The 114342-nt window shown below is 72.1% G+C and carries 99 protein-coding genes, 2 tRNA genes and 3 pseudogenes (1 of these 104 only partly in view); 51 read left to right on the forward strand and 53 right to left on the reverse strand.

Features of this window, described 5'->3' with window-relative positions; all coding sequences use genetic code 11:
- Nucleotides 1–600: 600 nt before the first annotated feature.
- The 3 genes from rpmA to EIW28_RS09975 form a co-directional block, all read right to left on the reverse strand.
- On the reverse strand, nucleotides 601–870 hold the full coding sequence (gene rpmA / locus EIW28_RS09965; protein WP_125247595.1) for a 50S ribosomal protein L27: 270 nt from the start codon (nucleotides 868–870) through the stop codon (nucleotides 601–603).
- 11 nt (nucleotides 871–881) lie between these two features.
- Nucleotides 882–1181 (reverse strand): 50S ribosomal protein L21, encoded by a 300-nt coding sequence (gene rplU, locus EIW28_RS09970; protein WP_091052684.1) that lies wholly within the window; start codon nucleotides 1179–1181, stop codon nucleotides 882–884.
- 293 nt (nucleotides 1182–1474) lie between these two features.
- Nucleotides 1475–4165 carry an Rne/Rng family ribonuclease gene (locus EIW28_RS09975; RefSeq protein WP_232013907.1) on the reverse strand — a complete coding sequence of 897 codons (2691 nt, stop codon included), beginning with the start codon at nucleotides 4163–4165 and terminating at the stop codon, nucleotides 1475–1477.
- 521 nt (nucleotides 4166–4686) lie between these two features.
- On the opposite strand from EIW28_RS09975, the gene EIW28_RS09980 reads away from it, so the two are divergent.
- Entirely contained in the window at nucleotides 4687–5370 is a 684-nt protein-coding gene (locus tag EIW28_RS09980) for a hypothetical protein (protein WP_125247596.1), read from the forward strand.
- Between the two features lie 386 nt (nucleotides 5371–5756).
- On the forward strand, nucleotides 5757–6743 hold the full coding sequence (locus EIW28_RS09985; RefSeq protein WP_125247597.1) for a hypothetical protein: 987 nt from the start codon (nucleotides 5757–5759) through the stop codon (nucleotides 6741–6743).
- 336 nt (nucleotides 6744–7079) lie between these two features.
- On the opposite strand, the gene EIW28_RS09990 is transcribed toward EIW28_RS09985, so the two are convergent.
- Together EIW28_RS09990 and eccE are read right to left on the reverse strand one after the other, a co-directional pair.
- Complete coding sequence (locus EIW28_RS09990; protein ID WP_125247598.1) at nucleotides 7080–8822, reverse strand: hypothetical protein; 1743 nt, start codon at nucleotides 8820–8822, stop codon at nucleotides 7080–7082.
- Nucleotides 8819–10075, reverse strand: coding sequence for a type VII secretion protein EccE (eccE, locus tag EIW28_RS09995; RefSeq protein ID WP_158630355.1), 1257 nt, complete (start codon nucleotides 10073–10075; stop codon nucleotides 8819–8821). The genes EIW28_RS09990 and eccE overlap by 4 nt, the downstream gene beginning before the upstream one ends.
- Nucleotides 10076–10324: 249 nt before the next feature.
- Here eccE and EIW28_RS10000 point away from each other — a divergent pair, with 249 nt between their 5' ends.
- Nucleotides 10325–11563, forward strand: a complete 1239-nt coding sequence (locus EIW28_RS10000) for a S8 family peptidase (RefSeq protein WP_158630356.1) — start codon at nucleotides 10325–10327, stop codon at nucleotides 11561–11563.
- 251 nt (nucleotides 11564–11814) lie between these two features.
- On the opposite strand, the gene EIW28_RS10005 is transcribed toward EIW28_RS10000, so the two are convergent.
- Nucleotides 11815–12102, reverse strand: coding sequence for a WXG100 family type VII secretion target (locus EIW28_RS10005; protein WP_125247601.1), 288 nt, complete (start codon nucleotides 12100–12102; stop codon nucleotides 11815–11817).
- A 33-nt stretch (nucleotides 12103–12135) separates the two neighbouring features.
- On the reverse strand, nucleotides 12136–12426 hold the full coding sequence (locus tag EIW28_RS10010) for a WXG100 family type VII secretion target (protein ID WP_158630357.1): 291 nt from the start codon (nucleotides 12424–12426) through the stop codon (nucleotides 12136–12138).
- 520 nt (nucleotides 12427–12946) lie between these two features.
- On the opposite strand from EIW28_RS10010, the gene EIW28_RS10015 reads away from it, so the two are divergent.
- Together EIW28_RS10015 and EIW28_RS10020 are read left to right on the forward strand one after the other, a co-directional pair.
- Nucleotides 12947–13537, forward strand: coding sequence for a hypothetical protein (locus EIW28_RS10015; RefSeq protein ID WP_125247603.1), 591 nt, complete (start codon nucleotides 12947–12949; stop codon nucleotides 13535–13537).
- 44 nt (nucleotides 13538–13581) lie between these two features.
- Entirely contained in the window at nucleotides 13582–14817 is a 1236-nt protein-coding gene (locus tag EIW28_RS10020) for a WXG100 family type VII secretion target (RefSeq protein WP_125247604.1), read from the forward strand.
- Nucleotides 14818–14931: 114 nt separating this feature from the next.
- Here EIW28_RS10020 and EIW28_RS10025 read toward each other — a convergent pair whose 3' ends face one another.
- The gene (locus EIW28_RS10025; protein ID WP_158630358.1) at nucleotides 14932–16413 is read right to left on the reverse strand and encodes a S8 family peptidase; all 1482 of its coding nucleotides are present in this window, start codon (nucleotides 16411–16413) and stop codon (nucleotides 14932–14934) included.
- A gap of 273 nt (nucleotides 16414–16686) precedes the next feature.
- Between EIW28_RS10025 and EIW28_RS10030 the strand changes: the two genes are divergently transcribed.
- From EIW28_RS10030 to EIW28_RS10040, 3 genes are read left to right on the forward strand one after another with little or no spacing between them, the layout of a single operon-like run.
- Nucleotides 16687–17049, forward strand: coding sequence for a hypothetical protein (locus tag EIW28_RS10030; protein WP_125247606.1), 363 nt, complete (start codon nucleotides 16687–16689; stop codon nucleotides 17047–17049).
- Between the two features lie 9 nt (nucleotides 17050–17058).
- The gene (locus EIW28_RS10035; protein WP_125247607.1) at nucleotides 17059–18777 is read left to right on the forward strand and encodes an alpha/beta hydrolase; all 1719 of its coding nucleotides are present in this window, start codon (nucleotides 17059–17061) and stop codon (nucleotides 18775–18777) included.
- A 41-nt stretch (nucleotides 18778–18818) separates the two neighbouring features.
- The gene (locus EIW28_RS10040) at nucleotides 18819–19358 is read left to right on the forward strand and encodes a hypothetical protein (RefSeq protein ID WP_125247608.1); all 540 of its coding nucleotides are present in this window, start codon (nucleotides 18819–18821) and stop codon (nucleotides 19356–19358) included.
- Between the two features lies 1 nt (nucleotide 19359).
- Here EIW28_RS10040 and EIW28_RS25370 read toward each other — a convergent pair whose 3' ends face one another.
- On the reverse strand, nucleotides 19360–20433 hold the full coding sequence (locus EIW28_RS25370; RefSeq protein ID WP_125247609.1) for a hypothetical protein: 1074 nt from the start codon (nucleotides 20431–20433) through the stop codon (nucleotides 19360–19362).
- 108 nt (nucleotides 20434–20541) lie between these two features.
- Nucleotides 20542–24570, reverse strand: a complete 4029-nt coding sequence (gene eccCa, locus EIW28_RS10050; RefSeq protein WP_125247610.1) for a type VII secretion protein EccCa — start codon at nucleotides 24568–24570, stop codon at nucleotides 20542–20544.
- Nucleotides 24571–24786: 216 nt separating this feature from the next.
- Here eccCa and eccD point away from each other — a divergent pair, with 216 nt between their 5' ends.
- The 3 genes from eccD (at nucleotide 24787) to EIW28_RS24500 (ending at nucleotide 28760) form a co-directional block, all read left to right on the forward strand.
- Nucleotides 24787–26190 carry a type VII secretion integral membrane protein EccD gene (gene eccD, locus EIW28_RS10055; RefSeq protein WP_158630359.1) on the forward strand — a complete coding sequence of 468 codons (1404 nt, stop codon included), beginning with the start codon at nucleotides 24787–24789 and terminating at the stop codon, nucleotides 26188–26190.
- Nucleotides 26191–26225: 35 nt separating this feature from the next.
- The gene (gene eccB, locus EIW28_RS10060; protein ID WP_125247612.1) at nucleotides 26226–27806 is read left to right on the forward strand and encodes a type VII secretion protein EccB; all 1581 of its coding nucleotides are present in this window, start codon (nucleotides 26226–26228) and stop codon (nucleotides 27804–27806) included.
- Between the two features lie 129 nt (nucleotides 27807–27935).
- Nucleotides 27936–28760, forward strand: coding sequence for a nuclear transport factor 2 family protein (locus tag EIW28_RS24500; protein ID WP_187350596.1), 825 nt, complete (start codon nucleotides 27936–27938; stop codon nucleotides 28758–28760).
- A 59-nt stretch (nucleotides 28761–28819) separates the two neighbouring features.
- On the opposite strand, the gene EIW28_RS10070 is transcribed toward EIW28_RS24500, so the two are convergent.
- Nucleotides 28820–29620: an SGNH/GDSL hydrolase family protein gene (locus EIW28_RS10070; RefSeq protein ID WP_125247613.1), complete on the reverse strand. Its 801-nt coding sequence runs from the start codon at nucleotides 29618–29620 to the stop codon at nucleotides 28820–28822.
- A gap of 134 nt (nucleotides 29621–29754) precedes the next feature.
- Complete coding sequence (locus EIW28_RS10075; protein WP_197717191.1) at nucleotides 29755–30558, reverse strand: GntR family transcriptional regulator; 804 nt, start codon at nucleotides 30556–30558, stop codon at nucleotides 29755–29757.
- A 223-nt stretch (nucleotides 30559–30781) separates the two neighbouring features.
- On the opposite strand from EIW28_RS10075, the gene EIW28_RS10080 reads away from it, so the two are divergent.
- The 10 genes from EIW28_RS10080 (at nucleotide 30782) to EIW28_RS10125 (ending at nucleotide 41556) form a co-directional block, all read left to right on the forward strand.
- Nucleotides 30782–31684 (forward strand): transporter substrate-binding domain-containing protein, encoded by a 903-nt coding sequence (locus tag EIW28_RS10080; protein WP_125247614.1) that lies wholly within the window; start codon nucleotides 30782–30784, stop codon nucleotides 31682–31684.
- A gap of 9 nt (nucleotides 31685–31693) precedes the next feature.
- Nucleotides 31694–32416 carry an ectoine/hydroxyectoine ABC transporter permease subunit EhuC gene (gene ehuC / locus EIW28_RS10085; RefSeq protein WP_125247615.1) on the forward strand — a complete coding sequence of 241 codons (723 nt, stop codon included), beginning with the start codon at nucleotides 31694–31696 and terminating at the stop codon, nucleotides 32414–32416.
- Entirely contained in the window at nucleotides 32416–33087 is a 672-nt protein-coding gene (locus EIW28_RS10090; protein ID WP_232013909.1) for an amino acid ABC transporter permease, read from the forward strand. Before ehuC ends, EIW28_RS10090 begins: the two co-directional genes overlap by 1 nt.
- Complete coding sequence (ehuA, locus tag EIW28_RS10095) at nucleotides 33068–33877, forward strand: ectoine/hydroxyectoine ABC transporter ATP-binding protein EhuA (protein ID WP_269462602.1); 810 nt, start codon at nucleotides 33068–33070, stop codon at nucleotides 33875–33877. Before EIW28_RS10090 ends, ehuA begins: the two co-directional genes overlap by 20 nt.
- A 183-nt stretch (nucleotides 33878–34060) precedes the next feature.
- Nucleotides 34061–34741 (forward strand): potassium channel family protein, encoded by a 681-nt coding sequence (locus EIW28_RS10100; protein ID WP_125247616.1) that lies wholly within the window; start codon nucleotides 34061–34063, stop codon nucleotides 34739–34741.
- Entirely contained in the window at nucleotides 34738–36084 is a 1347-nt protein-coding gene (locus EIW28_RS10105) for a TrkH family potassium uptake protein (RefSeq protein ID WP_125247617.1), read from the forward strand. Before EIW28_RS10100 ends, EIW28_RS10105 begins: the two co-directional genes overlap by 4 nt.
- A gap of 94 nt (nucleotides 36085–36178) precedes the next feature.
- Nucleotides 36179–38593, forward strand: a complete 2415-nt coding sequence (locus tag EIW28_RS10110) for a sensor histidine kinase (protein ID WP_125247618.1) — start codon at nucleotides 36179–36181, stop codon at nucleotides 38591–38593.
- Nucleotides 38594–38604: 11 nt separating this feature from the next.
- Complete coding sequence (locus EIW28_RS10115; protein WP_125247619.1) at nucleotides 38605–39006, forward strand: roadblock/LC7 domain-containing protein; 402 nt, start codon at nucleotides 38605–38607, stop codon at nucleotides 39004–39006.
- A 224-nt stretch (nucleotides 39007–39230) separates the two neighbouring features.
- A complete protein-coding gene (ctaD, locus tag EIW28_RS10120) occupies nucleotides 39231–40907 on the forward strand; it encodes an aa3-type cytochrome oxidase subunit I (RefSeq protein WP_125247620.1) in 1677 nt (558 codons plus the stop codon).
- Nucleotides 40908–41001: 94 nt separating this feature from the next.
- Nucleotides 41002–41556 (forward strand): isochorismatase family protein, encoded by a 555-nt coding sequence (locus tag EIW28_RS10125; protein WP_125247621.1) that lies wholly within the window; start codon nucleotides 41002–41004, stop codon nucleotides 41554–41556.
- A 52-nt stretch (nucleotides 41557–41608) separates the two neighbouring features.
- On the opposite strand, the gene EIW28_RS10130 is transcribed toward EIW28_RS10125, so the two are convergent.
- The 9 genes from EIW28_RS10130 to EIW28_RS10170 form a co-directional block, all read right to left on the reverse strand.
- Nucleotides 41609–42835 (reverse strand): hypothetical protein, encoded by a 1227-nt coding sequence (locus EIW28_RS10130; protein ID WP_125247622.1) that lies wholly within the window; start codon nucleotides 42833–42835, stop codon nucleotides 41609–41611.
- Nucleotides 42832–43389: an RNA polymerase sigma factor gene (locus EIW28_RS10135; protein ID WP_125247623.1), complete on the reverse strand. Its 558-nt coding sequence runs from the start codon at nucleotides 43387–43389 to the stop codon at nucleotides 42832–42834. The genes EIW28_RS10130 and EIW28_RS10135 overlap by 4 nt, the downstream gene beginning before the upstream one ends.
- A 178-nt stretch (nucleotides 43390–43567) precedes the next feature.
- Nucleotides 43568–44335 carry an isoprenyl transferase gene (locus tag EIW28_RS10140; protein ID WP_125247624.1) on the reverse strand — a complete coding sequence of 256 codons (768 nt, stop codon included), beginning with the start codon at nucleotides 44333–44335 and terminating at the stop codon, nucleotides 43568–43570.
- Between the two features lie 97 nt (nucleotides 44336–44432).
- Nucleotides 44433–46289: a phosphoenolpyruvate carboxykinase (GTP) gene (locus EIW28_RS10145; RefSeq protein WP_408612210.1), complete on the reverse strand. Its 1857-nt coding sequence runs from the start codon at nucleotides 46287–46289 to the stop codon at nucleotides 44433–44435.
- A gap of 616 nt (nucleotides 46290–46905) precedes the next feature.
- Nucleotides 46906–47460 (reverse strand): hypothetical protein, encoded by a 555-nt coding sequence (locus tag EIW28_RS10150; protein ID WP_125247626.1) that lies wholly within the window; start codon nucleotides 47458–47460, stop codon nucleotides 46906–46908.
- A gap of 91 nt (nucleotides 47461–47551) precedes the next feature.
- Nucleotides 47552–48274, reverse strand: coding sequence for a hypothetical protein (locus tag EIW28_RS10155; protein ID WP_125247627.1), 723 nt, complete (start codon nucleotides 48272–48274; stop codon nucleotides 47552–47554).
- 8 nt (nucleotides 48275–48282) lie between these two features.
- Complete coding sequence (locus EIW28_RS10160) at nucleotides 48283–51090, reverse strand: FtsK/SpoIIIE domain-containing protein (RefSeq protein WP_408612211.1); 2808 nt, start codon at nucleotides 51088–51090, stop codon at nucleotides 48283–48285.
- Nucleotides 51091–51119: 29 nt separating this feature from the next.
- On the reverse strand, nucleotides 51120–51923 hold the full coding sequence (locus tag EIW28_RS10165) for a hypothetical protein (RefSeq protein ID WP_125247628.1): 804 nt from the start codon (nucleotides 51921–51923) through the stop codon (nucleotides 51120–51122).
- Nucleotides 51924–51936: 13 nt separating this feature from the next.
- Entirely contained in the window at nucleotides 51937–52203 is a 267-nt protein-coding gene (locus EIW28_RS10170; protein WP_197717193.1) for a hypothetical protein, read from the reverse strand.
- A 213-nt stretch (nucleotides 52204–52416) separates the two neighbouring features.
- On the opposite strand from EIW28_RS10170, the gene EIW28_RS10175 reads away from it, so the two are divergent.
- The 3 genes from EIW28_RS10175 to EIW28_RS24885 all read left to right on the forward strand — a co-directional run bounded on the left by EIW28_RS10175 (nucleotide 52417) and on the right by EIW28_RS24885 (nucleotide 55228).
- Nucleotides 52417–53721 carry a PhoH family protein gene (locus tag EIW28_RS10175; protein ID WP_408612212.1) on the forward strand — a complete coding sequence of 435 codons (1305 nt, stop codon included), beginning with the start codon at nucleotides 52417–52419 and terminating at the stop codon, nucleotides 53719–53721.
- 69 nt (nucleotides 53722–53790) lie between these two features.
- The gene (locus EIW28_RS10180) at nucleotides 53791–54474 is read left to right on the forward strand and encodes an aggregation-promoting factor C-terminal-like domain-containing protein (protein WP_125247630.1); all 684 of its coding nucleotides are present in this window, start codon (nucleotides 53791–53793) and stop codon (nucleotides 54472–54474) included.
- Between the two features lie 82 nt (nucleotides 54475–54556).
- The gene (locus EIW28_RS24885) at nucleotides 54557–55228 is read left to right on the forward strand and encodes a lytic transglycosylase domain-containing protein (RefSeq protein ID WP_232013919.1); all 672 of its coding nucleotides are present in this window, start codon (nucleotides 54557–54559) and stop codon (nucleotides 55226–55228) included.
- Between the two features lie 78 nt (nucleotides 55229–55306).
- Here EIW28_RS24885 and EIW28_RS25650 read toward each other — a convergent pair.
- Nucleotides 55307–55882, reverse strand: a pseudogene (locus tag EIW28_RS25650) (DUF998 domain-containing protein); the annotation flags it as partial.
- A 144-nt stretch (nucleotides 55883–56026) separates the two neighbouring features.
- Between EIW28_RS25650 and EIW28_RS10190 the strand changes: the two are divergent.
- The 4 genes from EIW28_RS10190 (at nucleotide 56027) to EIW28_RS10205 (ending at nucleotide 62374) form a co-directional block, all read left to right on the forward strand.
- The gene (locus EIW28_RS10190; RefSeq protein ID WP_125247632.1) at nucleotides 56027–57793 is read left to right on the forward strand and encodes a thioredoxin domain-containing protein; all 1767 of its coding nucleotides are present in this window, start codon (nucleotides 56027–56029) and stop codon (nucleotides 57791–57793) included.
- A gap of 88 nt (nucleotides 57794–57881) precedes the next feature.
- Nucleotides 57882–59570 (forward strand): ABC transporter transmembrane domain-containing protein, encoded by a 1689-nt coding sequence (locus tag EIW28_RS10195; protein WP_125247633.1) that lies wholly within the window; start codon nucleotides 57882–57884, stop codon nucleotides 59568–59570.
- Complete coding sequence (locus EIW28_RS10200; RefSeq protein WP_125247634.1) at nucleotides 59567–61348, forward strand: ABC transporter ATP-binding protein; 1782 nt, start codon at nucleotides 59567–59569, stop codon at nucleotides 61346–61348. Before EIW28_RS10195 ends, EIW28_RS10200 begins: the two co-directional genes overlap by 4 nt.
- Nucleotides 61349–61474: 126 nt before the next feature.
- Nucleotides 61475–62374, forward strand: a complete 900-nt coding sequence (locus EIW28_RS10205; RefSeq protein ID WP_125247635.1) for an alpha/beta fold hydrolase — start codon at nucleotides 61475–61477, stop codon at nucleotides 62372–62374.
- Between the two features lie 50 nt (nucleotides 62375–62424).
- Here the strand turns inward: EIW28_RS10205 and EIW28_RS10210 are convergent.
- From EIW28_RS10210 to EIW28_RS10225, 4 genes are all read right to left on the reverse strand, one after another.
- Nucleotides 62425–62497: transfer RNA gene (locus tag EIW28_RS10210), tRNA-Ala, on the reverse strand.
- A 69-nt stretch (nucleotides 62498–62566) separates the two neighbouring features.
- Nucleotides 62567–64117 (reverse strand): dolichyl-phosphate-mannose--protein mannosyltransferase, encoded by a 1551-nt coding sequence (locus EIW28_RS10215; protein WP_125247636.1) that lies wholly within the window; start codon nucleotides 64115–64117, stop codon nucleotides 62567–62569.
- 63 nt (nucleotides 64118–64180) lie between these two features.
- Nucleotides 64181–66325: a transglycosylase domain-containing protein gene (locus tag EIW28_RS10220; RefSeq protein WP_125247637.1), complete on the reverse strand. Its 2145-nt coding sequence runs from the start codon at nucleotides 66323–66325 to the stop codon at nucleotides 64181–64183.
- Between the two features lie 242 nt (nucleotides 66326–66567).
- Nucleotides 66568–67374 carry a hypothetical protein gene (locus EIW28_RS10225; protein ID WP_125247638.1) on the reverse strand — a complete coding sequence of 269 codons (807 nt, stop codon included), beginning with the start codon at nucleotides 67372–67374 and terminating at the stop codon, nucleotides 66568–66570.
- Between the two features lie 156 nt (nucleotides 67375–67530).
- Between EIW28_RS10225 and metG the strand changes: the two genes are divergently transcribed.
- Nucleotides 67531–69321 carry a methionine--tRNA ligase gene (gene metG, locus EIW28_RS10230; RefSeq protein WP_187350597.1) on the forward strand — a complete coding sequence of 597 codons (1791 nt, stop codon included), beginning with the start codon at nucleotides 67531–67533 and terminating at the stop codon, nucleotides 69319–69321.
- 53 nt (nucleotides 69322–69374) lie between these two features.
- Here metG and EIW28_RS10235 read toward each other — a convergent pair whose 3' ends face one another.
- Entirely contained in the window at nucleotides 69375–70490 is a 1116-nt protein-coding gene (locus EIW28_RS10235; protein WP_125247639.1) for a hypothetical protein, read from the reverse strand.
- A 567-nt stretch (nucleotides 70491–71057) separates the two neighbouring features.
- Between EIW28_RS10235 and EIW28_RS24895 the strand changes: the two genes are divergently transcribed.
- Nucleotides 71058–71915, forward strand: a complete 858-nt coding sequence (locus tag EIW28_RS24895) for a TatD family hydrolase (protein WP_232013984.1) — start codon at nucleotides 71058–71060, stop codon at nucleotides 71913–71915.
- A gap of 384 nt (nucleotides 71916–72299) precedes the next feature.
- Here the strand turns inward: EIW28_RS24895 and EIW28_RS24900 are convergent.
- Nucleotides 72300–73613: pseudogene (locus tag EIW28_RS24900) on the reverse strand (copper resistance CopC/CopD family protein); the annotation flags it as partial.
- Between the two features lie 69 nt (nucleotides 73614–73682).
- On the opposite strand from EIW28_RS24900, the gene EIW28_RS10245 reads away from it, so the two are divergent.
- Nucleotides 73683–74426, forward strand: a complete 744-nt coding sequence (locus EIW28_RS10245; protein WP_125247641.1) for a DsbA family protein — start codon at nucleotides 73683–73685, stop codon at nucleotides 74424–74426.
- 53 nt (nucleotides 74427–74479) lie between these two features.
- Here EIW28_RS10245 and EIW28_RS10250 read toward each other — a convergent pair whose 3' ends face one another.
- Genes EIW28_RS10250 through EIW28_RS10265 form a run of 4 tightly spaced genes read right to left on the reverse strand, consistent with a single transcriptional unit; the run spans nucleotide 74480 to nucleotide 77067 of the window.
- Complete coding sequence (locus EIW28_RS10250; protein ID WP_232013922.1) at nucleotides 74480–75232, reverse strand: energy-coupling factor ABC transporter ATP-binding protein; 753 nt, start codon at nucleotides 75230–75232, stop codon at nucleotides 74480–74482.
- On the reverse strand, nucleotides 75229–75990 hold the full coding sequence (gene cbiQ, locus EIW28_RS10255) for a cobalt ECF transporter T component CbiQ (protein WP_125247642.1): 762 nt from the start codon (nucleotides 75988–75990) through the stop codon (nucleotides 75229–75231). Before cbiQ ends, EIW28_RS10250 begins: the two co-directional genes overlap by 4 nt.
- Nucleotides 75991–76018: 28 nt before the next feature.
- Nucleotides 76019–76366, reverse strand: coding sequence for a PDGLE domain-containing protein (locus tag EIW28_RS10260; RefSeq protein ID WP_125247643.1), 348 nt, complete (start codon nucleotides 76364–76366; stop codon nucleotides 76019–76021).
- The gene (locus EIW28_RS10265; RefSeq protein ID WP_125247644.1) at nucleotides 76363–77067 is read right to left on the reverse strand and encodes an energy-coupling factor ABC transporter permease; all 705 of its coding nucleotides are present in this window, start codon (nucleotides 77065–77067) and stop codon (nucleotides 76363–76365) included. Before EIW28_RS10265 ends, EIW28_RS10260 begins: the two co-directional genes overlap by 4 nt.
- Nucleotides 77068–77293: 226 nt before the next feature.
- Here EIW28_RS10265 and bcp point away from each other — a divergent pair, with 226 nt between their 5' ends.
- Complete coding sequence (bcp, locus tag EIW28_RS10270) at nucleotides 77294–77767, forward strand: thioredoxin-dependent thiol peroxidase (protein ID WP_125247645.1); 474 nt, start codon at nucleotides 77294–77296, stop codon at nucleotides 77765–77767.
- A 91-nt stretch (nucleotides 77768–77858) separates the two neighbouring features.
- On the opposite strand, the gene EIW28_RS10275 is transcribed toward bcp, so the two are convergent.
- Together EIW28_RS10275 and EIW28_RS10280 are read right to left on the reverse strand one after the other, a co-directional pair.
- Nucleotides 77859–78071: a hypothetical protein gene (locus EIW28_RS10275; RefSeq protein WP_125247646.1), complete on the reverse strand. Its 213-nt coding sequence runs from the start codon at nucleotides 78069–78071 to the stop codon at nucleotides 77859–77861.
- Nucleotides 78072–78140: 69 nt separating this feature from the next.
- Entirely contained in the window at nucleotides 78141–79547 is a 1407-nt protein-coding gene (locus tag EIW28_RS10280) for an aminotransferase-like domain-containing protein (RefSeq protein ID WP_125247647.1), read from the reverse strand.
- Between EIW28_RS10280 and EIW28_RS10285 the strand changes: the two genes are divergently transcribed.
- Nucleotides 79546–80463, forward strand: coding sequence for a DMT family transporter (locus EIW28_RS10285; RefSeq protein WP_125247648.1), 918 nt, complete (start codon nucleotides 79546–79548; stop codon nucleotides 80461–80463). The genes EIW28_RS10280 and EIW28_RS10285 overlap by 2 nt on opposite strands.
- A 46-nt stretch (nucleotides 80464–80509) precedes the next feature.
- On the opposite strand, the gene EIW28_RS10290 is transcribed toward EIW28_RS10285, so the two are convergent.
- The gene (locus EIW28_RS10290) at nucleotides 80510–81160 is read right to left on the reverse strand and encodes a hypothetical protein (RefSeq protein WP_125247649.1); all 651 of its coding nucleotides are present in this window, start codon (nucleotides 81158–81160) and stop codon (nucleotides 80510–80512) included.
- A 407-nt stretch (nucleotides 81161–81567) separates the two neighbouring features.
- Here EIW28_RS10290 and EIW28_RS10295 point away from each other — a divergent pair, with 407 nt between their 5' ends.
- From EIW28_RS10295 to EIW28_RS10310, 4 genes are all read left to right on the forward strand, one after another.
- Entirely contained in the window at nucleotides 81568–81972 is a 405-nt protein-coding gene (locus tag EIW28_RS10295) for a hypothetical protein (protein WP_125247650.1), read from the forward strand.
- Nucleotides 81969–83690, forward strand: a complete 1722-nt coding sequence (locus tag EIW28_RS10300; protein WP_125247651.1) for an alpha/beta hydrolase — start codon at nucleotides 81969–81971, stop codon at nucleotides 83688–83690. Before EIW28_RS10295 ends, EIW28_RS10300 begins: the two co-directional genes overlap by 4 nt.
- 80 nt (nucleotides 83691–83770) lie before the next feature.
- Nucleotides 83771–84367: a hypothetical protein gene (locus EIW28_RS10305; RefSeq protein WP_125247652.1), complete on the forward strand. Its 597-nt coding sequence runs from the start codon at nucleotides 83771–83773 to the stop codon at nucleotides 84365–84367.
- Nucleotides 84364–84798, forward strand: a complete 435-nt coding sequence (locus tag EIW28_RS10310) for a hypothetical protein (protein WP_125247653.1) — start codon at nucleotides 84364–84366, stop codon at nucleotides 84796–84798. The genes EIW28_RS10305 and EIW28_RS10310 overlap by 4 nt, the downstream gene beginning before the upstream one ends.
- Here EIW28_RS10310 and EIW28_RS10315 read toward each other — a convergent pair.
- A tRNA-Leu gene (locus EIW28_RS10315) sits at nucleotides 84799–84880 on the reverse strand.
- A gap of 155 nt (nucleotides 84881–85035) precedes the next feature.
- Between EIW28_RS10315 and rph the strand changes: the two genes are divergently transcribed.
- Entirely contained in the window at nucleotides 85036–85764 is a 729-nt protein-coding gene (rph, locus tag EIW28_RS10320) for a ribonuclease PH (RefSeq protein ID WP_125247654.1), read from the forward strand.
- Nucleotides 85761–86345, forward strand: a complete 585-nt coding sequence (rdgB, locus tag EIW28_RS10325; RefSeq protein ID WP_125247655.1) for an RdgB/HAM1 family non-canonical purine NTP pyrophosphatase — start codon at nucleotides 85761–85763, stop codon at nucleotides 86343–86345. Before rph ends, rdgB begins: the two co-directional genes overlap by 4 nt.
- Before the next feature lie 271 nt (nucleotides 86346–86616).
- Here the strand turns inward: rdgB and EIW28_RS10330 are convergent, their stop codons facing one another.
- Nucleotides 86617–87066, reverse strand: coding sequence for a peroxiredoxin (locus EIW28_RS10330; RefSeq protein WP_187350598.1), 450 nt, complete (start codon nucleotides 87064–87066; stop codon nucleotides 86617–86619).
- Between the two features lie 191 nt (nucleotides 87067–87257).
- Here EIW28_RS10330 and EIW28_RS10335 point away from each other — a divergent pair, with 191 nt between their 5' ends.
- Both EIW28_RS10335 and EIW28_RS10340 read left to right on the forward strand, forming a co-directional pair.
- Nucleotides 87258–88388 (forward strand): lytic polysaccharide monooxygenase auxiliary activity family 9 protein, encoded by a 1131-nt coding sequence (locus tag EIW28_RS10335; RefSeq protein ID WP_125247657.1) that lies wholly within the window; start codon nucleotides 87258–87260, stop codon nucleotides 88386–88388.
- A gap of 135 nt (nucleotides 88389–88523) precedes the next feature.
- Nucleotides 88524–89408: a CHAD domain-containing protein gene (locus EIW28_RS10340; protein ID WP_125247658.1), complete on the forward strand. Its 885-nt coding sequence runs from the start codon at nucleotides 88524–88526 to the stop codon at nucleotides 89406–89408.
- A gap of 51 nt (nucleotides 89409–89459) precedes the next feature.
- Here EIW28_RS10340 and EIW28_RS10345 read toward each other — a convergent pair whose 3' ends face one another.
- The 4 genes and pseudogenes from EIW28_RS10345 to EIW28_RS10360 form a co-directional block, all read right to left on the reverse strand.
- A complete protein-coding gene (locus tag EIW28_RS10345; protein WP_125247659.1) occupies nucleotides 89460–91103 on the reverse strand; it encodes a DUF885 domain-containing protein in 1644 nt (547 codons plus the stop codon).
- Nucleotides 91103–92749, reverse strand: coding sequence for a DUF885 domain-containing protein (locus EIW28_RS10350; protein WP_125247660.1), 1647 nt, complete (start codon nucleotides 92747–92749; stop codon nucleotides 91103–91105). Before EIW28_RS10350 ends, EIW28_RS10345 begins: the two co-directional genes overlap by 1 nt.
- 50 nt (nucleotides 92750–92799) lie before the next feature.
- Nucleotides 92800–93273, reverse strand: coding sequence for an NADH-quinone oxidoreductase subunit J family protein (locus tag EIW28_RS10355; RefSeq protein WP_408612213.1), 474 nt, complete (start codon nucleotides 93271–93273; stop codon nucleotides 92800–92802).
- A pseudogene (locus EIW28_RS10360) lies at nucleotides 93180–93875 on the reverse strand (4Fe-4S binding protein); the annotation flags it as partial. The pseudogene EIW28_RS10360 and the gene EIW28_RS10355, both read right to left, overlap by 94 nt.
- Nucleotides 93876–93955: 80 nt before the next feature.
- Here EIW28_RS10360 and EIW28_RS10365 point away from each other — a divergent pair.
- Together EIW28_RS10365 and EIW28_RS10370 are read left to right on the forward strand one after the other, a co-directional pair.
- Nucleotides 93956–94432, forward strand: coding sequence for a hypothetical protein (locus EIW28_RS10365; protein WP_125247663.1), 477 nt, complete (start codon nucleotides 93956–93958; stop codon nucleotides 94430–94432).
- Nucleotides 94433–95158, forward strand: coding sequence for a class F sortase (locus tag EIW28_RS10370; RefSeq protein ID WP_125247664.1), 726 nt, complete (start codon nucleotides 94433–94435; stop codon nucleotides 95156–95158).
- Between the two features lie 39 nt (nucleotides 95159–95197).
- On the opposite strand, the gene EIW28_RS10375 is transcribed toward EIW28_RS10370, so the two are convergent.
- From EIW28_RS10375 to EIW28_RS10395, 5 genes are all read right to left on the reverse strand, one after another.
- Nucleotides 95198–96004 (reverse strand): sugar phosphate isomerase/epimerase family protein, encoded by an 807-nt coding sequence (locus EIW28_RS10375; protein WP_125247665.1) that lies wholly within the window; start codon nucleotides 96002–96004, stop codon nucleotides 95198–95200.
- Nucleotides 96001–97092, reverse strand: a complete 1092-nt coding sequence (locus EIW28_RS10380; RefSeq protein ID WP_125247666.1) for a dihydrodipicolinate synthase family protein — start codon at nucleotides 97090–97092, stop codon at nucleotides 96001–96003. Before EIW28_RS10380 ends, EIW28_RS10375 begins: the two co-directional genes overlap by 4 nt.
- On the reverse strand, nucleotides 97089–98246 hold the full coding sequence (locus EIW28_RS10385; protein ID WP_125247667.1) for a Gfo/Idh/MocA family protein: 1158 nt from the start codon (nucleotides 98244–98246) through the stop codon (nucleotides 97089–97091). Before EIW28_RS10385 ends, EIW28_RS10380 begins: the two co-directional genes overlap by 4 nt.
- Nucleotides 98247–98425: 179 nt before the next feature.
- Nucleotides 98426–98791, reverse strand: a complete 366-nt coding sequence (locus EIW28_RS10390) for a hypothetical protein (protein WP_125248319.1) — start codon at nucleotides 98789–98791, stop codon at nucleotides 98426–98428.
- Nucleotides 98788–101172, reverse strand: coding sequence for an SseB family protein (locus tag EIW28_RS10395; RefSeq protein ID WP_125247668.1), 2385 nt, complete (start codon nucleotides 101170–101172; stop codon nucleotides 98788–98790). Before EIW28_RS10395 ends, EIW28_RS10390 begins: the two co-directional genes overlap by 4 nt.
- A gap of 198 nt (nucleotides 101173–101370) precedes the next feature.
- On the opposite strand from EIW28_RS10395, the gene EIW28_RS10400 reads away from it, so the two are divergent.
- The 8 genes from EIW28_RS10400 to EIW28_RS10435 all read left to right on the forward strand — a co-directional run bounded on the left by EIW28_RS10400 (nucleotide 101371) and on the right by EIW28_RS10435 (nucleotide 107532).
- A complete protein-coding gene (locus tag EIW28_RS10400; protein WP_125247669.1) occupies nucleotides 101371–102489 on the forward strand; it encodes a S8 family serine peptidase in 1119 nt (372 codons plus the stop codon).
- Nucleotides 102486–103250 (forward strand): endonuclease III, encoded by a 765-nt coding sequence (gene nth, locus EIW28_RS10405; protein WP_125247670.1) that lies wholly within the window; start codon nucleotides 102486–102488, stop codon nucleotides 103248–103250. Before EIW28_RS10400 ends, nth begins: the two co-directional genes overlap by 4 nt.
- A complete protein-coding gene (locus EIW28_RS10410) occupies nucleotides 103247–103801 on the forward strand; it encodes a TlpA family protein disulfide reductase (protein ID WP_158630360.1) in 555 nt (184 codons plus the stop codon). Before nth ends, EIW28_RS10410 begins: the two co-directional genes overlap by 4 nt.
- A complete protein-coding gene (locus tag EIW28_RS10415) occupies nucleotides 103798–104451 on the forward strand; it encodes an NUDIX hydrolase (RefSeq protein WP_197717195.1) in 654 nt (217 codons plus the stop codon). Before EIW28_RS10410 ends, EIW28_RS10415 begins: the two co-directional genes overlap by 4 nt.
- A 28-nt stretch (nucleotides 104452–104479) precedes the next feature.
- Nucleotides 104480–105676, forward strand: a complete 1197-nt coding sequence (locus tag EIW28_RS10420) for a MarP family serine protease (protein ID WP_125247672.1) — start codon at nucleotides 104480–104482, stop codon at nucleotides 105674–105676.
- A 303-nt stretch (nucleotides 105677–105979) separates the two neighbouring features.
- Complete coding sequence (locus tag EIW28_RS10425) at nucleotides 105980–106657, forward strand: Crp/Fnr family transcriptional regulator (protein WP_030144656.1); 678 nt, start codon at nucleotides 105980–105982, stop codon at nucleotides 106655–106657.
- 153 nt (nucleotides 106658–106810) lie between these two features.
- The gene (locus EIW28_RS10430) at nucleotides 106811–107092 is read left to right on the forward strand and encodes a F0F1 ATP synthase subunit epsilon (RefSeq protein WP_125247673.1); all 282 of its coding nucleotides are present in this window, start codon (nucleotides 106811–106813) and stop codon (nucleotides 107090–107092) included.
- Nucleotides 107093–107094: 2 nt separating this feature from the next.
- On the forward strand, nucleotides 107095–107532 hold the full coding sequence (locus tag EIW28_RS10435) for a DUF2550 domain-containing protein (RefSeq protein WP_125247674.1): 438 nt from the start codon (nucleotides 107095–107097) through the stop codon (nucleotides 107530–107532).
- 36 nt (nucleotides 107533–107568) lie between these two features.
- On the opposite strand, the gene EIW28_RS10440 is transcribed toward EIW28_RS10435, so the two are convergent.
- The 7 genes from EIW28_RS10440 to EIW28_RS10470 all read right to left on the reverse strand — a co-directional run.
- Entirely contained in the window at nucleotides 107569–109068 is a 1500-nt protein-coding gene (locus EIW28_RS10440; RefSeq protein ID WP_125247675.1) for an alkaline phosphatase D family protein, read from the reverse strand.
- 211 nt (nucleotides 109069–109279) lie between these two features.
- Nucleotides 109280–109510, reverse strand: a complete 231-nt coding sequence (locus EIW28_RS10445; RefSeq protein WP_125247676.1) for a helix-turn-helix transcriptional regulator — start codon at nucleotides 109508–109510, stop codon at nucleotides 109280–109282.
- Between the two features lie 7 nt (nucleotides 109511–109517).
- On the reverse strand, nucleotides 109518–110366 hold the full coding sequence (locus EIW28_RS10450; RefSeq protein ID WP_125247677.1) for an ABC transporter permease: 849 nt from the start codon (nucleotides 110364–110366) through the stop codon (nucleotides 109518–109520).
- Entirely contained in the window at nucleotides 110363–111286 is a 924-nt protein-coding gene (locus EIW28_RS10455; RefSeq protein ID WP_125247678.1) for an ABC transporter ATP-binding protein, read from the reverse strand. Before EIW28_RS10455 ends, EIW28_RS10450 begins: the two co-directional genes overlap by 4 nt.
- 132 nt (nucleotides 111287–111418) lie before the next feature.
- Complete coding sequence (locus tag EIW28_RS10460; RefSeq protein ID WP_125247679.1) at nucleotides 111419–112444, reverse strand: ABC transporter permease subunit; 1026 nt, start codon at nucleotides 112442–112444, stop codon at nucleotides 111419–111421.
- Nucleotides 112441–113502, reverse strand: a complete 1062-nt coding sequence (locus EIW28_RS10465; protein ID WP_197717196.1) for an ABC transporter permease — start codon at nucleotides 113500–113502, stop codon at nucleotides 112441–112443. The genes EIW28_RS10460 and EIW28_RS10465 overlap by 4 nt, the downstream gene beginning before the upstream one ends.
- Nucleotides 113499–114342: the 3' portion of a sugar ABC transporter ATP-binding protein gene (locus EIW28_RS10470; protein ID WP_125247680.1), read on the reverse strand. It continues 677 nt past the right edge of the window; 844 of the gene's 1521 nt are visible here — the last part of the coding sequence; its start codon lies off the right edge, out of view — the gene reads right to left on this strand; it ends in the stop codon at nucleotides 113499–113501. Before EIW28_RS10470 ends, EIW28_RS10465 begins: the two co-directional genes overlap by 4 nt.

The raw sequence follows: 114342 nt of genomic DNA on the forward strand, positions 1-114342 counted from the left end.
CCTCCGTGATCTCCGGACCGGCTCAGCCGTTCCGTTCCCCCGCGGGCAAAGACAAATATACACGGGGTTTTGAGCGCACGAAACAGGGGGGTCCCTTTCCGCTCGGGACCGCGCTGACCTGCCGCATTGCCGATGCGGCACAGCGAGACCGGCTCGAAGCCGGCCGCGGTTGCCGTCGACGCCGCGGGCGATTCGCGGCCCCTCGGGGGTTCCCGGGTTCGAACCTACGGGAGGGGTACGACATTCCGGGGTCGGCGCTGTGAACGGATGGTGTCGTTCGGTGCGCAGAGGGGATGGAGACGAGAAGGGGTCCACGGAAGCGGCGCCCAAAGGGAGGGGAGTGCAAGAGCGAGGAGGGAGGGCGGGGAGAGACGACCGCCGTTCAAGGGAGAGGGGAGGGGTGACATGCCCACTGGCGGGGCGAGGAAGACGGAAGGCGGCATGCGCGCCGCCGGTAGGGAGGAAGGCGAGGAGACATGGCCACCCCGCGGGGGCGAAGACGGAAGACGTGCTCGCCGTCGGCAGGTACGCGAAAGGGGCCGGGCCCGTCTTTCGACGGGCCCGGCCCCTTCATGCTTTTCGAGCGTTGTCGCTCTGGTCTTAGGCCGCGACCTCGGTGGAGGTCGGGACGATGTTGACCAGCTTGCGGCCGCGCTTCTGCGAGAACAGCACTTCACCCTCGGCGAGGGCGAAGAGGGTGTCGTCGCCGCCGCGGCCGACGAGGTCGCCCGGGTGGTACTTGGTGCCGCGCTGACGGATGAGGATCTCGCCGGCGCTGACGTGCTGGCCGCCGAAGCGCTTGACGCCAAGTCGCTTGGAGTTGGAGTCACGCCCGTTGCGGGAGCTGGATGCGCCCTTCTTGTGTGCCATCGTTCAACCCCTTACTTGGTGATGCCGGTGATACGCACACGGGTCAGCGGCTGGCGGTGACCCTGGCGCTTGTGGTAGCCGGTCTTGTTCTTGTACTTGTGGATCTTGATCTTCGGGCCCTTGGTGTGCTCGAGAAGTTCACCGCTCACCGTGACGCCAGAGGCGTCGGTGACCACAGTGCCTTCGTCGACGAGCAACACCGCAGGCAGCGTAAGCGTGTCGCCGGACTCGCCCTGAAGCTTCTCGACTTCGAGGACGTCGCCCTCGGCGACCTTGTACTGCTTTCCGCCAGTCTTGACGATTGCGTACATGTCGACGCGGTCTCCTTGGGTCCTCCCCGATGCGGGGACATAGCTGTCAGTTCCCCGCAGGGGAACGGTGTCTGTCAGTTTCGCGGTGTCGTGCACCGTGCCAACGCCGGCTTCGCGAACGTCGCCTGGGCTGGCCCGCCGATCGAGCTCCGCGCTCGTCCCCGCGTGAGCAGGGACGAAAAGCTGAGGGCTCTATAGGCCGCTCACTAGGGTACGTCATGTACCCGCTGGTTCCGGCATCGGGATCAGGCGGACGCCGCGAACGTCACAGTCCGCGGCGCCTGCCCGGTCCGTCAGCCGGTCTCCTCGCCTTCGGCCGGGGCCTGGGCCGCGGCGCGGGGTTCGGAAGTCTCGGTGTCGTCGGTCGCGCCCTCGGCCGGGTCCTGCGCCGCCTCGCGGGCGGGCTCGTCGTCCTCGGGCCCGTCCTCCGCCTCGGCCAGGACCTCGTCGGCGTCCGCGGGGACGGCCTCCTCGGTCGCGGCCGCGGCGTCGGTGGTCTCGGTCTCGACCACGAGCGGCGCGTCGGGTTCGGTGGCCTCGGCGATCGGCTCGGACGAGGTCTCGTCCACGATCTCGACCTCGACGAACTCGTCGTGGCCGTCCTCGTGCCCGTGCTCGGAGGCGGCCGCGATCTTCGCGGTCGCGCCGGCGGCGGACTTGGCCTGCGGCTCGGACTTGTCCTGCTTCTTGGCCTGCTGCTGTTGCTGCTGGCCGGACTTGGACTTGTCCTTCTTCTTCTTGCCGCCGTTCTGGCCCTGACCCTGGTTCTGGTTCTGCTGGGCCTGGTGCTGGTGCTGGCCGCCGTTGCCGCCGCCGCCGTTGCCCTTCTTGCGCCCGTTCCCCAGGATCTCGTCCGTGTGGATCATGACGCCGCGGCCCTTGCAGTGGTCGCAGGGCTCGGAGAAGGCCTCGATGAGGCCCTGGCCGACCCGCTTGCGGGTCATCTGGACCAGGCCGAGCGAGGTGACCTCGGTGACCTGGTGCTTGGTGCGGTCGCGCCCCAGGCACTCGGTCAGGCGGCGGAGCACCAGGTCGCGGTTGGACTCCAGGACCATGTCGATGAAGTCGATCACGATGATGCCGCCGATGTCGCGCAGGCGCAGCTGGCGCACGATCTCCTCGGCCGCCTCCAGGTTGTTCCTGGTGACGGTCTCCTCGAGGTTGCCGCCCTCGCCGGTGAAGCGACCGGTGTTCACGTCGATCACGGTCATCGCCTCGGTGCGGTCGATGACGAGCGAGCCGCCCGAGGGCAGGTAGACCTTGCGGTCGAGCGCCTTGAGGAGCTGCTCGTCGACGCGCATCTCGGCGAAGACGTCCTTCGTGCCGGTGTGGCGCTTGAGCCGCGGCAGCAGCTCGGGCGAGACCGACTCCAGGTACTTGTGGATCTCGTCGTACGCCTCGTCGCCTTCGACGACGAGCTCCTTGAAGTCCTCGTTGAAGACGTCGCGGACGACGCGGATCAGCACGTCGGGCTCGGAGTGCAGCACGCTCGGCGCGTTGCCCTTCTTCGCCTTGGCCTGGATCTCCTCCCACTCGATCTGGAGGCGGGAGATGTCGCGGGCGAGCTCCTCGGGCCCGGCGCCCTCGGCGGCGGTGCGCACGATGACGCCCGCGCTCTCGGGGACGAGCTTCTTCAGGGCCGCGCGCAGGCGGGTGCGCTCGCGGTCGGGGAGCTTGCGGGAGATCCCCGAGGCGTTGCCGCCGGGGACGTAGACCAGGTGGCGGCCCGAGAGGGCGACGTGGCTGGTCAGACGGGCGCCCTTGTGGCCGACCGGGTCCTTGGTGACCTGGACGAGCACGGAGTCGCCGGGCTTGAGGGCCTGCTCGATCGAGCGGGCCTTGCCGGCCAGGCCGGTCGCGTCCCAGTTGACCTCGCCGGCGTAGAGCACCGCGTTGCGGCCGCGGCCGATGTCGACGAAGGCGGCCTCCATGCTCGGGAGCACGTTCTGGACCTTGCCGAGGTAGACGTTCCCGACCAGGCCCTGGGCCCCAGACTTGGAGACGTAGTGCTCGGCGAGGATGCCGTCCTCGAGGACGGCGGCCTGGGCGCGGCCGCCGCGGACGCGGACGACCATCTGGCGCTCGACCGCTTCGCGGCGGGCGAGGAACTCGGCCTCGCTGACGACCTGGACGCGGCCGCGGCCGGACTTGCGGCCGTCGCGGCGGCGCTGACGCTTCGCCTCGAGGCGCGTGGAGCCGGAGACGCCGCGCACTTCCTCGTTCGAGGAGGTGCGGCGCTGCGGGCTGCGGACCTTGACGACCACTTCGGCGTCGTCGTCGGACTCGTCCGGCCGCGAGCGGTCGGAGTCCTCGGAGCCGGCCCTGCGGCGGCGGCGACGCCGGCGGCGGGTGACCTCGGGGCCGTCGGCGCCCGAGTCCTCGTCGTCCTCGTCGGTGTCGGCGTGCGACTCGTCCTCGTCGTCGTCCTCGTCGTCGGCGCCGCCCTCGACACCGTCGACGCCCTTGCCGCGGCCGCGGCCGCGGCGGCCCCGGCGGCCGCGCCTGCGGCGGCCGGCCTCGGAGTCGTCATCGTCGTCGTAGTCGTCGTCGAAGTCCTCGGCGACGGGCTCCTCGGCCTTCGGCTCGCGCTCGGCGGCCTTGTCCTCGGGGCCCTTGTCGGCGGGCTTGTCGGAGCGCTCGCCGCGGTTGCGGGTGCGCTTGCGCGACGGCTGCTGCTCCTGCTGGGGCTGGGCCTTCTTGGCCTGGGTCTTCTTCGCCTGGCGGCGCGGCTCGGCGTCCTGGCCGCGCTCCGGGGCGTCGTCCTGCTGGTCGCGGGAGTCGGACCGGGAGCGCTCGGACCGCTGCTCGGCCGCCTTCGGGGCGGTCTTGGGCGGGGGTGCGAACATCGCGGCGGTCGCTGCGGTGGCGCGGGGCCGGTCGCTGCGGGGCGTCTCGGACGCCGGTTCGTCGCTCTTGGGTTTTTGAGGAGCCATGAAGGTCACCGCGATCGCGGGCACCTGTTCGCGCGGCTCATTCTCGCGCATACGAATAAATCTCCATTCCAGCCGCTGCCCGGGCGCGTGACGCGGTTTGCGTCCGCTGCCGCACGGGCGCGGCATCAGAGTGCGGTCCTCCCGACCGGGCGGGGGCCGGCGTCCGGCTCGCGTCGCCCAGCAGGCTCGCGAGCCTTGTTCCGGCGCTGTCCCCTGCCGTTCGGGCCGCACTGAAAAGTTCAACTCCCACTGGGGAAACACCTCTGCCCCCAGCCGAGTCGTCAAGTCCGTCGCCGTCGTGAGGGGCGCGGACAGGACATCTGCGGGTCGCACCGTCCGTAGATATGTGCGGTACGACAAGGTCGAGTATCGCACACTCTGTGTCATTCGCCGAACAGGTGGACAACCCGGTGCCCTCCCTCTCAGTGGGAGCCGTCACGATCGGGTGAGAACACACGACTCCTCGTGGTTGGCACGATTCGAGCGTGGCCCGTGTCCCATGTACTCGATAAGCTGTCGAGTGGCGCGCCACCAGCAGCCTCCAGACGAAGGACAGAGCCATCGCACTCCAGGTGATCGACTCGGACCGGTCCGAGGAGCCCCGGGCGGACGGGAAACCGGCCACCTACCAGGGGCGGCATCGCGGTGCCGACCTGTTCCGGCAGCTCACGAGCGTCGGATGGGTCCTCGCGGTGGTCGCGGTCCTGCTCCTCGGGGGCGGCACCGTGCTCTTCTGGAGCTCGGGCATCGGCGACGAGAAGCCGCTCGTCGAGGCCGGCGAGATCGGCGACCTCTGCGAGCGCGTCGTCGACCCCGAGCTGCTGACGCCGTGGGCCGACACCGAGCAGGCGCGCAGCCCCGAGGAGTCCTCGGAGGAGCAGGTGCGGACGTTCGACTGCACCTATTCGGCGGAGTACGCCGGGGCCGACGCGTACCGGCTCGTGACCCTGTTCGCGACCGTGCAGGTGTACGAGGACGCGTCGAAGGCGCGGGCGGCGTACGCCGGGGTGCTCGAGTTCGAGGCGTCCGAGGGGCACGAGACCGCCGAGGTGGGCGGGGTCGGCGAGCAGGCGGCGTCCGCGGTGATCGCCGCGGGCGAGGAGACCGAGGTGCGCCTGCACGCGCAGGAGGCGAACACCACGCTGAGCCTGAACGTGTTCGTCACGGGCGCGCCGCCGGAGGGCGGGGACGTCGAGGCGTTGGCGGAGGGCCTGTCGTCGGGTCTCCTGGAATCACTCCCCCGGGCGGGGAATTAGGGGGCTCCCTCTAAGCTGACCGTGACTACCGCGGCGTCAAGTCGACACGCCGCATCCATTCGCGGAGGATCATCGTGAGCGCCACACCACCCTTTGGCCCGGCATACGACGAGCAGCCCGACGACGGGCGGCGGTCGGGCTCCGGCCAGTGGCGTCCCCGCGCGGGTCGGCCGCAGGGTTCGGGCGAGCCGTACGCCGCGCAAGGTGATCAGGGCCGCCACCAGGGCGGGCAGCCGACTCCGGAGCGCCCTCAGCAGCGCGGCGGCTACGGGCAGCAGCGGCCGCAGGCGGGGCGTCCCGCGCCCCAGGCCGGGCGGCCGGCGCCGCAGGCCGGCGCGCCGCGGGCGGGCGGGTCGGCGGCCGGCGGGCCGATCGCGGGCGGGCCCATGGCGGGCCGCGGTCCGCAGGCCGGGCAGTACCAGTCCCCGCAGCAGCAGTTCTCCCCGCAGCACGGCGGCTACGAGCCGCAGCAGGGGGGCTATGAGGCGCAGCCGGGCGGGTACGAGTCGCGCCGTCCGAGCGGGCCGGTGACCGGGTCGCGTCCGGCGGCGCCCGGCCGGGAGTACCGGCCGAGCCCGGGCGGGCAGGCCTCGCAGGAGCGCCAGGACCAGCCGTTCGAGGAGACCGCGTTCGTCGACGACCGCGCGAAGGACGAGTGGGGCGGCGGCGCAGAGACGACCGCGATCGGGAAGCTCGGCTACATGCCGAAGGAGCCGCGGCGGCGCTCGGACTTCCAGAAGGTGCGCAGCCGGGCCCGCAAGTCGAGCCCGTGGCCGAAGATCGTGGCGGCCGTCGTGGCGGTCGCGCTCGTGGGCGGCGGCGTGTGGTGGTTCATGAACCGCGACACGGAGGAGAGCACCGGTGACGCGGCCGGTGCGGGGCTCACGTACGAGGGCACCGACGCGCCGTGCTCGCTGGTCGACGCCGGGCCGCTCGAGTCCGCGGTGAACGGCGCGGACCCGACCGAGGCGGCCGAGGCCGAGCAGAAGAGCCGCGGGTGGGTGCAGCTGTGCACCGTGACGTACGGCGAGCCGGACCAGGCGGCCGCGCTGCTCGAGGTCGACGGGACCGTGTTCGACTCCGACGCGAAGGCCAGCGTCAACTACGAGCTGGGCACGGGCGAGCTCGGCGACCTGGCGGAGCTGTGGACGCCGGTCGACCCGGCGCCGGCGGTCGGCGACCAGTCGGCGGCAGTGGCGCGGATCGTGACCGACGGGACTTCGAACTACCAGCTGCACCTCCAGGACGACAACGTCTACCTGGTGCTGCGGCTGTCGGTGGCGAAGGAGGCCGGGGTCGACGAGGCGGCGCTGACCGAGATGACCACGCAGCTGGCCGAGGCGTACCTGGAGAACTGGCGCGACGCGAGCTAGCGGGCGCGCCGTTCGGGGCCGGGCTCGGATACGGGGCCGGCGATTCGGGAGCGTCTCGGAGCGCCGCGGCGAGTCTCCGCAAATCGGACATAAAAGGGACCCCTGGTTCAAAAATACCGTTCGGGTCCGACAAGAACTCAGGGCCGGTTCCGTCTGCCGAGACGGAACCGGCCCTTTCACTCGTTCGAGTGAAAGGGCCGATCGCTGTTGAGGCTGCCAGGTGAGGACCCGGCCGAGCTTCGGACGGAATCCGATGCCGGTTCGCCTCCGAGGCGAAAGGCCCTCCCGGATCGGGTGTCCCTCGGGAGGGCCGACGGCGTGGCGACCGGTCTGGCGCTAGTACGTGCGCATCGGGGCGCCGAACATCTGCGCCTCGATGGAGGTCGGGGCGCACCAGAGGTAACGCTCCTTCTGGCCCTTCCGGAGCATGGCGATCATGTCGTCGTGCAGCATCTGGAGCCACTGGAGGACCTCCTGGTTGACCCGGATCGCCGAGCGGGCGATCTGGGCCTCTTCGGCGGTGAGCCGCTGGAGGACCGTCATGTGGGCGTCGCCGGTGAGGCTGTCGGCGTAGTTCGTCAGGCGCGGGAGCACCGTCAGCTGCGTGCGCCAGGGGCCGAGGACCGGCTTGGTCTGCGAGCCGCGCTCGCCGACGTCGTAGACGTACAGCGCCGGGGAGTGCTGGCTCGCCTCGACGGTGACCGGCTGGTCGCCGTGCAGCACCGCGAGGCGGTCGTTGCGGCCGGTCGCGGTCTCGCCGAGGCCGTTCCACTCCTGCGGGCGGGTCGTGCAGACCGCGACGCGGGTGCCGATCGCCAGCGCGCGGAACACGAGCAGGCGCGCGAGGTACACGCCGCCGATGAGGTTGATGCGGGTCTCCTCGGGCCGGAAGAACGGCGCCACGACCGGGATCTGCTCGGCGTCGCGGCCGATCACGAGGCCGGCGGGCGGGCTCGCGGACGTCATGAGCTCCAGGGCCCGGGCGGTCGGGAACTGCGGCACCGACTTGACCGGCTCGATCGGCTTGCCCGCGTCCCTTGCGGTCTCGACCGCGCGGTCGGTGACCGGGAGGCCGTAGACGGTGCCCTCGGTCGGACCGGCCGAGACCTGGGAGACGCCGAACAGGCCCGCCGAGGTCGGCAGGGAGCTGATCGGGCCGCCGGTGATCGGGGCCGCGCCCGAGTAGGGCATGCCGGAGTACGGCTGCGCGCTGGCGGGCTGCGCCGAGTACGGCTGGCCCGAGACGGGGCCGCCGGAAACGGGGCCGCCCGAGATCGGGCTGCCGGAGACGGGCTGCCCGGACACCGGCTGGGCCGAGACGGGCGCGGCGGACACCGGCGCGGCCGCGGGCGGCTGGGCCGGGCGCTGCTGCTGCGAGGTCGGCGTCTGCGGCTGCGGCGCCGGCTGCGACTGCGGCTGCGATTGCGGCGGCTGGTACTGCGGCTGCTGCGGGCGCTGCTGCTGCGACGGCTGGCCCTGCGGCGGCGTCGCGGGCGGGGGCGCGACCGGCCGCTGCTGGTACTGCGGCGGCGAGGACGCCTGCGGGGGCTGGCCCTGCGGCCCGGGGGGCTGCGGCGGGCGCATCTCCGGCGGGCGTGGTGTCTGGTACTGGGGCTGCTGTGGCTGCCCCTGCGGGGACTGGGGCGGCTGGGCCGGACGCGGGGGCTGGGCTCCGCCGCGGGCGCTCGGCGGCTGCGGCGCCTGCGGGGCCTGCGGGGACTGCGGCGGCTGCTGGCCCTGGCGGGCGCCGTAGACCGCGCCGGTCTGGCCCGTCTGTCCCGGCTGGCGGCCGGCCGGCTGGCCGTAGACGGCGCCGGTCTGCCCGGTCTGGCCGGGCTGCTGGCCGTACGCCGGGGACTGCGGGCGCGCGGGCGGGCCCGCGGACGGCTGCTGCGGGGACGCCGGGGACTGCTGGCCCGGGCGCGGCATGTTGAGCGTGCCGCCGTTGTCGTCGTCCACCGGGCGCTGGTCGGCGTCCTCGTCGTCCGAGTGGCGCCCGCCGCCGGCGCGGTAGTTCCCGCCCTGGTACGAGCCCCCCTGGTAAGTGCCGCCGCCGTAGACGTTGCCGCGGTCGGTCATCGGGGTCCTCCTCCGGTCGGGGCGGATGCGTACGCGGCGGGCCCGTGCTCGCCGTCGAGGCGCTGCAGGCGGACGCCGAGCTGGTCGGCGACGTTGAGCAGCTGGTTCTGGGCCGACTCCCACGACGCCTGGTCGAGCGCGAGGCGCACGATGGCGTCCACGGCGAGCTGGCGTCCGGTGATGCGGCCGTCGGGGTTGACCTTGCCGTTCGCGCTCGCGGTGACCACGGTCGAGACGGTCACGAACGCGGCGGGGACGCCGGAGAGGGCGTCCACGGTGCGGTGCAGGGCGACGGCGTCGGTGGGCCACTTGGTGACCCGGTAGGCGACGTGGCGGAGGCCGTCGGCGTACCAGTGGTTCCACTCCTCGGCGGTCCGCTCGCCCGGGACGGGGGCGAAGGCCACGCCGAGGGACTGCTGGACCGCTTCGCGCACGCCCTCGGCGTCGAGGATGCGGTTGGGGACGCCGACGTTGCCGAGGAGCTTGCTCACGCGCTGGGCGGTCGAGGCGAGCGCCTTGTAGACGCCGTCGACCTCGCCGCCGCGCTCGGCGGTGGCCTCGCGGGCGTCGCGGGCGCCGAGGCGCACGGCGAGCCACGCCTTGTGGTGGACGACGGCGGGGTAGTCGCCGAGGAGCTCGCGGTACGAGCGCGAGGCGGGGCTGTTGTCGTAGGCGGCGAGGCCGACCGGGGTGGTGTGGCCGACGAGCTGCACGGCGGAGACGGGGACGGAGGTCTCGTCGAAGAGGCGCTCGAGGCGTTCGAGCGGGACGGCCTTGGTGCCCTCGTCGGTGGAGCCGATCTCGATGACGGTGAACCAGCCGCCGTTGTCGTGGCCGATGCCGACGTTCTCGTCGCGGTCCTCGACGCCGGTGATGCCCAGGTCGGGCGCGATCCGGTGGAGAACCTCGGTGAGCTGCTCGGGGTCGAGCGCGCGGATGCGCCGGCGCATGCGCGACTTGAGCGGCCACGTCTGGTACCACCAGTAGTCGCCCTTGCGCCAGAAGACGACGACCAGCACGATGAGCGCGACGCCGCCGCCGGCGGCGAGCGCGATCGTCCCGAGCGCCAGGCTCGCCAGCGCGATCGTGAGCGCGAGCTCGACGGCGATGAGCTGGGCGACGGTGAGCGGCCCGAGCCGTCCCGAGGAGCGGGTCGTGAACACGACCGACTCGCCGGCGATCGGGCCGCCTTGCTGCTGGGCCTGCACGGACGCGGTGCCGCGTGCTTGCTGCTGCCCCTGAAGCATCGTCATTGGCGACGTCTCCATCATGAAGGTGAGTGGTCGTACCTATCGTAAGCGGACGAGTCCACCTCTCGGTGGCCCGCCCTTGCGGTGTTTCGGCCCGGTATACGGCGCACCGGCCCTTTGGCGCTGCGGCGTTAGACTGAGCGGGTGCGATTCCTCCCGCGTATTCCTCTCTATTCCGCAGCGGTCGCGATGGCGACGGCCGGATCGGTGCTGCTGGCGACTTCCCCTGCGCATGCGGAGTTCACCACCCCTGTGGCGCAGGGGGACGACGTCTCCCCGTGCGAGACCGGAGCGGGCAGCTCCGATTCGCTGACCGCGCGGGACTGGGCGGGCGACTTCATCGGGCTCGAGGAGGCGCACCGGTTCAACGACGGCCGGTTCGAGAACGGCGATCCGGTGACGATCGCGGTCATCGACTCGGGTGTCGAGGCCGGGCTGGACAGCCTCTTCGGTTCCCGGGTGAAGTCGGGCTGGGACGCTTGGGATCCGGCGGGCGACGGCACGTGCGACGCCTACGGTCACGGTACCGCGGTCGCGGCGATCGCGGCGGGCACCGCGCAGGGGGAGCAGTTCGTGGGGGTCGCGCCGGGGGCGGACATCCTGCCGCTGCGGGCCTTCGTGGGGAACGAGGGCGCGGACGCGGACCGGTCGCGGCTGGTGGCGAACCTGATCGACGACGCGGTCGCGAACGGCGCCGACGTCATCAACGTGTCGATCGCGCTGCCGGACACGGAGTTCTTGAAGGAGGCGGTCGCGAACGCGATCGCGGCGAACGTGGTGATCGTGGCCGCGACCGGGAACGAGAACCTGAACATGGACGACCCGGCGGTGGTGAACGACCCGGAGAAGGCGAAGTTCTATCCGGCGAACTACCCGGAGGTCATCGCGGTCGGCGCGCACAACCCGATGGGGAACTTCTACACGAGCACGAACTACGGGTCGAACATCGACCTGATCGCACCGGGCCAGGACGTGACGGTCCCGCTGCCGGGCGGCGGCTGGCTCGGCAAGCAGGAGGGCACGAGTTTCGCGGCGCCGTACGTGGCGGGGGCGGCGGCGCTGCTCAAGGCGGAGTTCGGGGAGGACGTCTCGCCGGCGTGGATCGAGCACCGGTTGACCGGGACCGCGATCCACCCGCCGAACGACTTCAACATCTACCAGGGCCACGGCGTCCTGAACGTGGGCAAGGCGATCTCGACGCCGCTGGAGCCGGGCGAGGACCCGACGGCGACGTCGTTCGACGATCCGGTCGAGAGTGAGGCGCCGGGCGCGACGCCGGAGGCGGAGCCGTCGTCGATCGCGGCCGTGAACGTGGACTACGACCCGCTCGCGTTCGAGAAGGCGGTGGCCTGGGCGAGCGTGGGCGGCGCGATCGTGCTGGTCGCGCTGGTCCTGGTCTTGCGGACGATCATCCCGAAGGGCCGCAAGCGCGGCTGGAAGCCGGGGACGCGGAGGCCCGAGCGGGCGGCGGCGGTCGTCGAAGGCGACTGAGCCGCGCTGCGGAGGCGGTGGCCGCGGGCCGCTCAGCCTTGCGGCGGCGAGCGGCGGCGAATTCACGTGGACGCCGGAGGGGCGGGACCGATCGGTCCCGCCCCTCCGGCGTTCGGGCTGCGCGGGGTCGACGCGGTCGTCTCGCGCCCGGTTCGGCACGCGGTCCGCTCGCGCCCTGCCCGGGACATGGAGAAGCCCGGGTGATCCTTGCGGATCATCCCGGGCTTCGAGTCGTCTGAGTCGACGAGGTGCTAGCCGCCGAAGCGACCGGCGTTGGCGGCCTCGGTCGCGGCGTAGCGCTCCTTGGCGTTGTTGACCGCGCGGCCGACGGCCTCGAGGATGGCGTTGATCTCTTCGAACGCCTGGTCCCACTGGGCCTTGGCTTCCTCGTAGGTCGCCTTGTCGTCACCTTCCCAGTCGAGGGCCTCGAGCTGGGAGCGGAGGTCCGCGAGAGTGCTGGTCATCTCGCCGGACTCAGTGGCGATCTGCTGCGAAGCTGCTTCGAGCTCCGCGTAGTCCATTGCAATACGCCCGGACATGGTTCACCTCTTTCCGTGATAGGGGGGAAGCTGCTAGAGCTCGCCGTCGAAGGCGGAGAACTCGGAGTTGGACTCGGCGTCCATCTCGGCCTGAGCGGCGGCGGACGAGTCGAGGGCGTCCGCGATGTCCTGCAGCGCGTCGAGGAGCTTGGCGGCCTTGGCGTCCCACGTACCCATGGTGGTGGTGAACGCAGCAGCGCCCTGACCGGTCCAGGTCGCGGCGAGGTCGTCACACAGGTTCTTCAACCGGTCGAGGTTGTTGTCGACCGAGAGCTTGGCTTCAACAGTGTCGGCAGCAGCCTTCGCGACTGTTTCCGGATCCATTGCCACACCGGGCATATGTCACCTCCAGGTAATTGACCGGGGCTGAGGCGCTAGGGCTCTAGGCCGTCAGGGGTATCCCAGTGAGTTTTTCATCGATTCCGCAGTCACCATAACCCGTCCGTGCAAACTCACCGGGCTGGCGGTGCGTCTCCGAGTTTACTAGTAGTGACGGGGCCCGTGTATCCCCACTTAGTGCCACCTCGGGCGTACGGGGCAACCAGGGCAGAGTCCCGGGTAGTCGGGTCGAAAGGGATGTCCTGTCATGTCCTGGGGAGGGTGTGGCAGCGGTCGGCGAACGGGGGCGAACGGGGCCTTGCTCCTGGTTGCGGCCCGGAGGCGGGCTCCCTTGTGTCCAGATCTCCCCTGTTCGTGCCATGCCGTGCCGCCGATGGCGTCCGGATTGCACCGCATCGGTATGCTGGTATGAGCACAGATCGAGCAGCCGCGTGCCCACCGCAGCGCGCCGAGGTCCGCGAGCGGCCCGACCATACCCCCTGACGAATTCTCTTTCACCGAGGTGATGACGTTGCTTCCTGAGGACATGGGCGGCGGTGCGGTCCAGAACAGGGACGGCTCCTACACCGTCACTGACTCCAGCGGTACCCGGTTCCAGATGACCGAGGAGTCCTTCGACGAGTTCATCTCGAAGATGGGCCTGACCCTCGACGACCTCGAGATCTACCGCAGCCAGGTCATGGGCGGTTCGGTGGTCCGCCTGCGGGAGGGCGCCAACCCCGAGCTGCTGAGCGGCAGCAGCTTCCGGACCGTGGACACCGTCAACGTGCCGTTCGGCGGCTTCGACGACGCGATCGAGCTCGCCGAGGCGTACCGCACGGTGTTCTACCCGGGTCGCGCCGAGCAGATCGACCGCGTGTTCCACGGCCTCGACACGGGGCGCGTGATCAGCGAGGAGATCAAGACCGGCTACCTGGAGTCGGATGGCGAGGTCAACGCGAGCGTCGCCAGCGTGCAGAGCGAGTTCGACTCGCGCGGCAACGGCATCTCGACGAGCGACGTCGAGGACGTGCGCGACGACAACGACCGTACCGAGACCGATGCTCCCGGCACTGGTGAGACGCCGGCGTCCGACGACGAACCCGAGATCCTGTAGCCCTGCGGCAGCAGACGACCTGAACCCCGAGGAAGGAGCCCGCCATGGTTGCCAAGGGCAAAGGCAAGGACTACTACAAGAGCACGTACACCCACGAGCAGCTGTGGGAGTTTCTCCAGCAAGGCGACGACTGGGCCGTCGAGCAGGCCGGTTCGATCTGGACCTCCGCAGCGAGCGGCATGAAGGCCGCCCGCGAGGAGATGGCCGTGCATGTCACGACGCTCCGCACCCAGTGGACGGGCGCCGCGGCGGACGAGTTCCAGGGCCGCATGTCGATCGTCGAGCAGTACAGCATCGAGTCGGAGGAGGGCATGAAGCACGCCGGTGAGCAGCTCATGCCCAACCTGGCCGGTTTCCTGAAGACCGCTCAGGACAACGCCCAGAACGCCGATCTCTACCCGACGTCGACCGAGACCTACGACGAGTGGCTCGAGAGCAACAACATCGACAAGACCAAGCCGGAGTACGAGACCAAGAAGACTCAGTACGAGCAGCAGTACGAGCAGTACGTCGACCAGCGCCATGAGGCGATGGCGCAGATCGTCGCCGATCTCGGCGACCAGTACGCGATGGTGCGAGAGAAGGACTTCTCCGAGCCTCCGCCTCCTCCGCCGAGCGACATGCCTGGCAACACGACGTACCAGGCGCCGACCGGCGGTGTGTTCGCCGACAACGGGCTGAACAACGCCGGCGATGTGCCGAACGCGCCCGGCCACACCTCCGGCGACTCCGCCGGAGCCGACGGCCTCGTGGGCACCGATGACGACCTCGATCCGGTGACCGACGGCTGGGTGCCCGGTTCGTACGACGACGTCGACAGCGACCTCGCCGGTGGTCTCGCCAGTGGCTACACGCCCACCGGCGGCGGCAGCGGCTACGTGCCCGGCATGGGCGGTGGCGGCGGCACCGGCCTGGGCGGCGCGGCCCTCACCGGCGCGGGCGCGGGCCTCTTCGGTCCGGCTCGCGGCGCCACGCCGACCGGCGGTGCGGGCAACGCGCCCGGTCGCGGAACCGGCGGCACGAGCCCCGCTCGCTCCGGCGCCTCCTCCGGGACGGGCCGCTCCGGCTCGGGCACCGGCGGCCGCGGCGGTCTGAACGGCGGCAACCGCGCTGGCGCTCCCGGCAGCCGCAGCGGCGCCGGCGGGCGCGGCGGCACCCGCTCGGGCTACTACGACGATGACGACGACGAGACCTACACCAGGGAGACCTGGCTGCGGGAGGACGACGTCGAGTGGGGCCGCAACCGGGTCCGCGAAGAGGAACTCGACGACGAGGACTGATCGACACTGAGACGACGATGAGGGTGGGCGGCACTGGCCGCCCGCCCTCATCTCTCTTTCTGAGGTAAGACGAAGGGCTGCAACCGAAGTTCGGTTGCAGCCCTTGGGCTCTGGTTAGCGCTGGTTCGGCTCGCTCGGTCTCCAGGGGCTCTGCTCCCCCGGGTTGCCGGGCGGATTGAACCCCTGCGGCGGGCTGCTGAAGCCCTGCTGTCCCGGAGGGGGACCGCCGTAGTTCTGGCCTCCTTGGGGAACGTACGTCTGCTGCGCCGGCGCCGGCTGCTGCAACGCGCCCTGGCCCGGGCCGCCGGGCGGAGTGAACTCGCCCTGCTGCGCGGCGGCGGCCTTTCGACCGCGCCCGCGGAGCACGATCCACACGGCGATCGCAGCACCGACGAGGACGACCGCCGCGGCTACGACGATGATGGCCGAGAGGTTCGACTCCTTGTTGCCTTCCGCTGCCGCCGAGGGGCCGCCTGAAGCGGCACCGGGCTCTTCGCCACCCTCCTCAGCGGACTGGGTGTCGTCGGGGGTGGCGCCGCTGGCTCCGGCTTCGCCCATGGGATATCCGAGCGGGTTCTCCTCGACCGGTTCGATGCCTTCGGCGTGAACGGCCTGGTCGGCGTTGACGAGGCCGTATCCCACTTCGTCGCCACGGGTTCCACTGGCGTCGCCAGCGGTTTGGATGAGGCGCTGGATGACGTTGCTCGCATCGAGATCGGGATGGGCGGCCCAAGTCAGTGCCGCTACACCGCCGACGAACCCGGAGCCCATCGACGTGCCGCCGATGACCGTGGCGTAGATGTCGGTGTCTTCCGCAAGGGCTCCGAGAATCGGCTTCGGCACCGTCATCTCGTCGGCCGGGGCGGAGAGCACCACCTCAGGTCCAGTGCTGGAGGACTCCGAAAGGAATTCGCCGTTGGTGTCCGCGCCGGTCACCGCGATGACACCCGGTGTCGAGGCCGGGTACAAGACCGGCTCACTGGGGTCGTTCCCCGCCGAGGCGACTACGACCACTCCCTTGTCGATCGCATACTGCATGATCTCGATGGGATCGCCGGTCACGTTTCCGTCAATATGCCAAGGGATAACGAGCACATCGGCGCCGTTGTCCACCGCCCACTTCACGGCCTCGACGTCCGTCTCACCCATCGCACCGCCAAGGCCGTCGGTGTCGGCCCCTGTATCCATCCGGACCGGCATGATCGTCGCTCTGGGCGCGGCGAGGAGCACTGCGGCGGCGACCGCGGAACCGTGGCCGTCCGCGTCGTTCCACGCGTCCTGCTCATCTGAGTAGGCCGTGTACCCGGGCAGGATGTCCTTGCCCTCGAAGAACGGGTGCTCGGCGATCCCGGTATCCAGTACGGCAACGGTGACGCCTTCGCCCTGCGTGGTCCCCCAGGCGGCGGGCGCCTGGATCAGGTCGGTCGCCCAGGCGTTCTCGTCGTTGAGCGTCGTGTCCTGGGCCAGCGCCGCCCCGGGGGTCGCGGCCAGCGCCGCGGCGGCGGCCAGGGCGGTGAGGCCGGCGCCGAGGGCGGTGCGGAGGGCGCGGTGTGGGGTTCGGGGTTCGGCGGGGGTTGGCGTGAGAGGTATGGCCATAGGGTTGGACCCCTTCCGTGTGCCGGTCGTTACAGCGCTGTCCGCTCTGCCCCACAACATACCGGACCTGTTTCGGGCCTGCGAGACACGGAGGTTCACGGGGTGAACATAACAATCCGATCACGGACGGGACGTTCCGTGCGTCGCCACTATCGGCCGTTTGCCTGGGATTTGTACGCTGTGTGTTGATCGGCACACGAGAGATTGGACCCCCCGTGAGCGCCCCACCGGTCCCGCCCCGCCCTGCCCGTCGCCGTTCCCTTGGGGGACGGCATGACTGACCTCTCACTTGATCCCGAGGAGCTCAAGCAGGGCGGTGTCGCCATGTTCGCGGCCTCGGACGGGCTGTACGAGGACTTCAGGCAGGTGGCGCGCGAGGGCCGGGGCCTGGCCGATGCCGTGGACACCGGGGTGTTCGGCGGGGTCGGCGAAGTGGTGCAGGCCGTCGAGCGGTGGGAGGGCGCGGTCGTGCCCGGCCTGCGGGGCCGTGTGGAGGAGCTGGGGCAGTTCCTGGCGGTGTACGCGGTGCAGCATGTGGAGCTGGACGCCGTGACCGCGGAGGTGTTCGCGCAGTACGCCGATCCCGAGGTGTTCCCGGTCGATCCGGGTTCGCGGACGACGCCGGCGCCGGAGTAGGCGATGGGGGTGTCGTACAGCGCGTTGCGCGAGGCGGACTTGGGGCCGCTGGAGGCCGTCGGGGAGCAGTGGCGGGCGCAGGCCGGGCGGCTCGAGGAGCGGGAGGCCGAGCTCGACGAGCTGCGGCGCCGGCGGATCGGGGAGGCCGAGTGGACCGGGACGGTCGCCGACGAGGTGCGGTCGCGGGTGAAGCTCATCGGGGACGACGCCGTGGAGCGGGCCGGCGAGTGCCGGCGCATCGCGGCGGCGATCGAGGACGCGGTGGCGGTCTTCAAGCGCGGCCAGGAGGAGCTCGCGGAGCTGCTCGCGTCGCTCCCGGCGGGAGCGACGGTGGACGGCGACGGGGTCGTGGCGGCCGAGTCGGCCGCGGACGCGCTCGCGCTCGAGCAGCGGATCGAGGCGGTCCTCGACGCCGTCGGCGAGGCCGACGAGACGCTGCACGCGGCGGTCGCCGCGATCGCGGGCACGACCGACGCCAGGGAGCGGGCGGAGCTGGCGGCCGGGGTCGCGCTCGCGGACGACTTCCAGGACCTGCTCGACCGGGACGCGGGCCCCGCCGAGGTGAACGCGTGGTGGGACGGGCTGTCGCCGTTCGAGCAGCAGGGCCTGCTGGAGGCGCGGCCGGAGCTGCTCGCGCAGGTCGACGGCATCCCCGCAGACGTCAGGGACACCGCGAACCGGACCCTCCTCGACGGGGAGCTGCACCGCCGCGAACGCGAGATCGAGGCCGTCGAGGACCGGCTCGCGGCCGATCCGGGAAACGAGGGGCTCCAGCGGCGCCTCGAGGGCCTGCGCGGCACCCGGGAGGACCTGGAGCGGTTGCGGGACAAGGTGAGCGAGCCGTACCAGATCGGGGCCGGCGGGCCCGCGCTCGACCACTACCTGCTCGGCTACTCCTCCGCGGAGGACGGGAGGGCGATCGTGGCGATCGGGAACCCGGACACCGCCGACAACGTCTCGGTGCTGGTGCCGGGCACCGGGGCCGACCTCGGGAACGCCGGCGGAAGCATCGACCGGGCCGGGCTCATGGCCGCCGACGCGTACTGGGCCGACCCGGGCGCGTCGACCGCGTCGGTGATGTGGCTCGGGTACGACGCCCCCGACGAGGTGGTGCCGCACGCGATGGACGCGGCGTACGCCGAGGGCGCGGCGAAGAACCTCTCCTCGTTCGCGTCCGGGCTGCGCGCCACCGACGAGGACGGCGCGTCGCGCGTGACGGTGACGGGCCACTCGTACGGCTCGACGACCGTGGGGATCGCGGCGCGCGACGCCGGCCTGGACGTGGACGGCCTGGTGTTCGTCGGCTCCCCCGGCGTCGGCGTGGACACCGCCTCGGACCTGGGAATCGACCCGGACCGGGTGTGGGCCACCAGGAACGAGGAGGACATCATCGGCTGGGCCCGCGAGGACGCGATCGGGGCGATCGCGGGCGGCGGCGCCGGCGGGCTGCTCGGCGGCCCACTCGGCGGGCTCATCGGGGGCGCGGTCGGGTACTTCGCGTCCGACCACGACGACCTGGTCCACGGCACCGACCCCGTCTCGGACGCGTTCGGCGGCCGCACGTTCCGGTCCGACGCGACGCGCGACGCCGACGGGATCGAGGAGCTGTGGAAGGACAACGCGGACAACCACTCCTCCTACTGGGACGGCGACAACGGGCATCCCCGCAACGCCGCCCGCGACAACATGGCCTATATCGTCACCGGCCAGACCAGCGGCGTGCGGTGAGGACCGCGCTCGCCGCCCTCCTAGTGCTCGCAGGATGCTCCATGACCGAACCCGAACCGCCGCGCCGCAGCCAGGCCGACGTGTACGCCCCGATGGAGGCCGCCGCGGCCGAGGCGGTCGCAGCGCTGCCCGACTTCCCCGGCTTCGCCTCCCGCACCTGGCACGAGGTGCCGTGCGACCACGGGGGCGAGCACGTCAGGGTCGAGATCGCGTACATGTTCGCCGAGCCGCTGTGGGGCGAGCCGCTGGTGCGCGAGACGTACGCGGACGCCCTGCGCGGCCGGTGGGAGGCCGACGGGCTCGACGTGCACCGCAACGAGGAGACGGCGCTGGCGAGCGGCCGCGTGGACCGGAACGTGGAGGCGCTGACCGGGGACGGCCTGAACCTCTGGTACCGGGTCTCCGGCGTCGTCGGCCTGGTGGTCCAGTCGGGGTGTGTGGCGCGCAGCGCGCCGGGCGAGATCGAGTACGTGCCCCCGGCGGGCGGAATCGCGCCGGGCGGGCCCGGGGACCTCGTGGACGCGTACTTCCCCGAGGGCGTGCCGGGCGGGGGCGGCGGGGCCGACTACTCGGGCCTGTGAGTCACTCCCGGCAGGCGATGCCGCGGATCACGTCGGTCGTCGGCTCCCCTTGGGCCCGTATGCACTCCGGTTCGCCGACGCGTTCGACGCAGCCGCTGGCGAGGGTGAGGGCCGGGGCGTCGCCGCCGGTGTAGCCGAGGGCGATCTCGTCGGCGCGCTCGGCGGTGATGCGGCGCACGCCCTCGAAGGTCGCCCCGTCGTAGGTCAGCTCGTAGTCGCCTTCGGCCCAGCGGGCCCGGACGGCCGCCTCGTAGGCGGGGAAGTCGGCGGTGCGCAGCTCGTAGGTGAGCGTGTACCGGTAGGTGGCGAGCCCGGCGGGGGTGCGGTAGCCGCACGCGGCGACGTCGAGGGTGCGGGTCGCGAACCCGGAGAACGCGGGGAGCGCGCCGGTGGTCTCGGCGACGGCGTCCTCGAGGCGCTGCCAGGTGCCGGCCTCGGTGTACTCGCCGCGGGGCTCGCCCGGTTCGGCGGCCGCCAGGGACCACCGGTGCACCTCGGCGCCGGTGCCGGCGGCGAGGAGGAGCGCGAGGGACCACACGGCGGTCTCGACGCCGGCGATGCGGCCGCGCGGGCGGGCGGGTTCGCGGCCGAGCCAGGCGCGCGCCTTCGCGGTGGCGGCGAGGGCGGCTCCGGCGAACAGGATCGGGGCCGTGGCGGTGAGGAACGCGGTGCCGACGGCGGCGGCCCCGTCGGTCATGGCCTCGCGGACCGGCATCGCCGCGGGCGTCAGCAGGAGGAGCCCTTGGACGAGGGCGAGGGCGCCGGCGGCGGCGAGGTAGAGGCGGGCGCGGCGGCCGCCGCGGCCGAGCCAGATCGCGGCGAGGGCGTTCACCGGGACGGCGGGCGCGAGGACCAGGAGGTAGGCGAGGCCGCGCTCGGTCAGGCCGCTGTCGACGCCGGGCCACGCGTACGCCTGGACGCCGCGCCAGGACCACAGCCAGACGGCGACCACGGCCGCGGCCTCGGCGAGCAGGAGCGCCTGGAGCGCGCGGACGCCGGGCGGCGGCCACGCCGCCCGGCCCCGGGCCGCGAGCGGCGCAGGGGCGATGCCGGGGGGCGTGAGCAGTGGTTTCATTCGGGCCCTTGGTGTCCTGGAGCGCGAGGGGGATTCGCGCCGATACGAGCGTAGTACGCCGCAGGGCCGCCCTCCGGTTGCATCGGAGGGCGGCCCTGCGGGCGGTGGCTACGCCTGGCCGTTCGGCGGGAGCAGCGTCGTCTGGATGAGCTGCTCGCCGTCCTTGCGGCGCACCAGGGTGCCGCGGCCCGGAGGCTGCGGGCTGGGGCGGAGCTTGCCGAAGATCGCGCCTTCCTCCCGCTTGCCGCTCAGGAGCAGGCCGGGGGATTCGAGCGACTTGATCTGGCCGACGATCGGGTCCAGCATGGCGCGCGTCGCACCGGAGGCGCGGCGGGCGATGATCACGTGGAAGCCGATGTCGCGGCCGACCGGAATGAGCTCCTGGATGGCCGTCAGCGGGTTCGTCCGCTGGGCGACCATCTCGTAGTCGTCGACGATCAGGTACAGGTCCGGGCCGGTCCACCAGGAGCGGTCGCGCAGCTGCGCGGGCGTCACGTCGTCGCCGGGGAGGCGCTTCTCGATCGGCCCCCGCAGGTTCTTGACCGAACCCTCGAAGTGCTTGCCCGACATGGCGTAGTCCAGCAGCGTGGGCTTCTGGATCTCCTCGAGCATGCCGCGCCGGTAGTCGGCCATGATGACCTTCGCCTCGGTGGGCTGGTAGGTCGCCTGGATCTGCCGCGCGATGTGGCGCAGCAGGTTCGTCTTGCCCGACTCCGAGTCGCCGAAGATGAGCATGTGCGGCTCGTTCGCGAAGTCCAGGTACACCGGCTTGAGGCCGGCCTCGTTGAGGCCGATCGGGATGCCGGGCTTGGAGCGGTCGACCGCCTTGAGGAAGTCGGCCACGTGCAGCTGCTTGGGCAGCAGGCGCACCGGCGGGCACGGCTGGCCGCGCCACGCCTGCTTGACCTTCTTCACGAAGTCCTCGACGCCGGGCTGGAGGTCGTCGCCGTCCCGGATCGAGTCGATGCGGGGGACGGCCGCCAGGATGTGCAGCTTCGAGAGCGAGAGGCCGCGGCCGGGGCGGTTCTTCGGCACGTTCGCCGCCGCCTTGCGGTCGATCTCGGACTCCATGTTGTCCGAGAGCTTCAGCTCCAGCTTCAGGCCGAACATGTCGCGCATGTTCATGCGGATGTCGCCCCAGCGGGTGCAGGTGACCATGACGTGGACGCCGTACGCCAGGCCGCGGTTGCCGATGGCGCGGACCTGGTCCACGAACGGCTCGAAGTCCTCGCGGAGCGTCATCCAGTTGTCGATCACCAGGAACACGTCGCCGTACGGGTCCTCCTGGAACCGGCCCTGCTCCTTCATGCGGCGGTACGAGCCCATGCCGTCGATCTTGTTGGCGGTGAAGAACGCCTCGCGCTCGTCCAGGATGGTCGTGACCTCCTGGATCGTGCGCCGCACGCCCTCCTCCTCCTGCCGGCCGAAGACGCCCGCGACGTGCGGGAGGTCCTCGATGCCGCGGAGCGTGCCGCCGCCGAAGTCGAGGCAGTAGAACTGCACTTCCCGCGGCGTGTGCAGGAGCGCGAGCGAGCCGATCATGGACCGGAGCATCGTCGACTTGCCCGACTGGGCCCCGCCGGCGATCGCGACGGTGCCCTGCGCGCCGGAGAGGTCGACGATGAACGGGCTGCGCTTCTGCTCGAACGGGCGGTCCTCCTCGCCGAGGACGGCGTGGAGCTTCCCGTTGAGCGAGAACCCCTTCGGCTGGAGGCCCCGGACCGGGTCGGCCTCCAGCGGCGGGAGCAGCTGGTCGAGGGTCGGCGGCTCGGCCAGCGGCGGCAGCCACACCTGGTGGGCCGGGCGGCCCATCCCGATGCAGTTGTTCACCATGACCTCGAGTTCGGAGAGCTTCTCGTTCTCGTCCTCGGCCTCCGGCTCCACCACTTCTTCCTCGGGCTCCTCCTCGACCTCGGGCTCCGGCGGGAGCTCCACGAAGCCGGGCAGGAACCGCTGCACCTTGTGCTGGACGGCCGCGATGCGCTCGGCGCGCGAGGCGACGCGCTTCGGCGGCTTGTAGGTGCCGCCGACGTACGCGGCGCGGAAGCGCACCAGGTCCTGGGTGCCGACCTGGAGGTAGCCGTGGCCGGGGGCCTGCGGCAGCTCGTACGCGGCGCCCGAGCCGATGACGGTGCGCGACTCCTGCGCGGAGAAGGTGCGCAGCGCGACCCGGTAGGACAGGAACGTGTCGAGGCCCTTGAGCTTGCCCTCCTCGAGCCGCTGCGAGGCGAGCAGCATGTGCACGCCGATCGAGCGGCCGATGCGGCCGATCTGGAGGAACAGGTTGATGAACTCGGGCTTCGCGACGAGCATCTCGGAGAACTCGTCGGCGATGATGAGCAGGGTCGGCATCGGGTCGAGCGGCTGCCCGGCCTTGCGCGCCTTCTCGTACTCCCACCGGTTGGTGAAGTTGCCCGTCGCGCGCAGCACCTCCTGGCGGCGCACCAGCTCGCCCTCGAGCGCGTCGGCCATGCGGTCGACCAGCTCGATCTCGTCGGCGAGGTTGGTGATGACCGCCGAGACGTGCGGCAGCTCGTCGAGGGCCGCGAAGGTCGCGCCGCCCTTGAAGTCGACGAGGATGAAGTTGAGCTCCTCCGAGGAGTGCGTGGCGATGAGCGAGCCGACGATGGTGCGGAGCACCTCGGACTTGCCGGAACCGGTGGCGCCGATGAGGAGCCCGTGCGGGCCCATGCCGCCGACCGCGGACTCCTTGAAGTCGATGTCGACGATCGCGCCGTCCGGGCCGGGCCCGATCGGGACCTTCAGGTAGTCCTTGATCGGCTTCTCGCGCCAGTGCACGGCCGGGTCGAGCGCCGCGGCGTCGTTGAAGCCGAGCATCTCCGGCAGGCTCGACGGGTTCGCCATCGGCGAGGCGTCCTCGTCGCCGGACTCGGTCGCGCCCGTCGCGCCCTTGAGCGTGAGCCGCCACGGCGCCAGCGAGCGCGCGATGCCCTCGGCCTGGTTGTAGGAGAGGCCGTCGGGCTTGCCGAGCACGCGGCGCCGGCCGGCCTGGTCCGTGTAGATCTCCTCCGCGGTGACGTCGTAGAGCTTGATCTGCGGTCCGGGCTTGCGCGGCAGGTAGCCGGAGAAGTCGAAGACGGTGACGCCGGCCATGCCGTCGGCGGCGATGATGCCGGTCGGGTCGACCTCGCCGCCGTCGAGGATGACGACCAGGTGCGCCTGGTTGTCGCCGGCCGTCGCGCCGGGCGACCACGCGCCGCGGCTCGACAGCTGCTCGCGCAGGGAGTTCTCCAGCTGCGTGGTGGTGTTGTAGAACATGCGGACCGGTCCGGCGCCGTCCTCCGCGGACGGGTGCTGGAGGTGCGGCAGCCACTTCATCCAGTGCCACTCGGGCATCCGCTCGTTGTCCGCGACGACCGCGATGAGCACGTCGTCGGGCGAGTGGAGCACCGCGAGCTGGCACAGCTGGGCCCGCAGGTTGTCCATGACGGTGGCGCGCTCGCCGCGCAGGACCAGCCGCGCGGCCTCGGTGTACTTCATCGACCGGGGGATGTCGATGACGTTCGAGTGGGCGGCGACGAAGCGGCGCAGCGCCATCGACGTCATCGGCTCCAGGTCCTCGACCGGCTTCGTCTCCGGCGGCACCAGCTTCATCGTCATGCGCTGCTTGCCGATGCCCACGCGCACGTCGAGCGCGTCGTCGTCCTTCGCGCGGCGCTCCCACATGCGGCGCGAGCCCACCAGCGACCACAGGGCCTTCGGGTCGGGGTGGCGCCACCGGGCCGCGCGCCACTGGCGCTCGGCGCCCTTCCGGGCGCGGCGCCGCACCTGGTTGAGGTAGCGCATGTAGTCGCGCCGGTCGGCGTTGAACTCGGCCTTCTTCTGGGCCCGGTTGCCGCCCAGGTTGGTGGCCATCATGCCGACCATGGAGATGCCCATCATCGCGCCCATGGCGATGCGCATCGTGTTGTTGCCGCCGCTGCCGCCGGTGGACCGGCTCATCATCATCATGGCCATGGCGGCGGCGCCGGCGAGCATCGGCAGGATCATCAGATACTGCGAGATGTTCTTCGGCTGCGGATCGGGCATGTCCGGCGGCGACTCCAGGAGGATGTCGCCGCGGGGGGCCTGGGGCCCGCGCTTGCGCGGCGGCCTGCGGAAGAGTTTGGTCGTCACAGAGGGTCCTTGTACTCACCGGGGGATGCGCGTGCCACGGCGACGCTGCTAGCCGTAACTTGGGCGCTGCCGTATAAAAGATATAAGTGCGCTCTGTCGAGTATCGCACTAACAGGGTAGAACCGCATCGCCACTCGGCCGGTACACCCGCCGTTGCATGCGGGATTTATCCTTTTACAGTCCCCCCGATTCCGACCCGACCCGGAGGTTCGCGCGGTGAGCACCAAGTCGGCCACTCTCTCCAGGGTGACGATCGTCAGTCCACGCACCAGGATCGACCTCGCACTGCCCTCTGACATCCCCCTCTCCGACCTGCTGCCCACGATCCTGCACCAGGCCGGCGAGTACTACATCGACGAGGCGGGAGACAACGGCGGCTGGATCCTGTCGCGCCTCGGCGAGGACGCGATCGACACCGGGCACTCGTGCTCGCAGCTGTCGATCAGCGACGGCGAGATGCTGTACCTGAACCCGGCGGACGCGGCCAAGCCCGAGATCGTGTTCGACGACATCATCGACGCGGTCGCCACCGCGACCGAGCAGCGCGGCAACCGCTGGGACTACCTCGCGACGAAGCGCTTCAGCGTCGGCGTCGGCACCGCCGCCCTCGGCGTCGGCGCGATCGCGCTGCTGCTGACCGCCCACCTCGCGAGCGCGATCGTGGCCCTGTCGGTGGCGCTGGTCCTGGTCGGCGCCTCGGCGCTGCTCTCGCGCGCCGTCGGCGACTCGCGCGCCGCCACCTACTTCGGCGTCACCGCCGTCCTGTACTCCGGCGTGGGCGGCCTGCTCATCGCCGCCGGGCAGCGGGGCCTGTTCGACCTGGCCGGGCCGCACGTGCTCATCGCGGCCTCGGCGATCCTGCTGTTCAGCGTGCTGGCGATGGTGGCCGTGGGCGACATGGCCTCGGCGCCGGTGTTCATCGTGACGATCCTCGGAGCCGTGGTCCTGGGCGTCTCGACGGCGCTGATGATGGTGATCCCGCAGGGCACGGCCGCGACGGCCGCGGGCATCGCGGCGCCGCTGGCGCTGGCGATCCTGCCGGGCGCGCCGCGCCTGGCGCTCACGATGGCGATGGTGCCGACCCCGACGCTCCCGACGACGACCGAGGAGCTGAAGGAGGGCGACACCGAGGCCATCGACGGCAAGCGGATCCTGAAGCTCTCCGAGCACGCCGGGAACTACCTGGAGGCGCTGTACTCGTTCGCGGCGGTCACCGGCCTGGTGTCGGCGATCGCGCTGGCGTTCTCGGGGACGCTCCCGGGCCTGATCCTCTCCACGATCCTGTCGCTGGTGCTGCTCAGCCGCGCCCGCACGATCGAGGACCGCCCGGCGCGCATCGTGATGCTCACCGGCGGCATGGGCGGCCTGGCCGCGACCCTCGCCGCGATCTTCGTGGCGAGCGAGGGCAACATCCTGCTGCGCCTCACCGTGATCCTCGGCGCGCTCACGCTGCTGACGCTCATCGCGATGGTCTACGGCCTGGCCGTGGCCGGCAAGAAGATCGCGCCCACCTGGGGCCGCAGCCTCGACATCATCGAGGCGCTGCTCATCGTGTCGATCCTGCCGCTGGTCGGCTGGGTCTGCAACCTGTACGACATCGCGCTGTCGCTGCGGGGCTAGCCCCGACTCCCCCACGATCCGAGAGGCGAATTCCGATGCCCCAGATGCGTTCCCGCCGCGAGCAGGTGGACGCCCACAAGTTCATCACCTCGCGGATGAACCAGGCGCTGGTGCTGGCCAACCCCGACTCGATCGAGCGGCCGCTGCGGCGCATCGGCCTGTCGATCTTCGTGTCGGTCATGGTGCTGGCGCTGGTGTTCGGCGGCTTCGCCGTGGCGACGCTGTTCGGCAAGGGCAACGACCTGCCGCAGCTGAACCACATCATCCAGGTCAAGGGCACCAGCGCGCTGTACGTGTACACGACCGCGGACGGCAAGGACCCGAGCGAGGGCAACGAGGCGAAGCTGTGGCCGGTCACGAACTTCACGTCGGCGCTGCTGCTGCTCCAGCCCTACCAGGGCGACCCGCCGGTGCAGTCGCTGAAGGCGACGTCGCTCAAGGACATCCCGCGCGGCTTCATGGTCGGCCTGACCGACGTGCCCGCGCAGCCGCCGACGAAGGAGGAGCTCCTCCAGGACCAGGACTGGAACGCGTGCTCGATGCCGCGCGAGGTCGGCAGCACCGACGCGTTCCAGCTGACGCAGCTGGTGATCGAGGACATGGCGGAGCCGACGTCGTGGCTCGGCGAGGAGCAGTGGGTGCTCGCGAAGGTCGCCGAGGACGCCGAGGCGGGCGAGGAGCGGTACTACCTGCTGTGGAACGACCGCAAGTACCGGATCGACGACCTGAGCGTGCTCAACTCGCTGGGCCTGAACGAGAACCAGGCGGTGCCGGTCAACGCGAACGTCATGACGACGATCAAGGACGGCGCACCGGTGCAGGTCGACATCGAGCAGTACTTCACCTCGACCTCGACCGAGGACGTCAAGACCGAGTCCGGGGCGACCGTGGTCTACGGGCAGCCGCTGGAGATCGCGGGCGCGTTCTACGTGCTGCTCCAGACCGCTGACAACGGCGACGAGTTCGCACCGATCACCGAGGTCCAGATGGAGCTGCTCCAGTCGGAGTACGGCGAGCCGGTGACCGTGACCCCGCAGGTGCGCGACGAGATCGGCGCGCAGGCGACGTACGGCTCGGACATCTTCCTGACCGACGTCCTCAAGGACGCGGTGTGGAACCCCGAGGGCGAGCGGCCGGCGCTGTGCGCGGTGTACGACCCGCAGGCGCAGGAGGAGGGCAACACGAAGATCGAGATCGCCCTGTACGACTCGGCGCCGCAGACGCTGACGAGCGCGGCCGAGTCGGTCGAGTTCACCCCCGACGGCGACATCCACTCCAGCGTCGACAACCTCGCCGCGCAGACGGTGCTGGCGCCGGGCCGGGCCGTGCTCGCCGACGCGCGCACCGACGAGGGCGCGACCGTCCAGGGCAACACGTACCTGATCGACAGCCTGGGCTTCCAGTACGGGATCGTCGACGAGGGCCAGACGGACTCGACGCAGAACCTCCTCGGCTACCAGGGGGTGGCGGCGGTGTCGGTGCCGGACACGATGCTCTCGCTGGTGCCCCCGGGCACCGACCTGGACCCGTGGGAGGCGCGGAAGCAGCTGACGATCGACGACAGCGAGGCGACGCGCTACGACACGGGCGAGGAGACCGCCCAGGAGGGCGGCTGACGCCCAGTGACGCCTGAGGCCGCCGCGGACCGTAGGGTCCGCGGCGGCTTTGGCGTTTTCTGGGGATTCAGGGGTGGCCCACCCGTGTTAGCCTGGCGCGACACACTCCCGACAAAACGAGGAAGCGTCATGGCCTACCCGCCGCAGCAGCCGGGGTTCGACCCCAATCAGCAACCGCCCTACGGGCAGCAGCCGGGGTACGGCCAGCAGCCCCAGCAGCCCGGGTACGGCCAGCAACCGGGCTACGGGCAGCAGCCCGGATACGGCGCCCAGCCGGGCTACGGGCAGCAGCCGGGGTACGGCCAGCAGCCCCAGCAGCCCGGATACGGGCAGCAGCCGGGCTACGGGCAGCAGCCCGGGTACGGCGCCCAGCCGGGCTACGGCGCGCCGCTGCCGCCGGCCCCGAAGTCGAAGACCCCGCTGATCCTCGGCATCGCCGGCGGCGCGGTCGTCCTGATCCTCGCGATCGTCCTCGTGGTGCTCAAGCCGTGGGGCGGCGCGGGCGCGCCGAGCGCCTCCGACTCCCCCGAGGACGTCGCCAACAAGGCGCTCCCGCTCATGGGCGACATGTTCGAGGCCGCGTACTCCGGCGACACCGCCGCGGTCGAGGGCGTCATCGAGGACTTCAAGCCGTTCCTGTGCGACGACATGCTCGCCGAGATGGAGGGCATGGCCGACGAGTTCGACTACAGCTCCATGATGGAGGAGCAGGGCATGTCGGACGTGCCCCCGATCGACATCGACGTGAACTTCTCGTACGAGATCACCGGCTCCACCGAGAACGGCGACACCGCGACGGTCGACTACACCGTCAGCTACAACTCGCCGGTGCCCGAGTTCGGCGACGACGGGCTGTCGATCACCGGCTGGACGTCCGAGCCGGTCGAGAACGAGCCCGACACCATGGACTTCGTGAAGGAAGACGGCGTCTGGAAGGCGTGCGGCGAGGTCTGACCCCCGAGCATGCGCGGAGGGCCCCGGCGGATGCCGCCGGGGCCCTCCGCGCGTCCGGGTCACACGAGCGCGTCGAGCAGGCGGAAGTAGCCGTCGCGCTGGCCGGCGGTGTTGGGGTGGTAGGACTCGCTGATCGGGTACGAGATGCCGTTGAGCCACTCGGTGTCGTCGCAGACGGCGTGGCCGTGGAAGGCGGAGCGCACGTCGATGTAGTCGAAGTCGTGGCTCGCCGCGACGGTGCCGATGACGCTGGCGAGGAGGTCGGCCGCGGCGTTGAGCTGCGACTGCTCGCCGGGGCTGATGCGGGTGATGGCGTTGCACTCCTCGCCGTTGAACAGGCGCGGGTAGCCGAGGACGACGACCTGCGCGTTCGGGGCGGCGGCCTCGACGGCGTCGTAGACGGCGTGGAGCCGGGCGGGCAGCTGGTTGCGGATGTACGCCTCGGCGGCGTCGATCTGCGCGTCGCAGGTCCACGGGTACGGGTAGGCGCACCGCTGCACGACCCCGGCCCAGCCGGTGTCGTTGCCGCCCACGGTGATCGTCACGAGGTCGGTGGAGGCCGAGAGCGCGCCGAGCTGGTCGTTCAGGACGTCGCCGGTCTTCGCGCCGCCGCAGGCGGCGAACTCGAGGTCGGCGCCGAGCTCCTCGGCGAGCAGGGACGGGTAGGCGGCCGCGGAGCGCGAGCACCCGCTGCCGTCGTCGAGGTACGAGCGGGTGCCGACGCCGGAGGCGTACGAGTCGCCGAGGGCCACGTACTCGAAGGTCTGGGCTTGGGCGGCGCCGCTGGTCAGCGCCAGGACCGACACGACGGCGGCGGCCAGGGCCGCCGCCATTGCGGTGATTCGCCGGGGGAGGGACATTTCGGGCTCCGTCTCGAATTGTGTCCGGACTGGGGAGCCTCAGTTATATCGGTTGCATAACGCACAGTCCACCGACGGAACATGCCAAGTCGGGAAATTTACCCCGTACGACACGTGCTGCGCGGCAGGGGTTCTCAGAGCCCCTCGGGGAGGTCGAGGCGGTCGAGCGGCTGCGGCTCGCCCGGGGTCTCGGCCAGCAGCCGGTCCGATTCGTCCTCTGTGGCGTCCTCGGGCTCGGCGAGGAGCCGCCGCACCTCGGCCTCCAGGTGGACCTGGACGAGGGCCTCGAAGCGCTCGCCGTCCTCGGCCGCCAGCGCCTCGACGAAGCCGACGTGCTCGGCGACGAGGTCGCGGTGGACCTCGAAGTGCTCGAACATCGAGAAGGTGCACAGGCGCGTCTCGATGAGGAGGGTGCCGAGCATGCGGGCGAGGCGCAGGGACCCGCCCCAGGCGGCGAGGACGCGGTGGAAGTCGAGGTAGGCGTCGCCGAGGGCGCGGGCGTCGTCCTTCTTGAGGGCGCGCTGCATGCGCTTGACCTCGGCGCCGAGTTCGGCGAGGACGGTGCGGCGCTCGGCGGCGGGGAGGGTGAGGATGCGGCGGCCGAGCTCGGGCTCGATGCGGGCGCGGAGCCAGTGGATGTCGCGCACGTCCTCGGGGGTCATGGTGCGCACGGCGAGGCCGCGGCGGCGCGGGATGACCAGGAGTCCTTCGGCGGTGAGGCGCTGCATGGCCTCGCGGAGGGGGCCGCGGCTGACGCCGAGCTGGTAGGCGAGTTCGGCCTCGCCGAGGACGGTGCCGGGCGGCAGGGAGCCGTCGACGACCGCTTCGCGGAGGCGCTCGGCGATGAGGTCCACCGTCGAGGCGCGGCGCACGGGGGCGAGCCGCCCCACTTGGCGGCCGCCTTCGAGCCCGCTCAGTCCGCTGCTGCGAGTCGCCACGTCGTCCCGTTCTCCCTCTGTCGCTTCTGGGCAGCATCTTACTGCCGACCCGTACACCACGTTCGGTGTCGGGACCCGGTTGCGCCGGGCGGGCGGGCGGTGCCGCGGGCCGCTCCGGGCGGCTTGCGCTTTCGTTACCGAACGTCGATAATCTGATTGTCGACAAACTTACAATAGAACGTTAGGGTCGGCAAGACACCCCGACCGACTCAGGAGGCGACACGTGTCGAACGAACTGCATCTCAACCGCCGCCGGCTGCTCCTCGGCGGCTCCGCCGGGGCCGCGGCCCTCGCCCTCGGGGCCTGCTCGCGGACCGACGGCGGCGGGGGCGGGGGCCTGCTGGAGGAGGCCCAGGGCGGCGGGACCATCCGCGTCGCCTACGCCGACGAGGCCCCCTACGCCTACACCGGCGACGACGGCGCCGTCACCGGCTCGTCGGTGGACACCCAGCTCTACCTGCTCGACCGGCTCGGGATCAAGCCCGACCAGATCGAGTGGAAGCTCACCGAGTGGGACTCGCTCATCACCGGCCTGGGCACCAACCACGACATGGTCATCGCCGGCATGTACGTCACGCCCGAGCGGTGCGAGGCCGTGGCCTTCGCGAACCCCGAGTACGTCATGCCCGACGCGCTCATGACCCTGGCCGGGAACCCCGGCGGCCACACCGACTTCAACACCATGGCCGAGGGCGACGGCGTCGTCGGCGTCATGAACGGCACCAGCGAGCAGGAGATCGCCGACGCGGTCTTCGGCGAGGACCGCATCAACGTGCAGGCCAACCTCGACTCGCTCATCCTGGAGCTCAAGGCCGGCCGCTGCGACGCGATCGCGCTCACCAGCGCGAACCTGCGCCTCGCGGCCGAGGCCGACCCCGAGCTGGAGGTCACCGACGGGTTCTGGCTCGTCGACCCCGAGACCGGCGAGGACATCATCGGCGCCGGCGCGGCCGTGTTCCAGCCGGGCGACGCCGACTTCCGCGACGCGGTCAACGGCGAACTGGAGCGGCTCATCGCCGACCCCGCGACGTGGGAGGAGCTCACCGGCCCGTACGGCTACACCGTCGAGGAGAACCTCCCCGACGGCGTCACGGCCGAGGAGCTCTGCCCGGACACCTACCAGTAGGGAGGGTCCATGGACTTCGAAGCGGTCATCGAATCGCTCCCCCGGTACGGCGAGCCGCTGCTGGTCACCGTCGGGGTCACGGCCGCCTCCGCGGCGCTGGCGCTCGTCCTCGCGTTCGCGCTCGGGCTCATGACGGCCTCGCGGCGTCTGGCGGTGCGCGCCCCGGCGCGGGTGTTCGTGGAGTTCTTCCGCGGCTCCTCGGTGGTGGTGCAGCTGTTCTGGTTCGCGTACGCGATGCCGGTCGTGCTGGGCGTCCAGTTCGACCACCTCATCGCCGCCGGCGTCATCGCCCTCGGCCTCAACTACGGCGCCTACTGCTCCGAGGTGGTGCGCGGCGCGATCGCCGCGGTCCCGCAGGGGCAGCTCGAGGCGTCCGTGGCCCTGAACCTGACCCCGCTCCAGCGGATGCGGCTGGTCGTCCTGCCCCAGGCGTGGCCCGAGATGATCCCCTCGCTGTGCGCGTTCGCGATCATGCTGCTCAAGGCCTCGGCCCTGGTGTCGGTCATCGGCATCCTCGACATCACGTGGCTGGCCGGGCTCATCGGCAAGCAGCCCGGGCAGGACCGGCTGCTGCACTACGCGGTGGTGCTGGTGATCTACTTCGTCCTCGCCTGGCTCATCTGGACCGGCATGCGGGCGCTGGAGCGCCGGGCCAAGCGCGGCCTCGGCGTCGACGCGCGGCCCGCGAAGGGCCGGCTCGCGCCGGCCGTGGCGGCGGGGGGTGCGCGGTAGTGCAGACCGGCTGGAGCAACGCGACGGTCCGGGAGATCTTCCCGGCCATGTGGGACGGCTTCCTCGTGGTCCTCCAGGTCACCCTGGTGGCCGGCGTGATCGCGGTCGTCCTGGGCCTGCTCGTCGCCGTCGGCGAGCGCAACGGGCCCGCCTGGCTGCGCAGGCCCCTGAGCGGGGCCTTCCAGTTCATCCGGAACACCCCGCTGCTGGTGCAGGTGCTCATCGTCTGGACGGCGACGAGCCTGTACGTCAACCCCGACTGGAGCGCGTTCGCGGTCGGCTCGGCCGTCCTCGGCGTGCACTACGCGTCCTACACCTCCGAGACCTACCGGGCCGGGATCGACGCGATCCCCAAGGGCCAGTGGGAGGCCGCGACGGCGCTCAACCTCCCGACCCGCCGGGTCTGGGGCGCGGTGGTCCTCCCCCAGATGGCGCGCCGCTCCGCGGCCGCCGTCGGCAACTGGATCATCGCCATGTTCAAGGAGGTGCCGACCCTGTTCGTCATCGGCGTCATGGAGATGATCGCCGAGGCCCGGGCCTTCCAGGGCCAGCACTACACCGGGGCGGTCGAGGGGTACACCATCGCCGGCCTGCTGTTCCTCGCCGCCTCCTACCCCGTGGCGGTCGCGATGCGGAGATTGGAGATTCGCCTTGCCAAGTCCCACTACTGAGCCGCTGATCGAGTTCGACCGCGTCGACAAGTCCTTCGGGGACCTCAAGGTCCTCGACGAGCTGAGCTTCCGGGTCGACCCCGGCGAGCGCGTGACGCTCATCGGGCCCTCCGGCTCGGGCAAGACCACGATCCTCAGGCTGCTCATGACGCTCGAGCGGGTGACGCCGAAGGCCGACCCCGAGCGCGACGGCGGCGTCGTCTGGCTCGAAGGGGAGCCGTACTCGCACATGGAGAAGCGCGGGCGGCTCGTGCCCGCGAACGAGCAGTGGCTGCGCCGCCGCCGCTCCCGCGTCGGCATGGTCTTCCAGCAGTTCAACCTGTTCCCGAACATGAAGGTGCTCCGCAACGTCACCGAGGCGCAGGTCCACGTCGCCGGCCGCTCCAAGGAGGAGGCCGAGGCGAAGGCGCTCGACCTCCTCGACCTGGTCGGCCTCGCCGAGAAGACCGGCGAGTACCCCTCGCGGCTGTCCGGCGGCCAGCAGCAGCGCGTGGCGATCGCCCGCGCGCTCGCGATGGACCCGGACGTCCTCCTCCTCGACGAGGTCACCAGCGCCCTCGACCCCGAGCTCGTCGCGGACGTCCTCGCGGTCCTGCGCGACGTCGCCGGCTCCACGAGCATCACGATGCTGTGCGTGACGCACGAGATGGGCTTCGCCCGCGACGTCTCCGACCGCGTGATGATGTTCGACGGCGGCCGGATCGTCGAGCAGGGCCCGCCCGAGGCGATGTTCTCCGAGCCGCAAGAAGCCCGCACTCAGGACTTCCTCCGGGCCGTGCTGGCGGAGTAGGATTGGAGACTCCTCCATCCTTGGAGAGTGTTAGGGGTGTTCGAGGGGGGCGGTCATGAGGGGTTATCGACCGCCCTCCTCATTCCTGTCCGGCCGCCGGGCGGCCGCGGCGCCCGCGGGGTGCGGACGGGTGGCAGAATCAGACTTCGTGTCAGCACCTGATCCACGCCGGGAGACGAGCCGATGAACCTGTTCGGCCGGGGCGAGAACCTCCCCGAAGAGACCATCGCGGTGATCGGCCTGGGCCGCTTCGGGTCCGCCGTCGCCGAGTCGCTCACACGGCTGGGCCACGAGGTCCTCGCGATCGACGAGCGGCCCGAGATCGTCCAGCGCGCCTCCGAGACCCTCACGCACGTCGTGCAGGCCGACTCGACCGAGTCCGCGGTCCTGGTCCAGCTCGGCATCGGCGAGTTCGACCACGTCGTGGTCGCGATCGGCACCGACATCGAGGCGAGCGTCCTCACCGTCCTCGCCTGCGAGGAGGCCGGCGTCCGCGAGATCTGGGCGAAGGCCATCAACGCCAAGCACGGCCAGATCCTCCACCGCACCGGCGCCCACCACGTCGTCTATCCGGAGTGGGCGATGGGCGAGCGGGTCGCGCACCTGGTGAGCGGGCGCATGCTCGACTTCATCGAGTTCGACGACGGCTTCGCGATCGTGAAGACCAAGGCCCCCACCGAGGCGATCGGGAAGACGCTCGGCGAGTCGCGCCTGCGCTCGAAGTACGGCGTCACCGTCGTCGGCGTCAAGCAGCCCGGCGAGGACTTCACGTACGCCACCCCCGACACCGTGGTCTCCGAAGGGGACACCCTCATCGTCTCCGGGGCCACGACCAAGGTCGAGGCGTTCGCGTCCACCACATGATCCAGCAGGTCAAGGCGTTCTTCCGCCACCCCGGCCGCCTCATCCCCCTCCTGTTCGTGGCGGTCATCCTCGCGGGGACGCTGCTCCTCATGCTCCCGGTCGCGCACGTCGGCTCGCGGGCGACGCGCTTCACGGACGCGCTGTTCACCTCCACCTCCGCGGTGTCGGTGACGGGCCTGGCGGTGCTCGACACGCCCGTCCACTGGTCCTGGTTCGGGCAGTTCGTCATCATGCTGCTGTTCCAGATCGGCGGCTTCGGGATCATGACGAGCGCGGTCCTCATGGCCCTGCTCGTCACCCACAAGCTCGGGCTGCGCACCAAGCTCGCCACCCGCATGGAGGTCAGCCAGGCCCTCAACCTCGGCGACTTCAAGGCGATCCTGCTGCGCACCATCGTGTTCTCGCTCATCGTCGAGGCCGTCGCCGCGCTCGCGCTCGCGCTCCGCTTCTCGGCCCTGGACTACGACCTCGGCGCCGCCGTCTGGTACGGCGTGTTCCACTCGGTGAGCTCGTTCAACAACGCGGGCTTCGCGCTGTTCACCGACTCGCTCATGGGCTTCGCGACCGACCCGTGGATCTGCGTGCCGGTCGCGCTCGCCTCGATCCTCGGCAGCCTCGGCATGCCCGTGATCTACGAGGTGACCCGCCGCCACTGGGGCCGGCGCCAGTGGTCGGTCCACACCAAGCTCACCCTCATCGGCTCGGGGCTCCTCATCGTCCTCGGCTGGGGCGCCTACCTCGTCATCGAGTGGTCGAACCCGGCGACGTTCGGCCAGTGGGCCTGGTACGACCGGATCCTGCCGGCGTTCTTCCAGTCGGCGATGGTCCGCGCCAGCGGGTTCAACTCGATCGACATCGGCGCGATGCGCGAGGACTCGCTGCTCGCCTCGATCATCCTCGCGTTCATCGGCGGCGGCTCCGCCTCGACCGCCGGCGGCATCAAGGTCACCACCTTCTTCCTGCTGCTCCTGGTGATCTGGGCGGAGGTGCGCGGCGAGCCGGACGTGACCGCGTTCCGCCGCCGCATCGACCCGCCCGTCATCCGCGAGGCGCTCACCGTCGCCCTCGTGTACGTCGCCTGCAACGCGTTCGGCGTGTTCCTCATGCAGCGCTTCGAGCCCGACATCGACATCACCTCGATCATGTTCGAGGTGACCAGCGCGTTCGCGACCATGGGCCAGTCCACCGGCATCACCTACGACCTGTCCGAGCCCTCCAAGTGGCTGCTGACGATCGCGATGTACACCGGCCGCGTCGGACCGGTGCTGTTCGCCGCGTCGCTGGCTCTTCGTGCACGAAAACGGCTATACCGGTACCCTTCGGCGCGGCCGCTCGTGGGGTGAGCCCCGCCTCAACAGCCACTGTGACGACAAGCGAAGATGGTGTCCAGCACGCCGCAGCGCGGTTCGTCGCCCCCAGGAAAGGACGCCCCCCGAGATGTCCCGTAAAGCCCGGCAGCGCACCAGTCGCCTCCCCATCCGGATGCAGTTGATGCTGCCGATCGCGGCGGCGCTCATGGGGATGCTGGTGCTCGGGCTGTTCCAGACGGTCAGCGTCTGGGACGAGTACCAGAACGCGACGGACGCCGAGGTGCTCGCGGGGCTCTCTGCCGACTTGAACGACGCCCTCGAGGCGCACCGCCTGGAGGCGGGCCCGCTGGTGCAGTCGGTCATCGACGGCGGCGGCGGCATGTTCGACTCCGCGGTGGCCCGCCGCGAGACCGACTTCGCGTTCGACCGGCTCGAGGAGCACACCCCTGGGGTGACCGCGCGCTTCCCCGACCTCGAGGACGACCTGGAGTCCCTGTTCGCGAAGGCCGGCGAGCTGGACTCGGCCCGCGCGGCCTTCGACCGGCTCGCCTCGGGCGAGGCGACCTTCGAGGACGAGGACGTCGCCGACGCCTACCTCGTCTACCGGGACGTGGCGAACAAGATCGTGGCGATCGCCGCGATCCTGCCGCGCCTGGTCGACGACGCCGAGGTCGCCGCGCACCTCGACTCGCTCGCGGCCCTCATGCAGGCCAGCCGGATCGCCGCGGAGATCCAGTTCACCGTCTCGACCGACCTGGTGGGCCTCGCGGAGGCGCAGGCGGTCGTGGTCGGGCGCGCCGAGCTGTCGAACGCCGCGTACATGTCGGGGAACTTCGACAGGCAGATCACCGAGTTCCAGGCGAACGCGTCGGCCGGCACGAGCGCGGTCTACAAGGAGGCCATGGACGCCGAGCCGATCGAGACCGCGCAGGAGGCCCTCGGGGTGTACGTGCGTGGGAACGTCCCGACGATCAGCCCCGAGGACTTCTCGGACGCGCAGGGCGCGATCGTCGCGGCCCTCGACAAGACCCAGCAGTCGGTCCTGGACGCGATGCAGGACGACGTCGAGGCGATCCGGGACGCGTCCTCGCGGACCCTGCTGACGACGTTCGCGCTGGTGATCGTGCTGGCGCTGACGTCGATCATCTCGGCGGCGATGCTGGCGCGGCGCATCAGCCTCCGCGTCGACGGCGTCCGCGAGGCGACCCTGACCGCCGCGTACGACACGCTGCCGAAGACCGTGGCCGCGGTGTCCCAGGCGGCCAACGCGGACGAGGTGGACCGGCTGCTCCAGACCGCGAAGCGCCAGACCGTCATGTCGACCGACTCGCGGTACGCCGACGAGCTCGACAGCCTCGCGGAGGCGTTCAGCGCCGCCCACCACCAGGCGCTGCGCCAGACGGCGAACCAGGCGCTGCTGCGCATCGACGTCGAGGCGATGATGAAGACGCTCGCCCGCCGCGGCCAGAGCCTCATCCGCCGCCAGCAGCAGGTCATGGAGTCGCTGGTGGAGCAGTCCCCGGACCACGCGGTCCCGGAGGAGTGGCGCAGCGTCTACCACCTGCTGGCCCGCATGCGCCGCAACGAGGAGAACCTGCTCCTGCTCGCGGGCGGGGACCCGCAGCGCCGCTACAACCACCCGGCGAACCTCGACACGATCATCCGCGACGCGGTGGCCGAGATCGAGGACGCCGGCCGCGTCGTGGTCGAGAACCAGGTCTCGGCCCGCCTCGAGACGAAGCCCGCCGGGGACCTGGTGCGCATCCTCGCGGAGCTGCTCGACAACGCGGCCGCGTACTCGCCGCCGACGCAGTCGGTGCGGGTGACCACGCGCCGTTCGGGTTCGGAGATCGTCATCTCGATCGCCGACGACGGCATCGGCCTCGCGCCCGAGCCGATGGCCGCGATCAACCGCCGCCTGGCGGAGCCGACCCAGCTGAACTCGGAGCTGACCGCGACCATGGGCCTCCTGGTGGTCGGGCGGCTCGCCGCCGAGCACTCGGTGAGCGTCCAGCTGCACTCCACGATGGGCAAGGGCACGCTGGCGCTGGTGCGCATCCCGGCGAGCGCGCACGCGGAGGACCCGGTGGGCCTGTCGCCGGACCAGGGCTCGGCCGCGCGGCTGGCGCTGTCGGCCCGCGCCGCGAACCTGCCGGTGACCGGGACGGGCGCGGAGACGGCCGCGCCGAGCGCCGTGGAGCCGATCGTGCCGCGCCCGCGCAAGGCCGGCCCGTCGCCCGAGCCACGTCCCGTAGCTGGTGGAACACTCAACGGAGGGAAGGCGGCGCAGGCCCCTGCGGGCCCCGCTCCCGAGACGCTGGATGTTACCTTCAGGAAGGTGAACCGAGCACTCGAACACTCCGGCAGGACCAACGGCGCCGAACTGCCCCGTCGCGCGCCGGGGTCCCGACTGCTCCCCGGCTCCGTCCCCAGCGCCCGGCCGGGCGGCGGCGCCGATCTCGACCCGGCGGAGATCCGGGACCGGCTCGCCGGTTTCGCCTCCGGCATCGCGGCGGCCGCCGCGCACGAACAACGCCAATAGAAAGCAGCGAGATGGATAGCAAGGACAAGAACGTCGGTGAACTCGACTGGCTCCTGACCTCCTTCGTGGAGAAGGTCCCGGACGTCTCCGAGGCGCTCACGGTGTCCGTCGACGGGCTGGCCATCGCCGCCTCCCGGGGGCTGTCGACCGACCGGGCCGACCAGCTCGCCGCCATCACCTCCGGGCTCGCGAGCCTGACGACGGGGGCGGCCAAGGTCCTCGACGCGGGCCGCATCCGCCAGTCCGTCATCGACATGGACGAGGGCGTGCTGCTGCTCATGGCCGTCGGCGACCGGGCCCAGCTCGCGGTCCTGGCGAACGCCGGCTGCGACCTCGGCCAGGTCGGCTACGAGACCGCCCTGCTGGTGAAGCGGGTGTACGCGGCGCTCGAGCCCGACGCCCGCGGGATCTAGGGCCCGTAGGAGATTGCTCACCCGCGCCGGGCCGCACCCATCGCGGGCCCGCGCGGGGGAATCCGCCGCAGTGATCCGCCGCGTATTCGACCTGCGACAACCACGGAACGCCCATCGCCCGGTCACGCTCCGCCACGCCGCTGGGGCTGCGCCCCTCCGCGTCGGCGGCGTTTCGCGGGGCTATGCTGCGTTCGCTACCTGGAAATGAATCTGGAGGCCCACAGGTGACCACGGTTGAGCCCAAGCTTGAGCCAACGCCGATCGTCGCGCGTCCCTGGCCGGTGCGCCGTGAGCCGAAGGGCTCCTGGCTCGCCCGCACGCTCCGCACGACCGACGCCAAGCAGATCGGCCTGCTCTATTTCGTGACGTCGTTCGCGTTCTTCGCGATCGGCGGCATCCTGGCCCTGCTGATCCGCGCCGAGCTGTTCCAACCCGGCCTCCAGATCGTGTCCTCCGAGCAGTTCAACCAGCTGTTCACGATGCACGGCACCATCATGCTGCTGATGTTCGCGACCCCGATCGTGTTCGCGTTCGGCAACTACCTGGTGCCCTTGCAGATCGGCGCGCCGGACGTCGCGTTCCCGCGCCTGAACGCGTTCGCGTACTGGCTGTACCTGCTCGGCTCGACCCTCGCGGTCGCCGGCTTCATCACCCCGGGCGGCGCGGCGTCCTTCGGCTGGTTCGCGTACCAGCCGCTGTCGAACGCCGTGAACTCCCCCGGGATCGGCGCGGACATGTGGTTCGTGGGCCTGGGCATCTCCGGTGCGGGCACGATCCTCGGCGCGGTCAACATGATCACCACGATCGTGACGATGCGCGCGCCGGGCATGCTCATGTTCCGGATGCCGATCTTCACGTGGAACATCCTGATCACCAGCCTGCTGATGATCCTGGTCTTCCCGATCCTGTTCGCCGCGCTCCTCGCCGTCATGGCCGACCGCCAGCTCGGCGCGCACGTCTTCGACTCGGAGACCGGCGGCGCGATCCTGTGGCAGCACCTGTTCTGGTTCTTCGGCCACCCCGAGGTGTACATCGTGGCGCTGCCGTTCTTCGGCATCGTCTCCGAGATCTTCCCGGTGTTCAGCCGCAAGCCGATCTTCGGCTACAAGACCCTGGTCGCGGCGACGCTCGCGATCGCGGGCCTGTCGATGGCCGTGTGGGCGCACCACATGTACGCGACCGGCGCGGTCATGCTGCCGTTCTTCTCGCTCATGACGTTCCTGATCGCGGTCCCGACCGGCGTCAAGTTCTTCAACTGGATCGGCACGATGTGGAAGGGCCAGCTGACCTTCGAGGCCCCGATGCTGTTCAGCATCGGCTTCCTGGTCACGTTCCTCCTCGGCGGCCTCTCGGGCGTCCTGCTCGCCAGCCCGCCGGTGGACTTCCACGTCTCCGACTCCTACTTCGTGGTCGCGCACTTCCACTACGTGCTGTTCGGCACGATCGTGTTCGCGGTCTACGCCGGCGTGTACTTCTGGTTCCCGAAGGTCGCCGGGCGCATGTACGACGAGCGCCTCGCGAAGGTCCACTTCTGGCTGACGTTCATCGGCTTCCACACCACGTTCCTGGTGCAGCACTGGCTCGGCGCCGAGGGCATGCCCCGCCGGTACGCCGACTACCTCCAGTCCGACGGCTTCACGACGCTGAACATGATCTCGACGATCGGCGCGTTCGTGCTCGGCCTGTCGACGCTGCCGTTCATCTGGAACCTGTTCAAGTCCTGGAAGGCCGGGCGCGTGGTCGAGACGAACGACCCGTGGGGCTACGGCGGCTCGCTCGAGTGGGCGACCAGCTGCCCGCCGCCGCTGCGGAACTTCGACCGCCTCCCGCGCATCCGCTCGGAGCGCCCCGTCTTCGACGAGAAGTGGGGACACCTGGTCAAGGAGGTCAAGGGCCACTAGCCCCGGACCACTGAAAAGCCCGCCGGCGCCGCGCCGGCGGGCTTTTCGCCGCCTGGACTACCGCTGCCGCGGCGGCGTCACTAGGATCGGTGACATGAGCCGGGCACTGATCGTGGTAGACGTCCAGAACGACTTCTGTGAAGGCGGGTCGCTGCCCGTCGCGGGCGGCGCCGCGGTCGCGGCGGCCGTCACGGAACTCATCAAGGCCGCCCCGGGCCGGTGGGACCACGTGGTCGCCACCCGGGACTGGCACATCGACCCGGGCCTGCACTTCTCGGCCGAACCGGACTTCCGCGACTCGTGGCCGCCGCACTGCGTGGTCGGCACCGCCGGGTCGGCGTTCCACCCCGACTTCGACCACACGCTCGCCGAGGCCGTGTTCGACAAGGGCGCGTACGAGGCCGCGTACTCGGGCTTCGAGGGCTCCTCGGGCGAGACGGGCCTGACGGAGTGGCTGCGCACCCGCGACGTGGACGCGGTCGACGTCGTCGGGATCGCCACCGACCACTGCGTGCGCGCGACCGCGCTCGACGCGGCCGCCGAGGGCTTCACGACGACGGTGCTCCTCGACTACACGGCCGCGGTCGCGGAGGAGACGAAGGCGAAGGCCCTGGAGGACTTCGAGCGCGCGGGCGTGGCGGTCAAATAAACCGTTCGGGCGGCGGGCCGGGGCGATGCGCCCCGGCCCGCCGCCCGCCCCGTCAGGTGACGTCGTCGACGATGAGCGACATGTTCCCGTAGTCGTTCGAGCCGTCGTAGTCGAAGGCGAACCCGTCCACGCCGTACATGGGCGTCCGGACCCGCACCTCGAGGTACGCGCCGCCCGCCTGGGCGTCGCCGCTCCACTCGTCGAACGGCGCCGGATCGACCGTCCACTCCTCGGTCACGGACTCCCCCGCCTCCAGCGCGGCGTACTCCTCGACGACCCGGTAGTCCTCGGTGCAGCCGGGCAGGCCGTCGACCTCCTCGACGGTGAGCGCCGCATCGGCGCACGCCGTGAGCGCGAACCCCTGGGACTCGTGGTCGCCGGTGTTCGTGATCGTGACCGCGGCCGTCCACGTGCCGTCCCCGTTGTCGGTCTTCTCGACCTCGACGGCGAGGTCGGCGATCCCCCACTTGTAGGCCGAGTCGGTGACGTCCTCGAGCTCGGCGCCGGTGCGGTACCGGAAGATCTCGTAGTCGAGCGGCCCCTGGTGGTCGGTGCCGTGGGGCTCGGGGACGAGCAGGAGCACCCCGGTGACGGCGGCCGGCGCGATGTCGATCAGCGGGAACGAGTCCAAGGTGCCGAGCGCGATCTCCTCGGTGACCTCCCAGCCGCCGTCCCCGTCGCCGGCGACGGACACCGCCTGGGTGAGCATCCCGTCGCCGGGGGCGCAGCCGAAGAGCGCGACCGCCTCGACCGGGCCGCCCTCCTCGAGCGTCGTCTGCACCAGCTTGAGGAGCCGGACGCTCCCGTCGCCGTACCCGGCGCCCGCCGCGTCGCTGATCGTCGCGGGCCCGGTCGGGCAGATGTCGTTCAGGCTCCCCTCGCCGGGGAAGAACTCGGGCAGCTCGATCTCGGCGCCGACGAGGTCGCCGAACGTCGGGAGGACCGGCTGGTCGAGGCCGGTCTCCTGGCCTTCGGGGACGCTGTTCGACCCGGCGCCGCCGTCCTCGGCGGGCGTGGTCTCCCGGGAGGTCGTCTCGTCGGTGGTCTCCTCGGCCGGGGACGGGTCGACCTCGTCGCCGTTGGACTCCTGGAGCCACCAGGCGGCGGGCACGGCCACGATGAGGGCGGCGAGCGCGGCCGCCAGGGCGCCCTTCGTGGCCCGGCGCCGGCGCACCCGGCCGTGGATCACGGCGGAGTCGACGGGGTCGACCATGAGCTCGGCGGTGTGCGCGAACTCCGCGAAGGCCTCTTCGAAGAGGTTCTCGTCTGGCGTGCTCATCGCTGCTCCATATCGTCTTGCACGGTGAGTCGGCCGGCGAGCGCGGCCTTCCCCCTGGTGAGCCAGGAGCGGACGGTGGCTTCGGCGACGCCTTCCTGCTCGGCGATCTCGGCGACGGTGAGTCCCGCCATGTACCGGAGGATCACGGCCTTGCGGTGGTGCGCGCCGATGCCGGCGAGCGCGCGCTGGAGGTCGACGCGGTCGCCGTCCGGGGCCTGCTCGTGGGTCTCGCGCTGCCGGTTGAGGAAGCGCTGCACGACGCTGCGGCGGCGCAGGTGACTGGTCGCCAGGTTCCAGGCGACGCGGCGCACCCACGCGGTGGGGTTCTCGTACTCGCGGACCTTCCGCCAGCGCGCGAGCGCCCGGCAGAACGCCTCGGCCACCAGGTCCTCGGCCTCGGCCCGGTCGCCGGTGTAGGCGTAGATCTGGGCGGTGACGGAGCGGACGTTGGCGGCGTAGAAGTCGTCGAACTCGAGGCTGGCGCGCATGGGCAGCAGCTGCGCCGCGGCGCTTCCCTCTCCTGGTGGAGCAGAGCTGTCGCGGGTGGGCGTCATAGGGGCTCCTCGCTACGTACGGCGGCTTGGGGGTCCGCACTGGATACACGAGGACCGGGCCGGGGGTGACGCACGCGGTGGTGGAGTTCTGGTTCACAGTTTTCGCGGCGGGGACGGCGAGCGCGTCGCCGTCGACGGCCCCGCGGCGTCCCACCGGTCGGGGTTTTCCTTCAGCGGGTCACTTGCCGTAGCGGCGGTCGCGGGTGGCGAAGGAGCGGACGGCGCGGAGGAAGTCGACGCGGCGGAAGTCGGGCCAGTTGGAGTCGCAGAAGTAGAACTCGGAGTACGCAGACTGCCAGAGCAGGAAGCCGGAGATGCGCTGCTCGCCGGAGGTGCGGATGACGAGGTCGGGGTCGGGCTGGCCGGTCATGTAGAGGTGGCGGGCGATGGAGTCGGCGTCGAGGGCCTCGGCGGCCTGTTCGAGGCTGGCGCCGGCGGCGGCCTGTTCGAGCATGAAGGAGCGGACGGCGTCGGCGATCTCGCGCTGGCCGCCGTAGCAGACGGCGAGGTTGACCTGCATGCCGCGTTTCTCGGCGGTGCGCTGCTGGGCGCGTTTGAGGGCGGCCTGGTGGTCTTCGGGGAGGAGGTCGAGGGCGCCGACCATGCGGAGCTGCCAGGGCTGGTCGTCGTCGGCGAGTTCGCCGGCGAGCTCGTCGATGATGTCGAGGAGGGGGTCGAGCTGCTCCTTGGGCCGGGTGAGGTTCTCGGTGGAGAGGAGCCAGATGGTCACGTGCTCGACGCCGAGTTCGTCGCACCAGCCGAGGAAGCGCTCGATGTGCTTGGCGCCGGCGCGGTGGCCGTCGTTGGGGTCGGTGAGGCCCATGTCGCGGGCCCAGCGGCGGTTGCCGTCGACCATGACGCCGATGTGCCTGGGCAGGGGCTGGCCGGTCAGCTCGCGCGCGAGCCGACGCTCGTATATCCGGTAAAGCAGGTTCGAGATCGCCACAACCGGCAATTGTAGGCTCCGCGTTTTCGCGGCTCGCACGCTTCACCGGGCCGGGGCCTCGGGGGCCCCGGCCCGGGTCGCCGCCGGCGGCGGGCGGCTACCTTGCGTCGAGGCGCTGCTTGAGGGCGTCGAGCTCGGCCCACAGGACGGTGGGGAGGCGGTCGCCGAAGCGGGCGAACCAGCTTTCGACGAGCGGGACCTCCTCGGCCCATTCGGCGGGGTCGACGGCGAGCGCGGCGGCGAGGTCGTCGGCGGTGAGGCCGAGGCCGTCGGTGTCGATCGCGTCGGGCGTCGGGACGTACCCGATGGGGGTCTCGACGGCGGCGGCGCGGCCTTCGAGGCGTTCGACGACCCATTTGAGGACGCGGGAGTTCTCGCCGAAGCCGGGCCACAGGAAGCGGCCGTCGTCGCCGCGGCGGAACCAGTTGACGTAGAACACCTGCGGCATGAGGGCCTCGTCGGTGGCGGACTTGCCCATCTCGATCCAGTGGCCGAAGTAGTCGGCGGCGTTGTAGCCGATGAACGGCAGCATGGCCATCGGGTCGCGGCGGACGACGCCGACCTCGCCGGTGGCGGCGGCGGTGGTCTCGGAGGAGAGGGTGGCGCCCATGTACACGCCGTGGACCCAGTCGCGGGCCTGGGTGACGAGCGGGATGGTGGTGGCGCGGCGGCCACCGAAGAGGATCGCGTCGATCGGGACGCCGCGCGGGTCGTCGTACTGGGGCGCGAGGACCGGGCACTGCTTGATCGGCGTGCAGAAGCGGCTGTTGGGGTGGCTGGAGGGCTCCTCGGAGGCGGGGGTCCAGTCGCGGCCCTTCCAGTCGACCAGGTGGTCGGGGGCCTCGCCCATGCCCTCCCACCAGACGTCGCCGTCGTCGGTGAGGGCGACGTTGGTGAACAGGGTGTGGCCCTTCGCGATGGTGCGCATGGCGTTCGGGTTGGTGTGGTAGTCGGTGCCGGGCGCGACGCCGAAGAAGCCGTACTCGGGGTTGGAGGCCCACAGGCGGCCGTCCTCGCCGAAGCGGAGCCAGGCGATGTCGTCGCCGAGGGTCTCGACCTTCCAGCCGGGGATGGTGGGTTCGAGCATGGCGAGGTTGGTCTTGCCGCAGGCGCTGGGGAACGCGCCGGTCACGTGGTAGACCTTCCCTTCGGGGCTGGTGAGGCGGAGGATGAGCATGTGCTCGGCCATCCAGCCCTCGTCGCGGCCCATGGCGGAGGCGATGCGCAGGGCGTAGCACTTCTTCCCGAGGAGGGAGTTGCCGCCGTAGCCGGAGCCGTAGGACCAGATCTCGCGGTCCTGCGGGAAGTGGGAGATGTACTTGGTGCCGTTGCAGGGCCAGGGGACGTCGCTCTGGCCGGGGGCGAGGGGCGCGCCGACGGAGTGGAGGCACTTGACGAAGTCGGCGCTCTGCCCCATCTTCGCGAGGACCTCGGCGCCCATGCGGGTCATGATGTGCATGGACGCGGCGACGTAGGCGGAGTCGGTGAGCTCGACGCCGAACATGGGCTGCTCGGCGTCGAGGGAGCCCATGCAGAAGGGGACGACGTACATGGTGCGCCCGCGCATGGAGCCGCGGTAGAGGCCGGTCATGGTCTCGCGCATGTAGTCGGGGGCGGTCCAGTTGTTGGTGGGGCCGGCGTCCTCGGGGTCCTCGGAGCAGATGAAGGTGCGCTCCTCGACGCGGGCGACGTCGCCGGGGTCGGTGCGGGCGAGGAACGAGTCGGGCTTGGCGGGGACCGGGACGAGGGTCCCGAAGGCGACGAGCTCGGCGGTCAGCCGCTCCCATTCGGCCCGGCTGCCGTCGCACCACACGATCTGGTCGGGGTCGGTCAGCTCGGCGATCTCGCCGACCCACGCGAGGAGGCGGTGGTGGCGGGTCGGCGGGTCGGTGAGTCCGACTGCGGGGTTGTCGGCGGCGGTCTCTGCCGCGGGTGCGGCGGCGGCGACTTCGATGCTCACGGTGGCTCCTTCGGTCGGCTTCTGGGCACGGACGCGGGCGCTCCGGCCGGGGCCGGTCCTTCGGACGCTACGGGAACCGGCGCGAGCGCGCAGGCACTCGTGCGTGATTGAGCGGACGCTGAGCAGGCGCTCCGCCTCCGGGCACCCTGCGCTTGCGCATTCAAGCTCGCTACGATCACAACTACTTGCACTTTCTGCGCCACCGCGCAGCATCGATCATCGGTGCTGGAATTTGACCGTTGCTCTCAACTAATGCGCTCGGTTTCGAGCATGGAACGAGCGCGTTAGATCGCGGTCGCGGGACGGTTACCCGCCCGTGTCGTCGCGTTTTGCGGTGAATCCGCCCACAGCGGCGCGTCTTGGGTGAAGATGCACTCCAAGTGGCAGCACGAACCGTTGGAGGGCCGATGGCGCACCGCGAACCGGAACCGCAGCCGGGCCGCAGGACCGGGGTCGTCGCCTTCGCGGTCGCGATCGTGGTCGTGCTGGCGATCGTGCTGGTGTACTTCCTGCTCCGCTGAGCACGCGCTGCTCCGCTGAACAGGTTCTGGTCCGCTGAGCACGCGAAAGGGCGGAGGCGCGCCGCGCCTCCGCCCTCGTCCGCTCGCGCTCAGACCGCGGGGCCGCGGCGGCGCAGCTCGTCGACGCTGAGCATGGCCTCGCGCAGTTCCTTGAGCCAGTCCTCGGCGTGCTGCTCGACCAGGCGCACGCACCACGCGAGCGCGTCCTGGCGGGACGCGGCCACGCCGGAGCCGACGAGCGTGTCGAGGACGAGCCGCTCGGGCTGGCGCAGCCGGGTCGTGACCGGCAGCGACTGGTGCGTGAACACCATCGTGGTCGACCCGCAGCGCGCGCCCCACGACGCCTGCCGGTGATAGCGGTACTGGAGCTGCTGCGCGATCTGGACCCGCATGTCGCGCGTGGCCTCCCGGAACCGCGAGATGCGGCCCTCCTCGGTCGCGGCCCGGTCGGACTCGGTGGCGTCGGCCGGGTGGTCCGGGGTCGGCAGCGGGCAGATGATGATCATCTCGTCGCGGTCGACGGTGACGTCCGGCATCCCGGCGATCCAGCCGTCGGGGACGATCCCGTAGATCCAGGCCGGGGCGTCGTCAGTGGACGGCAGCGGGCCGTACTGCCACGAGCCGGTGTCGTCGATGGCGGCCATGCACGGGCCTCCTCACGTTTCAGGAACGCTCCAGGTGTACCCCATCGAGTCAAGCAGAGCGGATTCAGGCCGCGCAAGGACGGCCGGGACGTCACAGCCCGCGCAGGAAGAACCCCGCGAGCGCGCTCACCGCGAACACCGCCGCCCCCACGCACGCGAGCGTCTGGCCCGGCCGCGGCCGCACCCGGTACTGCCACGACAGCCACACCCCGAGCACGATCGGGCCGGTCGCGACCCCGAGGAACAGGGTCAGCGTCGCGAACGCCTGCCGGACCGCGGTGTCGTCGGCGCGCAGCACCGCGAGCGCGACCGCGACGGCGAGCGCCCCGGTCGCGGCCCCGATCCCGGCCGCGGTGGCCTCGGTGTGGCGGGGCGCCTCGATGGGGAGTTCACCCTGCCGGGCGAGCGCGAGCAGCCGCCCCGAGCGCTCCAGGCGCGTCCGCACGCGCTCGGCGTCCGGCTCGGGGTCCGGCTCCCCCGCGGGCGGCGTGGGCCCGGTGCGGCGGTGGCCGACGAAGTCGCCGAGGGACCGCCACAGGATCGCGACGGCCTTGTCGGTCTCGGCCACCAGCGTCGCGGCCTCCACAGAGGACCGGTTGGCGTCGTCGCGGGCGGTCCGCGCGGCGGCGACGGCGGCGGCGAGCTTCGCGGTCTCGTCGCGGTAGGCGGCGTCGGCGGCCCGGATCTCGGCGTCGGCGTCGGCGCGGTCCTTCAGGTACGCGGCGACGGCCTCGGCGTACCCGCCGGCGCGGGACTCGGGCGCGCGGGCTTCGGCGGCGCGGCCGGTGCGGTCGGTGGTGGCGCTGTCGGTCATGGCGCTCCTCAGGGCAGGTCGAGCACGGCCGACGGGTTCGGCAGCAGCGCGGTCGTCCGGTACGGGATGACGACCTGCGGGACCCGGTGCCGGGCGCGGTCGAAGTAGAGGCCGCGGCGCACGCGCGGATACCAGGCGGGGCCGCCGCTGGCGGGCGAGAGCGGGGCGAGCTCGGGGCCCTGCACGTCGAGCGCGAGCCAGGCGTCGACGGCGTCGAACCGGGCCGAGAACCCGCCGAGGTCTTCGCGCAGGCGCGGCACGGACCGCCACCAGCCGAGGGTGTGGAGGTGGCGTTCGGGGCCGTCGATGAGCATGGCGCGCAGGCGGGCCGTGCCGGCGGCGTCGAGCCGCGCGGAGCCGGCGTCGACGGCGTGGATCAGGTTGAGGCGCAGCATGCCGTCGCAGCGGGCCTCCCAGTCCTTGCACGCGGAGTCGAGGTCGTCGTGCCAGTCGACGTCGGCGCCTTCGGTCTCCAGGGCCGAGGCGAGCGCGAGCGCGGAGGCGGCGGCGTCGGGTTCGAGGCAGCACAGGTCGACGCCGATGCGCTGGCCGCGTTCGGAGGCGCCGCGGGCGGCGGTGAGGGCGGCGGCGGCGAGGATGTCGGCGGCTTCGGCGGTGCGGGTGCCGAGGACGGCGAGGTTGCGGCCGGGGGCGCGGTGGAGGGCGAGTTCGGCGCCGCGGGAGGCGACGTCGATGGTCTGGCCCAGGAGCGCGGTCTCGGGCGCGGGGACGGCGGCGGTGAGGTCGGGGACGTGGTCGCCGTCGAAGAGCGCGGGCGGTTCGTTCCGGGGCGGCCGGGCTTCCCAGAGGCGCTGCTGGAGGGGTTCCCAGGCGTCGGCGTGGCCGGCGTTGGGGACGGCGACGACGCGGTCGGCGCCGGCGTGCCCGGACTCGTCGTTGACGACGGCGTGGAAGCGGGGGACGGTGTCGGCGGCGTGGTTGTTCTCGGCGAGGACCCTGCGGGCCTTGGGGAGGGCGATGCGCAGCGTGAACTGGGCGACGAGGCTGGGGCGGCCCCACAGGGCCTCGATGCCGGCGACGTCCTGGGAGGCGAGGACGAGGTGGATGCCCTGGCTGCGGCCGCGGCGGGCGAGGTCTTCGAGGAGCTGTACGGCTTCGTCGGTGACGGCGTCGCGGGCTTCGAGGAGGACCTGGAACTCGTCGACGACGGCGACGATGCGGGGCCAGTGCCCGCCGGGGTCGGCGGCGCGGAGCTCTTCGAGCTTGGTGGCCTCGTGGGCCTTGGCGGCCTCGGCGCGGCGGCGCAGCTCGTCCTTGAGGTGGCGCAGGAGGGCGAGGCCGAACTCGCGGTCGTCGTTGATGTTGACGCCGACGAGGCGCACGTGCGGGAGCCAGGTGGGGTCGCGGCGGCCGGCGGCGAAGCGCGCGAAGGAGACGCCTTCCTTGAAGTCGAGGAGGTACAGCGCGAGCTCGTCGGGGCTGTAGCTGGAGGCGAGGCCGGCGATCCAGGCGTAGAGGAGGTTGGTCTTGCCGGAGCCGGAGGGCCCGCCGACGAGGGCGTGGGGCGGGTTGTCGCCGAGCGAGATCCGGGCGACGTCGCCGGCGGCGGTCTCGCCGATGGCGGCCTGGAGCCCGGCGGCGGAGGAGGCCTGCCAGAGCCGCTGCGGGAGCAGGTCGACCAGGCGCGCGGGCTCCCGGCCGGCGCGGTGCTTCTCGGCGATGAGCTTGGCGGCCTTGGTGACGACGGCCGCGGGCGGCGGCGGGTCGAGTTCGAGCGGCGCGCCCAGGATCGCGGTGGCGGTCGTGGCGGTGAGGCGCGGGAGGTCGCAGGGGCCGTCGGCGTCGTCGCCGACGATGACGAGGTGGACGCCGGCGGCGACGCCGGTGCGGCGCAGCCGGGCGAGCTGGGCCTGGTCGTGGGCGGGCCAGGCGGCGAGGTCGGCGTTGAGGAGGACGAGGACGCGCCAGGGCTCGGGCCGCCGCCCGGTGGCGGCGGCGAGCGCGGCGAGCGACTCGTGCTCGCCGGCGAGCACGTCGGCGTTGACGCGGCGCACGGTCTCGACGAGCTCGTCGAGTGCTTCGCGGAGGCCGGAGGGCCCGACGAAGGAGAGGAGCCCGGCCTTCCCGAGCGCGGCGAACGCCGAGAGCGACCCGCCGAGGTGCTCGGGGTCGTACACGTGAAGCCGCAGCAGCCCGGCGGGCACGGCCCCGACGGCGCGCAGCAGGAGACCCGGAAGCGCATGGGCCGCATCGGAGTCGATGCGCAGGTGCGAGCGGTCGAGCAGCGGGATCAACGCAGGGAGTGAGGTCTCCGTCACTGTGGGTCCTGAATTGTCGTACCCTCCTGCCACACTGGACGAGCCGGCTGATGCAGTCGCGGCGCCGGGGGCGATCCCCTCGACCGCGAGGTCATCGCCACTCTCGACCGGAGCGCGCCCGGTCGAGGCGGTCGCCGGCATGTCAACGGTGGTGGCGGTGGTGGGTGGGGTGGGGGGGAGGGAGGGCCCCCGACGCGGCGCGGCGCTGTCGGCGATGCGGCCGACCCGCACGAGCGGCGCCGCCCCCCGGCCGAGACCCGACTCCGGTTTCCATTCGCTCCACAGTGCTCCCGCCGCGGCCGGGGCCGCGACGGCGGCCGCGGCGAGCGCGGCGCGGTGGCCGCCTTCGACGGCCGCGGCCTTGCGCGCCTCCAGCGTGGCGATCATCTTCTCGTGGATGTTCCGCAGCTGCGTCTGCTTGCGGCTCGCGTCGCCGATGACCTGCTCGGCGCGCGCGCGTTCGCGCTCGGCCCGCTCGGCGGTGCGCTCGGCGAGGAGGCGCGCCTCGCCGCGGGCGCGGGCGAGCTCGTCGCCCATCGCCGCCACCAGTCGTCTGCGCCAGCTGCTCATGTCCTGGCCCTCCGCTCGGTCCGGTCGTGCTCGTCCTTCGGGCCCTGCCGCGGCAGCCGGTGCATCGCGGCGACGAGCACGGGCCCGATCGCGGCGGTGCGGGCCGCGTCGTCGCCGGTGCCGACCCCGAGCGTGCACGCGGAGGCGAGCGCCTCGGCGACGTGGAGCGGCTCGGCCTTCGGCACGAGGGCGCGGACCTTCGCGACGCACTTGTCCCGCAGGACCGGAACGTCGCTCGCGTTCGGGTTGCGGCCCAAGTGCTCCGCGGCGAGGCTGCGCACCAGCGGCCAGGCGAGGCCGGGGAGTTTCACGCCGGTCTCGGGCCCGGCGTCGCGCAGGCGCTTGCAGTACGCGTCGGCGTTCCCCTCGCCGGCGGCCTTGAGCAGCTCGTTGAACAGGCGGGTCGGCGGGACCCGCTCGGGTTCGGCGTCGCCGCTGCGGTCGCACAGCTCGTTGACGCGGTCGGTCCACCACTGCCGCGGGTCGACCGGGGCCGGCGCGGCGGACGGGGCGCCGCGGGCCGGGGCCGCAGCAGCCGGGGCGGGACCGGCGCCGGCGCCGATCGCGGCGAGGTAGTCGTCGATCGCGTCGACGGCCTCGCCGAGGCGGGTGCGGGCCGCGTCGAGGCGTTCGCGCGCGGCGCCGAGCTTGTGGAGCCCGACCTCGGCGTTCGACTCGCGCGCGGCCTCCCGCAGCTCGGCCTGCGCGGCCTCGAAGCGGGCGTCGGCGGTGTCGAACGCGGGGAACGGGAGGTCGGCGGCCAGGGCCTTGAGGCTCCCGGCGAGGGCGGCGACGTCCACAGGGGTCTCCGTTCTAGAGGGTCGCGGCGTACGCCTCGGCCTGCTCGGCGGCGGCGAAGGTCGCGGCCAGGGACTGCTCCAGCTCCGCGGCGGCCTGCGCGAGCGCGGCCTGCGCGGTGGCGACCGCGTCGTGGCCCGACCCGGCGGTGACCGCGGTCAGGCCGCCCTGGGCCGCTTCGATGTTCTGGCTGGCGGCGGTGATGGCCGCCTGGCCGTCGCGGACCTGCTGGAGGGCGGCGGCGATGGCGGACTTGAGTTCGGCGACGCTCACGGTGGACACGAGCCCATTCTCGCGGAGAATCCGTCCACTTTCCGTGATGATGTCGCAACCCGGCGTGTCTGGTTTGTCGGATTCCCGACTGCCCAGTGACAACCAGTGTTGCTTTCGATGCATTTAATGGTGGCGGAGTGACGTACCTCCCAACTACAGTGTGAGTACCAACAGGGCTGAGCCGATTGCGGTTCGCGAGCCTCACCGAGGCAGCCCCCACACATCGACACCCGGGAGGCGACCGTGCCTGTGCAACGCACTTACGTCCTCGACACTTCGGTTCTGCTGTCAGACCCAGGAGCGTTCTCACGGTTCGACGAACACCACGTGGTCATCCCGCTCGTCGTCGTCAGCGAGCTGGAGGCCAAACGCCACCACCCCGAGCTGGGCTGGTTCGCCCGGGAGTGCCTCAGGCGCCTCGACGAACTGCGCATCAAGCACGGTCGTCTCGATCAGCCCATCGACATCGGGGACCACGGCGGTTCCATCCGGGTCGAGCTCAACCACGTCGACACCTCCGGCCTGCCGGCCGGGTTCGCGGTGGACACGAACGACTCCCGCATCATCGCCGTCACCCGGGCCCTCGGGCTCGAGGGCGCCGACGCCGTCCTGGTCACCAAGGACATGCCGCTGCGCGTCAAGGCGTCCGCGGTCGGCATCCCCACCGAGGAGTACCGGCACGGCCAGGCCGTCGACCCGACCTGGTCGGGCATGGCCGAGGTGTCGGTGGCCGACGAGGTCATCGACGCCCTGTTCGACGGCGGCGACGTCGACCTCCCCCACGACGTGGAGCTGCCGTGCCACACGGGCCTGGTGCTCAACGGCACCAGCTCGAAGGCCCTGGGCCGCGTCACGGTCGACAAGCAGATCCGCCTCGTCCGGGGCCGCGAGGCCTTCGGCATCCACGGCCGCTCGGCCGAGCAGCGCGTCGCGATCGACCTGCTGCTGGACCCCGAGATCGGGATCGTGTCGCTCGGCGGCAAGGCCGGCACCGGCAAGTCCGCGATGGCGCTGTGCGCCGGGCTCGAGCAGACGCTCGAGCGCGAGCTGTACAAGAAGGTCATCGTGTTCCGGCCGCTGTACGCGGTCGGCGGGCAGCAGCTGGGCTACCTGCCGGGCACCGAGGGCGAGAAGATGAGCCCGTGGGGCCAGGCGGTGTTCGACACCCTCGGGGCGGTCACCGACGACAACGTCATCAACGAGGTGCTCGAGCGCGGGATGCTCGAGGTCCTGCCGCTGACGCACATCCGCGGCCGCAGCCTCCACGACGCGTTCGTCATCGTCGACGAGGCGCAGTCGCTCGAGCGCGGCGTGCTCCTGACGGTGCTCTCCCGCATCGGGCAGGGCTCCAAAGTGGTCCTCACCCACGACGTCGCGCAGCGCGACAACCTGCGGGTGGGGCGCTTCGACGGGGTCGCCAGCGTCATCGACGTGCTCAAGGGCCACCCACTCTTCGCGCACGTGACGCTTACGCGCAGTGAGCGTTCGGAGATCGCGGAAATGGTCACCAACCTGCTGGAAGGCTGACCGGCCAGCTCTGGCATGCTGTGTCCCGGGCGTCTGTGGACAGACGCCCGGGACACAGGAGTAGAGCGCATGATCCCACTGCTGACCCGCTACGGCGCGAAGGTCGCCGCCGTGCTCGTCCTCGCACTGGGGGCCGTCATAGCCGTCAACGCCGTGACCGACGACCCAGCCGAGCAGGACGCCCAGCATCCCAGCCAGGCCGCGGCCGACCAGCAGGCCGAAGCCGAAGAGGCGTACGAGGAAGTCCGCTACCTGCACGTCAACTACATCGCCGAGACCGCCGGCGCCGACGTCACCGTCAAGGCCGAGGCCGTCGGCGACTACGCGCTCGACAAGGCCGCGGGCCTGGACAGCGCCCAGGAGGAGGCCGACCAGGCCGCCGAGGAGGCCGAGGCCGCCGCCGCGGCGAACGCGAACCCGACGTCGGTCGACATCCCGGCGAGCTGCGAGGAGTACTCGGGGAACAAGGCCACTGGCTGCGCGATGGCGCTCGACGCCGGCTTCGACCTCGAGCAGGTCGGCTGCCTGGTGGCCCTGTGGGACCGCGAGTCCGGCTGGAACCACCTGGCCGAGAACTCGATCGGCGCCTACGGCATCCCGCAGGCCCTGCCCGGCCCGAAGATGGAGTCCGCCGGGTCCGACTGGGAGACCAACCCGGTCACCCAGATCAAGTGGGGCCTCGGCTACATCGAGGGCCGCTACGGCACGCCCTGCGAGGCGTGGAACCACTCCGAGGAAGTCGGCTGGTACTAGCGAGCACGTGACCGGGGCGGGCGCGCGAGCGCCCGCCCCGCTCCGTCCCCCTCCTTCTCCTCCCTCCCCCAGGAGCCCCGCCTTGATCCCGAGACTGACCCGCCACGCCGCCCGGATCGCCGCGGTCCTCGTGCTCGCCCTCGGCGCCGTCATCGCCGTGGTCGCCGCGACCGACCGGCCCGCCGACGAGGACGCCGACCACCCGAGCAACGCCGCCGCCGAGCAGCAGGCCGAGGCGCAGGACGCCTACGACGAGGCCCGCTCGCACCACCTCGACTACATCGCCGCCACCGCCGGGGCCGACGTCACGGTCAAGGCCGGGGCGGTCGCCGAGTACGCGGCGGACAAGGCGCAGGGCCTGGACGACGCCCAGGAGGACGCCGACCAGGCCGCCGAAGAGGCCGCGATGAACACCAATCCGACGTCAGTCGACGTTCCGGCGAGCTGCGGCGAGTTCTCCGGGAACAAGGCCACCGGCTGCGCGCTCACCTTGGAGGCCGGCTTCGACCTGGAGCAGTTCGCCTGCCTGGAGCTCTTGTGGGACAAGGAGTCCGGCTGGAACGAGCTCGCCGAGAACTCGATCGGCGCCTACGGCATCCCGCAGTCCTACCCCGGCTCCAAGATGGCCAGCGAGGGGGACGACTGGCGCACCAACCCGGTCACCCAGATCAAATGGGGCCTCGGCTACATCCAGGGCAAGTACGGGACCCCGTGCGACGCCTGGGCGTACTCCGAGGCCGAGGGGTTCTACTGAGCGGGTCCGGAGGTAGCCGCCGATGACGACGAGGGCGACGATGCCCGAGGCGATCGTCAGGCGCTGGAGGAGGCCGCCCATCTCCAGCCAGGCCGGGCGCTCCACGCCCCACCACTCGATGACGTACGGCAGCGACGTGAGCGCCAGGACCACGACGGAGAACCACGAGCAGCCGATGACGGTGCGCGCGCGGCGGGCCCGCTCGGGCTCGGTGCGGCGCAGCCAGCGCCCGAACGCGATGCCGAGGATCGCCATGGTGCAGAAGGCGACGAACGCGGCGTAGCGGTGCACGTAGTGGTGCGCGGAGAAGTCGGTGACGCCGTCGCGGTCGGAGGGGACGATGGCGACGACGGCGATGGCGGCGGCCCACGCGAACAGCGACCAGGAGAGCCACTTGGGGGCGCCGGCGGCGCGGGCCTGGAGGGCGTACGCGCTGGCGCCGAGGGAGAACAGGCCGAGCGCGACGGGCAGGAGCCAGCCGAGCGGGGTGTACAGGTGGATGCTGATGACCTTGTAGAGCGGGTTGAGGCCGGAGGTCGCGTGGAGGACCAGCATGGCGACGACGCCGGCGGCCATGGCGGCGTTGCCGAATCCGGTGAATCCACTGGGGACCGTCGCGGCGGTCCGGTTGGCTGCGGGGGCAAAAGAAACCATGCCATATAGCCTCGCGATTTCCGGGCCCGGAAGCAGTGACGCGGACACCCGAATCGCTCCCCCCGCCAGCACCCGGACGGCGGTAGCGCCTGCCCTACCGCGGACCCTCCGGTCCGGGCGCGGCCGGTGTGCGATGCTCGGGGGGTGAACGAGTTGGCCGGCGCCCTGTCCCCGTACCTCCGCCAGCACGCCGGGAACCCGGTGGCGTGGCGCCAGTGGGGGCCGGCGGCCCTGGCGGACGCGGCCGCGCGGGACGTGCCGCTGCTCGTCTCGATCGGGTACTCGACGTGCCACTGGTGCCATGTGATGGCGCACGAGTCGTTCGAGGACCGGACGGTGGCGGCCGCGATCAACGACCGGTTCGTGCCGGTGAAGGTCGACCGGGAGGAGCGCCCGGACCTGGACGCGGTGTACATGCAGGCGACGATGGCGATCACGGGTCAGGGCGGGTGGCCGATGACGGTGTTCGCGTTCCCGGACGGGACGCCGTTCTTCGCGGGCATGTACTTCCCGAAGGCGCACTTCCTGCGGCTGCTCGACGCGGTGCACGCGGCGTGGACGGATCAGCGGGAGGAGCTGCGGCACCAGGGGGCGGCGATCGTGGAGGCGAGCGCGGCGGGCGGTCCGGCGTTCGCGGACGTGACGGTGGCGTGCCCGCTGGACGGGCCGTGCCCGCCGGCGCCGCCGATCCGGGAGGCGATGCTCGACCGGGCCGCCGAGGCGGTCCTCGCGTCGGCCGACGCCGTGCACGGCGGGTTCGGGTCGGCGCCGAAGTTCCCGAGTGTGCCGACGCTGCGGTTCCTGTGCGACGCGTACGTGCGCACGGGGGACGCGCGGCTGCTCGACCACGTGAGGCTGAGCGCGGAGCGGATGGCGCGGGGCGGGATCCGCGACCAGCTGGAGGGCGGGTTCGCGCGGTACAGCGTGGACGCGTCGTGGACGGTGCCGCACTTCGAGAAGATGCTGTACGACAACGCGGAGCTGCTGTGGCTGTACGCGCGGCTGGCCGGGGAGGGCGAGCTGTTCGCGCGGGTCGCGGACGAGACGGCGGCGTTCCTGCTGGAGCGCTTCTCGACCGCGGAGGGCGCGTTCGCGGCGGCGTTCGACGCGGACACGGAGGGCGTGGAGGGCGCGACGTACGTGTGGACGTTCGCGGAGCTGGAGGAGGTCCTGGGCGGGGACGCGGCGTGGGCCGCGGCGGCGTTCGGGGTCGATCCGGGGCGCCCGAACTTCGAGCACGGCGCGAACGTGCTGGAGCTGCCGCGGGACCCGGAGGACGGGGCGCGGTTCGCGGCGGTCCGGCACCGGCTCGCGGAGGCGCGGCGCAAGCGTCCCCAGCCGGCGCGGGACGACAAGGTGGTGGCGGCCTGGAACGGGCTGGCGATCGCCGCGCTCGCGGAGTACTCGTCGCGGACGGGGCGCCGGGACGCGCTGCTGGCGGCCGAGCGGGCGGCGGCGTTCCTGGCGGAGCGGCACCTCGGTGCGGACGGGCGGCTGGCGCGGGCCTCGCTGGGCGGGCAGGTGTCGGCGGCGCCGGGCATCCTGGAGGACTACGCGGCGGTCGCGCTCGGGTTCCTGCGCCTGGGCGGGGCGTGGACGGGTCGCGCGCAGGCGCTGCTGGAGCAGGTGCGGGCGCGGTTCGGGGACGGGCTCGGCGGGTTCTTCGACACGGCCGCCGACGCGGAGGAGCTGGTGTCGCGTCCGGCGGACGTGCACGACGGGCCGACGGCGTCGGGCTGGGCGCTGGCGGCGGCCGCGCTGCTGGAGGCGTACGAGGCGACCGGGGACGAGACGTACAAGGACGACGCGTGGCGGGCGATCGCGCGCGCCGAGCCGGTGATGAGCCGGAATCCGCGGTTCACGGCGGGGCTGCACGCGGCGGCGGAGGCCCTGGTCAGGGTGCAGCGGTAGGGCGCGGGCGGGTGGGCTGCGGATCACACCGGCCCACGGCGCATATCGCCTTGCCGCGCGGCAAGCGCGCCGCTTACGTTTGAGAGTTGTGAAGCCCAACCCGCTGCGCCCCCCGAGGCTGTCCGCCGCCGACGTCCCCGCCGATCCGTGGCGGTACCTGCTGCACATCGCGAAGGAGCAGACCGGGCCGGTCGCGCTCGGGTTCGTGCTGCTGAGCGTCTCGGGCGCGGCGTGGGTGCTGCTGCCGTGGACGATCGCGCGGATCATCGACGAGGTGATGCTCGCGGGCTCGGCAGCGCCGCTGCTGCCGTGGGGGCTGGTCCTGGGCGCGGTGGCGATCGCGTCGTCGTGGGTGTTCGTGGCGGGGTACCGGGCGCTGTTCATGGCGGAGTCGCGGGCGCGGGTGCGGACGGTGGAGAACCTGACCGACCACCTGAACCGGGCAGGCACGGGCGTGCGGGGCGCGGTCTCCGCCGGCGAGATGGTGAACCTGTCCACACAGGACGCCCACAAGACGGGGTCGTTCATCTTCCAGCTCGGGTTCGGCTGGATGGGCGTGGTCATGATGGCCGTCGGCGCGGTCCTGCTGTGGGACGCGAGCCCGGCGCTCGGGCTCGTCGCACTCGGCGGGGTCCTCGTCATCGGCTTCGTCGTCGGCCCCGTGCTCAGCCGCCTCCAGCACCACCAGATCGCCTACCGGGCCTCGGTCGCGACCCTCACCGGGCAGGCGTCCGACGTCGTCGGCGGCCTGCGCGTGCTCCGCGGCGTGGGCGGCGAGGAGCAGTTCTCGCGCCGCTACCGGCGGGCCTCCGCGGACCTGCGCGACGCCGGGTACGGCGTCGCCAGCGCCGACTCGTGGGTCCAGGGCCTGCGCACCAGCCTGCCGCTGGCGCTCATCGCCGCCGTCACGTGGGTCGGCGCGCGCCTGGCGCTGAACGGGGCGATCACCATCGGGGAGCTGTCCGCCGCGTTCGGCGTGACCGCGCTCGTCGCCCAGCACTCCGGCGCGATGATCGGGATGGCGCAGGCCGTCATCGCCGCCCAGGTCTCCTCCCGGCGGCTCACCGCGTTCTTCGGCACCCGCAGCGACATCGCCGACGAGGGCGCCGGGCGCGGCGCGGCCGGGCCGCTGCGCGACCCCGAGTCCGGGCTCGCGATCGAGCCGGGGCGGCTCACCGTCGTCGTCAGCGCCGAGGCGAAGCCCGCCGAGGCCGCCGCGGAGCGCCTGGCCCGCTACCGCGAGTCCGACGCCGAGTGGGGCGGGACGCGCCTCGACGCGCTCGCGCTCGACGAGGTCCGCGAGCGCGTCCTGCTCCTGCGCGAGGACTACCTGTTCGCGCAGTCCCTCGGCGAGACCCTCCGGGTCGGGCCGGAGCGGGCGCTCGCCGCCCTCGAGGCCGCCGGCGCCGCCGACGTCCTCTCCAGCCTCGGGTCCACGCTCGACGGCGAGATCACGAACGGCGGCCGGAACCTCTCCGGCGGCCAGCGGCAGCGCCTGCGCCTCGCGCGGGCCCTCGCCGCCGACGCCGAGGTCCTCATCGCGGTCGAGCCGACCAGCGCCGTGGACGCCCACACCGAGAACCTCATCGCCGAGCGCGTGGCCGCCGCCCGCGCGGGGCGCACCACCGCGGTCGTGTCCGCGTCGCCGCTGTGGCTGGCGCGCGCCGACCGGGTGGCGTGGCTCGTCGACGGCAAGGTCCGCGCCGTCGGCACGCACGCCGAGCTGTCCGAGCACGGCGAGTACCGCTCCCTCACGTCCAGGCAGGAGTCCCGATGAGCGCCCTCGACCACGCCCGCCTCCCGGTCGCCGACCGGGCCGCGATGACCGGGGCGATCAAGCGCCTGGTCGCGGCCGACCGCCGCTCGTTCGCGGCGGTCCTGCTCCTGTACGTCGCCGCCGCGGGCGCCGGCGCGGCCCTGCCGGTGATGCTCGGCGCCGTCATCGACGGCATCGGCACGGGCTGGACCGCGGCCCGCGTCGACGTGGTCTGCGGGGCGATCGTCGCGTGCGTCGTGCTCCAGCTGGTCCTCATGCGCACCGGCCGCCGGCTCGGGTACCGGCTCGGCGAGCGCGCCGCCGCGCGCCTGCGCGAGTCCTTCATCGACCGGGTCCTGCGCCTGCCGCTGGGCACCGTGGAGCGCGCCGGCACCGGCGACCTCGCGACCCGCACCTCCGGCGACGTCGGCGCGGTCGCGGAGCTGCTGCGCAAGACCGCGCCCGAGGTCGCGGTCGCGATGATCGAGGGCGCCGTGATCATCGTGGCGGCGTTCGTGGTCGACGTGCGGCTCGGGCTCCTGTTCCTCGCGGGCATGCCGATGCTGTACGTCGCCGGGCGCCGGTACCTGCGCCTGGCGAGCCCGGTGTTCCTCAGCGAGCGGGCGGCGATGAGCGAGATCGCGGAGACCGCGACGGCGTCGGCGTCGGGCGCGACCACCGTGGCCGCGTACCGGATGCAGGGCGAGCGCCGCGACGAGGGCTACGCGCGCGCCGCGACCCACATGGACCGCCTCAAGGGGATCATCCGGCTCCAGACCTGGTTCTTCCCGGCCACGGACCTGACGTTCCTGACCCCGGCCGTGGTCGTCACGGTCGTCGGCGGCCTGTGGTACCTGGAGGGGTGGGTCACGGTCGGGCAGGTCGTGGCGGTCGCGATGCTGGCGCTGCGGCTCGACGGGCCGGTGTTCCGGTCCATGATGTCGCTCAGCGAGTTCCAGATGGGCGGGGCCGCGATGGCGCGCGTCGAGGGCGTGCACCTCATGCCCGACGAGGTGCGCGAGGCCCGGCCCGAGGGCGCCGAGGTGCGCCTGGACGACGTGGTGTTCGGGTACGGCGACGGGCCCGACGTCCTGCACCGGCTCAGCCTGCACCCGCGGCGCGGCGAGCGGCTCGTGGTCGTCGGCCCCTCGGGCGCCGGGAAGTCCACGATCGCGCGCCTGGTGGCGGGGATCGACCGGCCCCGGTCGGGTGCGGTGACCCTCGGCGGCGTGCCGGTGGCCGACATCCCGCTGGAGGTCCTGCGCCGCAAGGTGATCCTGGTGACCCAGGAGCACTACGTGTTCACCGCGACGCTGCGCGAGAACCTGAACCTGGCTCTGCACACCGACGGCTCGCAGGCGTCGCCGAGGGGGCCGGAGGACGGCGACGGGGCGCTGCTCGACGCGCTCGCGGCGGTCGACGCCCGCTGGGTGGCCGACCTGCCCGAGGGCCTGGACACGATGCTCGGCGAGGAGTTCCACGAGCTGAACCTCGCTGAGGCGCAGCAGCTCGCGCTCGCGCGCGTCATCCTCGCCGACCCGGACGTGGTGATCCTCGACGAGGCGACGGCGGGCATCGACCCGGGCAGCGCCGGGAACGTGGAGGCGTCGCTCGCGGCGGCCCTGCACGGCCGCACGGTGATCGCGATCGCGCACCAGCTCCAGGCGGCCGAGTCCGCGGACCGGATCGCGGTCGTCCAGGACGGCCGGATCGCCGAGGAGGGCCCGCACGCGGACCTGCTCGCGGCGGGCGGGGTGTACGCGGGGCTGTGGGCGGCGTGGAAGGGCGTGGCGGCCTGAGGCGCCACCTGATCGGAGGACATGCCCGCAGCCGCGCCACAAAATACCGGTAATTCGCATTTAGGACATTAAGGTGGTCTCCCGTACCCGCGGCGCCCGCGCCGCGCATCTGGAACGGGAGCCTCCATGCCGCGCACGACCTTCCCCCCGCACGTCCGCAAGCACCGCTGGGCGGGCTACACGTACTGGTCGCGGATGACGTTCGCCGAGGCGCCGCGCCTGGACCCGGTGGTGCTCATCGGCGGTGCGCTGCACCGCAAGGAGGACTGGGGCCGGGTCGAGCAGGGGATGCTCGCCGCGGCCGACGTGCTGTGCCCGGACCTGCCGGGCTGGGGCGAGGCCGACCTCCTGCCGCCGTACGTCGGCCCGGACGTGCCGGTGGAGGCGCTCGTGCGCCTCCTCGACGACCTCGGGATCGAGCGCGCCCACGTCTTCGCCGGCTCGTACGGCTCCTCCGTGGGCTACCGGCTCGCGCAGACCCACCCGGACCGCGTGGGGCGCTTGGTCCTGGCCGGCACCATGGGCGGCATCCCGCCGGAGTCGCGGCCGATGATGCGCGCGGCCGTGGCCCTGGCCGAGTCGGGCCCGCGCGAGCGCTTCGGCCCGGCCGCGATCGAGGCGCTCATGAGCCCCGAGCCCGACATCGCCGGGAAGGCCGTGGTGCGCCGCATCATGTCGATGCGCTTCGGCTCGGCCGACGAGAACGACCTCGCGAAGTTCATCGCGAACACCCACCGGCTGCTGTCGCGCCAGCTCATCGACCCGTCGGTCCCGCCGGCCGTCCCGATGCTGTTCACCACCGGCGAGCACGACCACCTCACCCCGCCGGCGCTGTGCCGCGACCTCGCGTTCACGTGCCCCGAGAGCTGGTACGTCGAGTTCGCCCGCGCCGACCACCTCATCCACCTCGAGCGCCCGGCCCAGCTGGTCGACCTCATGACCCGCTTCTTCGCCGGCGAGGACCTCCCCGACCTCCCGTACGCCACGGTCGTCGAGGACCTCCGCCGCCTCCCCGTCTCCGCCTAGGAACGCCGAAGGGCCGGCCTCCCCTGCGGGAGACCGGCCCTCGTCGTCTGTGGAGCTTAGGGGATTCGAACCCCTGACCTTCTCATTGCGAACGAGACGCGCTACCAACTGCGCCAAAGCCCCTTGCGGCGACAAGATTAGCACGGCGCCGGGAGGGGTCTGCGCGGGCGTTGTGTGGGCCGGGTAACTCCCCTAGATCCAGGAGTCGAGCCACATGCGGGCCTGCCACTCGTCGCGCGGGAGGGCCTCGCCGGTGTAGATCGGCCAGAAGTACGCGAAGCAGAGGACGACGACGGCGACGAAGGCGCCGGCGATGAGCGCGCCGGTGAGGCGGCGCTCGGGTGAGCCGGTCGCGAGGCCGCCGCGGCGGTGGCGGCCGGCGATGAGGCCGAGCGTCCAGGTGACGGCGCCGATGAAGAAGGGGACGGCCGGGGCGGTGTAGAAGAAGAACATCGTCCGCTCGGGGTAGAAGAACCACGGGAGGATGCCCGCGCCGAGGCCGGTGAGGAGGAACCAGGCCCGCCAGTCGCGCTTCGCGACCGCCCACAGCAGGAGCACGAGCGTGGCGGGCACGAACGTCCACCACAGCAGGGGCGTGCCGAGGAGCAGGACTTCGGAGGCGCAGTCGGCGGCGCCGCAGTCGACGTCGCCGCTCCAGTAGAAGACGACGGGCCGCAGGTTGAACAGCCACTCCCACGGCCACGACTGGTAGGCGTGCTCGGAGGAGAGCCCTTCGTGGAACTGGAGGACGCTCAGGTGGTACTCCCACCAGTTCACGAGCGCGCCGATCACCGGCGGCTCGCTCCTGCCCTGGTCGGCGAGCCAGTGCCGGTAGGAGCCGGTGTCGTTGAGGAACCAGCCGGTCCACGACGCGACGTACACGCCGACGGCGAGGAGCCCGAACCACAGGTTCTGGCCGAACTCGTAGATGACGGTGTCGCGGAAGGGCTTGCGGGCGCCCGCGTCGGCGCGCAGGCGCCAGTCCCAGACGATGAACAGGACGATCGCGGCGATGATGTACCACAGCGCGGACCACTTGGTGGCCATGGCGAGTCCGAGGAGGACCGCGCACGCGATCCGCCACCGCGGCAGGCCGAGCCGGGGCCGGCGGCGGCGCGCGTCGAGGCCGCCGTCGAGGGCCGCGAGCCAGCCGGCGCGCCGCCAGTCGCGGTCGCGCACGACGCAGTACATGGCGCCGAGCAGGAGCGTCGCGAGGAAGATGTCGAGCAGCGAGGTCCGCGAGAGCACGAAGTGGCTGCCCTCGACCGCGAGCAGGAGCCCGGCGGTGCCGCCCAGGAGCGTCGACCCGGTGAGGCGGCGCATGAGGCGGACGAGGATCGCGACGCCGGTGATCCCGGCGGCGGCCGCGGCGATGCGCCAGCCGACCTCGTCGTAGCCGAACGCGAGCTCCCCGAGGCTGATGAGCCACTTGCCGAACGGCGGGTGCGCCACGTACGCCGACCCCGTCGTGCCCGGGTCCCACTCGACGCCGTACGTCAGCATCGAGTGAGCGTCCTGCGCGTAGTAGACCTCGTCGAAGATCAGGCCCTTGGGGTGGTTCAAGCCGATCAGGCGCAGGACCGCGGCGATCCCGGTGACCGCGAGGGTCACCCAGAGGGCGCGGCGGGAGTCGTCCGGAAGCGTGCTCTGGAGGCGCGCCCGGACGGCGGGGAGGGGGCCGGGGAGCGGCGTCGGCCGCCAGGCGGCGGGCGGCTGCTCGGGCCGGACTGCGGTGGCGCTCACCGGGCCGAGTCTAGGGCCTGGCCGGTGCGCGCCGGAACCCCGGCCGGGCCCAGCGGACCCCCGCTAGTGCACCAGATCCTCCGGCGGCGTGAAGTCGCCCTCGCCGTTGATCTCCCACTGGGCCGCGAGGATGTCCGCGATCGCGTTCGCGGGCTTGCCGAGGTTCGCGGAGCCCACCACGTGCTGGGGGCTGTCGGGGTCGGCGACGAACGCGGCGGCGGCCGCGTTCGGGGTGAAGCCCACGAACCAGTTCGTGGAGTTGTCGTCGGTGGTGCCGGTCTTGCCCGCGACCGGGCCGTCCACGGCCGCGCCGACCTGCTCGGCCGTGCCCCACGTGCAGTTCCCGGTGCGGGCCCCGTCGCCGGTCGGGCAGCGGGCCGCGTCGACCGCGGCGCGCGCCACCTCCTCGTCGATAACCTGCTCGCACCCGGACGTGAACGTGATCGTCCCGCCGGTGATCGTCTGCGCGCTCGTCACCGGCACCGGCGGGCAGTACACGCCGTCGGCCGGCAGCGTCGCGTACGCGGCCGCCATCTCCAGCGGCGTGTTCTGCGTGACGCCGAGCGTGAACGTGCCGAAGCCCTCCGCGGACTCCTCCGAGGTCAGGCTCAGGTCCTTCGAGTTGTGGAACCGGATGCCGAGGCGCTTGGCCATCTCGATGACCTTGTCGGCGCCGACGCGCTCCTCCAGCTGCACGAAGTACGTGTTCACCGACTCGCCGAACCCGGTCCACATGTTGTAGTCGCCGACCTCGGAGGGCGAGGCGTTCTTCGGGCACCAGTAGCCGCCGCACGAGTTCTCGCCCGAGATCGGGTACTGCGACGTGTACTGGTACGGCGAGTAGATCGTCGTGTCCAGCGGCATCCCGGCCTCGAGGGCCGCGAGCATCGTGAACATCTTGAACGAGGACCCCGCCTGGTACCCGGCCACCGCCGAGTTGCCGCTCAGCAGCGGGTTCGTGGTCCTCGGGTACGTGCCCTTGCCGTACTCCTCGCCCGCCGAGTTCGGGCCGTTCTCCGACACGTCGTTGGAGTAGATGCGGTTCACGGCCATCACCTGGATCGCGCCGGTCCCCGGCTCGACGACCACGGACCCGAGCGCGAACTCCGACCCGGTCTGGAGCTGGTTCTCCACCGCCTCCTGCGCGGCGTCCTGGAGCTCCACGTTCAGCGTCGACGTGATCTCGTACCCGCCCCGGTACAGGCGCGCCTTGCGGATCTCCTCGGTCTCCCCGAAGTCCTCCTGCTGCTCCCACCACTTCTCGAAGTAGTCGACGAAGAAGCCGTACTCGGAGTCGATCGCGCCGCCGGAGGTGTTGTTCGCCTCCTGCGGGTTCAGGTTCAGGCCCTCGGCCTCCGCGGCCTCCCCCTCGTCGGAGGTGAGGTAGCCGACGTCGACCATGCGGCCGATCACGTGGTCGCGGCGGGCCAGCGCGGCCTCGGAGGAGCCGTTGATCGGGTCGTACTGGCTCGGGGACTGCACGAGGCCGACGAGCATCGCGGACTCGGCGGTCGTCAGGTCCGCGGGGACCTTCCCGTAGTAGACCTGGGCGGCCGCGCCGATCCCGTACGCGCCGTTGCCGAAGTACACGGTGTTCAGGTAGTTCGTGAGGATGTCCTCTTTCGACATCTCCTCTTCGAGGGCGAGGGCGTAGCCCATCTCCTTGACCTTGCGGTCGATGGTGACCTCGCTGGCGGCCGCGACCTCCTCGGGGGTGGTCGCGGTGTAGGACAGCACCTGGCGCACGTACTGCATGGTGATCGTCGAGGCGCCCTCGGAGGTGCCGCCGTCGGCGATGTTGGTGACCAGGGCGCGCATGACGCCTTCGGGGTCGACGCCGTTGTGCTCGAAGAAGTTCGAGTCCTCGGTGGCGACGAGCGCCTCGATGACGGAGTCGGGGATCTGGTCGTACTCGAGCTGGACGCGGTACTGGTCGCCGAAGGTGGCGATGACGGTCTCGCCGTCGTCGGCGTACAGGGTGGACGACTCGGGGGCCGGCGGCAGCACGAGCTCGTCGGGCAGGTCGAGGACGGCCTCGGACCCGACCTTGGCCAGGCCGCCGATGCCGCTGGTCACCGGCAGGAACGCCAGTCCGACGACGAGGCCGAACGCGACCGCCACCGGCACGAGCGCGAACATGGCGCGCCGCTGCACGGCGGTGATGGGTCCGAACCAGGTCTGCGCCACCGGTTTCGAAGAATCACTCACGCTGTCTCCCGAGGAGCCCCGCAACGGGGAAGGAACGGTCAATTCAGTTGGGCGCGGCGAACGCGCCGCTGCAGGCGGAGTTCCGGGGGCGCCCCAACTCTACGACGCGCGGGGGCGGGGCTGCTGACGCAGTCCGCCCGGGTGGGGGCGATTACAGCTCGTGCGGTGCGCAGGCGCGCCGCCCGGGGCGATCATGCACCGGCTGCTACGGGAAGGGGACGGACGGGGAGTGCGGCGCGCGGTCACCACGCGAACGCGAGCGCGGCGGCGAGGACGGCGCCGGCGAAGACCCAGCACAGGCCGATCGCGCCGGACCGTCCTTCGTAGAGGCGGGTGGCGCCGGAGGCGCCGACGAGCGCGAACGCGGTGGTCATGAACAGGACCAGGGCGGGGGCCCAGCGCAGCAGGAGGCCGCCGGCGCCGCCGACGTAGGCGCTGTGGGCGTCGGGGCCGGTGGCGCGGGCGGGCAGGTCGGCGCCGACGTCGGCGGCGCTGACCTCGCCGGTGAGCGAGAGCGCCTTCGTCCAGCCGTCGGAGGCGGCGGTGAACACGCCGGTGCACGCGGGCGCGAAGCCCTCCTGGCAGGAGGTGACGGTGACGGTGCCGTGCTCGGCGTGGCCGATGCTGATCCACAGCGCGGGGGCGGCGGCCCACGCGAAGAACATGAGGAGGCAGGCGCAGACGAGGACGCCGAGGAGCGCGGGCCCGAGGCGCTTGGGCTCGCGGCGGCGCTGGGGCCGGCCGGGGCGGGCGGGGCGGCGCTTCTCGGTCTCGGCGGCGCGTTCCCACACGGCGCGGATCGCGGCCATGCCCTCGGCCTGGGAGCCGAGGGGGCTGCGCTGGGAGACGGTGCGGGGCCGGTCGTCGTCGGCCGGATCCCAGTCGGCGTCCCGCTCGGCGGGGGCCGGTGCGGCGGGGTGCCAGTCGACGGGGCCGATGGGCTCGGGGTGCTCGACGGCCCCGTAGGCCGCCGGGACCTCGGGCGGGTTCCCGGGCTCGTAGCCGGCGGGCTGGGGCTGGGGATCTGCCGCGCGGTGTGTTCCAGACATACCGGTTATTGCATCACCGAATCGCCGAAGCCGGGCGCAATCGCGCAGGGACAGGTGTGTCGGCGTCGGCCGGCGGGACGGTCACCGGCCGTGACCTGGCGGTCGACACGCGCGGACGGCGGCTGCCCGGATTCTGGGACGGATACCATAGGGCGCATGACTCACGTACTGACCGCGCTGGCCTGGCCTTACGCCAACGGCCCCCGGCACATCGGACATGTAGCAGGATTCGGGGTTCCCGCCGACGTCTTCGCCCGCTACATGCGAATGCGCGGTCACGACGTGCTCATGGTCTCGGGGACCGACGAGCACGGCACCCCGATCCTGGTGCAGGCCGACTCGGAGGGCCTCAAGCCCGCGGAGGCCGCGGCGAAGTACAACCGGATCATCGTCGAGGACCTGGACGCCCTGGGCCTGTCGTACGACCTGTTCACGCGCACCACGACCGGGAACCACTACAAGACCGTGCAGGAGCTGTTCTCGACGCTCTACGGCAACGGCTACATCCTCCAGCAGAAGACGCTCGGGGCGATCAGCCCGTCGACGGGCCGCACGCTCCCGGACCGCTACATCGAGGGCACGTGCCCGCACTGCGGGTTCGACTCGGCGCGGGGCGACCAGTGCGACAACTGCGGGCGCCAGCTCGACCCGACCGACCTCATCGACCCGAAGTCGCGGATCAACGGGGAGACCCCGAAGTTCGTGGAGGAGGACCACTTCTTCCTCGACCTGCCGGCGTTCGCCGACGCGCTGAACGCGTGGCTCGACACGCGCACCGGCTGGCGCACGAACGTCGTGCGGTTCACCAAGAACCTCCTCGACGACCTCCAGCCGCGCCCGATCTCGCGCGACCTCGACTGGGGCGTGCCGATCCCGCTGGACGGCTGGGCGGACCGCAGGGACAAGCGCCTGTACGTGTGGTTCGACGCGGTCATCGGGTACCTGTCGGCGACGATCGAGTGGGCGCGCCGCTCGGGCGACCCGGACGCGTGGCAGCGGTGGTGGCGGGACCCGGAGGCGGTCTCGTACTACTTCATGGGCAAGGACAACATCGTCTTCCACTCCGAGATCTGGCCGGCGATGCTCCTGGGCGCGAACGGCGAGGGCGCGAAGGGCGGCGAGCCGGGCGGGCTCGGCAGGCTGAACCTGCCGACCGAGGTCGTCTCCTCGGAGTTCCTGACGATGGAGGGCAGGCAGTTCTCGTCGTCGCGGCGCGTGGTGATCTACGTGCGGGACTTCCTGGAGCGGTACTCCCCCGACGCGCTGCGGTACTACATCTGCGCGGCCGGCCCGGAGAACCAGGACTCGGACTTCACGTGGGCGGAGTTCCTGCGCCGCAACAACGACGAGCTCGTCGCCGGCTGGGGCAACCTGGTGAACCGGTCGATCGCGATGGCCGCCAAGAACTTCGGCGCCGTCCCGGAACCGGGCGAGCTGGAGCGGGTCGACCGGGACCTCCTGGAGGCGACCCGGGCGTCCTTCGACGCGGTCGGGGACCTCATCGGGCAGAACAAGGTCCGGGCCGCGATCGGCGAGGCGATGAAGACCGTCGCCGCGGCGAACAAGTACCTCGCGGACACCGCGCCGTGGAAGATGAAGGAGGACCCGAAGCGCCAGGGAACGGTCCTGTTCACCGTCCTCCAGGCCGTCTCGGACCTGAAGACGGTGATGAGCCCGTTCCTGCCGCACTCCTCGCAGAAGGTGCACGAGCTCCTCGGCGGCGAGGGCGTGTTCGCGCCGATGCCGCGCATCGAGGAGGTCGCCGACCTCGACGAGGGCGGCGCGACCGACGGCCCGTACCCGATCCTCACCGGCGACTACTCGGACGTCCCCAAGTGGGAGTCGGTGCCGCTCGTGCCGGGCACGCCCCTGGACAAGCCGGTGCCGGTGTTCGCGAAGCTCGACCCGTCGATCGTCGACGAGGAGATCGAGCGGCTGAACTCCTAGACGCAGACGCAGCGGCCCCCGGCGAACGCCGGGGGCCGCTGCGCGTTCGAGCCTCAGACCGCGGGCGCGAGCTCCGCGCGGCTGACCCACTTCTCGTAGATCCCGCGGCGGACGGCCTCGGCGCCGGTGCGCGAGAGGACGTCGGGGCTGGGGCGCGAGAGCCGGAAGCGGGCCCATTCGTCGTCGGCGTCCACGAGGGACCCGGGGATGCCGTTCCAGACGGCGCGGGCGGCCTCGCGCAGGACGCGGCGCACCTGGTGGGCGCGGCCGGTCTCGACGCCGGGGACCGGCACGGCGCCGGCGTGCACGGGCGTCCACTGCTGGCCGCCGTACCGGAACAGCTCGGCTTCGGCCCCGCTGTCGTTGTAGCCCAGGAGGGACGCGCCCTCGGGCAGCGGCAGGTCGGTGAGGTCGGCGGTGACGTGCTCGGGCAGCAGGTGCGCGGAGGAGATCGCGAACCCGGTGCCGAGGACGGGCGCGCCGCGGCGGTCGGAAGACGGCATCGCGGTCAGGCCCTCGTAGTCGGGGGCGACGGGCGCCTGGTAGTCAGCGGGGTCGGCGACGGCCCAGCGGAGCGCGAACACCCACGCCTCGCCGTGCTCGGACTCGCCGCCGAGGACCGAGCGGGCGGCGGGAGTGCGCAGGTGCGCGGTGTCCCTGCGGCGGTAGCAGAACCCGCCGGGGACGGCCGCGGTCTCCATGAGGCGGGCGATCTGCGCGGCGGTGACGGGCCGCTCCATGAGGTCGCCGGGGGCGAGCGGCGCGGAGCGGCGGACCCGGTCGAGGAGGGTCCGCGCGGCCGGTTCGAGGTGCGGGGTCTGGGTGAGGCGGCGGACGTAGTCGAGGTCGATGCCGGGCGCGAGGGGCACGGTCAGGGCGTGCTCGTCGGCGACGGTGACCGGGACGCCGTCGCGCAGGACCTCGCTGGCGTGCACGAAGTGCCGATACGGGTATTCGCTGCCGGGGCGGGTGTTGGGGAGGAAGTCGGGGCGCGGGAGCGCGGAGAACAGCTCCCAGGCGGCCCCGTCGGCGTAGGCGGCGCCGGGGAACCGCTCGCCCTGCCATTCGACGGTGTGGGTCTGGAGGTGCGTCGATTCGGCCGGGACGGCGGGGCGGCGTTGCTGGAGCGCTGCGGCGCGGTTGCGGCGGGACGCGAGGTCGCGGGTCATGTGCGGCTCGATTCGTCTGCGCTGGTGCGACGGCGGTGTCGCCTAGGAAGGTTCGTGACTGTCGGTTCACGGCCGTGGACCGGGCTGCCCGCCAACGTAAGCGCGGCCTGTCAGGCGCGCATGTCCGCGAAGTGAAGAAGGTGTTACGGGGCCTCCACGGCGCAGTTCGCGGGCCGGAGATATCGACGGCGGTCGCTTGGACGCGTGAGCCGTCCACAACCCCCACCCACCCGTCGAGGGGACCGTAGCGCCCAGCATTGCCGAGGGGTCCGACAAGAATCGGGGGTCAGAGCCGCAATGTCACCCGATCGGGTGTGGGGAGGTTTCGCGGGCGTGGACAGCCGGCGCCTCCGATCGGATGCGGGGCGGCCGGGCCGGCGCGGGCGCGGCCGGCCGGGTTCCGGCCGGTGCTGGCGCGGCCGATCGGCGCGGACCGATCGGGTACCGGCCGGCGGCCCACCGCGATTCGCCCGGCGCCGCGGTCCCGCTCAACCCGAAACCGCGCCTCCGTTCGGTTGCGCCGCGATCCCCGGCCGGCGGGCGCGCGGGCCGTGGCATGGTTGACCCGTGTACCGATCCGAACCCGCGCCGGCGCCCGAGCCGCTCCCGTTCCCCATCGCCGACAGCCACACCCACCTCGACCTCGTCGACACGTTCGGCGCCGACGAGGAGCCGCCCGTGCCCGCACCCGACGCGCCCGAGGTCCTCGCGCGCCTCGACGAGGCCGAGGCCGCGGGGGTCGCGCGCGTCGTCCAGGTCGGCACCGACACCGCGTCCTCGCGCTGGGCCGCCGCGCTCGCGGCCGCCGACCCGCGCGTCCTGGCCGCCGCCGCCCTGCACCCCAACGACGCCCCGCGCCTGAGCGACCTCGACGCGGCCCTCGCCGAGATCGACGCGACCGCCGCGCTCCCGCGCGTGGCCGCGCTCGGCGAGACCGGCCTCGACTACTTCCGCACCGACGAGGCCGGCCGGGCCGCGCAGCAGCGCTCCTTCCGCGCCCACATCGAGATCGCGAAGCGCCGCGGCAAGGCCCTCGTCATCCACGACCGGGACGCGCACGAGGACGTCCTGTCGATCCTCGACGCCGACGGCGCCCCCGACCGCGTGGTGCTGCACTGCTTCTCCGGCGACGCCGCGTTCGCGAAGGAGTGCGCACGGCGCGGGTTCTTCATGAGCTTCGCCGGGAACGTCACCTTCAAGAACGCCCAGCACCTGCGCGACGCCGCCGCGGTCGCGCCGCCCGAACTGGTCCTGGTCGAGACCGACGCGCCGTTCATGGCCCCGATCCCCGTGCGCGGGCACCGGAACCACCCGGCCCTGACGAACTACACCGCCCGGTTCCTCGCCGAGCACCTCGAACGGGACCTCGCCGCCTGGTGCGAGCGCCTGTGGCGCAACACCGAGGCCGCGTTCGGCCCCTGGTAAGGACACGTCCACTGCGGCCTCGGCCGTCGCCGTCGCCCCCGCGGCGTCGATCAGCGTGAACGTGAAGACCCACCGGCCCGCCTCGCCGAGGTTCACCTCGCCCGCGAGGATGCCGGTGCGCAGCTCGATGAGGCGCAGCTCCTCGGGCTCCTCGCCTTCGAGGCCGTACGACGCCTCCCACTCGACGGCCTCGAACGCGGCCCCGCCGAGGTCGTCGGCGAGGATGCGCACGCTGTTGGCGCCCGGGCGGCCCGGCTCGAGCACGAGCTGGGCCGTGTACACCTCCGTGGTCACGAGCGTCGCCGTCTCCGTCGAGGCGCTCGCGGACGTCTCGGCCTCCAGCAGCGCGGTCTTCGCCGGGACGGCCTGCACGAGCACCGCGACCGCGCCGAGCACGACCGCGAGGAACACGGTCTCCGCGCCGGCCATGAGCCGCAGGCGCCGGCGGCCCTCGGCGCCGCGCACCAGCGCGCGCCGCGTGAGCAGGCCGATCGCGACGATCACCACGAGCACGCCGGCCTTGAGCAGCACGAGGCGCCCGTACCGGGTCTGCGTGAGCGCCTCGACCGAGTCGATGTGCAGCAGCGACGACGCGATCCCGGCGACGATCAGGTTCGCGAGGAGCCACGGCACCAGCGCGATCCACACCTCGGCGGCGCGGTCGGGGATCTCGGCGTCCTTGCGGCAGGCCAGGATCAGCAGCGCGAACACGCCGCCGCCCCACGCGAGCGCGGTCACCAGGTGGACCCAGTCGGCGATGAACGCGACGACGACCGGGTCGGCGGCCATGGGGTGCCCGGCGAGCGGCCAGGTCGCGCCGAGGGCGAGCCCGACGCCGGCGAGTCCGGCGACGACGGCCCGGCCCGAGGCGCCCTCGCCGGTGACGAGGGCGCGCATGAGCGGGAGCGCGAGGAGCACGAGGAGGAGCCGCAGGAGCGCGGCGAGGCCGATGTTCGACTGCATCACGGACTGGAGTCCGGCGGCGTCGAGGTCGGTGACCGTCGTGCCGGTCTCGTACGCGGTCTGGAGCGGGAGGCCGAGGACGGCGGTCATGGCGACGACGGCGAGGCCGAGGGCGACGAGTTTCGCGGCGGCCTCGCGGGGCCGGGCCCCCGCGACGAGGAGGACGCCGGCGCCGAGCGCGAGTGCCAAGGCGGCGTAGCCGAACCAGCGGTTGCCGTACAGGAGGGCCTGGACGAGCGGGTCGGTGCCGGCGGCGGTGAGCGCCTCCGCACTCGGGGCCTCGGTCTGGGTGACCACGGAGTAGGTGAAGGTGCCGGAGACGGGGTGGCCGTCGTCGGAGACGACGCGGTAGCCGACGAGGTAGGTGCCCTCCTGGTCGGCGTCGACGGCGATGGTGACGGTGGTGCCGTCCTCGCTGCGGACGACGTCGGTGTCGGCTCGGTCACCATCGGGAGCCACGACGCCGGTGCCCGCGTCTACGGGGGTGACTGGCTCGTTGAACTCGACGACGACTTCGCTCGGGGCCGCGTCCAGGACCGCTCCTGACGCAGGGCTGGTCTCGGTGGCGGCCGCGTGGGCCGAGGCCGCCGAGGCCCACAGGACTCCGATGAGGGCCGCCGCGAGCGACGACCAGGCGAGGCGGGCGGCGCGCCGCCGCCGGGGGGCCGCACCATGCCGGGCGGTGCGGGGACTCCGGGCGGAGGAGCGGCGTGGAGTGCGCAGACGGTACGTCATCGCCGCTGAGCGTACTCGAAACCGCTTCGTGAATCGAGTGTTGGACCTGAGAAAGGCTGAGCGAGGCACATGGGCGCATCAGAGCGGAAGACCGAGCGCAGGAAGGCCGCCGAGGCCCTGCGGAAGCAGCAGGCCGCCGAGGCCAGGCGCCGCAAGATCCTCCTGTGGGTCTCGATCGGCGCCGCGGTGGTGCTGATCGGGGGCCTCCTGGGGGTCGGCATCTGGTACAACGGCCGCGGCGACGACTACGACGTGAACGAGCCGGCCGCGGCCGTCACCGACACGTTCGGGGTGCGGGTCGGCGACGGGCCGGTCGAGGTCGACCTGTTCATCGACTACATGTGCCCGGCGTGCAACCAGTTCGAGTCGGCGTACGCGGCGAGCATCCAGTCGTGGGTCGACCAGGGCTCGGTCACCGTGAACTACCACCCGATCACGATCCTCGACCGGCTCTCGGCCGGTACCCAGTACTCGACGCGGGCGGCCGCGGCCGCGGTGTGCGCCGCCGACGCGGGCCAGCAGCAGTTCCTCGACTACACGGCGGCGCTGTACGAGCACCAGCCCGCGGAGAACACGACGGGCCTGACGGACGCGGAGCTGATCGCGATCGGCACCGACGAGGTCGGGCTGGACGCGACCTGGCAGTCGTGCGTGGAGGACGAGACGTACAAGGGCTGGGTCCAGGACGGCACGGCGTGGGCCACCGGCGACGGCGGCGTGACGGGCACGCCGACCGCGAAGATCGACGGCGAGGTCGTCGAGGACAACGCGCAGTTCGCCGACCTGGTTCAGGCCGCGATCGACGCGGCCTGAACCGCGGCGAGAAGGGGCGCGGCCGGTTCCGGCTGCGCCCCTTCGCCGTGCCCTCAGCGGCGGAGCGCGGCGAGGGCGGTCTCCAGGGAGAAGCCGAAGGGCAGTTCGAGCCGGTGGCGTTCCAGGAGCGCGGTGTCGGCGAGGATCGCGGCGGTCGGGCCGTCGGCCGCGACCCGCCCGGCGTCGAGGACGACCGCCCGGTCGCACAGCTGGAGCGCGTACGGCAGGTCGTGGGTGACGAGCAGGAGCGTCGGCGCGGTGCGGTGGAGGATCGCGGCGAGGTCGCGGCGGCTGGCGGGGTCGAGGTTCGCGGAGGGCTCGTCGCAGACGACGATGTCGGGCCGCATCGCGAGGACGCCGGCGAGCGCGGCGCGGCGCTGCTGGCCGACCGAGAGGTGGTGCGGGGGCCGGTCGGCGAGGTCGGCGAGGTCGACGTCGGCGAGGGCCTGGGCGACGCGGGCGGCGAGCTCGGGGCCGCGCAGGCCGAGGTTCGCGGGGCCGAAGCCGACGTCGTCGGCGACGGTGGGCATGAACAGCTGGTCGTCGGGGCTCTGGAAGACGATGCCGACGCGGCGGCGGATCTCGGCGAGGGTCTTCTTCTCCACGAGCGTGCCGCCGACGGCGACGGTGCCCGCGGTCGCGGTGAGGAGCCCGGCGAGGTGGAGCATGAGCGTGGTCTTGCCGGCGCCGTTGGGGCCGAGGATCGCGACGCGCTCCCCGGCCGCGACGGTGAGGTCGACGCCGTTCAGGGCCTGGTGGCCGTCGGGGTAGGCGTGCGTGAGGCCGCGGATCTCGAGGGCGTTCACAGGGCGGCCGCCGTCCAGGCGGCGAGCGCGGCGGCGGCCGCGGGGACGGCCATGGCGGCGGTCCACTGGCGGGCGCTGGCGGGCGCGGGGCCGATCTCGAGGGGGAGCCGGCCGGTGTAGCCGCGGGCGGCCATGGCCTGCCAGACGCGTTCGCCGCGTTCGAAGGAGCGGATGAAGACGGTGCCGAGGCTGCGGGCGAGGGCGCCGGCCTGCCACAGGAAGCGGGGGTCGTCGCCGCGGGCGAGGCGCGCGAGGCGCATCTGGGTGACCTCGGCGACGGTGAGGTGGGCGTAGCGGATCGCGAACGCGGTGATCTGGAGCAGGATCTCGGGGAATCTGAGCCGGGAGAGTCCGGCGAGGACGCCGGCGACGGGCGTGGTGGCGGCGAGGAGGAGCGCGGCCCACACGCCGAGGGTGGCCTTCGCGAGGAGGTTCCAGCCGGCCCACAGTCCCGGTTCGGAGACGGTGAGGACGCCGAGGTGGACGGCGGGGCCTTCGACCATGAACGGGAACGCGAGGGCGAGGACGAGGAACGGGGACTCGACGAGGCTGCGGGTGAGGACCCAGCCGGCGGGGACGCGCGCGACCGCGAAGAGGGCCGCGAGGAGGAGGGCGTGGACGCCGAAGGCCCACACCGCTTCCCGCGGGGTGGCGGCGATCGCGCAGGTGAAGGCGACGAGGCCGACGATCTTCACCTGGGGCCGGAGCCGGTGGAGCGGCGAGTCGCCGGGGCGGTGGAGGCCGTCGACGGCGTTCACGCCTGCTCCTTTGTGCGTCCGGGGGCGCTCACGCGCGCGCGTCGTCGGTCGGCGCGGGCTGCTTCCCGCGGGCGAGGAGCCGGAAGAGGCCGGTGGCGACGCCGAGGGTGAGGAGGACGCCGAGGACGCCGGCGAGGGACGCGCCGAGGATCTCGTTGTCGAGGAAGGCGATGCCGTAGTCGGCGAAGACGCCGCCGATCTCGTGCTCGCCGGCCGCCTGGAGGACGCAGGAGCCGCCGGTGATCTCGCCGTCGGTCGTCTCGCAGCCGGTGAGGAGCACCGATTCGAGGCCGTCGGGCGAGGCGGAGGCGAACAGGGAGACGAACCCGGCGAGGACGAGGGTGACGACGGTGCCGGCGATCAGGAGCTTCTTCATGCGGCGTCCTTCAGGGTGGTCGCGGGCCGGGCGAGCGGGGTGCCGCGGAGGGCGTGGACGAGGTCGGGGCGGGCGACGGCGACCGCGGTGACGGCGCCGGCGGTGATGACGGCCTCGCCGATGCCGACGAGGACGTGGGTGCCGAGGATCGCGGCGGTCATGGCGCCGAGGGACTGGCCGACCGCTTCGCCGCCGAGCCAGAACTGGAGGACGAACCCGGCGGAGGCGGCGACGACGCTGACGATCGCGGCGGCGAAGACGGCGGCACCGAGGCCCCAGCGGGTGCGCGGGAGGACCTTGAGCGCGAGGGCGAGGACGCCGGACGCGGTGAAGGTGGCGATGAGGGCCATGTTGACGACGTTCAGGCCGAGGGCGGTGACGGCGCCGTCGGCGAACAGGAGCGCCTGGATGGCGATGACGACGGTGACGCACAGCGCCCCGAGCCAGGGACCGAGGAGCGCGGCGGCGAGGGCGCCGCCGAGGAGGTGCCCGGAGACGCCGGCGGCGATCGGGAAGTTGAGCATCTGGGCCGCGAAGATGAACGCGGTGGCGAGGCCGGCGAGCGGGACGAGCCGCTCGTCGAGGCCGCGCCGGGCGGCGACGGTGCACCAGCCGACGCCGAGGACCGCGAGCAGGGCGAAGCCGAGCGACGTGGGCCCGTCGATGACGTCGGTCGGGATGTGCAGCGCGAGGTCGTCCACAAGCGCCTTCCTTATGTGTCCGGGGGGATTTTTTGGCGGCCGCCCTGCCGGATGCAAGGCGCCCACGCTGGAATCAACAACCCACCTTCGGGCTATTGCAATTATTTTGCAATAGTGCGGCGGAATCGTCAACCTGGACCCCGCCTGGTGGGACGCGCGCGCCGGACAGCGAGCGTCAAGCGTGCTCCCAGGCGATTGTCAGGGACGGAAGGTAGGGTTGCCACCTGTGAACGTACGACTTCAGGCCGGTGAGACGGCACCGGATTTCACGCTCGCCACGGACACCGGCGACACGATGACCCTGTCGAGCCTCCAGGGCCGCAAGGTGATCCTCTACGCGTACCCGCGGGCCATGACCCCCGGCTGCACGAAGGAGGCCTGCGACTTCCGCGACAGCCTCGCGAGCCTCCAGGCCGCCGGGTACGCGGTGCTGGGCATCTCGCCCGACGAGCCCGAGGAGCTCGCGAAGTTCGTCGAGCGCGACGGCCTGACGTTCCCGCTGCTGTCCGACCCCGAGCACAAGGTGCTCGAGGAGTACGGCGCGTGGGGCGAGAAGAAGAACTACGGGCGCACCATCACCGGCGTCATCCGGTCGACGTTCGTCATCGACGAGACCGGGAAGATCGAGTCGGCCCAGTACAACGTGAAGGCCACCGGCCACGTCGCGCGCCTGAAGAAGCAGCTCGGCCTCGACGACTAGGCCGCGCGGGCCCGCGCGCCGGGCAGCCGGATCCGACCGCTCAGGCCGCGGCATCGCCGCGGCCTTCGGCGGCGTCCCGGCCGGGTGGGGCTCAGGGCCGGCTCAGGGCCCGCTCGGGCCCGACCGCCCCGTCGATGCCGGCGAGGCGCCGGACGTCGTCCTCGCTCCCGTGCCGCAGGACCCGCTCGCGGGCGCGGCGGTACGTGTCGAGGAGCGCGGCCTGCTCCTCCAGCGGCAGCATCGCGGACCGCTGCACGGCCAGCGCCAGGGCCGCGACCCGGTCCACCTCGTTGACGGATCTCATGCCCCGAACCTCCGCGATCCAGTGGGCCGCAAGGCGAACGGAAGGTGAACGGGGGTCTGCGGGGCGGCCTCAATCGGCCCCGAGGGCGCGGCCGATGATGCGGGCGGCGTCGGGGAACGCGCCCGGGTTGGGGCCGGAGTAGTTGAGCCGCAGGTAGGCGCCGGTCGGCTCGGCGGGGAACCATTCGTCGCCGGGGACGACGAGGACGCCGGCGTCCTCGCAGGCGCGGGCGAGCGCGGGCAGGTCGGTGTCGTCGGGCAGGCGGGCCCAGAGGTTCAGGCCCCCTTGGGGGATCGCCTCGAGATGGGCCTGGGGGGCGTGCTCGGCGAGGCTCGCGACCATGAGGTCGCGGCGGGCTGCGAGCTGGTGGCGCAGTCCTTTGAGGTGGGTGCGCCAGGCGGGCTGGGTGACGACGTCGGCGGCGACGGCCTGGAGGAGGCCGCTGACGTACATGGACTCGGCCTGGGCGTCGGCGAGGATGCGGTCGCGGGCGGGGCCGCGGGCGATGACGGCGGCGACGCGGACGGCGGTGGAGACGCTCTTGGTGAGCGAGCGGACGTAGACGACGTGGCCGCCGTCGTCGCGGGCGGCGACGGGCCGGGCTTCGGCGGTGATGCCGAACTCGTGGGCCCAGTCGTCCTCGATGAGGAAGGCGCCGTGGGCGCGGACGACGTCGAGGACGCGGTCGGCGAGGCCGGTGGTCCAGCGGACGCCGGTGGGGTTCGCGAAGTTCGGCTGGGCGTAGAAGGCGCGGGCGCCGGTGCGGTCGAAGGCGTCGGCGAGGACCTCGGGGTCGGGCCCGTCGGGGCCGACGGGGATGGGGACGAGGTCGACGTGCTCCCTCGCGGCGGCGACGATCGCGCCCCAGAAGGTGGGCGACTCGACCAGGAGGGGCCGGCCGGGGCCGACGAGGACGCGGAACAGCGAGCTGAGGCCGGTCTGGCTGCCGGGGACGACGATGACGTCGCTCGGCGCGGGCGGGGCGGTGCCGGCGGGGGCGGCGTCGCCGAGTTCGGCGGCGAACCAGTGCTGGAGTTCGGGGAGGCCGGCGGCGGGCGGGCGGCTCATGGCCATGTCGCCGCGGGCGGCGCGCGTGAACGCGGCGCGCACCAGGCGTTCGGGGAGCAGTTCGCGGTCGGGGTAGCCGGAGTGGAGCGCGATGACGTCGTTCGGGGCGGTCTTGAGCGCGGTCGGCAGGCGCGGGACGCGGGCGGGCGGGGCGCCGAGGGCGGCGGTCTGCCAGCGGTAGTCGCTGGGCCTGGCGGTGCGGACGGCCCGGGTGAAGGTGCCGACGCCGGGGCGGCTCTCGAGGAGCCCCTGGGCGGCGAGGGCGCGGAGGGCCTTCTGGACGGTGACGGGGCTGGCGGTGAACTCGGCGACGAGTTCCCGGGTCGAGGGCAGTCGCGTGCCGGGCGGGGCTTGGTCGATGCGTTCGCGGAGGGCCGCCGCGATCCGCGCACTGCTATCGTTGAACATGAGAGACAACAGTAGCGCTATCGTCCTGGAGGCGCCACCGCTATCGCGGTCCCGGGCGGGGCTGTGGTGGGGCCTGCTGGGCGTGGCGGCGTTCTCGTTCACGCTGCCGTTCACGAGGATCGCGGTCGAGGGCATGTCGCCGCTGTTCATCGGCGCGGGCCGGGCGGTCATCGCGGCGGTGCTCGCGGCCGGGGCGCTCGCCCTCACGCGCCAGCGGCTCCCCACCCGCGCGCAGTGGCGGCGGCTCGTGTTCGTGGCCGCCGGCGTCGTCGCCGGGTTCGGCCTGCTGACCTCGTTCGCGTTGGAGCACACGTCGGCGAGCCACGGCGCGGTCGTGGTCGCGCTGCTGCCGGCGGCGACCGCGGCGACCACCGTCCTGCGCACCCGCGAGCATCCGCCGCGGCGCTTCTGGCTCGCGGCCGGCGCGGGCGCCGTGGCCGCGGTCGCGTTCGCGGCCTTGGGAAACGGGGGCTTCGGGCGCCTCGGCTGGCCCGACCTGCTGCTGTTCGCGGCCGTCGCGGCGGCCGCGGTCGGCTACACCGAGGGCGGCCTCCTCGCGCGCGAACTCGGCGCCTGGCAGACGATCTCGTGGGCCCTCGTCCTCGGCGCCCCGGTGATGACGGCGGCGACCGCGTACGCGCTCGTCCAGGAGCCGGTGTCGGCCACGCCGGTCCAGTGGGGCGCGTTCGCGTACCTGGCGGCGGTGAGCATGTACCTCGGGTTCTTCGCCTGGTACCGCGGCCTGGCGCTCGGCCCGATGGCGCAGGTGAGCCAGGTGCAGCTGGTGCAGCCGGTCATGACGATCGCATGGTCGGCACTCCTCCTCGGCGAGCCCCTCGGCCTCCCCACCCTCCTCGGCGGCCTCGCGGTCGTCGCCTGCGCGGCCCTGGCGGTGCGGTCCCGCCTGCCGCGATGAGCACGGCCCCCGCCGGGAGGAGCGGGGGCCGTGGTCTCACTGGCGCTTAGTCGTTCTCGAGGGCGTGCCAGACCGGCTCGGTGTCGAAGTCGGCCACGAACGCGGCGATGTCCTTCGCGGACGGCAGCGAGCCGTCTTCGCCCTCGCCCCACCAGGTCCAGCCGGCGGAGCCGTCGGGGAAGAAGGCCGCGGCCTCGACGTAGGTCCCGTCGGTGGTGTAGGCGACCACGGTGCCGTCGGCGAGCGTGCGCTCCTTGCACTTCGTGTCGCTCTCGCGGCAGTGGAGGAGGTAGTGCATGTCGAACTCCCCGCCGTCCGACACGTCCTGGATCCCGGGGGTGACCCCGCCGGGCAGGTAGAGCGCGGTCTCGAAGCCCTCGCCGGTCTCCTCCACGTAGAAGTCGGCCCGGAACTTGCGCTGCACGGGCGTCTCGTTGACGCCGTCGATGAAGTAGTTCTGGAGCCGCACCGACTCCAGGCCGCTCGTGAAGGTCCGGTCCTCGAAGTGCTCGGCGAGGAGGGCCTCGGTGTCGGCCTGGGCCTCCGCGGTGAACTCGTCCCTGACGAAGTCCCACTGCTCGGAGTACTCCCAGCCCTCCTCGGGGATCTCGGTCCCCTGCGCGGACGCGGCGGTGGCCGGAAGGAACACCGCGGCGGCCGCGACGGCGGCGACGGCGGTGCGCTTGACTGCGGACATAGAGAACACCTCTCGGTAGCACTTGCCACTGGACTCGAAGGACACTATCGAACAATGCTCGCACCACGGTAGGTACTTGAGCGATTCATTCCATTTCAGACGATCATGCAACCGCCCCGCTCCCCCGCAGCGTCAGTCCTCATACGCCCGGAGCCACTCGAAGGGTTGCCCGCCCTCACCAATCGGTACGGCACGAGCGAAGCCGCAAGCACGCCAACCCAATCGAGGCGCCTCCCAGACCGGGCAGAGTCGACAAACCGAGCGGATCACAACATGTTGCCCGAATATGGCATCATGAGCTGACCCTTGGTAGCCGTTCCCGCACCGGCCGTGCCTCAACGGCGAGGCCAATTCCCGCCCGGTGCTCTTGCAGGCGACACGCCCGGTTCAAGCCCCAGGAGATCCCCATGAGCGAGTTCAGCATCTCGCCCGAACACGTGCGCGCGGGCGCGCAGGCCCTCTTCGCCGTCTCAGAGGCGATCTACGAATCGATGAAGCTGGTCGCCGACGACACCGCCAAGCTCGACGGCACCGTCGAGGCGGCGGGGTTCACCGGCATCAGCGAGTGCATCGAGGCCTCCAGGGCCTGGGAGGGCGACTGCATCGCCGTGCACCGCGCCGACATCGAGGAGCTGGCGATGAACGCGGCCGTCTGCGCGGAGACCAGCCAGGAGGTCGACGGCGACGTCTCCTCCGCATTCGGCCAGTACACCGACGCCTACTTCCCCGACGGCCGCACCGCGCCGGCTCCGGAACGCCCCGGTCCCGACCCGTCCGCGCAGCTGCCGCGCGGCGAACGCGTGGCGGTATGACCGTGCCGATCACCTACAGCCTCCTGCGGAAGGCGGACTTCGCCGCGCTCGAAGCGGTCGCTGAAACCTGGATGAACCTGTACGCGACGCTGGACGACCAGGCCGTGTCGCTCGTCGGCCTCAAGAGCAAGGACGACTCCGCATTCGGCACCGACCACTGGGAGGGCCCGTCCAGCGAAGCGGCTCGCGACAAGATCCGCGACCTCGTGCTCGCCCTTGACGAACGCGCCTCGGCGGCTCGGCGCGTCTCCGTGGCCATCGCCGTCGCAGTCGAGGAGTTCAAAGGCGCCCAGGCTGATCTGAACGAGGTCGTCGCCGAGATCGACCGCGAGCGCGTCGCTCTGACCGAGGCCGGCTCGGTCATCCCCGACACCTCCCGCGGCACCGACAACGTCTCGTACGCCGAGGGTCTGAGCTCCCGGATCTCGGCCGCCCTGGAGCGAGCGGCTGAAGCCGACGAGGCGCTCAAGGCCGCGATCGGCGTCTGGGCCGAGACCTTCAGCGAATCCGAGCGCCTCGGCCTCGTCCACGAAGCCGCCGACGAGGCGGACGAGCTCCAGGACCTCATCGACGCGGGCGCCTCGCCCGAGCGGATCAACGAGTGGTGGAACGGTCTCAGCGAAGCCGAACGCCTCGGCATCCTCGAAGGCGACCCAGCCCTCATCGCCGGCCTCGACGGCGTCCCGACCGACACCAGGGACGCCGCCAACCGCAGTCTCCTCGAAGCCGAGCTCGACCGCTACAGCCCCACGCTCGACCAGGACATCGCCGATGTCCAGGAGCGCATCGCCGAGATCGAGGGGAACTGGAGTGAGATCGTCGCCTCCGGTGACCCCGGCGAGAGCGCCGAGGAACTCGAGCATCTGAGGGATCGGCTTGCAGCGCTCGAGGACGAGCGCGCCACCAGGGACGAACTCGTGAACCTGCAGGATGCGATCTCCGGTCAGGCGCGAACGGGCCAGGAGTACTTCCTGCTCGGATACGACTCGGCTGAAGACGGCAAGGCCATCGTGGCGGTCGGCAACCCCGACACTGCCGACAACACCGTGGTGTATGTGCCTGGAACTGGCGGCGACCTCGATGGCGCCAGCGGCAATGACCTCGCCCGTGCGGAAACGATGGCGCTGGACGCGTCTCAAGTCCCCGGAAGCGGTGAGACGGCGGTCTTGGTGTGGATGGATTACGACGCACCGAACCATCCCCTCGCGAATTCTCCGAGCCTGTCCTACGCCGAAGACGCTTCAGCGCCGCTGGCCTCTTTCATGAGCGGTCTCGAATCGACCAACCGCGATCCTGAGGAAAACACGACCACGGTGGTAGGCCATTCCTACGGGACCACGGTCATCGGCCAAGCCGCAAGCGAGCACGGGCTGGCCACCGACCAGATCGTCGCGGTCGCCAGCCCTGGAATGACCGTCGATCAGGCCAGCGAACTCGGCATCGATCCCGAGGACTTCTACGCCACGACCGCTCCGGGCGACATCATCCACGCGGCGGCCGAAAGCGGCAGGCTCGGTGCCGACCCGACGGACACCGGCGTCAACTGGGACGGCCGGCAAACGGGTGTTGACTGGGACGGCTTCGGCGGCAACACCTTCGACAGTGATGCTATGGGGTCGGACCCGATCGAAATCCACTCGAACTATTGGGATGCGAACAACCCCGCCAGGATCAACATGGCACTGATCTTCACCGGCAATGGAAAGGAAGCCACGTGACGCAACCGTCGAGCTGGGGTAGAGCGCTGACGGCATGCGTCGCCGCGCTGACAGCCATAATCATCGGAGGATGCTCAAGCATGTCGCAGGAACTGCCCGAACTCGAGTTCGACCTCGGCGAAGCCTTCATCCGCATGGACGAAGCTGTCGCCGAGACCATCGAAGGGCTGCCCGACTTCCCGGGCTTTCAGACCCGCACCACGCTCAAACTCGACTGCCCTGTGGAGGGACGTGAATCATACGAGATCAACTATAAGTTTCCTGAGCACACCATCGGCTCCGACCTGGTGACCAGAGAGTACTTCTCGGTGCTGAAAGCGCACTGGGCCTCGCTCGGATGGGAGGTGCACGGGGAACGCGACGACGCCGACGGCAACATCTCCGACATCCAGGCGACCCGGCCCGACGGCGTCAACGTCTGGTATTCCAACCTCCTCGGACAGGCGATCATCCATGCTCAAGTAGCGTGCGTCAGCCCCGAAGGCGAACCGGTGTGCGGACCTCCGCTCGGCGGCGTCACTCCCGAGAACGACAGCACGAAAGACTGCATCGTCAAGGAGCCCGAGGAGTCCGCCACCGAGACGACTGATGCCATCGCGCCTTTCGGGGACGTCCAGGCTGCCCCGGTCTCCTTCCCGGGCGGCTGGGGGCGGGTGACACGCCTCGGAACGTCATGACTTCCGACGACGCCGACCCGCCGGGTCCGCTGTCGCCGCCTGCGGCGGTCTCGGCGCTGACGGTCTTGGCAGCGATGCACGCGGTGATCAGCCTGCTGCGAGGCCTTTCGAACGCGGACTGGATCTTGCTGAGCATGGTGATGGAGCGCTGGCCCGTGACCTTCCTCCTCGGGCTGCTGACGCCGGCGGTTCCGCTCCTGTACTTCGCGGCGTTCGTGACCTTGACGTCCGAGTCCAGCTGCGCCCGTGCGCTCACCGGGTCGGCAGTCGCCGCCGCGCTCGCTGAGACGGCGATCCTGGGGAGCTTCGGGTGGGTGGGGACCATGGGGGCCGTGTTGGGGACGGCCATGCTGGCGCTCACGGCGCTGGAGCTGATGCTGCTGCTCCATCCGGCGACGACCCGCTGGGCCAGGTCCACCAAGCCTGGATAGTGCGCGAGGTGGGACTTGAACCCACACGTCCGAGGACACAGGAACCTAAATCCTGCGCGTCTGCCAGTTCCGCCACTCGCGCGAAGCGGGACGCGGCGGACGTTTGGTGTGGTCGCCGCGCTCGCTGGGCCGCCTGGGGCGACCGGGGATGGGGGCCGGTCGACCTGCGTGCCGATGCTCTCATTTGAGCAGCAACTAGTGTGTCACACGCCTGTACGCTGCCGTAGGCTGGTGGGGATGACTCGACCTGACAAGCGCGCGGCCGACGAGCTGCGCCCCGTGAAGTTCACCCGCTCCTGGACCGACCACCCGGAAGGGTCGGTCCTCGTCGAATTCGGCCGCACCCGCGTGCTCTGCACCGCGACGGTGACCCCGGGCGTGCCCCGGTGGCGCCGCGGCTCCGGCGAGGGGTGGGTGACCGCCGAATACTCGATGCTCCCGCGCTCCACGCACTCGCGCTCCGACCGCGAGGCGATCCGCGGCAAGATCGGCGGCCGCACGCACGAGATCTCGCGCCTCATCGGCCGCAGCCTGCGCGCCTGCGTCGACTTCAAGGCCCTCGGCGAGAACACGATCACCCTCGACTGCGACGTCCTCCAGGCCGACGGCGGCACCCGCACCGCCTCGATCACCGGCGCGTACGTCGCGCTCCACGACGCGGTCGACTGGCTCAAGGAGCAGAAACTCGCCCGCAAGCCCGACAAGATCCTCACCACCTCGGTGTCGGCGATCAGCGTCGGCGTCGTCAACGGCGTCCCCGTCCTCGACCTCCCCTACGAGGAGGACGTCGCCGCGTCGGTCGACATGAACGTCGTCTGCACCGGCGAGGGCGACTTCGTCGAGGTGCAGGGCACCGGCGAGGAGGCGGTATTCAACCGCACCGAGCTCGACCAGCTCCTGGACCTGGCCCTCAAGGGCTGCAAGGAACTCGCCGGCCTCCAGGCCCGGACCCTGCTGAGCTCATGAGGGTGCTCCTGGCGACCCGCAACGCGGGCAAGGTGGACGAGCTGCGCCAGATCCTCGCCGAGGCCGCGCCGCACGTCGAGCTCGTCGGCCTCGACGCCGTAGACGACTACCCCGAGACGCCCGAGACCGAGCTGACCTTCGCCGGCAACGCCCTCCTCAAGGCCCGCGACGGCGTCAAGCACACCGGCCTCCCGACGATCGCCGACGACTCCGGCCTCGCCGTGGACGCCCTGAACGGCATGCCCGGCGTCCTCTCGGCCCGCTGGGCCGGGAGCGCCAAGGACGACGCGGCGAACAACGCCCTGCTCCTCGACCAGCTCGCCGACGTCGCCGACGAACTGCGCGGCGCCAAGTTCGTGTGCGCCGCCGCAATCGTGTGGCCCGACGGCCGCGAGCTCGTCGTCCACGGCGAGATGCCCGGCCGCGTCATCCGCGAACCGAAGGGCGCCAACGGCTTCGGCTACGACCCGCTGTTCGTCCCGGAAGGGTACGAGCTCACCAGCGCCGAGCTCAGCGCGGCCGAGAAGAACGCGATCTCGCATCGCGGCAAGGCATTCCGCGAGCTTGCGAGCGGAATCTGAGGCGGAGGCGCGGGCTTGCGAGCAGCCTCTGAGGCGGAGGCGCGGGCTTGCGAGCAGCTTCTGAAGTGCAGCCCCGGGCTCACGAGCGGAATCTGAAGCAACGGCGCGAGCCCGCGAGCAGCCTCTGAGGCACTGGCTCCGGCGCGCCGAATCTGGGCGCAGCCGCGCTTGTGAACTTGAAACTCGGGTGCGAGCTTGTGAGCAGAGCCTGACGCGCCGGCTCGGACCCGCGCAACGGCATCGCAGAGGCGGCCTCCGGGCCGCCTCTTGCTCATTTGGCGCGCAGGATCTCCAGGGCCTTGTCCGCGTGGGCGTTCATGTTCAGCTCGCTCTTGACGACGCCGATGACCTCGCGGCCGGCGCCGATGACGAAGGACTTGCGCTTGGTCGCGATGACGGCGATCCTGCGGCGCACGCCGAACCGCTCGGCGACCGCGCCGTCCGGGTCGGACAGCAGCGGGTACCCCAGGGAGTGCTTGGCGGCGAACTCGGCCTGGCGGTCGACGGCGTCGTGGGAGATGCCGACCGGGGTCGCGCCGAGGGCCTTGAACTCGGCGGCGAGGTCGCGGAAGTGGCACGCCTCGGCGGTGCAGCCCGCCGACATCGCGAGCGGGTAGAAGAACAGCACCACCGGCCCGTCGGCGACGAGGTCGTCGAGGCTGCGGGGCCTGCCGGTCTCATCGAGCAGCGTGAATGCCGGGGCGGTGTCTCCGATGTCCATGGACCCCATCCTATCCGCGGACCCGCGTCGCGCCAGGGGCGCGAAGGGTCCGGCAGGGGGCGATTGCGCTTCGCGCCTCAATATAGATACACTCGAATATCGCAATACGCGTCAGCAGCAGTCCACAAGATCGCGCGCGGGCTCGCAAGGCCTGGTTGGGAGCGCTCCATGACCGGCAGAGGAGTTACTCCATGTCCACCACCGCCACGGCGGCGCTCGGCGGCAGACGCCGCCGCATCGCCGTCGTCATGTCGATGGTCCTGGCCGCCGTCGCGGCCCTGACCATCTCGACCCTCTTCAGCAGAGACGAGGCAGAGGCCCACGGCGCCACCGTGTTCCCGGGCTCCCGCCAGTACTTCTGCTACTTCGACGCGCTCAGCGGCAACGGCGCGCTCGACCCGTACAACGAGGCGTGCCAGGCCGCGTTCGACCAGGTCGGCCCGACCCCGTTCTACAACTGGTTCGGGAACCTCGACTCGAACGGCGCGGGCCAGACCGTCGGGTACATCCCCGACGGCCGGCTGTGCGACGGCAACGGCAAGGGCCCGTACAACTTCGAGCCCTTCAACGACCCGGGCAACTGGCCCCGGACCCACGTGACCGCCGGCGACACCGTCGAGTGGCGCTACAACAACTGGGCCCACCACCCCGGCCGCTTCGACCTGTACATCACCAAGCCCGGGTGGGACCCGTCGCAGCCGATCGGCTGGGACGACATCGAGAAGTTCCAGACGATCTCGAACCCGCCCTCGAACGGCAGCGTCGGCACCAACGACCACTACTACTACGCCAACATGACGCTGCCGCAGCGCAGCGGCTACCACATCATCTTCACCCACTGGGTGCGCTCGGACTCGAACGAGAACTTCTACGCGTGCTCCGACGTCGTCTTCGACGGCGGCAACGGCGAGGTGACCGGCGTCCGCCCGGGCGCGAACCTGCCCGGCAACGACGGCGGCGTCGTCGACCCGCCGACGAGCGAGGACCCGACCAGCGAGGACCCGACGGGCAACCCCACCGGGGCCTGCTCCGCCACGGCCTCGGTCTCGTCCTGGAACGGCGGCGCGACGGTGAACGTCACGGTGAAGAACAACGGCACCACGCCGGTGAGCAACTGGATGATCCACTGGATGTGGCCCGCGAACTCGGGCATCACGATCAGGGACAACTGGAGTTCGACCATCTCCAAGATGGGCGACATGCAGATGGCAGGGCCGGCCGCCTGGAACGGCACCATCGGCGCGAACGGGACGGCGACCTTCGGGTTCAACGTCACGGGCAGCCTGACGACGATGCCGACGATGGACTGCATCCCCGGCTGACGCCCGGGTGAGCACCCCAGGTGACGTCCGCGTGGACGGAACCTGAACGATCGTCGAGAAATCGCCGCTTTCGGCTCCTCCTCCCGGGTACCCGCTGGAATACTCAGAGCAGCAGGTCTTCCGGGGGGAGGAGCCATGTCAGCAGCCGCAGCGGCGTCCATGCAAGCCGCGACCGAGCCCATGACCGCGTCCACACGGGCGGGCGCCGTCATCCAGCACTACATCTCGGACCAGGTCGACGCGCTCAACCGCGCGATCGCCGCCGCCGAACGCTACGCGCCCGGCTCCGCCGGGGCGGTGCGCGCCGCCATCCACCGCCTGCGCACCGTGATCCGCGGCTACGAGCACCTCTTCACCGAGACCCCGCGCGGGGGCCCGCAGCTCGACCAGCTCCTGGCGGCCCTGAAGCACACCGAGGACCTCGAACGGCTCCGCGTCCACCTCGCCGACCGCTTCGACCAGCTCGGCCTCACCGCCGCCGAGTACCCGAAATGGTATGGCGCCCTTGACGACGAGGTCCACGAGTCGTACCAGCAGATCGAGCGCGTCCACTCCCAGATGTGGGTCGCGGCCCTCCTGGGCCAGGTCCGCATGTTCGCCGAGCACGCCAAGTTCACCCGCGACGGCGACAAGCCCGCGTCCTCGCTCATGGGGGTCCTCACCAGGTCGAAGGTCCACCTGCTCGACACGTACGCGAAGCTGAGCCACGCGACCGACCTCGTGGCCGCCCGCGACCAGACGCGCATCGCGGCCCGCGAGACGCACTTCCTCGCCGAGGCCGTCGAGCCCGCGCTCGGCCGCGCCGCCGCGGAGATCGTCGAGCCCGTCGCCGAACTCGGCCGGCTCCTCGTCGAGTACCGGCAGACCGTGGTCGCCCGCAACTGGCTCCTGCGCCTCCCGGGCGCCGACCGGGCCGACCGGCTCACCGCGAGCCTGGCCGACCTCGAGAAGGAGCACCTTCGCCAGCTCGGCGAGCAGATCGACGCCGCGGCGACCGACCTGGCCGAGCGCTGGCAGTAGCCGAAGCGGACGACGGCGGGCGCCCCCGGGGGCGCCCGCCGTCGTCCGCGCTCACTTCCGCAGCACGGCCGCGAGGTTGTCCAGGCCCATCGGGCCGAGGTCGAGCGCCGCGGTGTGCCAGGCCTTGAGGTCGAAGCCGGCGCCGGCGGCGGCCTTCGCCTCGTCGCGGGCCGCGACCCAGGCGCGCTCGCCGAGCTTGTAGCAGATCGCCTGCGCCGGCCAGCCCTGGTAGCGCACGATCTCGGGCCGGGCCCGGTGGGCCGGGACACGGCCGCGGGTGGTGAGCACGTCGAGCGCGGTGTCGAAGCTCCACTCCCTGCCGTGCCGCTCGGCCTCGGCGTCCGGCAGCGGGTAGCCGAGGTGCCAGCCGATGTCGATGACGACGCGGGCGGCGCGCATCGCCGAGCCGCCGAGCATCCCCAGGCGCGAGCCGGTCTCGGTGAACCAGCCGAGCTCGTCGCAGAGCCGCTCGGCGTACAGCGCCCAGCCCTCCGAATGCCCTGAGACCGAACCGAACAGCCGCGTGAAGCGCGAGAGCCGGTCCCCCGCGACCCGGGTCTGGCCGACCTGGAGGTGGTGGCCGGGGACGCCCTCGTGGAACACGGTCGTCAGCTCGTCCCAGGTCCCGAACCGCTCGCCGTCGGACACGGGCCACCAGGTGCGGCCCGGCCGCGTCAGGTCCTCGCTGGGGCCGGTGTAGTACGGCGCGCCGGAGGAGGAGCCGTGCACGAGCTGCACGTCGAGGTCCATCAGCCGCGGGTGGATGTCGAAGTGGACGCCGTCGAGCGCTTCGAGCGCCCCGCGGTGCTTCTCCTGGAGCCAGGCGAGGAACGCCTCGTGCGTGTCGAGCGACCTGGTCGCGTTCAGGTGCTCGGTGACCTCGTCGAGGCTCGCGCCGGGGAGGATCTTCGCGGCCTCGGCGGCCATCTCCTCCTCGATGCGGTGCAGCTCCTCCCAGCCCCATTCGTACGCGTCGCGCGGGTCGAGGCGCGAGCCGAGCGTGTACCGGGCCGCGAGCAGGTACCGCTCCTCGCCGACGCCGTCGGCCGGGTCGGCGTGCGGCAGGTACCGCTGCTCGAGGTAGGCCGCGGCGTCGGCGTACCCGGCGTACGCGGCGTCGGCGGCCGCGCGCAGCTCCGCTGCGAGCGGGCCCTCGCCGTAGGCCTGGAGGTGCTTGTCGAAGACGCGGGACTCGGCGGTGCGGCGGGCCTGCTTGGCGCCCTCGGCGGCCTGGCGGGCGGACGCGGTCTGGCCCGCCTCGATCCCGGCGTCCATGGCCTGGCGCCAGGTGCCGAGCATCTCGGGGATCGCGCGCATCCGGGCGGCGTTGAGCGCCCAGTCGTCCTCGCCCGACCGCGGGGCGACGTCGACGTAGCCGACGAGGCTCTGGAAGATCCCGAACGGCACCTGAAGGGACCGGCGCCACTCGCCGGCCTCGTGGCGGTCGACGAGCACCGCGAGGCGCTCCTCCATGTGGCGCTTCGCGAGGTCGTCGTCCGGCCCGGTCGGGTCGAGCGCGCGCAGCCTCGCGAGCGTGTCGCGGTTGAGCCGGGCGCGCTCGGCCTCGGCGTCGGGCCCGAAGTCGGTGGCGGTGCCGAAGTCGCCCGTGACGCCCACGGCCCCGGCCCACATCGGGTTCAGGCGCGCGGACGCGTCGATGTACTCGTCGGCGAGCGCGAAGATCGGGGTCGCCATCACTCGCCCCTGAGGACGGCGGCGAGGTTGTCGAGGCCGATCGGGCCCAGGTTCAGGGCCGCGGTGTGCCAGGCCTTGAGGTCGAAGCCGGCGCCGGCGGCGGCCTTCGCCTCGTCGCGGGCGGCGACCCAGGCCCGTTCGCCGAGCTTGTAGCAGATGGCCTGGCCCGGCCAGCCCGCGTAGCGGACGATCTCGGGGTGGGCGCGGTGCTCGGCGATGCGGCCGCGGGTGGTGAGGACGTCGAGGGCGGTGTCGAAGTCCCACCGCTCGCCGTGCCGCTTCGCCTCGGCCGCGGGCAGCGGGTAGCCGAGGTGCCAGCCGACGTCGATGACGACGCGGGCGGCGCGGAGCGCGGAGCCCTTGAGCATGCCGAGGCGGGTGCCCGGCTCGGTGAACCAGCCGAGGTCGTCGCAGAGGCGCTCGGCGTACAGGGCCCAGCCCTCGGCGTGGCCGGAGACGGTGCCGAGGACCTTCGCGAAGCGCGAGAGGCCGTCGCCGGCGACCTTGGACTGGCCGATCTGGAGGTGGTGGCCGGGGACGCCTTCGTGGAAGACGGTGGTCAGCTCGCCCCAGACGCGGAAGCGCTCGCGGTCGGCGACGGGCCACCAGGTGCGGCCCGGGCGGGTGAGGTCCTCGCTGGGGCCGGTGTAGTAGGCCGATCCGGCCGAGGAGCCGTGCACGAGCTGCACGTCGAGGTCCATCAGCCGCGGGTCGATGTCGAAGTGGACGCCGTTCAAGGCTTCGAGGGCGCCGCGGTGCCTGTCCTGGAGCCAGGCGAGGTACTCCTCGGCGGTGTCGAGCGCCTCGGTCGCGTCGAGGTGCGCGATGACGGCGTCGAGCCCGGCGCCTGGGAGGAGGCGCTCGGCCTCGGCCTCCATCTCGGCTTCGATGCGGTGCAGCTCGTCCCAGGCCCACGCGTAGGCGTCGCGCGGGTCGAGGACGGCGCCGAGGGTGGAGCGGGCGGCGAGGAGGTAGCGCTCCTCGCCGACGCCGTCGGTGGGGGCGGCGCGGGGGGCGTAGGTCTGCTCGAGGTAGTCGGCGGCGGCCGCGAAGGCGGCGTACGCGGCGTCGGCGGCCTCGCGGAGGTCGGCGGCCTGCGGGCCGTCGCCGTAGGCCTGGAGGTGCTTGTCGAAGACGCGGGACTCGGCGGTGCGGCGGGCCTGCTTGGCGCCTTCGAGAGCCTGGCGGACGGCGACCGTCTGACCGGTCTCGATGCCGGCGTTCAGGGTCTGGCGCCAGGTCGCGAGCATCTCGGGGATCGCGCGCATGCGGGCGGCGTTGAGGCGCCAGTCGCCTTCGGTCTCGCGCGGCGCGAGGTCGATGTAGCCGACGAGGCTCTGGAGGAGGCCGTAGGGGACGCGCAGGGCCCGGCGCCATTCGCCCGCGTCGTGGCGGTCGACGGCGACCTGGAGGCGCTCGGCCATGTGGAGCCTGGCGAGGTCGTCGGCGGGGCCGGTGGACTCGAGGGCGGCGAGGCGGGCGAGGGTGTCGCGGTCGAGCTTCGCGCGCTGCTCGACGGCGTCGGGGCCGAAGTCGGTGGCGACGCCGAAGTCGCCCTTGATGCCGACGGCGCCGGCGAACATGGGGTCGAGCTGCGCGTACGAGGTGATGTACTCGTCGGCGAGAGCGAAGATCGGTGAGGTCATGCCCGCTAGCTTACCGCCCGGCTAGGAAACATCCGTTTCAAGATCGGCGGTCATCGTGACCTCGTCGAGACCGTGACGGCGCCGACGAGCGCGGCCAGCAGGAGCAGCGAGAGCACCTCGAACGGCAGCACCCATTCGGCGAAGACCGCCTCGCCCATGGTCGCCGCGCCGCCGTCGCCCCGCGCTTCGGCCTTCGTCCAGCCGAACGCGCCGACCATGACGGCTGCGAGGCCGAGCCCGACCCCGCCCGCGACGACGGCCCCGGGCCAGCGCGCGCGGTCGAGGTCGTCGGACGGGTCGGTGGGCGCCTTCGTGAGCATGGTCGCGAACAGCAGGAGCACGACGATCGCGCCGACGTAGACGAGGACGAGGACCCACGCGAGGAACTCGGCGGCGAGCACGAGCGCGGCCCCGGCGATCCCGGCGAACGCGACGGCGAGCCACAGGCCGGCGCGCACGATCCGGTCGGTGGTGACGACGGCGAGCGCGGCGCCGAGCGCGAGGAGCCCGAACGCGGCGAGCAGCGCGTCGGCGAGCGTCACGCGTCCTCCTCCTGCGGGAGCGCGGCGGGCGGCACGTGGCCGAGCCACTCCCCCAGGTGCGCCTTGTCGTGGAGGAGGTCGCGGATGTCGCCTTCGGCATAGGCGAAGTCGGGGGCCCAGAAGAGGGCGTCGAAGGGGCAGACGTCGACGCAGATCCCGCAGTACATGCACAGGGAGAAGTCGATGTCGAAGCGGTCGAGGACGTTGACCTGGCGGGGCCGGGCGGCGCCTTCGGCCTCGACGGTCTCCTTGTGGGAGTCGATGTAGATGCACCAGTCGGGGCATTCGCGGGCGCACAGCATGCAGGAGGTGCAGTTGCCCTCGTGGAGGGCGATGACGCCGCGGGTGCGCTCGGGCAGCTCGGGCTCGTGCTCGGGGTACTGGCGGGTGACGGCGCGGCGCGCGGCGGTGCGCGCGGTCGCGGCGAGACCGCTGACCAGTCCGCTCCCGGGAAGCCTCATGTCCTCATCGTGGCAGAAGCGGGCGCGGTTTTCCAGCCCCGACAAGCGGTCCGGCGGATCGGACTGTCCGATTCCCGACTGGCGCGGGGCGCTCCCGTTTTCCGATGAACGGCCTTGGACCATCGGCCGCAGCCGTTACCGTGAGCTCTTGACACGTCACGCCGCCGGGCCGGTCCCGGTGACGATCGGGAGGAACCGTGCCCATGCGAATGACGCAGCCCGTCCGGGGGATGCTCGCGGCGATCGCGCTCAGCGCCGCGCTCGTGCTGTCCGGCGCCGCTCCGGCGCAGGCGGCCATCACCGTCACGCTCTCGCCGACGACGGGGACGAAGGGGACCCTCGTCGGCGTCCTGGCCTCGAACTGCGACCAGGACGCGACCGGCGACATCGAGGGCACGAACGTCAGCTTCAAGCTGCCGAAGAACAACAACAACGCGACCGGGACGTTCACGGTGACCGACGAGATGAAGCCGGGCTCGTACACGGTGGCGGTCACGTGCGGCTCGGACACCGCGTCGGCGAAGTTCACGGTGACCTCGGGGGCGGCCCCGGCGACCGGCGGCGGCTCGACCGCCTCGGACGCGGCGTCGGTCGCGCTGTGGTCGGGCGCGGGCCTCGTGCTCGCGGCGGCCGCGGGCATGTGGCTGCTCAAGCGCCGCGGCGGCGTCCCGGCCGCCTAGATGGGCGCCGACGACAGGCCGGTCCACCGGCCGGAACCCGCGTTCCGGCCGGTGGCGGCCGTCGTGCTCTCGTTCCTGCTCGCCGGGGGCCTCGGTCTGATGATCGGGAGCGTCACGCCGGTGCCCTCGCTCCACTGGCCCGAGTTCGGGAACCCGTTCCGGGACGACCCGTTCGCGGTCGCCGACCCCGCGGGCGGGGACTGGCTCGACCGCTCGGCGCCGACGCGCGTCGACATCGACCGGATCGGCGTCCACGCCCCGCTCGCGCCGCTGGGCCTGGACTACCGGGGCGACTTCGAGGTGCCGCGGATGTGGCGGCCGCACGAGGCCGGCTGGTTCGAGCCGGGCCCGGCGCCGGGCGAGTTCGGGCCGGCGGTCCTGATGGGCCACGTGGACACCGAGCGGAGCGGCCCGGCCGTGTTCTTCGCCGTGCGGCGCCTCGAGGAGGGCGACGCGATCGAGGTGACCCGCGAGGACGGCCTCATCGTGTCCTACGAGGTCACGGCCGTGGAGTCGTTCCCGAAGCGGCGCCTGCCGTACGAGGACGTCTTCGGCGTCGAGCCCGAGCCGGTGCTGCGCCTGATCACGTGCGGCGGCGAGTTCGACCGCCGCACCGGCGACTACACCGAGAACGTGGTGGTGTTCGCCGAGTACGCGGGCCACCGCCGGGCCACCGGGAAGGACCTCGACCGCCCCTTGAACGGCCGCGACGCCTTCGCCGACTGAACGCCGGCGGGCGCACCGGCCGGTGCGCCCGCCGACGGCTCAAGCGGTGACGCGCTCGAAGGCGGCCTTCGTCTCCGCGAACACCTCGGCTCCCGGGCGGGCCCAGAGGGCGTCGTTGAAGAGCTCCACCTCGATCGGGCCGGTGAACCCGGTGGCGTCCACTTCGGCGAGGTAGCGCTTGAAGTCGACGCAGCCGTCGCCGAGCTGGCCGCGGCCGGTGAGGACGCCCGCGGGGAGCGGGGTGACCCAGTCGGCGAACTGGAAGGACGCGATGCGGCCTTCGCGCCCGGCCCGCGCGATGCCCTGCCACACCTGCGGGTCCCACCAGACGTGGTAGGTGTCGACCACGACGCCGACCGCCTCGGGGGCGAACGGCGCGGCGAGGTCGAGCGCCTCGTTCAAGGTGGTCACGACACAGCGGTCGGAGGCGAACATCGGGTGCAGCGGCTCGATCGCGAGCGTGACGCCGCGCTCGCGGGCGTACGGGGCGAGTTCGGCGAGGGCCTGCCGCACGCCGTCGCGCGCGGAGTCGATCGTGCCGCCGTCGGGGATGCCCCCGGAGACGAGGACGAGGACCGGGGCGCCGACCGCGGCGGCCTCGTCGATCGCCCTCCGGTTGTCCTCCAGCGCCGCCGGGGTCGGGTCGGTGAAGAACCCGGCCCGGCACAGGCTGGTGACCGCGACGCCGGCGTCCCGGACGAGCTTCGCGGTGGCCGCGACGCCCATCTCCTGCACGGGCTCGCGCCACAGGCCGATGCCGGCCCCGGCGCGCGCGCACGCCTCGACCGCTTCGCGCTGGTCCCAGAACTTCGCCGTCGCGTGGTTGAACGCGAACCGCGCGCTCATGCGAGCGTCCTCGGCGGCTGGCCCGCGGTCTTGAGCAGGGCGTTGAAGCGGTCGATCGCGAGGTGCTCGTCGGGGAAGAGCCGCACTTCGAGCGCGAGGTCCACGATCTGGCCGAGGTGCGCGATCGAGCGCGCTGACTCCAGGCCGCCGACCATCTTGAAGTGGTCCTGGTAGCCCGAGAGCCACGCCAGGAACACCACGCCGGTCTTGTAGTTGAACGTCGGCGCCTCGAACACCTTGCGCGCCAAGGGCACCGTCGGGTCGAGGAGCGCGTGGAAGCCGGCCACGTCGCCCTCGTCGAGGCGCTTGGCGGCCTGCGAGGCGAGGGGCGCGAGCGGGTCGAAGATCCCCAGGAGCGCGTCGGAGTGCCCGAACTCGTCCCCGGCGATGAGCCGCGGGTAGTTGAAGTCGTCGCCGGTGTAGCAGCGCACGCCCTCGGGGAGCCTGCGGCGCAGGGCGATCTCGGCCTCGGCGTCGAGGAGGCTCATCTTGATTCCGTCCACCTTGGACGCGTTCTCGGCGATGATCTCCACGAACACGTCCGCGGCCGCCTCGAGGTCCGAGGAGCCCCAGTAGCCCTCGAGCGCCGGGTCGAACATCGGGCCGAGCCAGTGCAGGATCGCCTTGCCGCTCACCTCGCCGAGGAGCTCCGCGTACAGCGCCTTGTACTCGTCGGCGCCCTTCGCGCTCGCGGCGAGGGCCCGGGAGCACATGAGGATCGTGCCCGCGCCGGCGTCCTCGACGACGGCGAGCTGCTCCAGGTAGGCCGCGCGGATGTCGTCGATCGCGGCGGGCCCGGCGCCGAGCTGGTCGGTGCCGACGCCGCACGCGAGGAGGTCGTCGGGCCCGGCGGCCTCCGCGGAGCGGCGGATGAGCTGCTTGGTGGCCTCCCAGTCGAGGCCCATGCCGCGCTGGGCGGTGTCCATGGCGTCGGCGACGCCGAGGCCGAGGTCCCACAGGTGGCGCCGGAAGCCGATGGTGGCGTCCCAGTCGACCGCGGCGGGGCGGCCGGGCCCGTTGTCGGCGAGCGGGTCGGCGACGACGTGCGCGGCGGAGTAGATGACGCGGGACGTGAACTCGCGGGTCACAGGACCAGCTCCTCAAGCTCGATGCGGCGGCCTTCGCGGGCCGAGCGGTAGCCGGCCTCGGCGAGCTGCACGCCGCGGGCGGCGGCCAGGAAGTCGTGGTGCCACGGCTCGTCGTCCACCACGTGGCGGAGGAACTCCTCCCACTGGAGCTTGAAGCCGTTGTCGAACACCTCGTTGTCGGGCACCTCGTGCCACTGCTGCCGGAAGGGGATCGGCTGGTCGATGTCGGGGTTCCAGACCGGCTTGGGGGTGTGGACGCGGTGCTGGGCGCGGGCCTTGCGCAGGCCGGCGATCGCGGAGCCCTCGGTGCCGTCGACGTGGAACTCGACGAGCTCCTCGCGGTCGACGCGGGTGGCCCAGGAGGAGTTCATCTGGACGATGGTGCCGTCGGCGAGCTCGAAGATCGCGTAGGCGGCGTCGTCGGCGGTCGCGGTGTAGGGCCGGCCGTGCTCGTCGAAGCGCTCGGGGATGTGGGTGACGACCTGCGCGGTGACCGACGCGATCGGGGAGCCGAACGTGCCTTCGAGCAGGTAGGACCAGTGGGGGAACATGTCGAGGACCATGCCGCCGCCGTCCTCGGCGCGGTAGTTCCAGGAGGGGCGCTGGGCCTCCTGCCAGTCGCCCTCGAAGACCCAGTAGCCGAACTCGCCGCGCACGGACAGGACCCGGCCGAAGAAGCGGGCGTCGACCAGGCGCTTGAGCTTGCGCAGGCCCGGCAGGTAGAGCTTGTCGGCGACGGCGCCGTTCTTGACGCCGGCGTCGCGGGCGGTGCGGGCCAGGGAGAGGGCGTCCTCCAGGCTGGTCGCGATCGGCTTCTCGGTGTACACGTGCTTGCCGGCCTTGACGGCGGCGTTGACGGCGGCGAGGCGGTGCTGCGTGGTGAGCGCGTCGAAGTAGACGTCGACCGACTCGTCGTTCAGGGCCTCGTCGAGGCTGGTCGTGTACCTGTCGAGGCCGTGCCGCTCCGCGACCGCGGCGAGCTTGTCGGCGCTGCGGCCGACCAGGGTGAGCTCGGGCCAGATGACGCCGCCGTCGGCCCGGGGGACGCCGCCCTGCTCGCGGATGGCCAGGAGCGACCGCACCAGGTGCTGGCGGTAGCCCATGCGCCCGGTCACCCCGTTGAGGGCGATGCCGACGGTGATTCTCTCTGCCATAGGGATCTGCTCCAGACGTTTAGGCAAGCGCTTTCATACAGTCTTGTGAAGCATACAGCAATCACGGTCCCATTTGAAAGCGGTCTCTACACAGATTTACACAAGTCGATGCACCGCGTCCAGACGCCGGCCACGGCGAAGGCCCCGGTCCGGGCGGACCGGGGCCTTCGCGCGCGCTGCTAGAGGTACTGCTCGCTGATGTCGGTGACCTCTTCGGCCGGGGCCCAGATCTGGTACACCCCGTTGTCGTACGGCTCCAGGCCGAGCGCGCGCGCCGTGTCGGCGCGCCCGCCCCGGTACTCCAGCCGGTACCAGTCGCCGGAGGCGCCCAGCAGCAGGAACGGCTCCCCGCGCCAGGTGCACACCGTGCGCACGTAGAAGAAGTCCTCGAGCTCGCCGATCGGCACGCCGCGGCGGTAGCGCCCCTCGGCGACCTGCACGAAGCCGTCGCCGCCGGTCGGCGAGTAGAGCCGCACGTGGGCCCCGTCGGGGCTGGAGTCGTACTCGGCGCCCTTCCAGCGGGCGATGTATCCGTCGCGCATCAGGCGTCCTTCCATTCGCCGGTGCGGTGGTCGAGGACGGACGCCGCCCGGTCCTCGGGCGCGGGCCGCACCAGGTCGTAGTGGCCGTCGGCGTCGCCCCAGGCGTCCCCGAGCGCGCTGTCGTAGCCGCCGGCGGCGCCGTAGCCGAACGCCTCGCCCATCGGGCCGGCCGGGGGCGGGCCGTCGGCCTGCGGCGCGGACGGCAGCGCCGGGACGGCGGGCGCCTCGATCGCGGCGGGAGTGCCGAACGCGCCGTCGACCGGGGTCCACTCGCGCGTGTCGGAGTCGTACACGGCGATCTCGGCGACCTCGCCGCGCGAGTCGATCCGGAGGATCTTCGCGCCGTGCGGGAGCCGCACCGAGTCGACCTTGTGCTCGGGGATGCGCTCGTCGGGCGACTCCGAGGGCGCGAAGCCGTCGCCGCGGAACGGGCCGGGCTCGACGACGGTGCCGCCGCGCGACTGCGCGGTCGCGAAGTCGTTCCCGCCCAGCGCGACCGGGTACAGGTCGGTGCGGTAGCCGATCCAGCGGAGCACGTGCACCGAGTCGTCGGTGGGGCTGAAGTCCTCGCTCGAGCGGATGAGCCCGAGCGCGAGGTACAGCTGCGCGGGCGTGCGCAGGTGGTCCACGGCCTCGACCGGGTGCACGAAGCCGCCGACGCGGTCGTAGCCGCGCTCGAGGTAGAACGGCACCTGGTGGTGCGGGATCGTCTTCTGCCACTGGATCGGCTGCACGCGGTGCGCGGGCGAGGCCGCGCGCGCGGCGGCGGCCTGGCGCTGCTCCATCTCGCGCGCGAACACGAGCAGGTCCTTCGCCTCGGCCCACTTCAGCAGCGGCTCGATCTCGGGGCCGGACATGTTCGCGCCGACCTCGGTGCCGGGGTTGACGTAGAGCGCGTAGTCGGGGCTCGGCCAGTGCTGGATGAGCCACCCGAACGGGACGGTCGTGTGCGGGGTGTCCGCGCCGGCGCGCTCGGCCATGCGGGCCTCGGTGGTGTACACCGTGATCCCGATGTTGCCGTCGACGACGTCGCTGGCCCAGCGGAACGCCGGGTCGCCCACCCGCAGGTGCGCGGCCTCGGGGTCGCCGATCGGCAGGATCACGCTGGCGCACAGCAGGGTCTGGAGGAAGCCGGCGGTGTCGCCCTTCGAGGCGGCGTCGGCCAGGAGCGGCTCGGCGTCCTCGCCGGCGAGCTCGACCGGCTGCGCGGCGGGCCGGGCCCGCACGGGCTCGGGCTCGGCGGCCCCGCGGCGGCCGAACGCGCTCGACATCGACGCGAACGACTCGGCGGTGCGCGGCGGCTCCTCGTGCGAGGCGGGCGTGCCGAACGCGTCGCCGGAGGAGAACGACTCCGGGTACGCGGCGGGCGCGGGCTCGCGGGTCGGCAGCGTCGTCGGGTCCGGCTGCTGGTCGCGGAGCCAGTCCGGCGCGTCGGGCCACTGGTCCTGCGGCGAGGGCCAGTTCGGCTCGGCCGGGAACGACTGCGGCTGGGAGGTCGCGAACCCCTGCGGCTGCGAGGGGCCGTAGCTCTGCTGCGGCGAGTCCATGGCCGGCGGCGGGGAGCCGAAGCCTTGCGGCTGCGACCCGAAGCCCTGCGGCTGCGAGAAGCTCCGCGGCTGGGACCCGAAGCCCTGCGGCTGCGAGCCGAAGCCCTGGGGCTGGGACGTGAAGTCCTGCGGCTGGGACTGGAACCGGCCGCTGAAGCCCTCCGGCTCGGCGTCCTCGCGCGGCGGCTGCCGCAGCGGCAGGCCCGCCTGCGTGGTGCCGGCGATGGTCGACTTCCCGGAGGACCCGTTCAGGTCCGAGGAGCGGCGCGGCGCGGGCGGCACGTCGGGGACGGGCGGCGGCGGGGGCATGAAGCTCTCGCGCGGCGCGGCCGCGGGCGGCGGCGCGAGCGGGTTCGCGAACGGGTCCTGGCCCTCGTTGAACGGGTCGGTGCGGGTCGCGGACGCGAAGCGGTCGTCGCGGTACGGCTCGGCGGGAGCCGGGGCCGGATCGGACGGCACGGTCGTCATGCCCTGGGCGACCTGGGAGACGAACCACGCCGGCAGGTAGCCCTCGATCGGGAGGCCGGGGTTGACCGCGAGCCACCACTCCTCGTCGGGCCACGCCTCGGCGAGCGACTGGAACGTCACGCGCCGCGACGATCCGGCGTTGTCGCGCAGGCACACCTGGAGCGCCGACTCGGAGGTGAAGGCGAGGATGTGGGTGCGGTCGTCCGTGGTCCACGTGGCCCACGTGTCCGCGCCCGTGCCGTTGACCCCCTCATAGGACAGTGGGAGCACGAGTTCGATCTGCGCCAGGATGCGGAAGTATCCGTCCTGGTCCTCGGCTCGCAGCGCTTCTCTGAGGCGGTGCTCGATCTCGTTACTCGGTTCCCACATCGATCCCACTCAGCCCTTCCCCCCTACCGGTCTTGGATGGGGCGGTGTCGAGCGAACGCGGCGTCCCCTCGCGATGGTCACCGTAACGCGAGGGCGTTGTCAAGCTTCGTTCAGTAGGCTGACAATAACGAAATCATAAAGGCGAACGCGTGTCATTCCCACGCTGTGGGCCTGCCGCTGTGTAACGATCCGGCTCTGATGGGGAACCGCGCTGCTCGATACGTGATGGCCTGCGTCTGCTCGACGCTGTTGGCGCTCTTGCTGTCCGCGCCCGCCGGGGCCGCCTCGCCGGTCCCGTGGCACGTCGCCGCGGCCGGGGCGCCGCCGGCCTGGGCCACCGCGGCCGGCGCGGGGGTCGTCGTCGCCGTGATCGACTCCGGCGTCGACGCCGACCACCCCGACCTCGCCGGCGCGGTCCTCCCCGGCCGCAGCTACGTCGACGCCGACCCCGGCGCCGAGCCGCGGCTCCTCGCCTTCGGCTCGGACGAGGACCCGGTCTACGAGCGGGCCTTCGGCCAGGCCGACCCGGTCGGCCACGGCACCGCCGTCGCGAGCCTCATCGCGGGCCGCCCCGGCGGGGGCGTCCCGGGCGTCGCCCCCGAGGCCGAGATCCTGCCGGTCCGCGTCCTCGACGACGAGAACCGCTACCACGACTCGGCGATGGTCGGCGCGGCCGTCCGCTGGGCCGTCGACAACGGCGCCGACGTGATCAACCTGTCCCTCGGCGGCCACTACGACTCGACCCCGTTCGCGGAGGCGATCGCCTACGCCGAGCACCACGACGTGGTCGTGGTCGCCTGCACCGGGAACCAGGAGCGCGGCGGCGCAGAGGAAGAGGTGTGGTTCCCCGCCCGCATCGGCACCGTCCTCGCGGTCACCGGCACCGACCGCGACGGGGAGCGCTGGGACACCGCGGTCGCCGGCGAGGGCACCGACCTGGCCGCGCCGGGCGCCGAGCTCACCGCCGCCGACGCCCGCGGCGGGCACAAGACCGTCACCGGCACCTCGTTCGCCTCCGCGATCGTCTCCGGCGCGGCGGCCCTGGTCCGCTCCGCGCACCCCGAGTGGTCCGCGGCGCAGGTGCGCCGGGCCCTCGTCGCGACCGCGGCCCCGGGGGGCGCCGACCTCGGCGCGGGCGTCGTCGACGCGGGCGCGGCCGTCGCCGCCGACGTCTCGGTCACCGAGGCCCCCGAACCGGTGCCGGCGGTGTGGAGCGCTGCGGCCACCGCCGCGGGCGGCGGCCTGCTGGGACTCGGCGCGCTGCTGCTGCGAGGCCGCAGGCGCTTCGCCGACCGCCCGCGTACCATGGCGGGGTGACCGCCGCCGACGCCAAGAAGGGCAAAGAGAGCGAACTGGCCAAGAAGCGCCGGGCCCGCACCGTCGACCGGCTCCTCGCCGCGGCCCACCCCGACGCCCACTGCGAGCTCGACTACTCGAACCCGCTCGAACTGGCCGTCGCCACGATCCTCTCGGCCCAGTGCACCGACGTCCGCGTCAACCTCACCACCCCGGCCCTGTTCGCGAAGTACCGCGACGCGGCCGACTACGCCGACGCGAACCCCGAGGAGGTCGAGGAGATCATCCGGCCGACCGGGTTCTACCGCAACAAGGCCCGCTCGATCATCGGCCTCGGCAAGGCCCTCGTCGCCGACCACGGCGGCGCCCTCCCGCAGGGCATGGACGAGCTCGTGAAGCTCCCCGGGATCGGCCGCAAGACCGCGAACGTCATCCGCGGCAACGCCTTCGGCGTCCCCGGCATCACCGTCGACACCCACATGATCCGGATCACCAACCGGCTGGGGCTCGTCGACGGCAAGGACCCGGTGAAGCTCGAGTTCCAGCTCCAGAAGCTCATCGAGCCCCGCGAGTGGACCATGTTCTCCCACCGGATCATCTTCCACGGCCGCCGCGTCTGCATCGCCCGCAAGCCCGCGTGCGGCGCGTGCACGCTCGCGGCCCACTGCCCGTCCTACGGCGAGGGCCCCACCGACCCGGCCGAGGCCGCGAAGCTCCTCAAGGGCGACAACGTGGACGAGCTCATCCGGCTCGCCGGTATCGAGCGCGCGGTGGGCGCGTGAAGCGGCTCCTCGCGGTCCTCCCGCTCCTGCTCCTGTCGGCCTGCGGCCCCTCCGCCGCCGAGACCGAGACCCCGCGCGACGCCGCGGCGCCGACCTGGTCCGTCGCCTGCACCCCCGGCACCGCCCCCCTCGACGGCGTCGGCGACCTCGAACTCGACTGCCTCGGCGACGGCGCGGCGACCCCCGTCGGCGCCGCCGGGAAGCCGCTCGTGGTCGTCCTGTGGGCCAGCTGGTGCGTCCCGTGCCAGGCCGAGGCCCCCGAGATCGAGGCGTTCTTCCAGGCCAACGGCGCCCAGGTGGACGTCCTCGGGGTCGACACCGCCGACACCGACGACGCCGGCCGCTGGTTCGCCGACGACTTCGGCATGACCTTCCCGTCCGTGGCCGACCCCGACGAGCGGGTCCGCGTCGGCATCGGCGTCCCGGCCCTGCCCGGCATCGCGCTGGTGCGCCCGGACGGCACCGTCGCGCAGCTCATCGTCGAGCCGGGCGTGACGACCGCGAGCCTCACCGAGGCCGCCGAGGCCGCGTTCGGACTGGAGCTCGCGTGAGCGGGGACCACCCCTCCTGGTGGGGCCCGCTCCTCAAGGCCGCCGCCGAAGCCGAGGGGCCCACCGCCGAGCGCGTCATCGAAGGCCACCTGCGCCCGTACGCCGAGGAGCGCGCCCGGTCCGCCGCGGTCCTGGTCCTGCTGTGCGAGAGCGACGGCGGCCCCTCGGTCCTGCTCCAGCAGCGCGCCGCGACCCTGCGCCACCATCCCGGCGAGGTCGCGTTCCCCGGCGGCGCGGCCGACCCCGGCGACGCCGACGCGGCCGCCACCGCCCTGCGCGAGGCCGCCGAGGAGCTCGCGGTCGACCCCGCCTCCGTCGCCGTCGGCGCGGCCCTCCCGCCCCTGTGGATCCCCGTGTCCGGCTTCGCGGTCACGCCCGTGCTCGCCCTGTGGCGGCGCCCGCACACCGTCGCCCCGCAGGCCGAGTCCGAGGTCGCCGCCGCCCACCAGGTGCCGCTGCCGGTCCTCGCCGACCCGGCCTCCCGCGGCACCGTCGCCTACCCGTCCGGCCGCAGCGGCCCCGGGTTCCAGGTCACAGGCGTACCCCTGATTTGGGGGTTCACCGCCGGGGTACTGTCGTGGCTACTGGACCTGGGCGGCTGGTCCCGCCCCTGGGACCGCGGCCGCATGATGGAACTCGAAGGGCGCTAGCGGCTTTCAACCGAGTGCGGGGGTGGCGATGAGCGCGAACGGCGCGGGTCTCCTGGTCGACGTCGTCATCGTGCTGCTGGCGCTCCTGTTCGCGATCAACGGCTACCGGCAGGGGTTCATCCTCTCGGCCGCCACCTTCCTCGGCTTCCTCGGCGGCGCCGTCCTCGGCATCAACGTCGCCCCCTGGGCCGCCGACTTCTACCGCGAGCCGATCGCGAAGCTCGTCGTCGCCCTCGTCCTCGTCTTCGCGCTCGCCCTCGGCGGCCAGGCCCTCATGACCGCGCTCGGCTACCGCCTCCGCAAGAAGCTGAAGTCCAACGGCTCCAGGCGGGTCGACCGCTTCTTCGGCCCGGTCATCTCCGTGGCCGCGGTCCTGCTCGTCACCTGGATGGCGGCCGCGCCGCTGGCGAGCCTGCCGCTCCCGGCGATCTCGGCCGCGGTCCGCCACTCCTCGATCGTCGGCGGCATCGACGACCACATGCCCGAGGCGGTCCGCGGCGTCTACGACCGACTCCGCGAGGAGCTGAACACCTCGGGGATGCCGAACGTCTTCTACGGCATCGACCCGACCCAGGTCCGCGACGTCGAGCCGCCCGACCCCGAGCTGGCCGCCTCCGACGTCGTCGTGAACGCCGAGGAGTCCGTCCTCAAGGTCCACGGCACGGCCGCCTCCTGCGACCGCCAGATCGAGGGCTCCAGCTTCGTGTACGAGGACGGCCTCGTGGTCACCAACGCGCACGTGGTCGCCGGGACCGACGACGTCCGCGTCGAGTCCGACGGCGACCTCCTCGACGCCGAGGTCGTCGTGTTCGAGCCGGAGAAGGACCTCGCGATCCTCCACGTGCCCGACCTCGACGCCGACCCGCTGCCGCTCGAGTCGGCCACCGCGGCCTCCGGCGACGACGCGATCGCCCTCGGCTACCCCGGCGGCGGCCCGTACACGGCGACCGCGGCGCGCGTCCGCGAGGCGCGCATCGTCACCGGCCCCGACATCTACGACGACGGCACCGTCACCCGCGAGGTCTACCAGCTGTACGCCCACATCATCGGCGGCAACTCCGGCGGCCCGCTCCTCAACCCCGACGGCGAGGTGATCGGCGTGATCTTCGCGGCCGCCGTCGACGACCCGGAGACCGGCTACGCGCTCACCATGGACGAGTCCGCGGGCGTCCTCGACGCGGGCCGCACCGCGGACGGACCCGTCGACACGGGTTCGTGCACCTGAGGTGTGCGATCTTGGGGATTCTCGGCCTTGCCTGAGGTTGGGCCTGACGTCACAATGCGGGTAGGCTGTATCGGTCGTCGTCGACGCATTCCGTGGTTCGGAAGCTTTCCCCTGCTGAGACGGCGAGGCGAGTCTCACCTGGTGACGCCGGGAACGGACGGAACGCATTCATCCGGATACGAATGTCGATTCCGGCGGCAGGGTGCGCATGTGGATTTACGGGGGTCTCGCTCCCGCAATGCGGACAAGAGGCATAGACTCAGACTTGCACTAGCGGTGCGTTGAAGAAAGGTGCGAACGGACATGGAAGACGTATTGGCGAGAGCCGCCCTCTTCAAGGGGGTCGACCCGGAAGCTGTCGAGTCGCTCATCAAAGAGATGGAGTACATCGACGTCAACAAGGGCCAGACCGTCTTCACCGAGAACGAGCCGGGCGACAGTCTCTACATCGTCATGTCCGGCAAGGTGAAGCTCGGTCGCCGCTCCGCCGACGGCCGCCAGAACCTGATCGCGGTCATGGGCCCGTCCGACATGGTCGGCGAGCTCGCGCTCTTCGACCCCGGACCCCGCACCGCCACCGCCACCGCTCTCACCGACACCCGCCTGGCCCGCCTGTCCAAGACCGCGCTGCGGCCGTGGCTCGCGAACCGCCCCGAGATCGCCGAGCAGCTGCTCAGGGTGATAGCGCGCCGGCTGCGACGGACCAACGACTCGATGGCGGACCTCATCTTCACCGACGTGCCCGGCCGCGTTGCCAAGGCCCTGCTGCACATGGCGAGCCGCTTCGGCACCCGCGACGGCGGCGTCCTGCGCGTCACCCACGACCTCACCCAGGAGGAGCTGGCCCAGCTCGTCGGCGCCTCCCGCGAGACCGTGAACAAGGCCCTCGCCGACTTCGCCGGCCGCGGCTGGCTGCGCCTGGACGGCAAGAGCGTCATCATCATGGACCCGGAGCGCCTCGCCCGCCGCGCGCGCGTGTGACCCTCCGGTCGGAACCTCGGGGCCCTCGGCACTGCCGGGGGCCTTCGTCGTGCTGCTGATCACCTCGCGATGCGCCCTTGGCCGCATGGACGCCCGCAGGTCCAGCCGTTTAGACTTCCCGTAACCATCCCGGAGTCTGGCTGAAGGAGCGTTGTGGCAGGGCAACTGAACGTCGAAGTCGTGGCAGTCGACTCGAAGGTGTGGTCCGGCGCGGCCAAGGCCGTCTACGCCCGCACCACCGAAGGCGAACTGGGCGTCCTGCCCGGTCACCAGCCGCTCCTGGGCGAGCTGCGCGTCGACTCCACCGTCCGCGTCCAGCCGGTCGACGGCGGCGAGCTCGCCTGGAGGATCGAAGGCGGCTTCCTGTCGGTCACCACCGAAGGCGTCACCGTCCTCGCCGAGACCGCCGAAGCGGTCGCCCCCGCATCGGCATAGCCATGCTGAAGGCACTGCTGATCGTCGCCGCTCTGGCGGCGGCCGTCGCGGTGTTCCTGGTGCTGACGTACGTCCGCCGCTCGATCCTGTCCCGCTCGGGCTCGGTCGCCATGGCCGCCCGCCTCTCCAAGCACATGGAGGGCCGCGGCTGGGCCCCCGGCTTCGCGGTCTACGAGCGCGGCACGCTCCGCTGGTACCGCATGTTCTCCCTGGCGCTCGGGCCGCGCTACGCGCTCTCGCGCCAGGACCTCCAGATCGCCGACCGGCGCGTCCCGGCCGGCCCGGAGGCCCAGATCTTCCCCCCGGAGGTCGCCATCCTCCGCTGCAAGAACTCCTCCGGCGAGGTCGAGCTCGCGATGACGACCTCGGCCGTGACCGGATTCCTCAGCTGGCTCGAGGCCGCCCCGCCCGGGGCGGCCTTCTACAGCACGGGCGACTGAGCGCCCGCCCCGCGGACCGGGGCGGGCGTCCGCGTCCTAGGCGACCGGTTCGACCGACTGGGAGAACTGCGCTTCGCCGTCGATGTCCTTGAGCGCCACGGTGAGCACCTCCGTCTCGGCGTCGATGCGCACCTCGCCGAAGAACTGGTAGCCCGCGGCCGGGGAGGTGTTCGCGGCGGGCGGGGCCTTGACGAAGACCGCCTCCGGCCCGAAGGTCGGGTCGAGCCGGTTGGGGCCGAAGCCGCCCGCGTTCAGCGGCCCGGACACGAACTCCCAGAACGGGTCGAAGTCCTGGAACACGGCCCGGTCGGGGCTGTAGTGGTGCGCGGCCGTGTAGTGCACGTCCGCGGTCAGCCACACCATGTTCGCGACCCCTTCGCGCTTGCAGTACGAAAGGAGGTCGGCGATCTCGGTCTCGCGGCCCATCGGGCCGGTCCCGGTGCCCTCGGCGATGCCCTCCCACGCGCCGGCGCCGTCGCCGACGAGGAGCCCGATCGGCAGGTCGGCCGCGATCGCCTTCCACGTCGCCTTGGAGCGGCGCAGTTCGCGCTTGAGCCACGCGAGCTGCCGCTCGCCGAGGACCTGCCCGGTGGGGCCGTCCGCGTCGGGGTTGGCGCTCTTGTAGGTGCGCATGTCGAGCACGAACAGGTCGAGCAGCGGCCCGTACCCGATCTTGCGGTAGATCCGGCCCTCGGCGTCGAACCCGCCGGGCGTGTACTCGGCGAAGGCCTGGCGCGCGCGGGCGGCGAGCACGTCGACGTTCTTCTCGGTGTACTGCGGCAGGTCGAGGATCTCCCCCGGGTACCAGTTGTTGACGACCTCGTGGTCGTCCCACTGGTTCACCATCGGCACCCGCGCGAGGTACGCGCGCAGGTTGTCGTCGAGCAGGTTGTACTTGAACTGGCCCCGGTACTCGTCGAGGGTCTCGGCGACCTTGAGCTTCTCCTCGATGACCGTGTTGCGCCAGGTGCTCCCGTCCGGCAGCGCGACGGTCTCGACCAGCGGCCCGTCGGCGTACACGAAGTCGCCCGAGCACAGGAAGAAGTCGGGCTCGGCGTCGGCCATGGCCTGGAAGATCCGGTACCCGCCGAACTCGGGGTTGATCCCCCAGCCCTGCCCGGCGAGGTCGCCCGACCACTGGAACACGAGGTCGCGCGGCTCGTCGGCGGCGGTGGTGAAGGAGCCTTCGAGGGGCTCGGAGTCGCGGTCGCCGTCGGCGCGGACCCGGTAGTGGTACGTCTTCCCGGGCTTGAGGCCGCTCAGGCGCAGCTTCCCGGTGAAGTCGCCCGCCTCGGTGAGCGCGGGGCCGCGCAGGTCGACGGCGTGCTTGAAGTCGGGGCGGGTGGCGAGCTCGACGCGCATGCGCGAGCCGCGGTCGGCCCGGGTCCACAGGACCGCGCCGCGTTCGGTGACGTCGCCGGACTGGACGCCGTGGGTGAGCTGGGGGCGGGAGGACGCGTACGAGATGCCGGGCGTGCCCAGCACGATCGCGCTCCCGGCCCCGGCGGCCAGGAGCCGCCGTCGGTCGATGTGCACTCTGGTCTCCACAGACTCGGGGGTCGATTGACACCTCACGCTCTCAGGCGGGGTCGAATCCCGGGTGGCCCGCGGGTGAACAGTAGGGCCCCGCGCGCCGGACGGCCTGGGGCCGGGGTGTCTCCGGCGCGCGGGGCGGGTCGGCCCTTCGTCGAGCGCGCGCTGGCGCGAGAGGGGCTCTCAGGAGGCCGCGCCGGGGCGCGGCCGTGCTTCAGTCCGCGCCCAGGCGCGGGAACGGCTTGGTGGAGAAGACGACTTCGACGGGCACCTCGAAGTACTCGGCGAGCCGGAGCGCCAGGTTCAGGCTGGGGCTGTACTCGCCGCGCTCGAGGTAGCCGACGGTCTGGTAGTGGACGCCGAGGGCCTCCGCGAGCTGGCGGCGCGAGACGCCCCGCTCGGCCCGCAGCATCGCGATCCGGTTGTAGACCTCGTCCCCGGCCATCGCCCGCTCACCAGTCCCTCTGCATGTCGGCGCGCCTCGCGGCGACCGCCGACCCCGACTCGCGCCGCGACATCCGCCGGAGCAGCCTGGGGGCCAGGGCCATCGAGGCCACGGCCCAGAGCGCGAGCACGGCGAACATGGTAGCCGTTCGCCATGAGCCGCCGACCTCCACGGCGGCCGCGGCGTCCGGGAGCAGGGCGTGCCGCATGCCGAGGCCCATCCAGTACACCGGGAAGACCTGCCCGACGGCCTGGAGCCAGCCGGGGAGCGCGGTGATCGGGTAGAAGATCCCGGAGACCGCGACGAGGCCCATGATCGGGAAGACGACGAGGCCCATGTTGCGCGGGTTGTCCAGGAGCGCGCCGAGGACGGCCCCGATGGGGAGCGCGGCGACGATGCCGGTCACGAGGACGGCGAGGAACATGAGCCACCGGTCGGGGGTGCCGAACTCGAGGCCGTCGAACAGCGGCAGGCCGACCGCGAGGAGCGCGATCACGGTGACGGCGATGAACATGGCGGTCGAGACGAGGTGGCCGACGAGGTACCCGGTCATGCCGCCGGGCATGGACTTGGCGCGCAGGAGCGTGCCGGTGGTGCGGTCCATGGCGAGGGCCCCGACCATGGCGGTGATGCCGCCGAAGACGATGTTCATGCCGATGAGGCTCGGCATGTTCATGGCGCCCAGGGAGACCGGTGCGCCTTCGAACTCGGCGCCCTGCATGAACAGGAGCACGACGATGGCGATCGCGGTGGGCATGACGAAGCCCATGAGGTCGCCCGGGGTGGTCAGCGAGATCTTGGTCTCGATGAGGGCCCGCTTCCATCCGGTCCGGTACTCGTGGACGGTGGTGTTCATCGGGTGGCCTCCTGAAAAGTGTCGACGGCGGCGGCGGCCTCGCCGGCCTCGAACTGCGCGACGAGTTCGAGGTAGGCGTCCTCGAGGCTGGCGCGGTGGACTTCGAGGTCGGTGACGGCGCCGTCGTCGGTGGCGAGGAGCTTGCGGACGAAGTCGGTGGCGTCCTCGGTGGCGTGGATCTGGAGCCGCCCGTCCTGGATCCACTTGACCTCGGCGGTGGTGGAGGCGGCGCGGGCGAGCTGGTCGGGCGAGCCGTCGGCGATGATGCGGCCGCCGGCGAGGATGAGGATGCGCTCGGCGAGCTTCTCGGCTTCGTCGAGGTCGTGGGTGGTGAGCAGGATCGTGGTGCCGTCGAGGTCGGTGAGCCGGTGGATGAGCTCGTGGAACTCGCGGCGGGCGTGCGGGTCGAAGCCGGTGGTGGGCTCGTCGAGGAACAGCAGGGCGGGGCGGCCGATGATGCCGAGGGCGACGTCGAGGCGGCGGCGCTGCCCGCCGGAGAGGGTGCGGACGCGCTGCCCGCCCTGGGCGGTGAGGCCGACGAGGTCGAGGAGGTCGTCGGCGTTCCAGGGGTCGGTGTACGGCTTGTAGTACTCGGCGAAGTGGGCGACGATGTCGCGCACCTTCCACTTGCCGTTGTCGCGCCATTCCTGGAGGACGACGCCGAGCCGGGCCCGCCAGCGCTCGTCGCCGTGGGCGGGGTCGACGCCGAGGACGCTGACCCGGCCGCCGGAGCGGCCGCGGAAGCCTTCGAGGATCTCGATGGTGGTGGTCTTGCCGGCGCCGTTGGGTCCGAGCAGCGCTGTGACGCCGCCGGGCTCGATCTCGAGGTCGAGGCCGGTGAGCACGTCCTTGTCGCCGTAGCGCATGCGCAGGTCGGCGACCGCGATGGCGGGCCCGTCGTGCGGTCGGGGGTGTCCCATGGGTGGCTCCGTTGCAGGTTTCCGTTCGTTGATAGCACTCATGCTACATCTTGTCGAAGACCTCCGGCAAGCCGTATAAGGCGAGGGGCCGTTCACACTGGTGAACGGCCCCTCTGGTGCGAAGAGTGGTGTCTAGGTCCGGCGCTTCTCGCCGGAGCGGGCGAGGACGCGCTGGAGGAGGATGAACGCGAGCAGGAGGACGCCCATGACGATCCGCGCCCACCAGGAGGACAGGTTCCCCTGGAAGGCGATGAGCGTGTTGAGCATGCCCCAGACCATGACGCCGGCGACGGTGCCGAGGACGAATCCGGCCCCGCCGGTGAGCAGGGTCCCGCCGATGACGACGGCGGCGATGGCGTCGAGTTCGGCGCCGACGTTCGCGAGCGGGTTGGCGCTCTTGGTCGCGAAGGCGGCGAGGACGCCGGCGAGGGCGGCGCAGAAGCCGCTGACGGCGTACACGCCGATCTTGGTCCGCGCCACCGGGAGGCCCATGAGGAGCGCGGAGGACTCGGAGCCGCCGACGGCGTACACGCCGCGCCCGAACCGGGTGTAGTGCAGGACGACGAACGCGATGACGACGACGGCGAAGGCCACGAACGACAGGTACGGGAGCCAGAAGCCGCCGTCGCGGATCTCCCCGAAGTCCACGTGCGTCATGCCCCACTGGAAGAACTCGACCTCGCGCATGGACACGTCGGTGTCGGAGATCTGGAGCGTGAGCCCGCGGAACAGGAAGAGGCCCACCAGGGTCGCGATGAACGGCTGCACGTCGAAGTAGTGGATGACGGCGCCGATGAGCAGGCCCCAGGCGGTGCCGAAGGCGAGCACGAGGACGAGCGCGAGGGGCGCGCCGATCCCGGCCTCGACGGTGAGCCACGCGCAGGCCATGGTCGAGAACGCCATGACCGAGCCGACGGACAGGTCGATGCCGCCCGAGAGGATCACGAAGGTCATGCCGACGGCGATGACCAGGAGCGGGGCGTTGTCGATGAACAGCTTGGCGACGACCTGCGGGTTGTCGAAGTTCGGGTAGTTCGCGACGCCGCCGAGGTACAGGGCCGCCAGCAGCGCCACGGTGGCGCCGATGGGGATGTACCTGGTGAGCCCGTCGAAGAGGGTGGAGCGCGAGGGGCGCTCGGTGAGCGTCTGCACGGTCATTTCGCGGCCTCCTCGGCCTTCGCCGGAGCCGGGGCCTCGACCCGGGCCTGCGGCGTTCGCTTGAACGGCTTCAGGATCCAGGCCCGGAACCCGGGGCTCTGGAGCAGGGCGACGACGAAGACGACGATGGCCTTCGCGGTGAACTGCCACTGGCTGGAGAGGCCGACGTTGATGATGGTGTCCTCGAGCGTGCCGATGATGACGACGCCGATGGTGGTGCCGAGCAGGAAGAACCGGCCGCCGAGGAGCGCGGTGCCGCCGATGACGACGGCGAGGATGGCGTCGAGCTCGATCCACAGGCCGCCGTTGTTGGCGTCGGCGCTGCCGAGGTTGGAGGCGCCGATGAGGCCGGCGAGGCCGGCGCACAGGCCGCACACGAGGTACACCAGGACGGTGATCCCCTTGGAGCGGATGCCGGCGAGGCGGCTGGCCTCGGGGTTGCCGCCGACGGATTCGAGCAGCATGCCCAGGGCGGTGCGGCGGGTGAGCAGCGCGAGCGCGGTGAGCGCGAGGGCCGCGATCCAGATGGGGATCGGGATCGTCAGGAACGCGCCGCGCCCGAGTTCGGTGAACGGGCTGGTGTCCTCGACCTTGGGGATCTGGCCGCCGGTGATGAGCTGGGCGATGCCGCGCCCGGCGATCATGAGGATGAGCGTGGCGACGATCGGCTGGATGCCGAAGGCGGCGACCATGACGCCGTTCCAGGCGCCGATGACGGCGGTGACGACGAGGGCGAGGGCAATCGCGGTGAGCACGGTGCCGGCGGCGCCCTGGTCGGAGGAGTCCATGATCGTCTGGCAGGCGATGGCCGCGCCGATGGCGTAGACGGCGCCGACGGACAGGTCGATGCCCTTGGTGGCGATGACGAGCGTCATGCCGAGGGCGATGAGCAGGAGCGGCACGGAGCGGCGCAGGATGTTCACGAACGCGCCGCCGAGGCGGCCGTCGTCGTTGACGCTCGGGACGATGAAGTCGACGCCGGTGGCGGCGATGTTCACGGCGACCAGGGCCAGGAGGATGACCACCGGCCACATGAGGCGCTTGGCGTACGGGCTCACGACTCGCGCCCTCCCGCCACGATGGTGTCCACGATGCGTTCGCTGGTCATGTCGGCCTCGTCTTGGAGCACGCTGATGAGTTCCCGGTCGCGCAGGACGGCGATCCGGTCGGACAGGCGGGTGACCTCGTCGAGTTCGGCGGAGACGAACAGGACCGACATGCCGTCGGCGGAGAGTTCGGCGACGAGGCGCTGGATGTCGGCCTTGGCGCCGACGTCGATGCCGCGGGTGGGCTCGTCGAGGATGAGGAGCTTCGGCTCGATGAGCATCCAGCGGGCGAGCAGGACCTTCTGCTGGTTGCCGCCGGAGAGGTTCTTCACGGGCATGTCGGGGTCCGCGGGCCGGATGCCGAGCTTCTCGATGAACGAGGCGACGAGCTTGTCGCGCCTGGCGACCGGGATGGACCGGGCCCAGCCGCGGGAGGCCTGCATCGCCAGGATCATGTTCTCGGCGACGGTGAGGTCCCCGACGAGGCCCTCGGTCTTGCGGTTCTCGGGGCAGAACGCGATGCCGCGGGCGGCGGCGGTGCGCGGGTTGTGCCCGCCGACCTTCCGGCCCTCGAACCGGAGGGTCCCGGAGTCGGCGCGGTCGGCGCCGGCGATGAGCCGGGCGGTCTCGGTGCGCCCGGACCCGAGGAGCCCGGCGAGGCCGACGACCTCGCCGCGGCGGATCGTGAGGTCGTACGGGGCGATGGAGCCCTTGCGGCCCAGGCCCTCGGCCTGGAGGAGCGGCTCCTCGTCCTCGACGCGGTGCGCGGAGGCGGCCCGCTCGATCTGCTCGAGGGCCGCGGCCTCGCGCCCGAGCATGTGGCCGATGAGCTCGTTCTGGCCCAGGTCCGCG

It is taken from the genome of Glycomyces terrestris (genome assembly GCF_003933745.1).
Classification (GTDB): Bacteria; Actinomycetota; Actinomycetes; order Mycobacteriales; family Micromonosporaceae; genus Glycomyces; species Glycomyces terrestris.

Coding starts and splice junctions, on each gene's coding strand:
- rpmA (WP_125247595.1), bottom strand. CDS start 870: ATGGCACACAAGAAGGGCGCATCCAGCTCCCGCAACGGGCGTGACTCC.
- rplU (WP_091052684.1), bottom strand. CDS start 1,181: ATGTACGCAATCGTCAAGACTGGCGGAAAGCAGTACAAGGTCGCCGAG.
- EIW28_RS09975 (WP_232013907.1), bottom strand. CDS start 4,165: ATGCGCGAGAATGAGCCGCGCGAACAGGTGCCCGCGATCGCGGTGACC.
- EIW28_RS09985 (WP_125247597.1), top strand. CDS start 5,757: ATGGCGGGCCGCGGTCCGCAGGCCGGGCAGTACCAGTCCCCGCAGCAG.
- EIW28_RS09990 (WP_125247598.1), bottom strand. CDS start 8,822: ATGACCGACCGCGGCAACGTCTACGGCGGCGGCACTTACCAGGGGGGC.
- eccE (WP_158630355.1), bottom strand. CDS start 10,075: ATGACGATGCTTCAGGGGCAGCAGCAAGCACGCGGCACCGCGTCCGTG.
- EIW28_RS10005 (WP_125247601.1), bottom strand. CDS start 12,102: ATGTCCGGGCGTATTGCAATGGACTACGCGGAGCTCGAAGCAGCTTCG.
- EIW28_RS10010 (WP_158630357.1), bottom strand. CDS start 12,426: ATGGATCCGGAAACAGTCGCGAAGGCTGCTGCCGACACTGTTGAAGCC.
- EIW28_RS10015 (WP_125247603.1), top strand. CDS start 12,947: ATGACGTTGCTTCCTGAGGACATGGGCGGCGGTGCGGTCCAGAACAGG.
- EIW28_RS10020 (WP_125247604.1), top strand. CDS start 13,582: ATGGTTGCCAAGGGCAAAGGCAAGGACTACTACAAGAGCACGTACACC.
- EIW28_RS10025 (WP_158630358.1), bottom strand. CDS start 16,413: ATGGCCATACCTCTCACGCCAACCCCCGCCGAACCCCGAACCCCACAC.
- EIW28_RS10030 (WP_125247606.1), top strand. CDS start 16,687: ATGACTGACCTCTCACTTGATCCCGAGGAGCTCAAGCAGGGCGGTGTC.
- EIW28_RS10040 (WP_125247608.1), top strand. CDS start 18,819: ATGACCGAACCCGAACCGCCGCGCCGCAGCCAGGCCGACGTGTACGCC.
- EIW28_RS25370 (WP_125247609.1), bottom strand. CDS start 20,433: ATGAAACCACTGCTCACGCCCCCCGGCATCGCCCCTGCGCCGCTCGCG.
- eccB (WP_125247612.1), top strand. CDS start 26,226: ATGCCCCAGATGCGTTCCCGCCGCGAGCAGGTGGACGCCCACAAGTTC.
- EIW28_RS24500 (WP_187350596.1), top strand. CDS start 27,936: ATGGCCTACCCGCCGCAGCAGCCGGGGTTCGACCCCAATCAGCAACCG.
- EIW28_RS10070 (WP_125247613.1), bottom strand. CDS start 29,620: ATGTCCCTCCCCCGGCGAATCACCGCAATGGCGGCGGCCCTGGCCGCC.
- ehuC (WP_125247615.1), top strand. CDS start 31,694: ATGGACTTCGAAGCGGTCATCGAATCGCTCCCCCGGTACGGCGAGCCG.
- EIW28_RS10100 (WP_125247616.1), top strand. CDS start 34,061: ATGAACCTGTTCGGCCGGGGCGAGAACCTCCCCGAAGAGACCATCGCG.
- EIW28_RS10105 (WP_125247617.1), top strand. CDS start 34,738: ATGATCCAGCAGGTCAAGGCGTTCTTCCGCCACCCCGGCCGCCTCATC.
- EIW28_RS10110 (WP_125247618.1), top strand. CDS start 36,179: ATGTCCCGTAAAGCCCGGCAGCGCACCAGTCGCCTCCCCATCCGGATG.
- EIW28_RS10115 (WP_125247619.1), top strand. CDS start 38,605: ATGGATAGCAAGGACAAGAACGTCGGTGAACTCGACTGGCTCCTGACC.
- EIW28_RS10125 (WP_125247621.1), top strand. CDS start 41,002: ATGAGCCGGGCACTGATCGTGGTAGACGTCCAGAACGACTTCTGTGAA.
- EIW28_RS10130 (WP_125247622.1), bottom strand. CDS start 42,835: ATGAGCACGCCAGACGAGAACCTCTTCGAAGAGGCCTTCGCGGAGTTC.
- EIW28_RS10135 (WP_125247623.1), bottom strand. CDS start 43,389: ATGACGCCCACCCGCGACAGCTCTGCTCCACCAGGAGAGGGAAGCGCC.
- EIW28_RS10150 (WP_125247626.1), bottom strand. CDS start 47,460: ATGGCCGCCATCGACGACACCGGCTCGTGGCAGTACGGCCCGCTGCCG.
- EIW28_RS10155 (WP_125247627.1), bottom strand. CDS start 48,274: ATGACCGACAGCGCCACCACCGACCGCACCGGCCGCGCCGCCGAAGCC.
- EIW28_RS10160 (WP_408612211.1), bottom strand. CDS start 51,090: ATGGGCGACGAGCTCGCCCGCGCCCGCGGCGAGGCGCGCCTCCTCGCC.
- EIW28_RS10180 (WP_125247630.1), top strand. CDS start 53,791: ATGATCCCACTGCTGACCCGCTACGGCGCGAAGGTCGCCGCCGTGCTC.
- EIW28_RS10200 (WP_125247634.1), top strand. CDS start 59,567: ATGAGCGCCCTCGACCACGCCCGCCTCCCGGTCGCCGACCGGGCCGCG.
- EIW28_RS10205 (WP_125247635.1), top strand. CDS start 61,475: ATGCCGCGCACGACCTTCCCCCCGCACGTCCGCAAGCACCGCTGGGCG.
- EIW28_RS10225 (WP_125247638.1), bottom strand. CDS start 67,374: ATGTCTGGAACACACCGCGCGGCAGATCCCCAGCCCCAGCCCGCCGGC.
- metG (WP_187350597.1), top strand. CDS start 67,531: ATGACTCACGTACTGACCGCGCTGGCCTGGCCTTACGCCAACGGCCCC.
- EIW28_RS10235 (WP_125247639.1), bottom strand. CDS start 70,490: ATGACCCGCGACCTCGCGTCCCGCCGCAACCGCGCCGCAGCGCTCCAG.
- EIW28_RS10245 (WP_125247641.1), top strand. CDS start 73,683: ATGGGCGCATCAGAGCGGAAGACCGAGCGCAGGAAGGCCGCCGAGGCC.
- EIW28_RS10260 (WP_125247643.1), bottom strand. CDS start 76,366: ATGAAGAAGCTCCTGATCGCCGGCACCGTCGTCACCCTCGTCCTCGCC.
- EIW28_RS10275 (WP_125247646.1), bottom strand. CDS start 78,071: ATGAGATCCGTCAACGAGGTGGACCGGGTCGCGGCCCTGGCGCTGGCC.
- EIW28_RS10285 (WP_125247648.1), top strand. CDS start 79,546: ATGAGAGACAACAGTAGCGCTATCGTCCTGGAGGCGCCACCGCTATCG.
- EIW28_RS10280 (WP_125247647.1), bottom strand. CDS start 79,547: ATGTTCAACGATAGCAGTGCGCGGATCGCGGCGGCCCTCCGCGAACGC.
- EIW28_RS10290 (WP_125247649.1), bottom strand. CDS start 81,160: ATGTCCGCAGTCAAGCGCACCGCCGTCGCCGCCGTCGCGGCCGCCGCG.
- EIW28_RS10295 (WP_125247650.1), top strand. CDS start 81,568: ATGAGCGAGTTCAGCATCTCGCCCGAACACGTGCGCGCGGGCGCGCAG.
- EIW28_RS10300 (WP_125247651.1), top strand. CDS start 81,969: ATGACCGTGCCGATCACCTACAGCCTCCTGCGGAAGGCGGACTTCGCC.
- EIW28_RS10305 (WP_125247652.1), top strand. CDS start 83,771: ATGTCGCAGGAACTGCCCGAACTCGAGTTCGACCTCGGCGAAGCCTTC.
- EIW28_RS10310 (WP_125247653.1), top strand. CDS start 84,364: ATGACTTCCGACGACGCCGACCCGCCGGGTCCGCTGTCGCCGCCTGCG.
- rph (WP_125247654.1), top strand. CDS start 85,036: ATGACTCGACCTGACAAGCGCGCGGCCGACGAGCTGCGCCCCGTGAAG.
- rdgB (WP_125247655.1), top strand. CDS start 85,761: ATGAGGGTGCTCCTGGCGACCCGCAACGCGGGCAAGGTGGACGAGCTG.
- EIW28_RS10330 (WP_187350598.1), bottom strand. CDS start 87,066: ATGGACATCGGAGACACCGCCCCGGCATTCACGCTGCTCGATGAGACC.
- EIW28_RS10335 (WP_125247657.1), top strand. CDS start 87,258: ATGTCCACCACCGCCACGGCGGCGCTCGGCGGCAGACGCCGCCGCATC.
- EIW28_RS10340 (WP_125247658.1), top strand. CDS start 88,524: ATGTCAGCAGCCGCAGCGGCGTCCATGCAAGCCGCGACCGAGCCCATG.
- EIW28_RS10345 (WP_125247659.1), bottom strand. CDS start 91,103: ATGGCGACCCCGATCTTCGCGCTCGCCGACGAGTACATCGACGCGTCC.
- EIW28_RS10350 (WP_125247660.1), bottom strand. CDS start 92,749: ATGACCTCACCGATCTTCGCTCTCGCCGACGAGTACATCACCTCGTAC.
- EIW28_RS10365 (WP_125247663.1), top strand. CDS start 93,956: ATGCGAATGACGCAGCCCGTCCGGGGGATGCTCGCGGCGATCGCGCTC.
- EIW28_RS10370 (WP_125247664.1), top strand. CDS start 94,433: ATGGGCGCCGACGACAGGCCGGTCCACCGGCCGGAACCCGCGTTCCGG.
- EIW28_RS10375 (WP_125247665.1), bottom strand. CDS start 96,004: ATGAGCGCGCGGTTCGCGTTCAACCACGCGACGGCGAAGTTCTGGGAC.
- EIW28_RS10385 (WP_125247667.1), bottom strand. CDS start 98,246: ATGGCAGAGAGAATCACCGTCGGCATCGCCCTCAACGGGGTGACCGGG.
- EIW28_RS10395 (WP_125247668.1), bottom strand. CDS start 101,172: ATGTGGGAACCGAGTAACGAGATCGAGCACCGCCTCAGAGAAGCGCTG.
- EIW28_RS10400 (WP_125247669.1), top strand. CDS start 101,371: ATGGGGAACCGCGCTGCTCGATACGTGATGGCCTGCGTCTGCTCGACG.
- EIW28_RS10420 (WP_125247672.1), top strand. CDS start 104,480: ATGAGCGCGAACGGCGCGGGTCTCCTGGTCGACGTCGTCATCGTGCTG.
- EIW28_RS10425 (WP_030144656.1), top strand. CDS start 105,980: ATGGAAGACGTATTGGCGAGAGCCGCCCTCTTCAAGGGGGTCGACCCG.
- EIW28_RS10435 (WP_125247674.1), top strand. CDS start 107,095: ATGCTGAAGGCACTGCTGATCGTCGCCGCTCTGGCGGCGGCCGTCGCG.
- EIW28_RS10445 (WP_125247676.1), bottom strand. CDS start 109,510: ATGGCCGGGGACGAGGTCTACAACCGGATCGCGATGCTGCGGGCCGAG.
- EIW28_RS10450 (WP_125247677.1), bottom strand. CDS start 110,366: ATGAACACCACCGTCCACGAGTACCGGACCGGATGGAAGCGGGCCCTC.
- EIW28_RS10455 (WP_125247678.1), bottom strand. CDS start 111,286: ATGGGACACCCCCGACCGCACGACGGGCCCGCCATCGCGGTCGCCGAC.
- EIW28_RS10460 (WP_125247679.1), bottom strand. CDS start 112,444: ATGACCGTGCAGACGCTCACCGAGCGCCCCTCGCGCTCCACCCTCTTC.